The following is a 115,343-nucleotide window of genomic DNA, read 5'->3' as shown; positions in this document are numbered from 1 at the left end:
CGGCGAGGTGGGTGTCGGTGGGGTGGTGAGGGTCGCGCAGCAGGAGGGCTTGCAGATCGTCGACGCAGACGCGCAGGAGCGCTTGGGCGCCTGGGTGGTCGCCCGCGGCTCGGGCTGGGGCCAGCGGCGTTGTCGCGGCTGCCCGGGCTACGGCTCGGAGCGGGCCTGCTCCGTCCAGCCTTGCCTTCAGCTCCACACTCGCGCTGCCGCCAGGAGGCAGTTCGATCTCCCAGCGCAGCATGCCCGCGGAGGCCAGGGCGTCGGTGGGTGGCGGATCCGCGGTGACGGCCGAGCTTCCCGTGGGGCCTGTCCAGCGCAGGCCGGAGTCGTGGACGGTGGCGGGTAGTTCAGGGCCGGTGCTGCCGGAGGCGATGGCGCCGAGGTCGGCCAGATCTGTCCCCAGGGCGACTTCGAGGGGCAGGCGCAGGGGGCGGGGGGCCGAGCTGTGGAGGGTGATCCGCTCGGTGCCGTCCGCTCGCCGGACGCGCTCGACGATGAGGTCGGGGTCCGGGCCCGCGTCCGGGGATGCTCGGAGGGTTCCTACGAAGCGCGCTCGGTCCGCGGTGGTCATGCGGGCGTGCACGGGGAGGGGTTCGCGGCCGGCGACTCGTACGTGGCACCGGGAGATCAGGCGTCGGCCCGCTCGGTAGAAGCCTTCCAGCCCCTCGCCGGTCAGCTGCGCGCGTTCCGTGGAGATGGCGAGGCCGGGGAGGGCCACGCAGATGAGGGCGGTGTGGGTGGGGGGCAGGTCGGAGGGGCGGCGGGGTGGGGGTCCGGGTTGTGGTGGTAGGGGGGTGCGGTGGGTCGTTGCTGCGGGAGGCAGGGGTGCGGGTCCTGCGGGTGGCGGCGGGCGCCGGTGAATGCCGGGCGGGCTGTGGGGTTCGGTCCCGTCGGCGTGGGGTGGTGTGTGGTTTCCCTGTCCGGACCGTGGTGTGGGGTGAGGGCTGGGCAGGCCGATGTCGTGGGGCGTAGAGGGGGGCTTGGACCGGAGTCCCGGCAGACCGATGTCGTCGAGGGTGGAAGTCGGCCTGGACGGGAATCCGGGCAAGCGGTTGTCGTCGGCCGTGGAGGGCGGAGTCGGCTGGTGCATGGGGCGGCTTCCTCTGCGCTCTGTGCGCCTGGGGCGTGTTCGGCGCCGGGCGGGGGATCCGGGGATACCTGGGCAGATCGGCGGCATGGCCCGTGCAGGCGTTCCGCCACTCAGGTGAACGGGGTGACGCTCCTCGGGGTCACGCCCGCGAGCGGGTGACCCGGGCGAACGGGCGTGGCTGGGGTGCGCTTCGCCTGTGATCACGCATCCCCCTCGGGTGCGGCGTTCGTACCGTCCTGGCAACTCCCGCGGCGCTTGCCCGAGGCGCGCGTGGGCCGGGGCTTGCGCGTTGCGCCGGGGTGCGTACCGCCCGCCGAGGTGCGAGGGCGCGGCACCCTGGTCCTGGGCTGGCGGCCTGCCCTGCCGACCGGGCCTGCCGACGAACTGTCGGCGGGTCGCGACACTGAACGGTGGCTGGGTCGCGAGGGCGAGCCACTGACCGGGCGGGTCGGCGAGCCGTCCGCCGGTGGCAGCGGCGAGTCATCGGTCAGCGGAACTGGCGCGCTGGCGGTCGGTCGTGATGCCGAGTCATCGGTCGGTCGTGATGGCGAACTCTCGGCCGAACCGGCTTCAGGGCCACTGCCGTTACGTGCCGCTCCCGCCTCCGGGACAGCCCGCCCGCGCTCCGTGCGCAAGCAGCGTCGGATGGACTCCGGGTCCAGTCCCTCATTGCAGGCCTGATGGAGAAGGCGGGCGAAGAGATAGTCCGGGTCCGCGCCGAGGGCCATGGCGAGTGCCTCGCGGGCTTCGAGTTCGTCGCCCGTGGACCAGGCGACCCAGCCGACGAGGGTGAGGGGCGCCGCGGAGTGCTCGCCGTAGGGACCGACGCAGCGGCGGGCCAGGGCTCGCCACAGGCGCAGGGCGGGGCCTGCCTCGTAGCCCTCCATCCACGCGGCGGCGCGGTCGCGAGTCGTGCGGTCCTGGAGACCGAGGATGAGCCGGGCCGCTTCGTCGTGGGTGAGGAGGTCGTCGTCGCGCAGGTCCGCGGTGAGCGTGCCGGAGACGGACGGTGCTTCGGCCAGGCGCTCCATCATCCGCTCCGCGAGTTCCAGGGTCTCGTCCGCGACCTCCGCGCGGGATCCGTCTTCGAGAATCCGCGGGACCAGGGCCATGCCGGCGGTGTCGAGGGCGATCTCCTGTTCCAGGGCGGCTCCGGTCTCCCAGGGGAACAGCCGGGCGCGCAGCTCACGCAGGGTGCCGCGCACCTGGAGCCCGGCGTAGGTGGCTGCCGCGGCCAGTACCGAGGTGCCGGGCAGACCCATCGCGGTGCCGCCCGGCGGGCAGCAGCCTTCGTTGGCGCAGCAGTACGACCAGAAGCGGCCTTCCGAGATGCACAGGGCCTCGATCACCGGTACATCGAGGTGACCGCACTCGATGCGCAGTTTCTGTGCCAGCGGCCGCAGGCGTTCCATGACCTGTCGGCCGCACTCGCCCGCTGCGGGCTCCTGGCAGAGGAAGGCCACGATCTGCTCGGGTCGGGTGCCCCGGCGTTCGCTGCCCGTGACCAGTCCGTGGGCCAACTGCCGGGCCGCGGACGGCCAGTCGTCCGCGTTGGTGGGGATGCCGAGCCGGGCCCGCCCGCCGAAGCGGCCGCGGCCGTCCCGGTCGTGCAGGGCGACCAGGACGATGCTGTCCTCGGGGCGGTAACCCAGCAGATACGGCAGCGCGTCGGCCAGTTCGGCCGGGGTGCGCAGGGTGACTTGCTGTTCGCCGCCGTGGCCTTCGTAGGCGGTGCAGTCGAGTTGGTTCGCGGGGTGCGTCTCGCGCCCCGCGATGTCGCTGTTCTCAGGGTTTCCAGCGGTTTCACCGTGATTCGTCATGGCAAGACGATCTCGCGGATCGCGATCCTCCGCTTTGCCCTGTGGATAACTCAAGGCAGGGACATGGCAATTGCACTGGGCGCGACCTTCGGCATGCCCAGGCCGGAGGCCTCGTTCGGCGGGCCGGCAAGGGGGACGCCGCCTCAGCCAACCCACCAACCGGACAGGTTCAGCCCGCCGCAGCCAGCACCAGCGGGAGCACCTCACCGCTTCCGGCCCGCCGCAGCAGCCGACCCGCGACCGCCAGAGTCCAACCCGTGTCGGTGTAGTCGTCCACGAGCAGCACGGGACCGCGCGAGGTCGCCAGGGCCTCGGCCAGTTCCCCGGACACACTGAACGCGTCCGACAGTGCCCGCAGGCGTTGCGCCGAGTTGCTGCGGCGCACCGCATGCCCCGGTCCCGTGTGCGTCAGCGCGCCGAGGAACGGCAGCCGCCCGATGTCCGCGATGCCCTGGGCCAGGGTGCCCACCAACTGCGGCCGCGTCAGGGACGGCACCGCCACGACACCGACCGGCCGGGCCGCCGCCTGTTCCCCGCCCGACGCCCAACCACCCGGAGACCGCGCCCAGTCGGCGAGTACGGCCACTGCCGCGCGCAGGACGTCGTCCGGGACCGGACCGTCCCCTGCGTTCTCGGCCAGCAGCGGACGCAGGCGGTTGCCCCACCCGATGTCCGAGAGCCGCCCCAGGGCGCGCCCGGTGGAGCATTGCTCGCCCGCCGGGATCCGGCCCTTGAGCTCGATGCCCAGGGCAGGCATCCCGGTCGGCCACATCCGGCGCGGCTCGACCTCGGCCCCGGGTCGGTCCAGTTCCTTGGTCGCGCCCGTCAGCGCCTCCGCCGTAACAGTGGAATCCGTCCACGGGCCCGCGCAGTTGTCGCACCGGCCGCATGCGGTGGCGCCCTCGTCGTCCAGCTGTCGGCGCAGGAATTCCATGCGGCAGCCGGTGGTGCCGGCGTACTCGCGCATGGCTTGTTGCTCGGCGGCTCGCTGTCGGGCCACCCAGGCGTAGCGCTCGGCGTCGTACGCCCAGTCCGCTCCGGTGGCGATCCAGCCGCCCTTGACGCGCTTGACCGCGCCGTCGACGTCCAGCACCTTCAGCATGGTCTCCAGGCGGCTGCGCCGTAGCTCCACGGCGGCCTCCAGGGCGGGCACGGACAGGGGACGTCCGGCCCCGGCGAGGGCGGACAGGGTCTGTCGGACCTGGGCCTCGGGCGGGAACGCGGTGTCGGCGAAGTAGCGCCAGATCGCCTCGTCCTCCTTGCCCGGCAGCAGCAGGACGTCGGCGTGGGCGACGCCTCGGCCGGCCCGCCCGACCTGCTGGTAGTAGGCGATCGGCGAGGAGGGCGAGCCGAGGTGGACCACGAAGCCCAGGTCCGGCTTGTCGAAACCCATACCGAGCGCGGAGGTCGCCACCAGGGCCTTCACGCGGTTCGCGAGCAGATCCTCCTCGGCCTGGAGCCGGTCCGCGTTCTCGGTGCGCCCTGTGTAGGAAGCCACGGCGAAGCCGCGCTGCCGCAGGAATGCGGTGGCTTCCTCCGCCGCGGCGACGGTGAGGGCGTAGATGATCCCGGAGCCCGGCAGTTCGTCCAGGTGCTCGGCCAGCCAGGCCAGGCGGTGTGCGGCGTCCGGCAGTTGGACCACGCCGAGTCGCAGGCTCTCCCGGTCCAGCGGGCCGCGCAGCACCAGGGCCTCTCCGGCGACGGTGCCCAGTTGCTCGGCGACATCGGCCGTGACGCGCGCGTTGGCCGTAGCGGTGGTGGCGAGTACGGGCACGCCGGGAGAGAGTTCGGCCAGCATCGCGCGCAGCCTGCGGTAGTCCGGGCGGAAGTCATGGCCCCAGTCGGAGATGCAGTGCGCCTCGTCGACCACGAGGAGACCGGTGGTGGCCGCGAGCTTGGGCAGCATCAGGTCGCGGAAGTCCACGGAGTTCAGGCGCTCGGGGCTCACGAGGAGCACGTCGGTCTCCCCACGCTCGACCTCGTCGTGGATGGTGTCCCACTCCTCGGGGTTGGCCGAGTTGATGGTGCGCGCCCGGATGCCGGCCCGCTCCGCCGCCCCGACCTGGTTGCGCATGAGCGCCAGCAGAGGCGAGACGATCACCGTGGGGCCGGAGCCGCGCCGCCGGAGCAGGGCGGTGGCGACGAAGTAGACCGCCGATTTCCCCCAGCCGGTGCGCTGCACCACCAGGGCGCGCCTGCGCTCCCGCACCAGCGCGGCCACGGCCTGCCACTGGTCCTCCCGCAGGCGCGCGGAGCCTCCCGGGTCGCCCACCAGCTGACCGAGGATGGCATCGGCTTCGGCACGGAGTTCCAGTTCGTCCATGCCCCCATGCAACCCGATGGCACTGACAGTCAGCCACTCCGGCCCCGGGCGGGTCACCTGAAGCGGCGGCCCCGCGCGCGTGCGCGCACGATCAGGGCGGTTGCGCAGGAGATCACCCAGGGACACCCAGGGCCAAGATCATCGGCGGCCGGGTTACCTGGCCGGAAACTCTGCAGCGCGCGGAGAACCGGCCATTCGCCCACCTCTGCCGCCTTTCTCTCGGACGACCTACGCGCATCACGCGTTAGCTGGTGGAGCACGGGGTAGGGATATAAGACGCACACCATCTCATATCGGTCAGCCATCCCAATTGCTCGTTGCCGCAACCAAGTTCGACAGGAAGAATTGAGGTCCGCTCCCCGCACGGCTCGCCCTTGGTCCGGCAGGGCTCCGCTGTGGTGCGCGCTCCCCCGAATCCACCCCGCCCTCAGTGTGGGCGCGTAGCCGAAGGGAGGACCGTGACCTTCGGATTCGCTCCGTCCCCCGCGGCATCCACGTCGACCTCCAGCGACCTGTCCGCCACCGCAGTGGGCCGCGTACTGGAGCCCGCGGAGTGGGCCGCCGCCGAGATCCCCCTGCTGCGCAACCCTCGCGAGGTCGTCAGCGGACTGCACTCTCGGCACCGCCCCGAACCGGCGACCGCGATCGTGGCCGTACTCGACCCGGACGAGCGTCTGCGGGCGAGCGCCTCGTTCATCCGACGCTCGGCCGTGGCCGACGGCTGGATGTTCCGCAACGTCCTGCTCGACCAGCTGCGCCGGGTGATCCCGCACGACCTGCGCCGCCGCACGCCCGTGCGCACCGCCGTCCTGCTCTACTGCCGTGAGGGCGACGCGCGTTGGACGCAGGAGGACGGGGCGTGGATGTGGGGCCTGCGTGACGCCTGCACGCTGCACGGCCTGCGCTGCGGCGCGTACATCACGCTGACGCGGGACGGCTGGCAGGTGCTCGGCGAAGGACGTGGCGGGCGCCGCCCCAGCGTGGACTCCACACCGGAGCCGTTCGCCACCTCCGAGTCACCGCCCCCACTGCCCCGCACCGGCGGCGCCACCTCGGAGCTGCTGCGCCGCGCCGCGGCCCGCTGAGCGGGACCGACGCGGACCCCCTCGGCGGAACGTTTCCTCGCTGCCACCACAAGCGGCAGCGAGCCATACGTCCACCGGACACCCCACGGCCATCGATCGGCCGCGCGCCGGTACACGCCGCAAGGTCGCACCTCACCCGGGCGCACCTCACAAGGGCACCCCATGACGGCACGGCCAAAACCGCGGCCGACCCGGACGCACACTCACGCGCACGCCGAAGTCCCCACCGTGCTGGTACCACCGCGGCACCCGGCCGCCGACCGCTCCCGAAGAACCGGAGGCAGGTCAGACGCCCGCGCCCAGCACCGAGTTGATCTGCTGCGGGTCGCCGCAGACGATCAGCAGGGCGCCGGCCCGGCCGAGGGCCAGGGGCAGGGCGGTGGCGGCAGTGTCTTCGGATCCGCCGTTGACGGCGACCACGACCACGGCACGCGAGGCCGCACGGCTCGCGACGGCGGCGTCCGCATAGAAGACGTCGTCGCCCGCGTCGTGCTGGCCCCAGTAGGAGGCTTCACCGAAGGACAGCTCATGGGCGGCCCACGGGTGCTGTTCGCCGGTGGTGATCACCAGCACATCACCAGGGGCACGTCCCGACTCCAGCAGCAGGTCGACGGCTTCCTCGGCAGCATCGAGCGCACCCTCGGCCGAGGCCGGGATCAGCTGGATCTGCGGAGTCGCCACAGCCGGTGCGGAGACGGGGGCAGCCGGACCCGAGGGTCCGGGCTTAGCCACGGCCGCGTCACGGGGCGTGCGTTGCGTCGGCGCCGTGGGCCGCGGGGGCCCGGGACGGCCGGGACGCGACGGAGCCGCGGGACGCGGACCGGGTACGGGACGAGGGGTCGGCGCGATGCGGGGACCCTGGGCACTCTCGTGAATCTGAGGCTCCTCGGGAATGAGAGGCATGGGCTGATATTTATCAAACGTTGGTGCGGCTCGCGTGAACGGGGGGCACATGAGTGCGAACGAAACGGTCAGAAATCGAAGCCGAGCTGCCCCTCGATCTCCGGAACACTCCGTTCCGCCCAGCTGCGGACCTTCTTGAGGTGCCGCCACTGGGGCAGCGCATCAAGATACGCCCACGACAAGCGGTGGTACGGGGTGGGTCCCCGCTCCTCCAGCGCGGCCTTGTGCACGGGTGACGGATACCCGGCATTGTCCGCAAAACCGAAGTCTGCATGGTCGATACCCAGTTCGGCCATCATTTTGTCGCGCTGAACCTTGGCGATCACCGAAGCCGCCGCGACCGCCACGCACGACTGGTCGCCCTTGATCACCGTACGAACCCTCCAGGGGTCCCCCAGGTAGTCGTGCTTGCCGTCGAGGATCACCGCTTCGGGGCGAACCGGCAGGGCGTCCAGGGCGCGCACCGCGGCCAGGCGCAGCGCGGCCGTCATCCCCAGGCTGTCGATCTCCTCCGGCGAGGCGTGACCGAGGGCGTAGGACGTCACCCACTTCTCCAACTCCACCGCCAATGCGGTGCGCCGCTTGACGGTGAGCAGCTTGGAGTCGGTGAGACCTTCGGGGGGCCGACGCAGTCCGGTGACGGCCGCACAGACGGTGACAGGCCCGGCCCAGGCGCCGCGCCCCACCTCGTCGACACCGGCAATGATCTTCGCTCCGGTCGTTGCGCGAAGGGAGCGCTCGACGGTGTGGGTAGGTGGTTCGTACGGCATGGCGCCCTTAGCGTACGCCGCCCGGATCACCCGGCGATACCCCGGTTTCCCCGAGCGGCGTCACAGCCACCGTCGCGCGCGCTCAGCCCTCGCTCGGCCGGAGCAGCGGCAGCATCAGCTGATCGATCATCTCCGCCAGCTCCTCGTCACCCCATTCACTTCCGCACATCTTGGACCGGTACATCATCATGGCCGGGATGGCATCGAAGACGCACGCGTTCGCCGCGTCGGAGCGCACCTCACCTCGCTCTATACCGCGGGTGATGACCTCACGCAGCAGTCTGAGGGTCGGCCCCACGACACCGTCGAAGATCACGCTGTGGAACCGCTCCGCCTGACGCTGATCGCATTCGTGAATGACCGCGCGGAGCGCGAAACCGGGGCGCGAGTACATGGCGTCCCGTGCGAGACGGCACAGCGCGAGCAGGTCCTCCCGCACGCTGCCGAGATCCGGCACCGCGTCGATGCGCGGCAGCCCGGACTTCAGCGCGTCGGCCACGAGGTCCTCCTTGGACGGCCAGCGGCGGTAGACGGCCGCCTTGCCGGTCTGAGCACCGGCGGCGACGCCCTCCATCGTGAGGCCGTTCCAGCCGACCGTGCTGAGCTGCTCCAGGGTGGCGTCGAGGATGGCGCGTTCCAGTACGGCGCCGCGCCGGCGCATCGAGGCCGCCTGAGCGGGGGCGGCCGTCCAGCGCGAGGTAACCATCTGTGTCTCCAGCGAGCAAAGAAGCGGGGATTCGGGGGGATATGGGGAGACCGCGCGGCAGCGACGGGGGGAACGCCACGCGGCGACAGGTGAAGTGAACGCTTGCGTTCACTACTGGGGACTCACTACCGTTGACGCGACAGTGAACGCGAGCGTTCACTAAGGCGCTTATGGGGGACCCATAGTGACAACCTCTCAGTTGATGCAGGACCAGAAACCAGGTGCGGCCCGCAGGCAGGGCCGACCCGGTATAGCGCTCACCGTCATCGCGGCATGCCAACTCATGGTGGTACTCGACGCGACGATTGTGAACATCGCACTCCCGCACATTCAAGACGCACTCAAGTTCAGCACGACCGACCTCACCTGGGTGGTCAGTTCCTACACCCTCACCTTCGGCGGTCTGCTGCTCCTCGGCGGCCGGGCCGGTGACATCCTCGGTCGCCGCCGGGTCTTCATGACCGGCATCCTGCTCTTCACCTTCGCCTCGCTGCTCGGCGGACTCGCCCAGGAGCCCTGGCAGTTGCTCGCCGCGCGCGTGCTCCAGGGCGTGGGTGGCGCCATCGCGTCGCCGACCTCGCTGGCGCTCATCACGACGACATTCCCCGAAGGACCGGAACGGAACCGGGCGTTCGGTGTCTTCGCCGCCGTCTCCGCGGGCGGCGGCGCCATCGGACTGCTCGCCGGCGGCATGCTCACCGAGTGGCTCGACTGGCGGTGGGTGCTCTTCGTCAACGTCCCGATCGGCGTTCTGATCGCCGTCCTCACCCCGCTCTACATCAACGAGTCCGAACGGCACACCGGCCGCTTCGACATCGCGGGCGCATTGACCTCGACGCTGGGTATGGCGTCCCTCGTCTACGGGTTCATCCGTGCCGCGGACGAGGGCTGGCGCGACAGCCTGACCATCGGCTCGTTCGTCGCCGCGGTGCCTCTGCTGCTCGCGTTCGCCTTCATCGAGTCGCGGGCCAAGGAGCCGATCACCCCGCTGCGGATGTTCGCCGACCGCAACCGCTCCGGCACATACGTGATCATGCTGAGCCTGGCCGCGGCGATGTTCGGCATGTTCTTCTACATCGTGCTCTTCGTGCAGAACGTGCTGGAGTACAGCCCGATCGAGGCGGGCCTCGCCTTCTTGCCGGTGACCGTGGTCATCGCCATCGGCGCGGGTCTGTCGCAGCGGTTCCTGCCGGTACTGGGCCCCAAGCCGTTCATGCTGACCGGCTCGGCACTCGTGGTGGTCGGACTGGCCTGGCAGGCCCTCATCAGCGCGGACAGCTCGTATGTGGGCGGCGTGCTCGGGCCGATGCTCCTGTTCGGCTTCGGCATGGGTCTGAACTTCGTGACGCTGACGATCACCGCCGTCTCCGGAGTCGCCCAGCACGAGGCCGGCGCGGCGTCCGGTCTGCTCAACGCCATGCAGCAGGTGGGCGGGTCGCTCGGTCTGTCCATCCTGACGACGGTGTTCGGCTCGGCCAGCAAGGACGAGGCGGAGACGCAGATGGCCAAGTTCATGGCAGAGGCCTCTCCGGAACAGAAGGCCCAGTTCGCCGAGACCCACCAGCTGCCCGCTCCGTGGGGGCACGAGGTGCTCACCCAAGGCATCTCCATGGGCTTCGTGGCTGCCGCCTCGATGGGCGCACTCGCCCTGGCCACCGCCTGGTTCGTGATCAAGGTCCGTAAAAGCGACCTGGAGGCTCTGTCCGGCACGGCCGGTCCCGTCGCCGGTTGATCCGGCCGGGGCCGCAGGGGATCGCGGATGGCCGGACCTCGCCAAGGGGACCGACGGCGAGGGCGAGGGTCCGGCCACCCGCACCCACCCCATCAACCCGCCAACCGGCCACGGCACCAGCACCAGCACCAGCACCAGCACCAGCACCAGCACCAGCACCAGCACCAGCACCAGCACCAGCACCAGCAAGACGTACATCTCCACCCCCGAACCCCTTTCGCCCCCTGACTGCGTGAGCCCATGGATCACACAGCGGATGCCAGGAGAACGGCAGGGCGGTCACGGAGAGTTCCCTATATGCACGGAGAGTTTCGAACCGACCTTCGGCGGCACATCTAGGGCCCGAGTACGCGGCGAGAGCCCGAGGAAAATGCGACCTTCGAGAGCCGCACCATCCTCAGGCTCCCAAGCCCTCCGGACCCGCCACGCCGGAACCCGGAACCCACTCCGGAAACGCCTCGGTCCGCTCCACCCACTCCGTCGGCGGAACCCCGGCCTTGCCCGCGGCCAGCACCCCGCCCACGATGGCGCACGTGGTGTCCACATCGCCGCCGACCTGCGCGGTCGTCCAGAACGCCTGCTCGTAGTCGCCGAGGGACCGCGCCGCCGACCAGATCGCGAAGGGCACGGTGTCATGGGCGGTGGTCCGCCGCCCGCAGCCCAGCACGGCCGCGACGGTGGCGGCATCGCCGTAGTCGAGCATGTCGCGCGCCCGGCGCAGCCCCGCGCCCACCGCGCTCTTCGGGACGAGCGCGATCACGCCGTCGAGCAGCGCCTCCGGGCTGGGCGGCCCGCCCGGCGCACCGGCCAGTGCCGCCGCGGCGGCGACAGCCATGGAACCGACGACGGCCTCGCGGTGCTGATGCGTGGGGTAGGCCGAGATCTCGGCCTGGTGGGTGGCCTGCTCCGGGTCGTCCGCGTACCAGGCGCCCAGGGGCGCGATCCGCATCGCGGCGCCGTTGCCCCAGGAGCCCTGGCCGTTGAAGAGCGCCGCGGCCAGCTCACGCCAGTCGCCGCCCTCCCGGACCAGTCGCAGCAGGCGGTTCACGGCGGGGCCATAGCCCCGGTCGAAGTCATGGTGCTCGGCGAAGGAGCGGGCGAGCGCGTCCTGGTCGATGCGGTGGTGGGCCGCGAGGACGGCGACCACGGAACAGGCCATCTCCGTGTCGTCGGTCCACTGCCAGGGGCCGTCCGGCAGCTCGCGACGCTTCAGCAGCGGGTAGTTCTCCGGTACGAAGTACTGGGAGCCCAGCGCGTCTCCGACGGACAGTCCGCGCAGGCTGGCAACAGCGCGGTCCAGGCGCCCGTAGGGTGAGGAATCAGCGGTCATCGCTCTGCCACTCTATCCGGTGATTCCGTACGGTTCCGGATCTCGCCAGCGTTCGAAGGGCCGGTCAAGCACGTACTTGCCGTCATCACCCAGAACGAGCATCCGCATCTCCGCGTTCCCGGGATTCGACAGCGACTCGAATTCCGCGACGGTCCAGTGGAACCACCGCATGCAGAACAGGCGCATCGCCAGGCCGTGGGTCACCAGCAGGACGTTCGGCGGGTGGTCGGGGGCCTCGAAGCTGCGGTACAGGCTCTCCAGGAAGCCGCCGACCCGGTCGTACACATCGGCTCCGGACTCGCCCTGGGCGAAGCGGTAGAAGAAGTGCCCGTAGGCGTCCCGGTAGGCCTTCTGAAGGCGTACGTCGTCGCGGTCCTGCCAGTTCCCCCAGTCCTGCTCACGCAGCCGGGGCTCCTCGCGGACGCGTATGAGCTCGGGGTCCAGGTGGAAGGCGCGGAGCGTCTCGTGCGTACGCCGGTAGGGGGAGACGTAGACGCTGACCGCCTCGCGGCCGAACACCTCCCGCAGCCGTTTGCCGGTCTCCTCGGCCTGCTCCCAGCCCCGGTCGGTGAGGGCCAGCGCGTGGTCGGGTTCGCGCTCGTACACGGTGTCATCAACATTGCCCGTTGACTCGCCGTGCCGGACAAGGATGATGCGCCGTGGTCGTGCCATGCCAAAACCCTAGATCGGGTGACGGCCGATAGAGCACCCGTACGCGCTCCATACGGCGTAGGTCACACCTTTCCCGGAGTGATCCATCCAGGGAGGCGCGTGATGATCAGACCGTCCAGCTGGGTTCCATCTCCACGATATCGCCGGTGAGCGCGGCGACATCGGCCTCCGTCTGAGCCCGCAGGGCCAGTCGTTCGACCCGTTCGGCCCGGTACTTGCCGTGCTCGGCCGCCGACAGCCACATCGACAGGACGAGGAACTCGTGGCCCGGCGCCTCACCGAACATCCCGCGGACCATGCCGGGCGAGCCCGCCATGGCGGGGTTCCAGACCTTCTCCTGCATGAGCGTGAAGTGCTCGGCGCGCTCCTCGTGCACCCGGCAGTGCGCGACGCGGAGCAGATCGGCGTCGGTGAAGCGCGGCTCGAAGCCGGTCTTCACATCGAAACGGTGGTCGAAGAGTTTGACCTGGGCGTCCTTGAACGTGCCCGACTGGGACGCCGCCAGCCGGTCGTGGGAACGCGCCATGAAGGAGTCGTAGAAGGCGCGGCTCTCCCAGAAGGCGATGATGTGCGCCACCCCCGGACGGCTACGGCTCCAGCCGCCTCCCTGTCCCCGAAACCCCGGCTCCCCCAGAAGCCCCGCCCACTTTCGCTGCCCCCGCTCAAAACCGCGGCGGTCCACCACGGTGCAGCGAATCCACTTGACCAGCACCGCGCCATGGTACGGCCCCGGGGCGCGGCGTCAGGTGTCCTCGCTCCCACTGCTCCTCCACAAGGGCACACGCGCGCGTGGCAGGATGGACAATCGGCCTTGTCTGTCGGGCAGTTCAGGCCGCATGAGGGATGGCGAACGGGGAAGGGGAGTCTGGTGAACGGCCTCAACAAGGGGATCCGTAAGGTCGAGATCGCGCTCAAGTGGGACCCGAGTCCGGCGGGGCAGCCGCCCACCGACCTCGATCTCGTCGCCGCGACCTACCTGGCGAGCGACCCTTACGGCGATCCGGCCTTCGTCGTGCACTTCGACAGCCGGTCCCCCGACGGCACCATCTATCTCAACCGCGACAGCCACGACGGCAAGGGCTTCGGCTGGGACGAGGTCATGACGCTGGAACTCAACCGGCTCGATAGCCGGTACGCGCGCGTGGTCGCCGGAGTCGTCATCCAGCAGCGCACCGTGGAGCGCACCTTCGTCAGCGTGACCCACCCGGGCCTGCGCATCCGTGAGGGCTACACCGACCTGGCCACGGACGACTTCGGCGGCGTCCTGGGCTCCACCGCGGCCACCGTCGCGGAGTTCGCCCGCCAGGAGGACGGCACCTGGGACTTCCACCCCGGCATCTACGGCTACGAGGACGACCCCGCGACCTTCACCCGGGCGATGGGCAAGACCCACCAGCCCTGACCACGGCCCACGAGGCGACGGAGGAGCCATGAGCGAGACCGAGAACACGCACCTCATGCAACGCATCTTCGCCGGACTGGCGGAGGGGGACGGCCGGCCTCTCGCCGACAGCCTCGCCGAGGACTTCAGCTGGACGATCATCGGTACGACGAGCTGGTCCGGGACCTATGAGGGAAAGAAAACCGTCCTCAACGAGCTGTTCCGGCCGCTTCTCGCCCAGTTCGCGGACACGTACACGAACACCCCGCAGCGTTTCATCGCCGCCGGCGATCGTGTCGTCGTGGAGTGCAAAGGGCGCGCCACGACCAAGGACGGAAAGCCGTATCACAACACGTACTGCTGGGTTTGCCATATCGAGGACGGGAAACTGCGGGCGCTCACCGAGTACTGCGACACCGACCTGATCGCGACAACCCTCGGGGACCCAGGCGACCGGCAGGCCCGATAGCCACGACAGCCGAGTGGGGAGCCGGCAGTTCGCCGACTCCCCAACCCGGGCAGTTACTTCCGCGCCTCAAAGGCGCTCACCTTCAGCTGCAGCCGCTGGTCGAGCCGCAGCCCTCGCAGATGTAGCAGGAACCGGCCCGCTGCATCTTGGTTCCGCAGGAGAAGCAGAGCGGGGCGTCGGCCTGGATGCCCAGCTGCATCTCCACCAGCTCGGCGCTGGTGTGGGCCTGCTTCGGGGTGGGCTTGACTTCCTCGACCTCGATCTTCGGCGGGGCGACGGCCTTCAGCTCCTGGGTGCGCGGAGCGGACTGGGCCAGGCCCTCGACGTCGACCTCGTCGTCGGCCGGCTCGTACGAACCGGTCTCCAGGTGGCGCTGACGCTCCTCGGCGGAGTGGATGCCGAGCGCGGAACGCGTCTCGAAGGGCAGGAAGTCCAGCGCCAGGCGGCGGAAGATGTAGTCGACGATCGACTGCGCCATCCGCACGTCCGGGTCGTCAGTCATACCGGCCGGCTCGAAGCGCATGTTGGTGAACTTCGAGACGTACGTCTCCAGCGGCACTCCGTACTGGAGGCCGACCGAGACGGCGATGGAGAAGGCGTCCATCATGCCCGCGAGGGTGGAGCCCTGCTTCGACATCTTCAGGAAGACCTCACCGAGACCGTCGTCCGGGTAGGAGTTGGCGGTCATGTAGCCCTCGGCGCCGCCGACGGTGAAGGACGTCGTGATGCCGGGACGGCCCTTCGGCAGGCGCTTGCGGACCGGGCGGTACTCGATGACCTTCTCGACCGTCTCGCGGATGGTCGCCTCGGCCTTCTGCGTGACCTCGGTCTTCTCCTTCTCCTTGGTCTTCGCGGAGAGCGGCTGGCCGACCTTGCAGTTGTCGCGGTAGATGGCGAGCGCCTTGACGCCCATCTTCCAGGCCTCGAAGTAGATCTCCTCGACCTCCTCGACGGTCGCCGACTCCGGCATGTTGACCGTCTTGGACAGGGCGCCGGAGATCCACGGCTGGATCGCGGCCATCATGCGGACGTGGCCCATCGCGGAGATGGAGCGCTCGCCCATGGCGCAGTCGAAGACCTCGTAGTGCTCGTGCTTGAGGCCCGGAGCGTTGACCACATTGCCGTGCTCGGCGATGTGGGCGACGATCGCCTCGATCTGCTCCTCCTGGTAGCCCAGGCGGCGCAGGGCCTGCGGGACCGTGCCGTTGACGATCTGCATCGAGCCGCCGCCGACCAGCTTCTTGAACTTGACCAGCGCGAGGTCGGGCTCAAGACCGGTGGTGTCGCAGGACATCGCCAGACCGATGGTGCCGGTCGGGGCGATGACGGACGCCTGAGAGTTACGGAAACCGTTCTTCTCGCCGAGGCGCACCACGTCCTGCCAGGCCTCCGTGGCGGCGGCCCAGATCGGCGTGTCCAGGTCGTCCATGCGGACGGCCTTGGTGTTCTCGTCGGCGTGCTGCTTCATGACCCGCAGGTGGGGCTGCGCGTTGCGGGCGTAGCCGTCGTACGGGCCGACGACCGCGGCGAGTTCGGCGGAGCGCTTGTACGAGGTGCCGGTCATCAGGGAGGTGATGGCACCGGCGAGGGCGCGGCCGCCGTCGGAGTCGTAGGCGTGGCCGGTCGCCATCAGCAGGGCGCCGAGGTTGGCGTAGCCGATGCCGAGCTGGCGGAACGCGCGCGTGTTCTCGCCGATCTTCTGCGTCGGGAAGTCCGCGAAGCAGATGGAGATGTCCATCGCGGTGATGACGAGCTCGACGACCTTGGCGAAGCGCTCGACGTCGAAGGACTGGCTGCCCTTGCCGTCGTCCTTCAGGAACTTCATCAAGTTCAGCGAGGCGAGGTTGCAGGACGTGTTGTCCAGGTGCATGTACTCGCTGCAGGGGTTCGAGCCGTTGATCCGGCCGGACTCCGGGCAGGTGTGCCAGTGGTTGATGGTGTCGTCGTACTGGATGCCCGGGTCGGCGCAGGCCCAGGCGGCCTCGGCCATCTTGCGGAACAGGGACTTGGCGTCGACCTCTTCGATGACCTCGCCGGTCATCCGCGCGCGGAGGCCGAACTTGCCGCCGGTCTCGACCGCCTTCATGAACTCGTCGTTCACGCGGACGGAGTTGTTGGCGTTCTGGTACTGGACGGACGTGATGTCGTCGCCGCCCAGGTCCATGTCGAAGCCCGCGTCGCGCAGGGCGCGGATCTTCTCCTCTTCCTTGACCTTGGTCTCGATGAAGTCCTCGATGTCGGGGTGGTCGACGTCGAGGATGACCATCTTGGCCGCGCGGCGGGTGGCGCCACCGGACTTGATGGTGCCGGCCGAGGCGTCGGCGCCGCGCATGAAGGAGACCGGGCCGGAGGCGTTGCCACCGGAGGACAGCAGCTCCTTGGAGGAGCGGATGCGGGAGAGGTTCAGGCCGGCGCCGGAGCCGCCCTTGAAGATCATGCCCTCTTCCTTGTACCAGTCGAGAATCGACTCCATGGAGTCGTCGACGGACAGGATGAAGCAGGCGGAGACCTGCTGGGGCTGGGGCGTGCCGACGTTGAACCAGACGGGGCTGTTGAAGCTGAAGATCTGGTGCAGGAGGGCGTAGGCCAGCTCGTGCTCGAAGATCTCGGCGTCGGCGGGCGAGGAGAAGTACTTGTAGTCCTCTCCGGCCTTCCGGTACGTCTTCACGATGCGGTCGATGAGCTGCCTCAGGCTCACCTCGCGCTGCGGGGTGCCGACGGCACCGCGGAAGTACTTGCTGGTGACGATGTTGACCGCGTTCACCGACCAGAAGTCGGGGAACTCGACGCCGCGCTGCTCGAAGTTCACAGAGCCGTCGCGCCAGTTGGTCATGACGACGTCACGGCGCTCCCACTGGACCTCGTCGTACGGGTGCACGCCGGGGGTGGTGTGGATGCGCTCGATACGCAGGCCCTTGGTCGCCTTGGTGCCCTTGGCTCGGGAACCTCGTGCCGGACCGCTCGCCGTCTCTGTCATGCCGCCTCCCTGTACGGGCTAAAACGCCCTGAAGTGCCCCGATGTTCCCGTGGCACGGTGTTCTGTCTGGTGTTGCGGGCATCTCTCGCTGCCGCCCGCAACAGGTCTTCGGTCGCCGCCGCGCGGCCGGACCCGGAGCCTGGACCCCCGGTTCCGGTCCGTCGGTCAGTCGGCGGCGTTGGCGGGCACGGGGACCTGTGCAGTCCCTCCGGACCCGCGATCGTCTTCCTGGCTCCCCGCACTCGTGTCGTCGCGGTCTTCGTCGTCCGCGGCGGGGCTAACCGTCTGCCTGAGTTCCGTGATGGCGGCCTCGAAGTCCTCCAGCGAGTCGAACGCCCGGTAGACGGAGGCGAATCGCAGATAGGCGACGAGGTCGAGCTCCTGCAACGGGCCGAGTATGGCCAGTCCCACGTCGTGGGTGGTCAGCTCGGCGCTCCCGGTGGCCCGCACCGCCTCCTCGACCCGCTGGCCGAGCTGGGCGAGCGCGTCCTCGGTGACAGGCCGTCCCTGGCATGCCTTGCGCACGCCGTTGATGACCTTGGTGCGGCTGAACGGCTCGGTGACTCCGGACCGCTTCACCACCATGAGCGAGCACGTCTCCACGGTCGTGAAACGACGGGAGCAGTCAGGGCACTGGCGGCGCCTGCGGATCGACGTGCCGTCGTCGGTCGTACGGCTGTCGACCACACGGCTGTCGGGGTGCCTGCAGAAGGGGCAGTGCATGAACTCCCAACCCTCCTCACAGCAGACTCAATAGCCTCGCTGGGCCTCATGGGCCCCTCGAAGCAGCCCCAAGCATAGGCGATGCCCGAGGACTCGAAGACCCGGGGGACCACAACTTCTGGGCTGCTGCTGCAATCCAACCACTAGATGTGGGGATTGGCTCATACATCCACGCCACGCGCGCGTGTCGCCCTCATACGGAAGGGCCTCCCCTGGTCGCACCACTTGGCAGCCGTCCCACGGCAACACGGGCGCACACAGCCGTACCGTCGCGACACATGCGGAGATACCGTGAGCGCCACAGGGAGGCGTCGCGGGGCTCCCGCACAGAAGGGGACCAGGTCCCGGCCGGCCGGGCACCGGATGGCAGACTGGGGCAACAACCGCGAGGTCGCCGAGCTGGCGGTGAAGGGTACAACATGGGCCCTTTTGTCTGCCTGGCGCCGCGTTAGCCATACACCCAAACACATGATCACGGCAGGCGAACCGCGATATTTCACTCGAACGTGTGTTTGGCGCAACCTTTCGAAAGCAACTACCGTTGTCCAGCAGGGAGACCATCGAGAGGGGCCGACGTGACCACCACCGCAGACAGTGCCACCATCACTGCCCAGGACCGCTCCCAGGGCCGACTCGAGCCGGTGCATGCGATGAACGAAGCCGCGAATCCAGAGGGGCACAAGCGCTCCCTGCCGGGCCGACCTCCAGGGATCAGGGCGGACAGCTCGGGCCTGACCGACCGGCAGCGCCGGGTCATCGAGGTCATCAGGGACTCCGTGCAGCGCCGCGGCTACCCGCCGTCGATGCGCGAGATCGGCCAGGCCGTCGGCCTGTCCAGCACCTCCTCGGTCGCACATCAGCTGATGGCGCTGGAGCGCAAGGGCTTTCTGAGGCGCGACCCGCACCGCCCGCGCGCGTACGAGGTGCGCGGTTCCGACCAGGCCGCCTCCGTGCAGCCCACGGACACCGCCGGCAAGCCCGCGGCGTCGTACGTCCCGCTGGTCGGCCGGATCGCCGCCGGTGGCCCGATCCTCGCCGAGGAGTCGGTCGAGGACGTCTTCCCGCTCCCCCGGCAGCTGGTCGGTGACGGCGAGCTGTTCGTCCTCAAGGTCGTCGGTGACTCGATGATCGAGGCAGCCATCTGCGACGGCGACTGGGTCACGGTCCGCCGCCAGCCGGTCGCCGAGAACGGCGACATCGTGGCCGCGATGCTCGACGGCGAGGCCACCGTCAAGCGCTTCAAGCGCGAGGACGGCCATGTCTGGCTGCTCCCGCACAACTCCGCGTACGAGCCGATCCCCGGCGACGACGCGACCATTCTCGGCAAGGTGGTGGCGGTGCTGCGGCGCGTGTGAGCACCGCGCGGCAGATCTCGCCGATCTGACCGGGCCCCGGGACCTCTGCGCCGGTTCCGGGGCCCAGTTCTTTCCGAGTCCGGCTGAAGTCGGTCAGCGAGGGGTGGTTGGCCTGTCCCGCAGCCGGGACAGGCCAACCACCCTCACTCGTCTCCGGCCTGCGCTTCCGCCTGCTGCGCCGCCGCGTCGATCGCGGCCAGCGACCTGCGCACCTGGTTACGGTCCGTCGTATACCAGAAGTCAGGCAGTGACGCCTTCAGATAGCTCCCGTACCGCGCCGTGGCCAGCCGCTGATCCAGTACGGCGACCACCCCACGGTCCCCCGACGCCCGTACGAGGCGACCGGCGCCCTGGGCCATGAGCAGCGCCGCGTGGGTCGCGGCGACCGCCATGAAGCCGTTGCCCCCCGCGTCCTCCACCGCCTTCTGGCGGGCGCTCATCAAAGGGTCGTCGGGGCGCGGGAACGGGATCTTGTCCATGACGACGAGCTGGCAGCTCGGGCCCGGCACATCGACGCCCTGCCACAGCGAGAGCGTGCCGAAGAGACACGTCCGCGGGTCGGCCGAGAAGTTCTTGATGAGCTCGCCGAGCGTCTCCTCGCCCTGGAGCAGGATCGGGAACTCGGGGATGCGCGAGCGCAGCTCCTCGGCCGCGAGCTGAGCGGCACGCATCGAGGAGAACAGGCCGAGCGTGCGGCCCCCGGCCGCCTGGATCAGCTCCGTCAACTCGTCCAGCATGTCCGCCCGATCGCCGTCCCGCGCGGGGCGCGACAGATGCTTGGCGACATAGAGGATGCCCTGCTTCGGATAGTCGAAGGGCGAGCCGACGTCGACGCCCTTCCACTGCGGGAGGTCGTCTCCCTCCGTCCCCTCGGGGGCGAGGCCGAGGGAGGCGCCGACGCCGTTGAAGTCGCCGCCCAGCTTCAGGGTCGCCGAGGTCAGGACGACCGAGCGGTCCGCGAAGAGCTTCTCCCGCAGCAGCCCGGAGACCGACATGGGGGCGACCCGGAGGGAGGCACCGAAGCGGTCGTGGCGCTCGTACCAGACGACGTCCCACTCGGAGCCGTTCGTGATCCGCTCCGACACGTCGTGCACGGCCTCCACGGAGGCCAGCGCCTGCTTGCGGACCGCGTCCTCGTCCTGGACGGACTTGTCGCGCGTCGCGCCGATCGCGGAGATCACCGTGCGGCAGGCGTCCCGCAGTGCCATCAACGCGTAGCCGAGATCCTCGGGGATCTCCTCGAGACGGCCCGGCAGCGCGAGCTCCATCAGCCGCTCGAAGCCCTCGGCTGCGGTCTGGAGCTGGTCGGCGGCCTTCTCGTTGACGAGCTTGGCGGCGCGCCGCACGGCCCGGTTGACCTGGCCCGGAGTGAGCTCTCCGGTGGCGACACCGGTGACCCGGGAGACCAGTTCGTGCGCCTCGTCGACGATCAGCACCTCGTGCTGCGGAAGCACCGGGGCGCCTTCGATCGCGTCGATCGCGAGCAGGGCGTGGTTGGTGACGACGACCTCGGCGAGCTTGGCGCGCTCACGGGCCATCTCGGCGAAGCACTCGGCGCCGTAGGCGCACTTCGTGGCACCCAGACACTCGCGCGACGACACGGACACCTGAGCCCAGGCCCGGTCCGAGACACCGGGGGTGAGGTTGTCGCGGTCGCCCGTCTCGGCCTCGTCGGACCAGTCACGCAGCCGCAGCAGGTCCTGTCCCAGCTTGCTGGTCGGCGCGGCCGCCTCGAACTGGTCGAAGAGGCCCTCCTCCTCGTCCTGCGGCACACCCTCGTGGAGACGGTGCAGACACAAGTAGTTCGACCGGCCCTTGAGCATCGCGAACTCCGGACGGCGGCGCAGCAGCGGATGCAGGGCGTCGACCGTGCGCGGCAGATCCCGCTCCACCAGCTGGCGCTGGAGGGCCAGGGTGGCCGTCGCGACGACGACTCGTTCCCCGTGCGCGAGAGCGGGAACCAGATAGCCCAGGGACTTTCCGGTGCCGGTGCCGGCCTGGACCAGCAGATGCGAACCGTCGTCGATCGCCTCCGCGACGGCTTCGGCCATGGTCACCTGGCCGGGGCGCTCCGTACCGCCGACGGCAGTGACAGCAGCATGCAGGAGTTCGGGGAGTGAGGGCTTCGTCATAGCGCGACCACCCTACGACCCGGCACTGACAAACGGGTGATCACGGGGATTGCGGGGGGCTGGATCAAGACCGGGGGTCCTTGGGTGGTCGTGGGTACGGGGCTGTGTCCGGTTCCGGTGCGGCCTGAAATCGATCGACCGCGAGTGGGAACCCCTCCCGCCCGAGCGGTGTACCAAGAGTGACGACACTGCAGCGTGGCGTTACAGCAGATCGCGCAAGGCCCGGTCTCTGACCATGAGGGCGGCCTGCTTGGCAGGCAGGTCGACCTCTGCGGCGAACCGGAACCCGGCGTTCAGGAATGCGGCGACGGAGGGAGTGTTGCGAAGGTCGGGTTCCGCGATGACGCGTGCACAGGCGAGCCGCCTGTCGAGCGCACAGTCGGCAACGGCTCGCAGGAGCGCGGAGCCGAGGCCTCGCCCACGGTCGACGACATCACCGATGAGGAGGTGGATTCCGGTGTCATGAGGACGGGCGGGATAGTGGCGGGCGAGCGGATCGAGGTCCGCCCGGTAGATCTCCCAGTAACTCATCGGCGTACCGTCCAGCACGCCCACGCACGGCACACTGCGCCCGTCTCCGTCGAGCTGGGACCGCATGTGTTCCCCGGTCACGCTCGGGGGCCCGGCCAGCTCCCAGAAGGCGGCGACGGCGGGGTCGTTCATCCAGCGGCTGATGAGAGGGAGGTCGCGTTCAACACGGACGGGGACGAGGTGGAGCATGCCCGCGCCTGTCTTGATCGGCCCCCAGTCGACGACGCGGTCGAGGAGGTCGTCGCCGGAGGGTAGGGCAGAGGCGGGCTGGGTGAGCGTCGCCGTACCCGCGCCCCCGTCACCACCCCCTCCCCCGTCCCCGGGGTCCATGACGGACTCCTCCGTCGCCGCGATCAGCGCGAGGAGTTCGGCGGGCAGCCGCAGATCCAGCGTGTCCTCGCTGTCTCCGCCGGGGTGGGCACCGGCGGTGTCCGTGCTGACTGCTGCGGCGGGGTCGATACCGGCGTCGGTGCTCGCGTCGTTGGGAGCCACGGCGACGCTCCTCTCAGGAAACGGGGTGGGTCATGTTCCTCAGAAATGCGGGGAGTGCAGGGGGTTGGCGATGGTGACGTAGACGGACTGGGTGTCGACCGGGCCGACGAGTTCGTCCAGGCCGTGCAGGCGGGTCAGGAGGTTGGCTTTGCAGCGCAACGTGGATGAGTCGAGCAGGCGGGCCGGAAGCGAGGTACGCAGGGGTGCGGGGCCGGAGGCCACGTCGCCGAGGAATCGACGGAAGGCGGCGAGCAGCAGTCGCTCGTCGGCGAGGCTCTGGGAGCCGAACGCGCCGATGAGACCGAACACGTTGTTGATGGCGAGGTAGTAGGCGAAGCGCTCGTCTGTCACGTCGTCGGGGACGAAGGTGTCGCTGTGTTTGCCGATGCCGGGCAGTCGGGCGTCGAGTTCCTCGCGGCGGGACTCGCGGAAGTAGTAGCCCTGGTTGTCGCGGTAGCGGCCGCCGGTGGGCCAGCCGTCCGGGTCCAGCAGGAGCAGGGTGTTCTGCTGGTGCGCCTCCAGGGCGATCCCTGCCTCGGCGTCCAGCCAGAGCACCGGGCGGACCACGTGTTCGAGGTAGCGCAGGAACCACTCGGCGGACACGGCGCCTCGGGGTCGGCCGGTGCGGGCGGCGAGGCGGGTGACGAGGTCGGCGAGACGGGACCCCCAGGCCGGCGAGGTCGGTCGGGAGCTGCCGGAGGCGTTCGTCTGCGCGGGCTGCGGTCGGGGGGAGACGAGTCCGGCGATGCAGGAGACATCGGCAGCCGGATGGAAGGGGTTGTGCCTGATCATCACGTCCAGCCCGGGGACCGGCTCACCCTGCGGTCCGTCGACGGCGAGCCAGGCCGGGTCGCGGACGATGTCGAAGCTGGGGTGTGCGGACTGCCAGCGGCTTGACAGACCGGCACGCAGAAGGCGGTGGACCTCGACACCGCGGTGCAGTTCCTTGCGGAGATTCTCACGACGGGAGTTGGTGATGCGCAGGCCCAACGAGAGCTTGAGCATGGCGGGGGCGCCGGATCGGTGGACGGTCCGTACGGAGGAGGTGGGGTGCCAAGGGGCGCCGTGAGGACCCAGGTCCCGGAGCAGTCCGGCGTCGAACAGGGCGGCGGTCCCGGGGCGGTTGCGGATCTCGCGGAGCTGCCAGGGGTGCAGGGGCAGGGCCGCGTGGGTGTCGGGCAGTGGGAGCCCGGGGCCGGCGAGTCGGGTCGTGAGCTGGGGCGCGGTGACAGGGCGGCCGCGTTCTGTCCAGGCGGAGTCGGTGGCGAGGACGGAGGGAACTACCGCGATCCAGTGGAGGGGAAAGGAGCCGCGCAGTTCGGGTGAGTAGAGGTGAACTTCGGCGTCCGAGAGGCCTTCGCGGCTCTTCGGGGCGGGGTGGAGGGGGTGTCCAAGGACCAGTGCCTGTTCCGCACTGAGGAAGAGGTCGGGGCCGTCGGCCGGCCGTTCCCGGCGGTCGCTGATGAACAGGGCGGTCCGGCGTACCGAGTCGGCGACTCGGGAGACCAGGTCGGTGCGGTCAGAGGCGGCGGGTGTCCCTTGCCTGGCGGCGATTGCCCCAATGTCGGAGCTTTCGGTTCCGCTCCAGGTTCCGTCCCAGGTTTCCGTGCCCTCCAGCCCACCCTGGGGTTCCCTGCCCTCCTGGCACTCCGATGCATTCGGCGTCTCCCGGGCGAGCAGCGCCGCGACTGTGACCGCGTCGGCAGGTGGGGAGTGTTCCGGGGCGCCCTCCAGGTGCGGCAGGCCGAAGCGGTGCCAGCCTGTGGGGGACCAGTGGTGGACCGGTGCGATCAGGGCCGTACCGCTGTTGGGGAGAGGGACGCGGAGGGCCCCGTCCACGGGAGCGGGGAGGCCGAATTCCCGCACCCAGCAGCGGAGCAGGTTCTCCACGGCGGCAGCCTGGGCCGCGGTGTGCGGGTCGGGGTGCCGGCGGAAGTCGGCGGCGGGTTGGCGCAGGCGCTCGGCGACGGGGGCACCGTCTTGTTCCGGGGTCCGCTGCGGTGAGGGAACCGTGTCCTCCGGGCGCGGTGAGCCGGGAGTCTCCGCCTTCCCTGACTCAGGGCGGGCTCCCGGCTCCGAGCCGGCAGCACCCACCCCCGCTCCACCCCCGTGCTCGGCACCGCCCACCACATCCAAGCCCTCGCCCACCCTCGGACCGCTTCCCAGCTCCGGCTCGACTCCCCGCTGTCGAGGGGCCGTCGCCGCCGTGGTCGGAGTGGAGGGCGCCGGATGTGAGGGGTCGAGGCCAGGGGAGTTGTCCGCGCCTCTCGGGGTGTGCCCGTCCGATGTGTGGCTGGTGTTCAACGTCTGCTCTGTTCCTGGTTCCTGGGGAGGTGGTTCGAGTGGGGAAGAAGCCGTCAGTGGCGGGGTCGGGTCTCGGTGTGGGCTCGGGCGGCCGTGTGGATGGCGTCGGTGAGGCGGTCGAGGACCGCGGCTGCCTGTTCGTCGCTGATCGTCAGGGGTGGGAGGAGCCGTACGACGCTGTTGTGACGGCCGCCGAGTTCGACGATGAGTCCTCGTCGCAGACACTCCCGTTGGACGGCGGCGGCGAGTTCGGGGGCTGGAGGGCGCGCGTCGTGGGTGCCCTCGGTCCGCGTCGGATCCTGGGTCGGCTCCGGGTGCTGTTTCGGTGTCGGCCCCTCCCCCGGGTCCACCACCTCGACCCCGATCATCAGGCCCCTGCCCCGGATATCGCCGACGCAGGTGAACTCGGCGGCCACTGCCCGGAGTTCGGTAAGCATGCGGGCGCCGAGGTGTCGGGCGCGCTCGGCGAGGCCGTTCTCGCGGACGTGGGCGAGGGTTGCCGTGCCCGCTGCCATGGCGAGTTGGTTGCCTCGGAAGGTGCCCGCGTGGGCGCCGGGTTCCCAGGCGTCGAGGTCTTCGTGGTAGACCACCACGGCCAGCGGGAGGCTGCCGCCGATGGCCTTGGAGAGGACCATCACGTCGGGGGTGACTCCGCTGTGCTCGACGGCCCAGAAGGCGCCGGTGCGGCCGACGCCGGTCTGGACCTCGTCGACGATGAGTGGGATGGAGCGGTCGGCCGTGAGCTGCCGCATGCGGCGCAGCCAGTCGTCGGGGGCGGGGATGACTCCTCCCTCGCCCTGTACGGGTTCGAGGATCATCCCGGCGGGGTGCGGTACCCCCGACTTGGGGTCGTCAAGGACGGATTCGGTCCAGCGGGCGGCGAGTTCGGCACCGCGTTCGCCGGCGACGCCGAAGGGGCAGCGGTAGTCCTGGGGGTAGGGCAGGCGGGCAACGCGGACGTCGAAGGCGTTGCCAGAGGCTTCGAGGGCGCCGGTGGTCATGCCATGGTAGGCGCCGGTGAAGGCGAGCAGGCCGCTTCGGCCGGTGGCGGTGCGGACCAGCTTGAACGCGGCCTCCACGGCATCGGTTCCGGCGGGTCCGCAGAACTGCACGCGTGCGTGGTCGGCGAGTCCGGGGGGCAGCGTGCGGAACAGTTCGGTGGTGAAGGCGTCCTTCACCGGGGTCGCGAGGTCGAGAACGTGCAAGGGGGCACCGGAGTCCAGGACCTTGCGGATCGCCTCCAGGACGACGGGGTGGTTGTGGCCGAGGGCCAGGGTTCCGGCGCCGGAGAGACAGTCCAGGTACCGGCGTCCGTCCGCCCCCTCGATCGTCATTCCGCGCGCCCGTACCGGCACGATCGGCAGGGCCCGCGCGTAGGTGCGCGCCGCCGATTCGCGCGCCGACTGCCGTCGCAGGATCCCCTCGTGCCAGGAGGAGCGCGCACCCGAACCGGCCGCACGCCCTCCGGGCCTCCGCCCACCCTGCTCACGCGCCCCCGGCGCGGGCGCGCCGACCTCACCGGTCCCGTCCGCACACGCCCCCGCCATCGGAACCGACAGGGGCACCGGCACTCCAACCTCAGCCGCGCCCACCTCACCGGCCCCCGCCTCACTGGCCTTCACAACCCCAGCCAACTGCCCGGTCAGCCCCCCGGCCACAGCCCCACCCGAAGCCCCGTCAACACCCACCGATGCCCAACCTCCCGCCGCCCTGGGGCGAGCACGCCACCCGTGTTCTCGCCCGTCCCGACATACGCACCCCCGCGAGCCTTCACTCGAAGATGCGGGGAAATGGGTACAGGGGGCCGCCTACGGACAGCGGAATCCCCATCGCTACCAACCCCGGACAGCTCACCTGGTTACGGGTTGCTTCAAGATCCTTGCCGTGACGGAACCGTTGCCGTTCCGTCGGAAGTCCCCCACAGCGAGCGCATAGTGTGTGTTGCCGTTCCCACAGTCGCCTTCGCCGCCTTCGGTGGCGCGGGACTGCGGCAGCGCTGCCAAGTTCGTTCACCTCAGGGGGAGTCAGACTCATGCGATCGATACGGCCGTCGTTCACCACTCGCCGAGGGAGGAGCGCGCGGCGCAGAACCTCCCCCCTGCCCGCCGCTGTCGCCCTCGCCGCGGCCCTCGCGCTCACCGCCACCGCCTGCGATTCGGGCGACGAGGCCACCGACGGCGGGTCCTCCGCGACCGCCGCCGCAGGTGACGACAAGATCTCGATCCCGGACGACATCAAGGACCGGCTCAAGGAGCACGGGATCGACATCGACAAGTGGAAGGACGGCGCCTGGAAGAACTGGAACAAGGACGACTGGCTGCGCGAGGCCGAGGACTTCGTCAACCCGATCATCGAGGACCTGTGGGACCCGGACCGGATGCGCGAGGCCGAGGAGCCGGACCAGGGTGTCGACGACAGCGACCTCTCGGGTGACCAGGGTGTGACCGACCCGACGCCCGCTCCGGTGGACGCGCAGGCCGTTCCGGCTAAGTACCACGACGCCGCGCCGACGGCGGGCAAGGTGTTCTTCGACTCGCCCGAAGGCACGATGGTGTGCTCGGCGACGGTCGTAGCGGACCCGGCCAACCCCGGTAAGTCCAACCTGGTGTGGACGGCCGGCCACTGTGTGCACGCGGGCAAGAGCGGCGGCTGGTACCGGAACATCGCGTTCGTGCCGTCGTACAACAACGACGCCATGGAGACGGCGGAGTTGGAGGGTGCCACGCGCGAGCAGGTCGCTCCGTACGGGGTCTGGTGGGGTGACTGGGTGCAGACCTCCGACCAGTGGATCGAGCAGGGCGGTGCGACCGGCGGTGACGGTGCCTCGTACGACTTCTCCGTCATTCATGTGACGCCGGAGGAGGGCAGCGGCGGGAAGTCGCTGGAGGAGATGGTCGGTTCGGCGCTGCCGGTGGACTTCAACGCCCCGGCCGTGCCTGAGGTGGACAGCATCACCGCGACCGGTTACCCGGCGGCGCCGCCGTTCGACGGGCAGAAGATGTACCAGTGCGAGGACAAGCCGGGTCGGCTGTCGCTGAAGAAGGCGGATCCCACGATGTACCGGATCGGCTGCACGATGACCGGCGGTTCGTCGGGTGGTGGCTGGGTCGCGACCGGCTCGGACGGCAAGCCGGCGCTGGTTTCCAACACCTCCATCGGGCCGGTGGAGTCGGGCTGGCTGGCCGGGCCGCGGCTCGGTAAGGAAGCCAAGGGTGTGTTCGACGAGGTCAGCGGGAAGTTCGCCGGCCAGTGAGCCTGGGGCAGGACGGCGGTGGGATCGGGAAACCTTCACGGTCCCGCCCCCGTTCGCCCTCAACTCCCCGGGCATAGTGGGTTGTCGCGTGCCCGGGGCACGCCGGACACATTGAGAGCAGCAGTTCTACGGGGGTCATCGCACCATGCGTTCCACACGTTCCCGCCTCGCCGCCACCGCGCTTCTCGCGGCCGTGGCGCTGACCGCGACCGCGTGCAGCGGTTCCGGCGGCGACGAGGCGAGTGACAAGCCCAGCGCTTCCCAGCCGGCCGATCAGGGCAAGGCCGAGGTTCCCGCGGGTATCGCCGACAAGCTGAAGGAACACGGTATCGACGTCGACGCCTGGGCGGACGGCGGCTGGCAGGACTGGGACAAGGACAAGTGGCTCAGTGAGGCCAAGGACTTCGTCAATCCGGTGATCGAGGGTCTGTGGAAACCGGAGCGGATGCAGTCCGCCAAGGAGGCCGACAAGACCATCTCCGTGAAGGACGCCTCCGCCGACCAGGGCGTCAGCGACCCGGAGCCGGCGCCCGTGGAGGCGACGGCCGAGAAGACGCCCTACCACGACAACGCGGCGCCCGTCGGCAAGGTGTTCTTCGACTCCCCGGACGGTCCCGCGGTCTGTTCCGGCACGGTGGTCAAGGACGTCAACCACCCGGGGAAGTCCAACCTGGTCTGGACGGCCGGCCACTGTGTGCACGCGGGCGGTGAGGGCGGCTGGTACCGCAACATCGTCTTCGTCCCGGCCTACAACGACCTCGGCAAGTCCGAGGCGGAGCTGAGCAACGCCGACGCCACCGAGATCGCCCCCTACGGCAACTGGTGGGCGGACTGGGCCTCCACGTCGAACGAGTGGATCCAGGGCGGCTCGTCCACGGGCGGCGCGGGTGCGGCGTACGACTACTCGGTGCTGCATGTGAAGCCGGAGCAGGGCGCGAAGTCGCTGGAGGAGACCGTCGGGGCCGCGCTGGACGTGGACTTCTCGGCTCCGTCCGCGACCGAGTCCGGCACGATGGGCGCCTGGGGCTACCCGGCGGCGCCGCCGTACAACGGGCTGAAGATGTTCAAGTGCCTCGACCGGCCGGGCCGGCTGTCGCTGAGCCCGACGCTGCCGACGATGTACCGGATCGGCTGCACGATGACCGGTGGCTCCTCGGGCGGTGGCTGGTTCCGGGTGGTGGACGGCGAGACCATGCTGGTGTCGAACACCTCGATCGGCCCTGAGGACAACACCTGGCTGGCGGGCCCGCAGCTCGGCAAGAGCGCCGAGGCGCTGTACCAGAACATGAGCAAGACCTACGGCGGTCAGTGACGAACGGCGAAGGCCCGCCCCCGCTCAAGCAGCGGGGGCGGGCCTTCGTATTGCCTGTCAGGCCGCCGGGGTCGGCACATACGGCGCGAGTTCCGCCGCCAGTTCCTCGTGCACCCGTACCTTGAGCAGGGTGCCCTCCGGGGTGTGCTCCTCGGAGATCACCTCTCCCTCGTCGTGCGCGCGGGCGACGAGCTTGCCGAGGGTGTACGGCACCAGCGCTTCGATCTCGACCGAGGGGCGGGGCAGTTCGTTGTCGATCAGGGCGAGCAGTTCCGCGATGCCCTGGCCGGTGCGGGCCGAGACGGCGATGGAGCGCTTCTCGATCCGCAGCAGCCGCTGGAGGGTCAGCGGGTCGGCCGCGTCGGCCTTGTTGATCACGACGATCTCCGGTACCCGGGTGGCACCGACGTCCGTGATCACTTCGCGTACGGCGGCCAGCTGCTCCTCCGGGTTCGGGTGCGAACCGTCGACCACGTGCAGGATCAGGTCGGACTCGCCGACCTCCTCCATCGTGGAGCGGAACGCCTCGACCAGGTGGTGCGGCAGGTGCCGGACGAAGCCGACGGTGTCCGCCAGCGTGTACAGCCGTCCGCTCGGGGTCTCGGCCCGGCGCACGGTCGGGTCGAGGGTCGCGAACAGGGCGTTCTCGACCAGCACGCCCGCGCCCGTGAGCCGGTTGAGCAGGGAGGACTTGCCGGCGTTGGTGTAACCCGCGATGGCGACCGAGGGCACCTTGTTGCGCTTGCGCTCCTGGCGCTTGATCTCGCGGCCGGTCTTCATCTCCGCGATCTCCCGGCGCATCTTCGCCATCTTCTCGCGGATCCGGCGCCGGTCCGTCTCGATCTTGGTCTCACCGGGACCACGGGTGGCGAGGCCGCCGCCCTTGCCGCCGCCCATCTGCCGGGACAGCGACTGACCCCAGCCGCGCAGCCGCGGCAGCATGTACTGCATCTGCGCGAGCGCGACCTGCGCCTTGCCCTCTCGGGACTTGGCGTGCTGGGCGAAGATGTCGAGGATCAGGGCCGTACGGTCGATGACCTTGACCTTGACGACGTCTTCGAGGTGGATGAGCTGGCCGGGGCTGAGCTCACCGTCGCAGATGACCGTGTCGGCGCCGGTTTCGAGGACGATGTCCCGCAGCTCGTTGGCCTTGCCGGAACCGATGTAGGTGGCGGCGTCGGGCTTGTCGCGGCGCTGGATCACACCGTCGAGCACGAGCGCGCCCGCGGTCTCGGCGAGGGCGGCGAGCTCCGCGAGGGAGTTCTCCGCGTCCTGCACGGTCCCGGTGGTCCAGACACCCACGAGGACGACCCGCTCCAGACGGAGCTGGCGGTACTCGACCTCGGTGACGTCCTCGAGCTCGGTGGAGAGACCGGCCACGCGGCGCAGGGCCGCGCGCTCGGAGCGGTCGAACTGTTCGCCGTCCCGCGCTCCGTCGATGTCGTGGCTCCAGGCGACGTCCTCTTCCATCAGGGCATCGGCCCGAAGACCTTCGGCGTAGTTGTGCGCGAGGCGCTGCGAGTCCTGGGAAGGGGAAGAAGAGGAGGTCATTGGGTCCTTACGTCGTTGAGGATTCCGGTACGGCGGTCAATGTGCACAACGTACGAGTGCCCTGGGAGATTCCCGCGGAACCGTCGGGTTCCGGGCCCCGTACCGCGCCGACCTGAAGATGGTCGCACGGGACGGGGCGTCTCGTCATCGACTTATTGCGCGGGCGCGGCCTTCGCCGGGGCGACCGGCTTCCAGTCCGGGTGGCCGGGCATGGGCGGGGTCTTCTCGCCGTACAGCCAGGGGTGCAGGAAGCCGTTCAGATCGCGTCCGGAGATCTCCGAGGCGAGGGCGACAAAGTCGTCGGTGGTGGCGACGCCGTCCTGGTGGTGGGTGACCCAGGCGCGTTCCAGCCGGTCGAAGGCGGGGCGGCCGATCTCCTGACGGAGGGCGTAGAGGACGAGCGCGGCACCGTCGTACACGTTGGGGCGGAAGATGCTGATCTTCCGGCCGGGGTCGGGGGCCTTGGGCGCGGCCGGGGGCCCGCCGGCGGTGCGCCAGCGGTCGGAGGCGCCGTACGCGGCCTTCATCCGGGCCGCCAGGGGACGGTCGGCCTTCTCCTCCGCGTACAGGGCCTCGTACCAGGTGGCGTGGCCTTCGTTGAGCCACAGGTCGGACCAGGTGCCGGGGCTGACGCTGTTGCCGAACCACTGGTGCGCCAGTTCGTGCACCATGATCGATTCCACGTACCAGGCGGGGAAGGCGCGGTCGGTGAACAGGCCTTTCTCGAAGAGGGAGAGGGTCTGGGTCTCCAGTTCGAAGCCGGTGTTCACGTCCGCCATGAGCACGCCGTACGTCTCGAAGGGGTAGCGGCCGACCTTGCTCTCCATCCAGGAGATCTGGTCCGGGGTCTTCTCCAGCCAGGGTTCCAGCTGCTTGCGGTGCGCCGTGGGGATGACGTCGCGGACCGGGAGGGCGTGCGGGCCGGTGCGGCGCAGGACCGTGGAGCGGCCGATGGAGACCTGGGTGAGTTCGGTGGCCATGGGGTGCTGGGTGCGGTACGTCCACGTCGTCACCGCGCGGGAGCGGTCCACGTCGGTGGGGAGGCCGTTGGCGACGGCGGTGTAGCCGTTCGGGGCGGTCACCTTGATGGTGAACATCGCCTTGTCCGAGGGGTGGTCGTTGCCGGGGAAGACCAGATGGGCGGCGTCGGCCTGGTTGGCCATGGCGAGGCCGTCCGCGGTGCGCACCCAGCCGCCGTCGCGGCCCCTGGCCGGCGTGGGGTCGCTCGTGTGCCGCACGGTGATCCGCATCCAGCTCCCGCGGGGCAGCGGGTCGGCCGGGGTGACGACGAGGTCCTCGCCGGTGGTGGCGAAGGCGGCCGGTTCGCCGTCGAACTCCACCGAGTCGACCGTGCCGTGGGCGAAGTCGAGGTTGACGCGGTCGAGGGTGGTCGTCGTCCAGGCGTCGATGGTGGTGACGGCCTGGAGGGGCTTGCTGTTGCTGCCGGGATAGGTGAAGGAGAGGTCGTACGAGGCGACGTCGTAGCCCGGGTTGCCGAGGTGCGGGAAGAGGCGGTCGCCGATGCCCAGGGGTTCGGCGGGGGCGCCGGCGGCGACGAGGCAGACGGTCACGGCGGAGGCGAGGAGGGCGGTGGCCTTACGAGAGGTGACCTTGCGGGAGGTGACCTTGCGGGGCGTGACCTTGCGGGGCGTGTGCGGCATGGACCACCGCTACCAGCGGCCGCGCCCGGGGCGGCGACGACGCGCGCCCGGCCCACCCGAACGGGGTCCGCGCGCTCTGTTACGTCGGCTCGCGGCGTCCTACGACACCCCGTCCCACGGCACGCCGTCCTACGACACACCTGGCTGCGTCTGCGTCCTGGCCACGTCGTACACCCCGGCCACGTTCCGCATCGCCCGCATCAGGGCGGGCAGATGGGCCGCGTCCGGGAGTTGGAGGGTGTAGGTGTGCCGGACCCGCTGCTGGGTGGGCGGTTCCACCGTCGCCGAGACGATCTCGGCGCCCTCCAGCGCCATCGCCTCCGTGAGGTCGGCCAGCAGATGCGGGCGGACGAACGATTCCGCTACCAGCGTCACCCGGCACTCGCTGGTGTCGCCCCAGTGGACGGGGATCTCCGGGCGGCCCGCGCTCTTCATGCGCGCCACCGCCGTGCACTCCACGCGGTGGACGGTCACCGCTCCCCCGCGTACCGCGAAGCCGGTGATCCCGTCGGGGGGCACCGGTGTGCAGCAGCCCGCCAGCCGTACCGTCGCGTCGGGCTGGTCGACCACGACGTTCGCGGCGGGACGGGCCGAGGGCGAGCCCTCGGTCGACAGGGCCTCCGTCGTGGGGCGGGGCGTGGTCGCGCCGTCCTCGGGGCGCCCGTCGGTGTCCTCGGCGGAGGGGTGCGAGGCCAGCCAGCGCTGGATGGCGATGCGGGCCGCGGGAGTGTGGGCGTGCTCCAGCCACTCCCTGGAGGGCTCGGAGGCGGGGTCCTGACCCATGAGGAGCTGAACGGTGTCGCCGTCCCTCAGCACCGTGCTCAGGGTCGCCAGCCGGCCGTTCACGCGTGCGCCGATGCACGCGTGCGCGTCCTCGCCGTACTGCGCGTACGCCGCGTCCACACAGCTCGCGCCCTCGGGCAGGCCGAGCGTGCCGCCGTCGGGGCGGAAGACGGTGATCTCGCGGTCCTGGGCGAGGTCCTCGCGGAGGGTGGACCAGAAGGTGTCGGGGTCGGGGGCCGCCTCCTGCCAGTCCAGGAGGCGGGAGAGCCAGCCGGGGCGGGTCGGGTCGGCGCGCTCGCCGTCGACGGGCTCGTCGGAGGAGGGGGCGTAGGGGTTGCCGAGCGCGATCACCCCGGCCTCGGCCACCTTGTGCATCTGGTGAGTGCGGATGAGGACTTCGACGACCTGGCCGTCCTCCCGCGCCACCGCCGTGTGCAGGGACTGGTAAAGGTTGAACTTCGGTACGGCGATGAAGTCCTTGAACTCCGAGACGACCGGCGTCATACAGGTGTGCAACTCGCCCAGGACGCCGTAACAGTCCGCGTCCTCGCCGACCAGCACCAGCAGCCGCCCGAAGTCGGCGCCGCGCAGCCGGCCGCGTTTGCGGGCGACCCGGTGCACGGAGACGAAGTGGCGTGGCCGGATGAGGACTTCGGCCTGGATGTCGGCGTCCCGGAGCACCGTGCGCATCTCGTCGGCGACCTCGGCGAGCGGGTCGTCCGCGCGGGAGGCGTTGTCGACGATCAGCTCCCGCGTGTGCTCGTACTCCTCGGGATGCAGGATCGCGAAGACCAGGTCCTCCAGCTCGGTCTTGAGCGCCTGGACACCGAGGCGTTCGGCGAGCGGGATGAGGACGTCGCGGGTCACCTTGGCGATGCGTGCCTGTTTCTCGGGGCGCATCACGCCAAGGGTGCGCATGTTGTGCAGCCGGTCGGCGAGTTTGATCGACATCACGCGGACATCGCTGCCGGTCGCGACGAGCATCTTGCGGAAGGTCTCGGGCTCGGCGGCGGCGCCGTAGTCGACCTTCTCCAACTTCGTGACGCCGTCGACGAGATAGCGGACCTCGGCGCCGAACTGCTCGCCGACCTGATCGAGCGTCACCTCGGTGTCCTCGACGGTGTCGTGGAGCAGGGAGGCGGTCAACGTCGTGGTCTCGGCACCGAGTTCGGCGAGGATGAGGGTCACGGCGAGCGGGTGCGTGATGTACGGCTCGCCGCTCTTGCGCATCTGGCCGCGGTGCGAGGACTCGGCGAGCACATACGCGCGGCGCAGTGGTTCGAGGTCGGCGTCGGGGTGATGGGCGCGGTGGGCCTCGGCGACATGGCCGATGGCGTCGGGCAGCCGGTCACGGGCGGCCGGGCCGAGCAGTGCGGCACGGCCGAGGCGGCGCAGGTCGATCCGGGCCCGCCAGCGAGCTGCGGGCCCGGTTACCGGGCCGGGCGTCGCGGGGTTCGTGGCCTCCGCACTCATGGGCACCTCCGGCTGCGTGGACCGGCGGACGGGGTGCCCCATGGCGGACACGGCTCAGGGGACTGGCAACGGTCCCCCGTCCGGGCCGGTGCTTGATGCTACCGAGCCCATCACGCGCGGCTGACCGCCTCTCGCCGAGCGTGAAACGGATCACCCATTCGAGCGAAGGTTCGCAGGTTTACGGTTTCGAACCCCGCGACCTGCGGCCGACCGGGGATTCGATCCTCGACCGGGTGGCCGCGGAAGCCGAACCTCCGCAGACCGGACACCCGTCACACCGATACCAAGTCGTTGCCCAAGCACAGGGGGCGTGCCGCCGACGCGGCGACGGCGTGGCCCGGCTCAGCGTGCGAGCGTCGTCAGCCAGGTCGCGTCGAGTTCACCCTCGGCGACGATCACCGCGGGGCCGGTCATCTCGATCTCGCCGTCGGGGAGCTCGGTGATCACCAGGGTGCCGCCGGGCACGTCGACGGTGTACGTCGCCGGGGTGCCGGTGACCGCCGGGTCGGCGCCGTCGCGGCGGGCCGTGGCGACGGCGACGGCACACGCGCCCGTGCCGCAGGACCGGGTCTCTCCGGCGCCGCGCTCGTGCACGCGCAGCGCGACGTGCCGGGGTCCGCGGTCGACGACGAACTCCACGTTCACACCGTCCGGGTAGGCCGAGGCCGGGCTGAACGGCGGCGCCTCGTGCAGGCTCCCGGCGTGCGCGAGGTCCTCCACGAACGCCACCGCGTGCGGGTTGCCCATGTTCACGTTCCGCGCGGGCCAGCTGCGCTCGCCGACGCTCACCGTGACGTCCCCCTCGGGCAGGCGCGCCTTGCCCATGCCGACCGTGACGTCACCGTTCTTGGCGAGGTGCACGCGCTTGACGCCCCCGCGCGTGGCGATCGCGAGGTCTCCCTCGGTGATGTGTCCGGCGCGCTGGAGGTAGCGGGCGAAGACGCGGACGCCGTTGCCGCACATCTCCGCGATCGAACCGTCGCCGTTGCGGTAGTCCATGAACCACTCCGCCTCGGCCGCCAGGTCCTTCGCCTCGGGGTGCGCGGCGGACCGCACGACGTGCAGCAGGCCGTCCCCGCCGATGCCCGCGCGCCGGTCGCACAGCGCGGCGACGGCGGACGGGGGCAGGTCGATGGCGTTCTCGGGGTCCGGGACGATCACGAAGTCGTTCTCGGTGCCGTGACCCTTGAGGAAGGCGATCCGCGTGCTCATGCCTCGATCGTACGGTGCCGCACCGACAGCCACGGAAACGGAGCCCGCGGCTCAGCCGGGGCGACGAAAGGGAGCCGACCGCTCAGCGCAGCCGCGCCACGCGCCACACCGCGAGCACGACCACCGCGGCCACGACCACGACGTAGGCCAGCACCACGCGCCAGTCCGGGCGCCGTCCGGAACCCCGCTGGGGCAGGCCGGGCCACGTGTAACCCACGCGGCGGGCCGCCATCATTCCCCAGCCGGCCGCGCAGGAGCAGATCAGCAGGCCCAGCATGGCGATCACGGCGCCGCTGTCGCCGAAGTCGAAGGCCAGTGGGAAGGCGAACATCAGCGAGCCGACCGCGGCCAGCGCCACGATGGGCGCGAGCTGCCAGATGCGCAGCCTGCGCTGCGGGCGCAGCTCGACCTCGACCTCGGGGCCCCCGGCGAACATCTCCTCCGGCTCGGGGCCGTCGTCGGTCACACCGTCCGGTGCCTCGTCGGGACCGTCCGGGCTCAGACGGTCGCCGTCCTGCTCCGTTTCGCCCCGGTCACCGGTGACGGGTTCGGTGTCTTGTGCGGTGTCGCGAGGGCCGGCCTCCATCGCCACGCGCCCTCCCAACTCGGACTCCACTTGGTCGATCGAAGCTCGATGATGGCACGGCGCCGGAGGCCGCGATGACGGCCGGAGCGTCCCGATGCCATGACGTGATCAGGCTGTAACCGGTCGTTCGACCAACGCCATTGCGAGGTGCGGAAGTTCTGTGAGATCCGCCGCAGCCCCACTCAGCCAGTGCACCCGGGGGTCGCGCCTGAACCATGAATCCTGACGGCGCGCGAAGCGTTTGGTGGCACGTACGGTCTCGGCGCGGGCCTCCGCCATGGTGCACTCCCCGGCGAGCGCCGCGAGCACCTGCTGGTAGCCGAGCGCGCGCGAGGCCGTACGCCCCTCGCGCAACCCCTGCGCCTCCAGCGCGCGCACTTCCTCGACGAGCCCCGCGTCCCACATCCGGTCGACCCGGCGGGCGATGCGGTCGTCGAGCTCGGGGCGGGCGACGTCGACGCCGATCTGCACGGTGTCGTAGACCGAGTCATGGCCCGGCAGGTTGGCCGTGAAGGGCTGGCCGGTGATCTCGATCACTTCCAGGGCGCGGACGATACGGCGGCCGTTGCTGGGCAGGATCGCGTGCGCGGCGTCCGGGTCGGCGGCGGCGAGCCGGGCGTGCAGGGCGCCCGAGCCGCGCAGGGTGAGTTCGTCCTCCAGACGGGCGCGGACCTCGGGATCGGTGCCGGGGAACTCCAGGTTGTCGACGGCGCCGCGGACGTACAGGCCGGAGCCGCCGACCAGGATCGGCCAGCGTCCCTCGGCGAGCAGCGCGTCGATCCGCTCGCGGGCCAGCCGCTGGTACTCGGCGACGGACGCGGTGACGGTGACGTCCCAGATGTCCAACAGATGATGGGGGACGCCGGCCCGTTCCTCGGGCGTCAGCTTGGCGGTGCCGATGTCCATCCCGCGATAGAGCTGCATGGAGTCGGCGTTGACGACCTCGCCGCCGAGCTGTCGGGCCAGGAAAACGCCCAGATCGGACTTTCCGGCCGCGGTGGGACCGACGACGGCGATGACGCGGGGGGCGGAGGGTGCGCTGCTCACCGCCCCAGTCTCGCAAACCTCACGGGGTGGCCTCGAACGAGTTACGTGACGGCCCGGGCCCGACGTCGTTGCCGTTTGCGTGGTGCGCGCCGCCGGTCTGCGAGAGGCGGCGATCCGGGCGACGCAAACGGACGCACCGGACGACGCGGGATTTCGCCCGCACGAGTAACGTATGGAGTTGATATGGGCGTTTTGGCACGGCTTTTCCGGAGGTCCAAGACGACGCAGGAGGCGTCGACCGACGAGGCTCAGGCCGGCACCGAGGCCGCCGGGTCCGAGGCGGGAGAGACGGCTCAGGCGGAAGAGGCCACTGAGGCGAAGGGTTCGGCCGAGGCCGGGGCTCCGGAAGAAGCGACACCGGTGACGGCTACGGCGGCGAGGGCCGTCGACAGCGAGGGCGTCGAGATCCCCAAGCAGCAGTCCGCCGACGAGGCGGCCGACCGGGAGGCCGGCGAGGGCGCCCGCACCTGAACATCCCGCGTGGGAAGGCGAACGATGGGTCTCATGGACAATTTGAAGGCCAAGCTCGGCCCGGCCAAGGGCAAGGTGTCCGACCTCGCCCATCAGCATGGGGGCAAGATCCAGCACGGTCTGGACAAGGCCGCCAAGGTCGTCGACGAGAAGACCAAGGGCAAGTACAGGGACAAGATCCACACGGGCACGGGCAAGGCCAAGGGCGCCATGGACCGACTCGCGCACAAGGACCACGGGACGGGCGGCGGGACGGGCACGGGCACGAGCGGGGACACCACCCCGCCGCCGGCTTCCTGAACCCACGGCACACCGACGGACGGCCGCGGAGCACCCCGCTCCCCGGCCGTCCGCCGTCGTTCCGGGACGGCGGCTACGACCAGGTCGCGACCAGGTACCCCACGCCGTACGGCGCGCTCTCGTGCAGCAGCGCGCCGGACAGCCCGGCGTCCTCCGCGGCGCCCGCGAGGACCTGCCAGGGCGCCCGGCCGGACGCCTTCAGCTCCCGCGCCAGTCGGACGTCCAGCATCTGGAGCGCATCCACGTCCGCCGCGCCCAGGGCCCGCGCGACGTCCGCGTCGAAGGGCTCCGCGCGCTCGTCGAGGTAGCCGGGTGCCTTGAGCGTGCGGCAGGCGCTGGCGTCGCCCATCACCAGCATCGCCACGCGTCCGGGGCCCGCGGCGATCTCCCTTCCGACTTGGATACACCGCTCGGCGTCCAGAGGTTCCCCCACCCCGAGTCCCTCGATCGGGGCATCGGCCCACGCCGTCCGCTCCAGCAGCCACGCGGCCACCGCCAGCGAGGAGGGCAGCTCCCGCGCGGAGTCGTCCGCCCGCTCCGTCCCCAGCCGTACGTCGACCTCGACGCCGAAGCCGCGGAAGGAGCCCCGCGCCCCTTCCGGATGGGCCCCGTGCCCCTCCTGCCCCGCGGGCCCGACGACGATCAGCCGGTCGGGCCGTGCGGCGGCGAGCACGCCGAGCGCGTCCGCGCACGCGGTACGGGCGGCGTCCAGTTCGGGCGCGGCACCCGCGGCGACCTCGGGCACGAGCAGCGGCGGACAGGGGCAGACAGCGGCGGCGACAAGCATGATCGGCAGCGTAACCCCGCACGCCCGCGCACGTCAGTCGACGGCACAGCCTCCGGTGACCACCGGCAGCGGCTCCGGGACGCCGATCGTCGGCAGCCCCAGCATCACACCCGCCGACTTGGCGGCCTGCTCGGCGTTCCGCTTCTCCCAGGCGTCACCCGCGCGGGTGCGGCGCACTTCGAGGACCGCGCCTTCGGCGAGGAGGTGGTGGGGAGCGGCGTAGGTGATCTCGACCGTGACCACGTCACCGGGGCGTACGTCCTGGTCGGGCTTGGTGAAGTGGACCAGGCGGTTGTCGGGGGCGCGGCCGGAGAGGCGGTGGGTGGCGCCGTCCTTGCGGCCCTCGCCCTCGGCGACCATCAGTTCCAGGGTGCGGCCGACCTGCTTCTTGTTCTCCTCCCAGGAGATCTCCTCCTGAAGGGCGACGAGACGCTCGTAGCGCGCCTGGACGACCTCCTTCGGGATCTGGTCCTCCATGGTCGCGGCCGGGGTTCCGGGGCGCTTGGAGTACTGGAAGGTGAAGGCCTGGGTGAAGCGGGCCTCGCGGACGGCGTGCATCGTCTGCTCGAAGTCCTCCTCGGTCTCGCCGGGGAAGCCCACGATGATGTCGGTCGTGATCGCGGCGTGCGGGATGGCCGCGCGGACCTTCTCGATGATCCCCAGGTAGCGCTCCTGGCGGTACGAGCGGCGCATGGCCTTCAGGACCGTGTCCGAGCCGGACTGGAGCGGCATGTGGAGCTGCGGCATCACGTTCGGCGTCTCGGCCATCGCCGCGATCACGTCGTCCGTGAAGTCACGCGGGTGCGGGGAGGTGAAGCGGACGCGCTCCAGGCCCTCGATGGACCCGCAGGCCCGCAGCAGCTTGCTGAACGCCTCGCGGTCGCCGATGTCGGAGCCGTAGGCGTTGACGTTCTGGCCGAGCAGCGTGATCTCGGAGACGCCCTCGCCGACCAGGGCCTCGATCTCGGCGAGGATGTCGCCGGTGCGCCGGTCCTTCTCCTTGCCGCGCAGGGCCGGGACGATGCAGAAGGTGCAGGTGTTGTTGCAGCCGACGGAGATCGACACCCATGCCGCGTACGCGCTCTCGCGCCGGGTCGGCAGCGTGGAGGGGAACGCCTCCAGGGACTCGGCGATCTCGACCTGCGCCTCCTCCTGCACGCGGGCGCGCTCCAGCAGGACGGGCAGCTTGCCGATGTTGTGCGTGCCGAAGACGACGTCCACCCAGGGCGCCTTCTTCACGATGGTGTCGCGGTCCTTCTGCGCGAGGCAGCCGCCCACCGCGATCTGCATCCCGGGCCGCGAGGCCTTCCTCGGCGCGAGCCGCCCGAGGTTGCCGTAGAGGCGGTTGTCGGCGTTCTCGCGGACGGCGCAGGTGTTGAAGACGACGACGTCGGCGTCGCCGTCGGCGCCCTCGGGGGCACGCACGTAACCGGCGTCCTCCAGCAGCCCGGACAATCGCTCGGAGTCGTGGACGTTCATCTGGCACCCGTAGGTGCGCACCTCATACGTTCGCTTGACGTCCACGGCGTGGCTCCGGTCGATGCTGCTCATGCCCTCAAGGGTAAGGGCGCGCCGGGAGCGCCCCTCCCGGTCGCCGATTTCTCCGTACCCCGGAGGCTCACCCGGGACCGTCCGCCCGTCACATCCGACGGCAGTACAGCGCGTCCGGTGTCCGTCGTGAGCCCACCCGGCCCGTGTACGCGATGCCGGCCGCGTACTCGTCGTCCGCGCACTGCCCCTTGTAGTGGCCGGACGCGAAGTCCCCGCCCTTGGGCGACGCCCCGCGGTTGTCGCCCCGGTCGAACCAGACCGTACGGCCGCCGGTGGCGCCGACCGGGGCCGCCGAGCACAGCGCGGCCGAGACCGCCGAGCCGCGGACGCTGTAGCCGGTGAGCAGATGGCCGTCGGGGCACTGGAGCTTGGTGTAGCCGGACGCCCAGTCCTGGCCGGGGCGGACGTGCCGTTCGTCGACGACCACCTCGTACCCGCCTGTCGGCCCCGACGACAGGCCAACGTCCGAGCAGAGCCCGCGGTTCCCGGTGCGGCTGAGGCCCAGCAGGCGCTGCCCGTCCGGGCAGACGGCCTTGCGGGCGCCGGAGTCCCAGTCGGGCCGCGCCCGCATCCACCGGGAGGCGATGAAGTCGCCGTGGTCGGGGCTCAGCATGGACCAGTCGGCCACGGGCGCCACCTGTCCGGTCCGCCCCTGGGCCGCCGTCAGCCGGGTCCAGGCGGCCGCCCTCCAGTCGTCGCCGTCGTGGACGCCCATCCGGTGGCCCGCCACGTCCCAGTGCAGCAGCGCCCAGCCGTTGCCCTTGCGGCCCTCGTGCCAGCCGACGAGGGGCCAGTACGCGAAGTCCGCGTCCATGCGGATGAGGTGGTCGACGAAGTTCTCGAACCAGGCGCGCTGTTTCGCGCCGGTCTCCTCGCGGCCGCCGACGCCGAACTCGCTGATCCAGACGGGAGCGGTGAAGTGCTGGTCCGGTTCGGAGGCGACGTAGAGGGCCTGGCGGTTCACGACGGAGATCAGTTCGCTCGGACTCAGGTCGCGATAGCGGGGGTCGGTGGTCTCGCCGGTGCCGGTGGCGCCGCTGTGGTTGGGGCCCGTGTAGTCGTAGAAGTGGGCGGAGTACACGAGCTTGCCGGAGTCGACGAGGGTGTGCGAGAGGCGGCGTACCGGCTCCAGGGTGGGGCGTTCGTGGGCGAAGCCGTCGATGGGGATGCCGGTCCAGTTGATGCCCTCGACGATGATCAGGAGGTCCGGGTTCGCCTCCGTGAGGATGCGGTCGGCGACCCGCTGCGAGGCGGCGAACCAGTCGTGGTCGTCGCCGAGGCCCCAGTTGGGGTCGTCCCAGACATTGCGGCGGACCTCGTTGTAGAGGTCGGCGCCGACGACCCGCTTGTTGTCCTTGTAGCGGTTCGCCATGAAGAGCCAGTCGGTCTCCCAGGCCGCGGTGGACTGGCCGGTGTTCCAGCGTTCGTTGCCGTCGACTCCGCAGCACCAGCGGGTGGTGTTGGTGTGGTTGTTGAGGATGACGGCGAGGCCGGCGGCGGTGAGTTCGCGGACGACCACGTCGTAGACCTGGAGCGGGGTCTTTCCGCGCAGGGACGGGTTGGCGGCCACGGCGTCGTCCGTGACGGGGCGGGAGTCGCGGATCATCTCGTTGGAGAAGGGCAGCCGGATGCTGTTGATGCCGATCTCGTGGAACCCGGCGATGATCTCGGCCATGGGCGCGCGGTCCAGGCCGAGCGGGATACGGCCGGAGTTCTCGCCCGCGTGATGGTTGGCGTCGTCCTCGGTGCTGCCCGAGCCGTTCCAGGTGCCGCTGGCGCCGTGCCAGTTGCCCGAGCGCAGCTTGAACCGGTCGCCGTCGGCGTCGACGATCCAGCGGCCCCGGGTGCTGAGCGGGCCCGTCCAGTCCGCCGCCTCCTCGGCCGCCCGCGCGGGGACGGACGTCAGGGGGACCAGGAGGAGTACGGCGACCAGGGCCGCCTTGAGGAAGCTCATCCGTCTGAGGAAGCTCGTCCGTGTTGTCATGGCAGCGTCATGATGACGCGGCGCCCGCCCCTAGTCCAGACCTTGGCATCAGGGCTCGATGAGCCCCGCGCGGATCGCGTACCGGGTCAGCTCCAGCCGGTCCCGCACGCCCAGCTTCTGGAGCAGGTTGGCCCGGTGCCGCTCGACCGTCTTGGCGCTGATGAAGAGCAGCTCACCGATCTCCTTCGAGGTGTGCCCCTCGGCGACCAGCTTGAGGATCTCCTCCTCCCGCTCGGTCACCGGCCGCTCTGGCAGCCGGTCACCGCCGTGCAGCCGCTCCAGGTACGAGCGCACCAGCGCCCGCTCGGCCCCGGGATAGATGAACGGTTTGCGCTCGCGCTGGCGGTCGTCACCGCCGGGACGAAGATCGCCACGGGGTACTGGGCGGCGCGGCGGGCCGGTATCTCGGAGAAGGGCCGCTGGCGCGCGGGCGGGGCGCTGGTGGCCCGCGGCGAGTTCTCCATCGTCATCGCGGGCCTGGCGGTCAGCGCGGGCATCGAACCGTCGTCCCTGGGCCCCCTCGCCACCGCCTACGTCCTCATCCTCGTCATCGTCGGCCCCCTCACCGCACGCTTCACGGAGCCGGTGGCGACGTGGTGGACGGAACGGCGGAAGGTGGAGCCACGGGAGGCCGCGGAGGAGGCGGCGCCCCTTTAGCGGACGTCTTTGCAGGGCGCAGGAGCCTTCAAGAACTCTCGCCCCAGCCCTGCCGCCGCAGCACCTCCGCCACGTCCGGGGCCCGGTAGTGCTCGCCCTTGAGGACCTTGCCGTCGGCCCGGCGGGCCACGTGTCCGTCGGGCCCCAGCTTGGTCATGTTGGAGCGGTGCACCTCGGCGATCACCGCGTCGAGGTCGATCCCGTGGACGAGGGCGGTGCCGTAAGCGACGTACACCACGTCCGCCAGTTCGTGCGCCAGTCTGTCGAGCGGTCCGGCCACGGCGACCTCGGCGACCTCCGCCGCCTCCTCCGCGAGCAACTCGCCCCGGTGCGCGGCCACTTCCGGCGGGATCTCGGTCGGGGTACTGCGGGCGTCGAGCCCGAAGGCGTGGTGGAAGGCACGGACCAGATCGGCGGGCGAGGAGCTCATACGGCGACCCTATCGGCCGTCCTGCGGGCCGCCGCCCCTGGTCAGCGGGGCGTACCGCCTGGCAGGATCGCCCGCATGTCCACGCTGTTGCCCCCTATCGGCAGGCGCCGGGCCCTCCAGGGCGCGGGCGCCGCCTTCGTCGCCCTCGGGCTGCTGCTGTGGTGGCTGCTGCCCCTGGGCGAGGAGCCGCCGAGCGGGACGATCACCTTCAGCACGGGCACCCAGGCGGGCGTCTACCACGAGTACGGCGAGCGGCTGCGTGCCGAGCTCGCCAGGGACATGCCCGACCTGAAGGTGGAGCTCCAGACCAGCGCCGGATCGCAGCAGAACGTGCAGCGGGTGGCGACCGGCGAGGCCGACTTCACCATCGCCGCCGCCGACGCGGTGGAGACCTACGAACTCGCCGACGGTCCCGGCGCCGCCCGGCTGCGCGGTGTGGCGCGGCTGTACGACGACTATGTGCAGCTCGTCGTGCCGCCGGACTCCGACATCGACTCCGTCGAGGACCTGCGCGGCAAGCGGGTCGCCATAGGGCTGCCCGACTCGGGCGTACGGCTGATCGCCACCCGGGTGCTGGAGGCGGCCGGCATCGACCCGGAGGAGGACATCACGCCCCGCTCGGACGGCATCGACACCGGGCCCGGCCTGCTGGGGCACGGCCTCGACGCGTTCTTCTGGTCCGGCGGGCTGCCCACGCGCGGGCTGACCGAGATCGCGGAGACCTCCACCTTCCGGTTCGTGCCGCTGGACGAGGACCTGGTCGCCAAGGTGCACGCCCAGGGCGGCGCCACCCGCTACTACCGGGCCACCAACATGCCGGAGTCGGCCTACCGGACCATCCAGAACGGCTCCACGGTGGCGACGATGGCGGTGGCCAACGTGCTGGTGACCCGCAAGGACCTGGATCCCCGGCTCACCGAGTGGCTGACACGGACCGTGCTGGACAGCCGCGACGGCATCGGCGCGCACGTCCACTCCGCCCAGCTGGTCGACGTACGCACCGCGATCTACACCGACCCGCTCCCGCTGCACGAGGGAGCCCGGCGCTACTACCGCTCGGTCAAGCCGTAGCGGCGTCGCTCGGGCTGTTCACGCCGCCGACCCGCCCCGCGGCACCCGTACCGTCACCTTCAGTCCGTGCGGTTCATGACGGGCGTACGCGATGGTCCCACCGCCCGCCGAGAGCAGGGCCCGGGAGATGGACAGGCCGAGGCCGGAGCCCTTGATGTTCTGGTGGTGGCCGCTGCGCCAGAAGCGGTCGCCGATACGGACGAGCTCCTCGTCGGTCAGTCCGGGACCGAGGTCGGTGACGACGACGGTGGCGGTGTCGCCGTTGGAGGCGACGGTCACCTCCACGCGCTGGTCCTCGGGCGTGAACTTCACGGCGTTGTCGATCACCGCGTCCAGCGCGGACGACAGCGCCACCGGGTCGACCCACGCGGTCGTCGCCGGGCACTCCCCGACCAGCGTCACGCCCTTGGCCTCGGCCGTGGGCGACCAGGCGGCGACCCGTTCCGCGGCCAGCTCGCCGATGTCGATGAGCCGGAGCTCGGCCGCGGTGTGCTCGGCGAGCGCCAGGTCGAGCAGATCGTCCAGCACCTGGGCGAGGCGTTTGCCCTCGGCCTGCACCGAGGCGATCTCCTCATTGCCCTCGGGCAGTTCGAGGGCGAGCAGCTCGATCCGCAGCAGCAGCGCGGACAGGGGGTTGCGCAGCTGGTGCGAGGCGTCGGCGACGAAGGCGCGCTGCTGCTCCAGCACGTCCTCGACGTTGTCCGCCATCTCGTTGAACGACCGGGCCAGGCGCCGTAGTTCCGGCGGTCCGCCGGCCGCCGCGACCCTGGACTTCAGACGACCGCTCGCGATCGCGTGGGTGGTGGCGTCCAGGACGCGCACGGGCCGCAGCACCCAGCCGGTGAGCCGGAGGGCCGCGCCGACGGCCAGCAGCATCGCGGCGAACTCGCCTGCGGCGATGACCAGCCAGCCGTGCAGGATCCGCGAGCGCATCTCCCCGGTGGGCGAGTCGGTGACGACGACCGCGACGACATCGCCGTCCCGGACGACCGGTGAGGCGACGACGAGACGGCCCCGCTGCCACGGCCACACCTGCTCCGGGTCGTGGCTGCGCCGGCTGAGCAGCGCCTCCTCGAAGGCCTCGCGCACCTCGCCCGTCTCGGGCAGGAACCAGGTCTCCGGCGCGTTGGCCAGCGGGGTGTCCCCGGGCAGGAAGACGCCTGCGCGGATGCCGTAGACGCCGTAGTAGCTCTCCAGGGCATGGCTGAGGTTGCGGCCCTCGTCGCGGTGCCCCTGGGAGGTGTCCATCACGGAGCGGGTGATCGCCGCGAAATACGCGGTGTCGTCGATCCGGTCGACGACCACCTTCTGCTGCTGGGCGGCGGCCAGGCTCACGGCGAGCGGCACCCCGAGCGCCAGCAGTACGGCCGCCATCAGGACGATGAGCAGCGGGAGGAGTCGAGTGCGCACCCGTACCCGCTAGGCGGCCGGGGCGACGAGCCGGTAGCCGACGCCGCGCACGGTCTCGATCAGGGCCGGCATCCGCAGCTTGGCGCGCAGGGAGGCGACATGGACCTCCAGGGTGCGTCCGGTCCCCTCCCAGCTGGTCCGCCACACCTCGCTGATGATCTGCTCCCGCCGGAAGACCACACCCGGCCGCTGGGCGAGCAGCGCCAGCAGGTCGAACTCCTTGCGGGTCAGTTGGACGACCGAGCCGTCCACTCTGACCTGCCGGGTCGGCAGCTCGATGTGCACCGAGCCCAGCCGCAGCACGGTGTCCGCCGCGGCCGCCGGGTCCTCGTGGACGCTGCGCCGGCTGACGGCGTGGATCCGGGCGAGCAGTTCGCCGGTGTCGTACGGCTTGACGACATAGTCGTCGGCGCCGAGGTTGAGGCCGTGGATGCGGGAGCGCACGTCGGAGCGGGCGGTCACCATGATCACGGGGGTGCTGGTGCGCTTGCGGATCTTGCCGCAGACCTCGTAGCCGTCCTGGTCGGGCAGGCCGAGGTCGAGCAGGACGACACCGAATCCGGCGCCCTCCGGGACCAGCGCCTGGAGCGCCTCCTCGCCACTGCGGGCATGGGTGACGTCGAAGCCGTGCCGCGCCAGAACCGCGGACAGGGCGGCGGCGACATGGTTGTCGTCCTCGACGAGGAGCAGTCTCATCCCGTCCCCCTCCTGTTCATCGGCCGTACGGGTTGATCACCGAGCATGATCCGGACATGACTCGGCACGCGCGCGCGTGCACATGGCAGTCACGCTGATTGATGCTGACGCCGTCAAGTGGGTTCCGGTTGCGCGGGGCTTGTCGTTATCCACCCGGTACGCGCCCAGGTCGCAAGTGCTACGACACGTGTCTGATTGCTACCGGATCGTGATGCTCAAATTCCCCTCAGGACTAATGACGCAGGTCGGATACGGTTATTAGTGTCCTCCGAAACCGAGGAGGACGGAGCCTGAGAGCGATGACCGAAGTATCGGTGGCCAAGGAAGATGTGGCCGCGACCGGCGACCTGGTCGTCCTGAAGAGTGTCAACAAGCATTTCGGCGCGTTGCACGTGCTCCAGGACATCGACCTGACGATCGCCCGCGGCGAAGTCGTCGTGGTCATCGGACCCTCCGGGTCCGGCAAGTCCACCCTGTGCCGCGCCATCAACCGCCTGGAGACGATCGACTCGGGGACGATCGTCCTCGACGGCAAACCGCTGCCCGACGAGGGCAAGGAGCTGGCCCGGCTCCGTGCCGACGTCGGCATGGTCTTCCAGTCGTTCAATCTCTTCGCGCACAAGACCGTGCTCGAGAACGTCATGCTGGGCCAGGTCAAGGTCCGCAAGACCGAGAAGAAGAAGGCCGAGGAGAAGGCCCGCAAGCTGCTCGACCGGGTGGGTGTGGCCAACCAGGCGGACAAGTACCCCGCCCAGCTCTCCGGCGGCCAGCAGCAGCGCGTGGCCATCGCACGCGCCCTCGCGATGGAGCCGAAGGTCATGCTCTTCGACGAGCCGACCTCGGCCCTCGACCCGGAGATGATCAACGAGGTGCTGGAGGTCATGCAGCAGCTCGCCCGTGACGGCATGACCATGATCGTCGTCACCCACGAGATGGGCTTCGCTCGTTCGGCCGCCAATCGAGTGGTGTTCATGGCGGACGGTCGAATCGTCGAAGAGGCTGTGCCGGACCAGTTCTTCAGCAACCCGCGCAGCGACCGTGCCAAGGACTTCCTGTCCAAGATCCTGCACCACTGACGGCGCATCGACGTCCTCGACGACCCTGCGTCACCCGCACTGACGGCTCGCCTCTCTTCACCAGACAAAGGATGTTCACCATGAAGCTCCGCAAGGTCACCGCCGCGGCCGCCGCCGCGTTCGTCCTCTCCCTGACCGCCACGGCCTGTGGCGGCGACGACGACAGCGACAGCGCCGACTCGGGTTCCAGCGGCGGCGACAAGATCAAGGTCGGCATCAAGTACGACCAGCCCGGCCTCGGCCTGAAGGAGCCCGACGGTTCCTTCTCCGGCTTCGACGTCGACGTAGCCACCTTCGTGGCGGGCGAACTCGGCTACGAGCCCAACCAGATCGAGTTCATCGAGACCAAGAGCGCCGACCGCGAGAACGCGCTCGCCCGTGGCGACGTCGACTTCATCGCCGCCACCTACTCCATCACCGACGAGCGCAAGGAGAAGGTCGACTTCGCCGGCCCGTACCTGCTGGCCCACCAGGACCTGCTGGTCAAGGCTGACTCGGACATCGCCGAGGGCACCGACCTCAACGGCAAGAAGCTCTGCTCGGTCACCGGCTCGACCTCGGCGCAGAACGTCAAGGACGAGATCGCCCCCGACGCCCAGCTCAAGGAGTACGGCACGTACTCGGAGTGCATCGCCGGTCTGCAGAGCGGTGCCGTCGACGCGGTCACCACCGACGACTCGATCCTCGCGGGCTTCGCCGCGCAGGACCAGTACAAGGGCCAGTTCAAGCTCGCGGGCCTGAAGCTGAGCAACGAGAACTACGGCGTCGGCGTCAAGAAGGGCGACACCGAGACCGTCAACAAGATCAACGACGCGCTGGAGAAGATGGTCAGCGACGGCGCCTGGGAGACGGCCGTCAAGGAGAACTTCGGCCCGGCCGACTACAAGAACGAGCAGGCCCCGAAGATCGGGACCATCGTTCAGTAACGCGGACTTCCGCAGCCGCGCCGCCGCCGTCGGCCTGACCCTCACGGCGGCGGCGCGGCACGTCAGTGCGGCGGCGGCCCGACACGACCGCCCCGTACGTCACGTACGCCACCCACCCGGAAGCGCGGGAGATCGTGTTCGACTTTCTTTCTGACTATGACGACCCGAGTCTGCTGGGCGCCTTCTGGGTGACGATCCAGCTCACCATCTTCTCGGGCATCGGTTCCCTGGTCTGGGGAACCCTGCTGGCGGCCATGCGGGTCAGCCCCGTTCCGCTGATGCGCGGTTTCGGCACCGCCTATGTGAACATCGTCCGGAACATCCCCCTGACCGTCATCATCGTCTTCACCTCGCTCGGCCTCGCCGACATCTTCGGCATGACGATGGGCGCGCCCGACGACTTCGAGGCCCAGGGCTTCCGGCTCGCGATCCTCGGTCTGGTCGCCTACACGGCCGCCTTCGTGTGCGAGGCGCTGCGCTCCGGCATCAACACCGTGCCCGTGGGCCAGGCCGAGGCGGCCCGCGCCATCGGGCTGAGCTTCAGCCAGGTGCTCCGGCTGATCGTCCTGCCGCAGGCGTTCCGCTCGGTCATCGGCCCGCTCGCCAACGTCCTGATCGCCCTCACCAAGAACACCACGGTGGCGGCCACGATCGGCGTGGCCGAGGCGGCCCTGCTGATGAAGGAAATGATCGAGAACGAGGCCCAGACGCTGCTCATCGGCGCGATCTTCGCCTTCGGTTTCGTGGTACTGACCCTGCCCACCGGCCTGTTCCTCGGCTGGCTGAGCAAGCGACTGGCGGTGAAGCGGTGACCTCGGTTCTGTACGACGCCCCCGGCCCGAAGGCCAAGCGGCGCAATGTGATCTTCTCGATCGTCTTCTTCGTCCTGCTGGCGCTGGTGGCGTGGTGGGTCTGGACGGTGATGGACGACAAGGGCCAGCTGAAGTGGGCCCTGTGGGAGCCGTTCTTCACCGAGTCCGAGGCCTGGACGACGTATCTGCTGCCCGGCCTCGCCGACACCCTGAAGGCCGCCGCGCTGGCCATGGTCATCGCGCTGCCGCTGGGCGCCTTCTTCGGCATCGCCCGGATGTCCGACCATCGCTGGGTCCGCATCCCGGCCGGCGTCGTGGTCGAGTTCTTCCGCGCCATCCCGGTGCTGCTGCTGATGCTGTTCGCCAACGAGTTCTACGCCCGCTCCACGGACGTCACCAGCGCGGACCGGCCCCTGTACGCGGTCATCACCGGTCTGGTGCTCTACAACGCCTCGGTCCTCGCCGAGATCGTCCGCGCGGGCATCCTCGCCCTGCCCCGGGGCCAGACGGAGGCCGCCAAGGCGATCGGTCTGCGCAAGGGCCAGACGATGACCAGCGTCCTGCTGCCGCAGGCGGTCACGGCGATGCTCCCGGCGATCGTCAGCCAGCTGGTGGTCATCGTGAAGGACACCGCGCTCGGCGGCGTGATGCTCGGCTTCACCGACCTGCTGAACGCCCGCGGCACGCTCGCGGCCAACTACGCCAACGTCATCCCCAGCTTCATCGTCGTGGCGGTCATCTACATCGTCGTCAACTTCATCCTGACGAGCTTCGCGAGCTGGCTGGAGGGCCGGCTGCGGCGCAGCAAGCGCAGCACCGGCGCGGTGCTCGGCGCCGAGGACATGGAGGAGATCAACCCGGCGGCGATCGGCGGTTCCTTCGGCACCGGCGGCGAGGGCGGAGGCATCGGCGGCATCAGTGGCTTCACCCATCCACCGAAGAACTGACGCCCGGTCAAGTGACCTGAGCAACACGCGAAGCATGGCGTGAACGACACGGAGGCAGTGGCATGATCGCCACTGCCTTCGGTCACTTGACGCAAGCACCGGCAATGGGTTGCATACGTTCTGTGATCGTGCACCCTGCTCCAACCTCCTGTTCACACACGTCCCTCGGGGCACCGCTGCGGGCAGGGGGCACCACGCCGTGGACCCGGTGATCATCGTCGGAGCGGGGCCCGTCGGGCTCACGCTCGCCCTTGCGCTGGCGCGTCAGGAGGTGCCGTCCGTCGTCCTCGACGAGGGGCTCGGCAAGGACGAACCCCGTCTCGCGCGCACCGTCGTCCTGCGCGAGGACACCGCCGCCCTGCTGGAGCGGCTCACCGGGCTGCCGGTCGCCGAGGCGGGCTGCCGCTGGGCCGGATGGCGGTCGATGCGGCGCAGGCAGGTGATGCGTCAGGTGTCCTTCGTCGACCCGGCGGCCGGCGAGGGTTCGGCCGCCCCCGTGCACCTCGCCCAGCACGTCCTGACCGGCGCCCTGCGCGCGGCGCTCGCGGGCGAGCGGCTGGTGCGGATCGCCGTGGACAGCCGCCTCGACGGCATCGAGCAGGAGCCCGCGGGCGTCACCGCGCACACCAGAGGCCCCAAGGGCACCTGGTGGCGTGGCAGTTACCTGGTGGGCTGCGACGGCCCCCGCTCCACGGTCCGCAAGCTCCAGGACATCCGCTTCCCCGGCCGGACGGCGGTCGAACGGCACGCGGTCGCCGCGCTGCGCACCGAACTCCCCTGGCCCGACGAGGCGTTGCTGCACCGGATGCCGCCCTGGCGGACCTCGGGCCCGTCGGCCGGTGAGGTCACCGCGCGCCCGCTGCCGGACGGCGCCTGGCGGCTGGACTGGCTGCTCCCGCCGGGCAAGGACCTGGTCACGCCCGAGCTGCTGGTGTCCCGTGTCCGGGAGACCCTCGCGGGCTGGACGGGCGGCCCGACACCGCCGTACGAGCTCCTCGACACCGGGGTCCACACCGTGCACCACCGGCTGGCGCGGCGCTGGCGGGCCGGGCGGGTGTTCCTCGCCGGGGACGCGGCGCACTTGCTCGGGGCGCTCGGCACCCAGGGGCTCGACGAGGGGCTCAGGGACGCCGACAACCTCGCCTGGAAGCTGGCGCTGGCCTGGCATCACGGGCCGCGCGAGGCGCTGCTCGACAGCTACCAGACGGAGCGGCGCGCGATCGTCGCCGCCCGGCTGCGCGCTGCCGACCAGGCGCTGCCGCTGGTGCGCGGCGGTGGCGGGCTGCGGGCGTACGTGCCCGGCTCGGCCCGGGGCCATGACGCGCTGCTCACCGAGGGCCATCTGGGGCGCGGGGCGCTCGGTGCGCCGGGGGCGTACGCCGATTCGCCGCTCGCGCCCCGGCATCTGGAGGGCGAGGTGTCCCTGGAGACGGCGGTGGGCGCGCCGGTCGTCGATGTGCGGGTGACCGCGGAGGACGGCTCGTTCGTCCGGCTGCGGGACCGGCTGGGCCGGGGCGCGCTGCTGGTGCTGCTGATCGCGCCGGGCACGGGCGTGTGGGACCGCAAGCACTGGGTGACCGCCGGGATCATGCCCCGGCTCGCGGCGGCCGTGGCGGCCCTGCCGCATCCGGCGGAGCTGCTGGTCGCCGAGAGCTACCCGGGGGCCGCCGCGCACTCGGTCCTGCTGATCCGCCCCGACGGTCACCTGGTCACGGCGCTGAGCGGGGTGCGCCCGGCCGATCTGTACGCGGCCGCGGAGGCGACGCTGGGCGGGCCGGTGGAGTCGGGGGCGGAGGCGACGGCGGGGACGCGCTGAGCGGCCCGGCCCGGTCGGGGTGGGCGTCACCAGGGCGCCCACCGTCCACATGCTGACGACGAGTTGACCGGCCCACACGCCCATGGTGTACTCCGCATCGTGACGGACACCTGTGTGCACCTGTGGCGGAAGGTCCATGTGGACCTCGTCCGCTACGCGGGCTGCATGTGTACCCGGTCCTGCTGAATTCGCATCTCTCCTCCTTCGCGCGCACCACCGACGTGCCGTCGCGCGCACCCCGCGAACCCTCATCAGGACGGTCGAAGTGTCTGTCTCCCCCTCCCCTTCCGTGTCCACCGCCACCGCTCCCACACAGGCGGACCTCCTCGATTTCGTACGTCGCACCGCCGCCGACGCCGAGCTGATCGCCTCGCTGCCGCTCGACCCCGAGGGCCGCACGTGGGTGCGTCTGGAGGGGCCCGCCGGGAGTGAGGCCTGGCTGATCGGCTGGCCGCCCGGCTCGGGCACCGGCTGGCACGATCACGCGGACTCGGTCGGCGCGTTCCTGACGGCGGCCGGTGAGCTGAGGGAGAACTCGCTCACCGCCCGGCTGCCCACGGACGGCTGGAGGACCCTGGAACTCAGCGAGGACGTGGACCGGGAGCGCAGACTGCCGGCCGGCAAGGGCCGCTCCTTCGGCCACCACCATGTCCACGAGGTCCTCAACGAGTCCCCGGACCGCCACGCGATCTCCGTCCACGCCTACTATCCGCCGCTGCCCCGGATCCGCCGCTACAGCCGCAGCGGGCCCGTGCTGCGCCTGGAGCAGGTCGAGCGCCCCGAGGACTGGCAGTGAGCGGCCGGGGCGAACGGCCCGTCGGCATCGACGAGTTGCTGGAGCGGGTCCGCGCGACCTACGTACGCGTCCCCCCTCGCGAGGCCTACGACGCCGCCCAGGCCGGTGAGGCGCTGCTGGTGGACATCCGGTACGCGGCCCTGCGGGAGCGGGACGGGCTGGTGCCCGGCGCGCTGGTGATCGAGCGGAACGAGCTGGAGTGGCGCCTGGACCCACGGGGCAGTCATCGCGTGCCCGAGGCGGGCAGCCATGACCTGCGGGTGGTGGTCTTCTGCAACGAGGGGTACGCGTCGAGCCTGGCGGCGGAGTCGCTGCACCGGCTGGGGCTGCGCCGGGCGACCGATCTGGCCGGCGGGTTCCAGGCCTGGCGGGCGGCCGGGCTGCCGGTCACCGGGGTGGGGCGCTGATCACCGGGGTGGAGCGCTGGCTTCCGTCGCGGCGCGGCTGAGTCACCCGGCGTTCGGCGGGCAGTAGAGCGGTGCCGTGTCCGCGTTGCTCTTGGTGACCAGCCGGACCGGGGTGTGGGCGATGCGGTCGGCGTCCCAGTCCCTCAGCAGGCCGATGGTGTTGGTCACCGCGAGTTCGCCGGTGTCCGCGGCCGAGTTGGCGACGGTCGCGGCGAAGCGGCCGTCCTTGAGGGCGGCCAGGCCCTCGTCCGTGCCGTTGACCGTGACGATCCTGACGGTGTCGGCGCCGGCCGAGTCGAAGGCCTCACGGACGGCGAACGCCATCTCCTCGTTGGCGACGAAGGCGTAGTCGAGGTCCGGGTGGTCCTGGATCATCTGCTCGGCGACCTTCCTGGCCTTGCCCGGGTCGAACATGCCGGGCTGGTTCGCGACCACCTCCGCGCCGGCGGGGAGCGCGGACTCGAAGCCGCCGACCAGCAGATCCGAGGCGGCTCCCGGCGCCCCCGCGACGATCCCGACCTGGACCTCCTTTCCCGCGGCGTCCTTCTCGATCCAGCCGGCGTCCAGTCGGCCCACATGTTCGAGGTCGACGACGACCGCGCCGAGGAGGTCCGCCGTGTCCTCGGGAACGACCGAGGTCAGAAAGACCGGGACGTCGGCGCTCCTGGCCTTGGCGATGTCGTCCCGGAGCGCGTCCACGTCCACCGTCTGCACGATGATCGCGTCCACCTGGCGGGCGATCATGTCCTCGATGTTGGCCAGTTCGGTCGCCGCGTCCTGGCGGGAGTTGGCGATGTGGAGTTCGGCGAGGTTGTTCCGGGCCGTGTCGTCGACGGCCGCCTCCAGACAGGTGTGGAACGGCGAGGTGCCGCCGTTGACGAACCCGAGGGTGAGCGGGCCGTCGTCCCGGTCCGCGGTCTCGGGCCGCAGCATCCCGCAGCCACTGAGGATCAGGCTGCCGCCGAGCAGGGACACGGTGAGCGTTCTTCGGCGGCGGACGGAGCGAGGCATGGCGGGCTGCCTTTCGGAGCGCACGGAGGACGGCCCCGCGCGGGCTGCGTCGGGGTCAACTCGTCGGTGGGGCCACAGACTTGAGCCCCATCCGGGCCCGAACATCCGCGCGACGTCGGCAGACCGTACAGCCCCCGAGAGCCCGGTCGTCCCTCCTGGGCGCGCAAGGTAAGGCTGCGACGTATGCATACGTCGGAGCCGCCCGGCCCCGCGCCTCAGTACCCCTCGCCCACCATGAACTCCGTGTCCTCCCCCTCCGCTTCCAACGCCTGCCGGACCACCCGCAGGGCCATCCCCTCGGGATATCCCTTCCGGGCGAGCATCCCGGCGAGACGGCGCAGGCGCTTGTCGCGGTCGAGGCCCCGGGTGGACCGCAGCTTGCGGTCCACGAGTTCACGCGCGGTCGCCTCCTCCTGCTCGGAGTCGAGCCGGCCGACGGCCGCGTCGATGAGCGAGGAGTCGACGCCCTTGGTGCGCAGCTCCTGGGCGAGCGCCCGCCGGGCCAGTCCCCGCCCGTGGTGCCGGGACTCCACCCAGGCGTCCGCGAACGCGCTGTCGTCGATCAGCCCGACCTCCTCGAACCGCGACAGCACCTCCTCCGCGGCCTCGTCCGGGATCTCCCGCTTGCGCAGGGCGTCGGCGAGCTGCTTGCGGGTGCGCGGAGTCCCGGTGAGCAGGCGCAGGCAGATCGCCCGTGCCCGCTCCACCGGGTCCCCCGGGGGCTCCCCCTGCTCGGCCCTCGACGAGGCAGAGGTACCTCCGTCCTCACCGGACGGCTCTTCGCGACCGCGCCGACGACGCCCCCGGGCGCCGCCCGCGCCACGAGCCCCGCCGGCTCTCCGGCGCGAGCCGCCGACGAGCTCATCGCCGTACGGCCCGTCACCGCCGTACGCGTCGCAGTCCTCGCCCCCCGCGGGGCCCGTGACGCCTCTCCCGTCCCGCTCCCCCGGCGGGTCGGGGCAGGCGTACTCGGCCCAGTCGGTTCGTCGTGTCACGGGGTCAGCTCTTGGCTGCGGCGGCCTTGGTCTTGGTGGCCTTGGCCACGGCCGGAGCGGGCACCGTCTTGGCGTCGTCCGCGGCGGCGGCACCCGCGGCGTCCGTGCCCGCCTCGGCCGCGGGCTGCTCGGGACGCACGCCGACGCCCAGCTTCTCCTTGATCTTCTTCTCGATCTCGTTGGCCAGGTCGGGGTTGTCCTTCAGGAAGTTGCGCGCGTTCTCCTTGCCCTGGCCGAGCTGGTCGCCCTCGTACGTGTACCAGGCGCCGGCCTTGCGCACGAAGCCGTGCTCCACGCCCATGTCGATCAGGCCGCCCTCGCGGCTGATGCCCTGGCCATAGAGGATGTCGAACTCGGCCTGCTTGAAGGGCGGTGCGACCTTGTTCTTGACGACCTTGCAGCGGGTGCGGTTGCCGACCGCCTCGGTGCCGTCCTTCAGGGTCTCGATACGCCGGATGTCGATTCGCACCGATGCGTAGAACTTCAGCGCCCGGCCACCGGTCGTGGTCTCCGGGGAGCCGAACATCACGCCGATCTTCTCGCGCAGCTGGTTGATGAAGATCGCGGTGGTCTTCGACTGGTTGAGCGCGCTGGTGATCTTCCGCAGCGCCTGGCTCATCAGACGGGCCTGGAGACCGACGTGGCTGTCGCCCATCTCGCCCTCGATCTCCGCGCGCGGGACGAGCGCGGCGACGGAGTCGATGACGATGAGGTCGAGGGCGCCGGAGCGGACCAGCATGTCCACGATCTCCAGGGCCTGCTCGCCGTTGTCCGGCTGGGACAGGATGAGGTTGTCGATGTCGACGCCGAGCTTCTTGGCGTACTCGGGGTCCAGGGCGTGCTCCGCGTCCACGAAGGCCACCTGGCCGCCGGCCTTCTGCGCGTTCGCCACCGCGTGCAGGGTCAGGGTCGTCTTACCGGAGGACTCCGGTCCGTAGATCTCGACGACGCGGCCGCGCGGCAGGCCGCCGACGCCGAGGGCCACGTCGAGCGCGGTCGATCCGGTCGGGATGACCTCGATGGGCTCCATCGACCGCTCGCCCATGCGCATGACCGCGCCCTTGCCGAATTGCCGTTCAATCTGTGCGAGTGCGGCATCCAGGGCCTTCTCGCGGTCGGTTCCTGCCATGGGTTCCACCCGATTTGCTTGAGTCGATCGCTTCACGTCAAAGACGCTAACGCCTGCCACTGACAATGCGCCCCGACGCCCGTCCAGCCTGTGGATAACTCGGGTGCTTCTCCATCGAAATCGCCACAAAACACCCGCCGAGAGGCCCGTCGGCGCTTCCATGAGAATGGATGTTCGATTTTCGTGTCAAGCGCACCACGCGGGGTGCGCCCGGGGCGGATGACGGCTCTATCGTGCAGCCATGACCATCGAGGTTCGCCCAGCGTCGGTCTACGAGGACGTCCGGGCCGTGATCGGGCCGAAGTCGCCCACCGCAAGCGTCTGCTTCTGCCTGAGCTACCGGATCCCCTCCAAGCTCAACAACGAGCTGCGCGGCCCCGCCCGCGGCGAGTACGTCGCCGAGCTGTGCCGGGCCGAGCCGCCTCCCGGGGTGCTCGCCTACGACGGTGACGAGCCGGTCGGCTGGGCCGCGGTGGCCCCGCGCGCGGAGACCTCCTTCGCCCGCAACCGCAAGATCCCGCACGTCGACGATCTGCCGGTCTGGTCGCTGTGGTGCGTCCGGGTCCGCCCCGGCCACCGCAAGCAGGGCATCTCGCACGCCCTCATCGAGGGCGCCGTGGAGTTCGCCCGCGCGCACGGCGCCCCGGTCGTGGAGGCGTACCCGCTCGACAACGGCGAGGCAAGGGTCGATCTGACGATGGCGTACGCGGGGCTGCGCAAGAACTTCGAGCGCGCCGGGTTCGTGCACGTCGCCGACACCACCTCGGTGCTGGCGGGGCATCCGCGGATCCTGATGCGGCTGGACCTGCGCTGAGGGGTCAGCCCTCGTCGGAACCCGGCGCCTGGTCCGGGGAACCGTCGCCGGGAGCGTCCTCCTGCCGCGCCCAGGCCCGCCGCACGCGGGCGATCAGGCCCGGTCCCGGCCCCCGGCTCCGGTGGCCGTGCACCCGGGGGTCGTCGGTGACGTCGTACCGCTTCACATACGCGCCCAGGAACGCCTGAAGGGTGGCGACCGCCGGGATCGCGATCAGCGCGCCCACCGCGCCCAGGAGCGCGGTACCGGCGATCACGGAACCGAAGGCGACCGCGGGATGCACGTCGACGGTCTTCGCGGTCAGCTTGGGCTGGAGCACATAGTTCTCGAACTGCTGGTACACCACCACGAAGATCAGCACCCACAGCGCGTACCAGGGATCGACCGTGAAGGCGATCAGCATGGGCAGGGCGCCCGCGAGATACGTGCCGATGGTGGGGATGAACTGCGAGACCAGGCCCACCCAGACGGCGAGCACGGGCGCGTACGGCACGTCCAGGGACTGGAGCAGGATGTAGTGGGCTATCCCGGAGATCAGCGCCATCAGTCCGCGGGAGTACAGATAGCCGCCGGTCTTGTTCACGGCGATCTCCCACGCGCGCAGCACCTCGGCCTGCTTGGCGGGCGGCAGGACGGAGCACAGGGCGCGGCGCAGTCGCGGGCCGTCCGCGGCGAAGTAGAACGAGAACAGCGTGATCGTCAGCAGCTGGAAGAGACCGCCGATGACCTGCGCGGACACATCGAGGACGCCGGTGGCGCTGTTCTGCACGTAGTTGCGCAGCCAGTCGGAGCGCAGCAGGCCCTCCTGGATGTCCACCCGCTTCAGATCGGTCTGGAAGTGGGTGTTGATCCAGTTGATGACGGAGTCGAGGTAGTCCGGGAAGCCCTCGACCATGGTGATGATCTGGCCCGCGAGCATCGAGCCGAGCAGGATGACGAACCCGGCGGAGACCACCATCACGGCGAGGAACATCAGCGCGGTGGCCAGGCCCCGGCGCATCCCGCGGGCGGCCATCCAGCTCACCGCGGGCTCGATGGCCAGCGCCAGGAAGAACGCGATCAGGATGTTGACCAGCAGCCCGGTGAGCTGGTGGAAGGCCCAGCTGCCGAGCTGGAAGGCACCGACGAGCGCGAGGGCGAGCACCATGGCGCGCGGCAGCCAGCGCGGCATGCGGGCGCCCGGCCGCGCGGCGCCCCCGTCGGCCGGGGGCCGGGTCGGGGGCGTCGTACCGAACGGAGAGGCCTGCTGGGCGAGGTGCCCGGTGTCGTCAGTGGGTGCCACGGAGCAAGTCTCGCCCACGCCACCGACAATCGGGGGCCGGGGTGCGATCTTCGTGACCTGTCAGCGCTGTTCCTGTGGCACGTTCATGACGTGGCAGACGACCCGCCACACGTCCTTGGCCTCCCAGCCGGCGTCGAGCGCCTGGTGCACGGTGCGTCCGCCGAGCTCCGCCATCACGTGATCGCGCGCGAAGGTGTCGGCGTATCCCATACCGAAGTGCTCCGCCATCCGCTCCCAGAAGACCGTCAACCTCATGACGTCAGTATCCCGCCCCTGAGAGTGGGCCCGAGCCGGGACCCCTCGCCGAGACCGCTTTCCGGCCTACGGTCTGACCCATGGCCGAAACAGGAGCTTCACCACTCCCCCCGACGCCCCCGGCGCGCTCCCCGCTGTTCCGCGCCGAGCAGTTCGTGTGGCTCACCGCGCGCGTGCTGGAGCAGCGCCTCTTCGCGCACCACTTCCTGCACGGCGGCACCGACCCGGTCGAGACCGCGCTGGACGCCTACCGCAACGATGACGGCGGATACGGGCACGGGCTGGAGCCCGATCTGCGCGGTCCGGTGAGCCAGCCCCTGCACACCGCGCACGCGCTGCGGGTACTGGACGCCGTCGGCCGCTGCGGCGGGCAGCGCGTGGAGCGCGTCTGCCGCTATCTGACGTCGGTCTCCACCGCGGACGGCGCCCTGCCCGTGATCCATCCCGGTCAACGGGGCTATCCGGCGGCGCCGTTCATCCCGATCGTGGACGACCCGAGCAGCGAGCTCCTGGCCACCGGCCCGGTCGTGGGCGTGCTGCACCGCAACGAGGTGTGGCACGCCTGGCTGTTCCGGGCCACGGACTTCTGCTGGCAGGCGGTGGAGGCCCTGGAGAAGTCCCATCCCTACGAGATCGAGGCCGCCGTGGCCTTCCTGGACTCCGCGCCCGACCGCCCCCGCGCGGAGGCGGCCGCGGACCGGCTCGGCCGCCTGGTACGGCAGCACCGGCTCGCGGCTCTGGACCCCGACGACCTGGCCGCGTATCCGGTCGCGCCCGGCTACGCCCCCACCGAGCACCACTTCCCGCACGACTACGCGAAGTCCCCGCGCTCACTCGCCCGCGCGTGGTTCACCGACGACGAGATGACCCGCTCGCTGGACTTCCTCGCGGCGCAGCAACAGGACGACGGCGGCTGGCCCATCCGCTGGCGCCAGTGGTCCCCGGGCCCGGCTCTGGAGGCCCGCCCCATGGTGACGATCGAGGCGCTGCACACACTGCGGGCGTATGGGCGGGCCATCGGATGACATCCCCTCCCTGACGTGCGTGAGAGCCCGTCATCCCCCCAACGCCCGCACCCCCGCCGTCACCACCACGGCCGCCCCCACGACCACCAGAAACGGCGCCCGCAGCACCAGCGCCACGGCCGCCGCGGCCAGCCCCGCCGCTCTCGCGTCCAGGACCAGCGCCCGTCCGTCGGCGAAGGTCTGCTGGGCCGTGAGGGCGGCCAGGAGCGCGACTGGGAGCAGTGCGGCGAGCCGCCGGACCAGGGGCCGCTCCAGGACCCCGGCCGGCACCAGGAGCCCGGCGAGCTTGACGGCGTAACAGCCGAGGACGGTCAGCCCGATGGCGATCCAGATGGTCATCGGTTCTCCTCCTTCAGCCCGCGCCGCCCCTGGGCCCACAGCACCGCGGGCGCCGCGAGCGCGGCCACCAGCACCGGCACTCCGGCGGGCAGCACCGGCAGCAGCCCGAGCCCCAGGACGACCGCGGCCCCGGCGACCGCGCGCTCGGTCGTGCTGGTCAGCATCGGCGCGAGCAGCGCCAGGAACACGGCGGGTCCGGCCGCGTCGAGACCCCACGCGTCGGTGTCCCCGATGGCTTCGGCGCCGAGCGCCCCGGCCAGCGTGGTGAGGTTCCACAGCGCGTACAGGCTGAGCCCGGTCACCACGAACCCGATCCGCGCGGCCCGCCGGGTGGGCTGGGCGAGCGCGACGGCCGCCGTCTCGTCGATGACCCACTGGGCGGCGAACGGTCGTACTACGCGCGGGAGGGCGAGTACCTGCGACAGACGCAGCCCGTAGAACGCGTTGCGCACTCCGAGGAAGAAGGCCCCGGCGGCCGCGGCGAACGCCCCGCCGCCCGCGGCCAGCGCCCCGACGAGCGCGAACTGGGACGCGCCGGTGAACACCAGAAGGCTGAGCGCGCAGGTCTGCCACAAGGTGAGCCCGCTGCCCGCCGAGGTCACCCCGAACGCGAACCCGGACAGCCCTACGGCGACACCGACCCCGAGCCCGTCCCGTACGACGGCGGCGTCCGGCTTTCCCTCGCCGTCCCGTATGTCTGTGAGTGCTGTGTCTGCCACGCCTCGGACGGTACGAGGAGCCTCCCCGCCGGGTCTTGTACGTTCTTGCGCTCGCGCTGGTAGGCGCCGGGAGGCACGCCCACGATCCGGGTGAAGTGCCGGTTCAGGTGCGGCTGGTCGGCGAAGCCCACGGCGACGGCGGCCTCGGCGGGTGTCACGCCCGTGTCCAGCAGTCGGCGCGCCTGCCGTACGCGGGCGTCCGTGAGCCAGGTGTGCGGCGGCATGCCATAGGCGTCGCGGAAGGCGCGCAGCAGCGCGAACGGGCTGGTCCCCAGCTCTCCGGCGAGCTTCTCCAGGCTCGGCGGCTCCGCCATCCGCTCCTGGAGCACGCCACGCGCGCGTGCGGCGATCCGGGCTCCCGCGGTGCGTATCTCGCGCTGCGGCAGCGGCCCGCCGTTGAGCCGCAGCAGCCGGGTCACGGCGACCCGCAGCAGGGTGTCGGCGGCCAGGGCGTTGCCCTCGTCGGCGGCGCGCAGTACCTGGTGGACCAGGGACACGGCATGGGCATCGTCGAGCACCGGGGAGACGAACCCGGGTGTGCCGCGGATCGCCGTGGTCTCGGCCGCGATCTCCGCCACCACCTCCGGCGACGGGTACACGGCCCCGTACCGCCATCCCTCGGGCACCCCGGCCCGCCCGGTGTGCGGGGTGTCGGGGTTGACCAGCGCGAGCGCTCCGGCACCCGCGGACACATCGGAGCCGCGGTGGTGGAAGACCTCGACGCCGTCGGCGATGGCGGCGATCACGAAGTTCTCGTGGGTGTGCCGGACGAAGGTCTTGCGGATGTACCGGGCCCGCAGCAGGTCGACACCGGGCAGCTCCGGGTACCGCCAGTGCCGTGCCCGCTCGCTCGAATCCGCCATGCCCCCATTCTCACCGCACCCGGACCGGCGCCGCCCGCGTCCGCGTTCGCGCAGGTCAGCGTGATTGTCAGTGGCCGGGTGCAGGATGGACGCATGGTCAGCTCCGCACACCGAGCTCTGGACGGCTTCTCCCCCGCGACCCGCGGCTGGTTCACGGGGGCCTTCTCCGCGCCCACCGCGGCCCAGGCGGGCGCGTGGCAGGCCATCTCCGAGGGCTCGGACGTGCTCGTGGTGGCGCCCACCGGCTCGGGCAAGACGCTGGCCGCGTTCCTCGCCGCCCTGGACCAGCTGGCCTCGACTCCGCCGCCCGCCGACCCCAAGAAGCGCTGCCGGGTGCTGTACGTGTCGCCGCTGAAGGCGCTCGCGGTGGACGTCGAGCGCAACCTCCGCAGCCCGCTGACCGGCATCCGCCAGGAGTCCGTCCGCCTGGACCTGCCCGAGCCGGAGGTCAAGGTCGGCATCCGCTCCGGCGACACCCCGCCCGCCGAGCGCCGGGCCCTGTCCACCCGGCCCCCGGACATCCTGATCACCACCCCGGAATCCCTGTTCCTGATGCTGACCTCGGCCACCCGTGAGGCGCTGACCGGCATCGAGACGGTGATCCTCGACGAGGTGCACGCCGTCGCGGGCACCAAGCGCGGCGCCCATCTCGCGCTGACCCTGGAGCGCCTGGACGAGCTCCTGCCGAAGCCGGCCCGCCGCATCGGCCTGTCCGCCACCGTCCGCCCGGTCGACGAGATCGCCCGCTATCTCTCCCCGCGCCGCAAGGTGGAGATCGTCCAGCCGAAGTCGGGCAAGGAGTTCGACCTCTCGGTGGTGGTCCCGGTCGAGGACCTCGGAGAGCTGGGCGGCTCCCCGGTGGCCGACGGCAATGAGGGCGCCGAGCGGCCCTCGATCTGGCCGCATGTCGAGGAGCGCATCGCCGACCTCGTCCAGGCCCACCGCTCCACCATCGTCTTCGCCAACTCCCGCCGCCTGGCGGAGCGCCTGTGCAACCGCCTGAACGAGATCGCCTACGAGCGGGCCACCGGCGAACCCCTTGACGAACACCACGCCCCCGCCGAGCTGATGGGCGGATCCGGTGCCGCCCAGGGCGCCCCGCCCGTCATCGCCCGCGCGCACCACGGCTCGGTCTCCAAGGAGCAGCGTGCCCTGGTCGAGGAGGATCTGAAGGCCGGGCGTCTGCCCGCTGTGGTGGCCACCTCCAGCCTCGAACTCGGCATCGACATGGGCGCGGTCGACCTGGTCGTCCAGGTGGAGTCGCCGCCCTCCGTGGCCTCCGGCCTCCAGCGGGTGGGCCGCGCGGGGCATCAGGTGGGCGCGGTCTCGACCGGAGTGGTCTTCCCGAAGTACCGCGGCGACCTGGTCCAGGCGGCCGTGGTCACCGAGCGGATGCGCACCGGCGCCATCGAGTCCCTGCGGGTCCCGGCCAACCCTCTGGACGTACTGGCGCAGCAGGTCGTCGCCATGACGTCGATGGACACCTGGCAGTTCGACGACCTCCTCGCGACGGTCCGCCGCGCCGCCCCCTTCGCCTCGCTCCCGGAGTCCGCGTTCACGGCCGTCCTCGACATGCTCGCCGGGCGCTACCCCTCGGACGCCTTCGCCGAACTGCGCCCGCGCGTGGTGTGGGACCGCGTCGCCGGCACCGTCACCGGCCGCCCCGGCGCCCAGCGCCTCGCCGTCACCTCCGGCGGCACCATTCCCGACCGGGGCCTGTTCGGGGTGTTCCTCGCCGGCTCCGACCCCAAGAAGGGCGGCGGCCGGGTCGGCGAGCTCGACGAGGAGATGGTCTACGAGTCCCGCGTGGGCGATGTGTTCACGCTCGGCACCAGCTCCTGGCGCATCGAGGACATCACCCGGGACCGCGTCCTGGTCTCCCCCGCGCCCGGTGTCCCCGGCAGACTCCCCTTCTGGAAGGGCGACCAGCTGGGCCGCCCGCTGGAACTGGGCCGCGCGGTGGGCGCGTTCCTGCGCGAGGTCGGTTCGCTCAGCAAGGAGGACGCCCGGCTGCGGCTCCTGGCCGCGGGCCTGGACGCCTGGGCCGCGGACAACGTGCTGTCCTACCTGGACGAACAGCGCGAGGCCTGCGGTCACATCCCTGACGACCGGACCATCGTCGTCGAGCGCTTCCGCGACGAGCTGGGCGACTGGCGGGTCGTCGTGCACTCCCCCTTCGGCGCCCAGGTGCACGCCCCCTGGGCCCTCGCGCTCGGCGCGAAGCTCTCCGAGCGGTACGGCATGGACGCGCAGGTGATGCACGCGGACGACGGCATCGTGCTGCGCCTGCCGGACGCCGACCTGATGGGCCTGGACCTGCTCGACCAGGAGCCGAAGAAGGCCGGCACCGAGTTCGACGCCGACCAGGCCCCCGTAGGCGCCTCGGATGTCGTCTTCGACAAGGGCGACGTCGACCAGATCGTCACCGACCAGGTCGGCGGCTCGGCCCTGTTCGCCTCCCGCTTCCGCGAGTGCGCGGCGCGCGCCCTCCTCCTGCCGCGCCGCAACCCCGGCAAGCGCACCCCGCTGTGGCAGCAGCGCCAGCGCGCGGCCCAGCTGCTCCAGGTGGCCAGCGAGTTCGGCTCGTTCCCGATCGTCCTGGAGGCGGTCCGCGAATGCCTCCAGGACGTCTTCGACGTCCCCGGCCTCACCGAGCTGATGGGCGACCTGGAGTCCCGCAAGGTGCGCCTGGTCGAGGTCACCACCCCCGAGCCCTCCCCGTTCGCCCGCTCCCTGCTGTTCGGGTACGTCGCCCAGTTCCTGTACGAGGGCGACTCCCCGCTCGCCGAGCGCCGGGCCGCCGCCCTCTCCCTCGACTCACGGCTGCTGGCCGAGCTGCTCGGCCAGGCGGAGCTGCGCGAGCTGCTCGACGCCGAGGTGCTGACCGAGCTGGAGCGGGAGCTCCAGTGGCTCACCGAGGACCGGCGCGTCAAGGACGTCGAAGGCGTCGCGGACCTGCTGCGGCTGCTCGGCCCGCTGACGGACGCCGAGCTGACCGAGCGGGGCGCGGAGCCACACTGGCCGCGGGAACTGGCCGGAGCCCGCCGCGCCATCAAGGTCCGTGTCGCCGGCACCGACCACTGGGCGGCGATCGAGGACGCGGGCCGACTGCGCGACGCCCTCGGCACCGCACTGCCGGTCGGCGTCCCGGAGGCATTCACGGAACCGGTGAAGGACCCGCTGGGCGACCTCCTCGCGCGCTACGCCCGCACCCACGGCCCCTTCACCTCGGTCACCGCGGCGGCCCGCTTCGGTCTGGGCGTGGCGGTCACCGAGGGTGCCCTGCAACGGCTCGCGGCAGCGGGCAGGGTCGTCCAGGGCGAGTTCCATCCGGCCGGGATCGGTCAGGAGTGGTGCGACGCGGCGGTCCTGCGGCGACTGCGCCGGCGCTCCCTCGCCGCGCTGCGGCACGAGCTGGAGCCGGTGCCTCCGGCCGCGCTCGCTCAGTTCCTGCCCCAGTGGCAGCACATCGGCAAGGGACACGGACTGCGCGGCATCGACGGACTGGTGCGCGCCATCGAGCAGTTGCAGGGCGCGTCGGTGCCCGCCTCCGCGCTGGAGAAGCTCGTCCTGCCGTCCCGCGTCCAGAACTACACACCCGCGATGCTCGACGAACTGACCTCCGCCGGAGAGGTGGTGTGGGCCGGGGCCGGCGCCCTGCCCGGCAAGGACGGCTGGGTGTCCCTGTACATGGCGGACGCGGCCCCCCTGTTGCTCCCCGCGCCCCACCCCCTGGAGCCGACCGCACTCCACCAGTCGGTGCTGGACACCCTTTCCGGCGGCTACGGTCTGTTCTTCCGGCAGATCGCCGACCAGGTCCGCGCCACCACCCACCCCGAGGCCACCGACCCCCAACTCGCCGACGCCCTCTGGGAGCTGGCCTGGTCGGGCCGTCTGACGAACGACACACTGGCCCCGATGCGCTCCCTGCTGGGCTCCGGCCGCACCGCGGGATCCACGGCCCACCGAGCCAAGCGCACCGTCCCGCGCGGGCGCTACGGATCGCTCACCGCCGCCGCCCGCCCCGCCTCCCGCTCGGGCCCGCCGACCGTCGCCGGGCGCTGGTCCCTGCTCCCGGCCCACGAACCCGACCCCACCGTCCGCGCCCACGCCCTGGCCCGCACCCTCCTCGACCGGCACGGCGTGGTGACCCGGGGCGCGGTGTCCGCGGAAGGCGTCGAGGGCGGCTTCTCGGCGACATACCGCATCCTGTCCGTGTTCGAGGAGAGCGGTCAGGCACGGCGCGGCTATGTGGTGGAGGGCCTGGGCGCCGCGCAGTTCGCGATGGACGGCGCCGTGGACCGCCTCCGCGCGGTGGCGAACGCCCGCGACCGCGGCGAGTCCCTGCCGCCATCGGAGTTCCCGTCCAACGACTTCCCGCCCCAAGCCTTCCCGACGGGCGACTTCCCGGCCCGGTCCCTACCGACGGGCGATTTCCCCACCGGTGACTTCACAACCGGCGACTTCCCGCCCGAGTCCTTCCCTCCCGCCCCCTTCACAGACCACGCCTTCGCGAACCCCACCTTCGACGACGGCGTCGACAAAGGCGCCCCCCACACCCCCACCCGCCCCGACGAATACGTCTCCCCCCGCGATTTCCCGCCACCACCCCCCGCCCGACACCCCGGCCGCCGCAACCGCCCCACCCCCGATGCCCGAGCCGTGGTCCTCGCCGCCGCCGACCCCGCGAACGCCTACGGCGCCGCCCTTTCCTGGCCCGAGCCCCCGACCGGCGCCGGGCACAAGCCGGGCCGCAAGGCGGGCTCGCTGGTGGTGCTGGTGGACGGCGAGCTGACGCTCTACATGGAGCGCGGCGGCAAGACCCTGCTGGCCTGGCCCGGCGGCGCCCCCGACGACTCCCCCATGGACGACCCCCGCCTTCACGCGGCGGCCGACGCCCTGGCCGCCGCCGCCCGCGCGGGCTCGCTCGGCACGGTCACCGTCGAGCGCGTCAACGGCGCCTCGGCCCTGACGTCCCCCTTCGGCACCCTCCTGGAAGGAGCGGGCTTCATCGCCACGCCCCGCGGCCTGCGCCTGCGCGCCTGATCCGGCACCCCCGAGGCCCGCGCCTTCAGGCCTGCCCCAGTCCGCCGAGGCGGCCATGCCACCCTTGACCCATGCCCGAAGGAGACACGGTCTGGCAGGCCGCGAGGCGCCTGCACACAGCCCTCGCGGGCCAGGCGCTGACCCGCACCGACTTCCGGGTCCCCAAGTTCGCCACGATCGACCTCGCCGGACGCACCGTCCTGGACGTCACCCCGCGCGGCAAGCACCTCCTCACCCGGATCGAGGGCGGCCTGACCGTGCACTCGCATCTCGGGATGGACGGCTCCTGGAAGGTGTACGCCGACCGGCAGCGCTGGTCCGGCGGCCCCGCCCACCAGATCCGCGCGATCCTCGCGACCACGGACCGCACGGCCGTCGGCTACCGCCTCCCGGTCCTCGAACTCCTGCGCACCACCCACGAGTCCCGAGCCGTCGGTCACTTGGGCCCCGACCTCCTGGGCCCGGACTGGAACCCCGACCTGGCGCTGGCCAACCTCCTCGCGGACCCCGCCCGCCCCCTCGGCGAGGCCCTCCTCGACCAGCGCAACCTCGCCGGCATCGGCAACATCTACAAGAGCGAGCTCTGCTTCCTGCTCGGCGCCACCCCCTGGCTCCCGATCGGCGCCCTCCCGCCCGACCGCGCGACCGAACTCCCCAGGCTCGCCCAGCGACTTCTGGAAGCCAACCGGGAACGCCCGGTCCGCAGCACGACCGGCCGCCGCGGCCAGGACCTCTTCGTCTACGGCCGCGCGCCCCGCCCCTGTCTGCGCTGCCACACCCCGGTCCGCTCCGCCAACCAGGGCGACGGCTCCCGCGAACGCCCCACCTACTGGTGCCCGAGCTGCCAGACCGGCCCGTCCCCCGCACCGGGCCGCCCCTCGCCGTAGAGCTGGACGCCCCGCACGACTAATTGACGACCCGTCAGAAACCCTCGTACCGTCACCTCATGGCCGTCACCGTGTACGACCTCACCGGACGCACCGCCTTCGTCACCGGCGCCGCGAGCGGGATCGGCCGGGCCTCGGCCGTCCTGCTCGCGGAGGCCGGCGCCACCGTGCACTGCGCGGACCGCGACCCGCAGGGCCTGCACGAGACGGCGACCCTGATCAAGGACCGCGGCGGCATCGCCCACACTCACCCCTTGGACGTCACGGACCGCGCCCAGCTCCACCAGGCGGTGGAGTCCTGCGGACGCCTGGACGTGATGGCCGCGATCGCCGGGATCATGCACAGCAGCCCGGTCCTGGAGACCACGGACGAGGACCTCGACCGGGTCGTGAACATCAACTTCAAGGGCGTCCTGCACGCCTGCCAGGAGGCGGCCCGTCTGATGCTCGCCGGTCAGGTGCGCGGCAGCATCATCACCATGGCCTCGGGCGCCGTGGACACCGGCGGCCCCGGCCTCCTGTGCTACGGCGCCGCCAAGGCGGCCGTGGTGCAGCTGACGAAGACACTGGCGACGGAGGTGGGCCGGCACGGCATCCGGGTGAACGCCGTGGCACCGGGCTGGATCCGTACCCCCATGACGGACCGCCACGACGACGAAGCACAGGCGCACACCGAGGCGCTCATGACGCGGATGGCGCCCCTGGGCCGCGTCGGCGCACCGGAGGACGTCGCCCACGCGGTGCTCTATCTGGCCTCGGACGCCTCGGCGTTCACGACCGGCCAGATCCTGCGTCCGAACGGGGGTGTGGCGATGCCGTGGTGACAGGGGCCGCCCGCCACGCCCGGACCCACCGCCCCGTGGCGACGGCGCCCACGGCCCGCGCCTTCGGCACACAGTGCACCGGCAGCAGGCTCAGCCCCCATCCCCCGGCGGCCACAGCGCCCTCCAGCACCCCGGCGTCCGGCGCCATGGCGAGCCGCAGCACGGCCCACCACCACAGCACCCCGAGCCCGAGCGCCGCCCCCCAGCGCGCTATCCCCGCCATGACCGCCACCTCCAGCCCGACGCTAGACCGCCGCCCTCACCCGGAGGGAGGGCGCACCGGCGGCACACGGAAGCACCCAGGACGACGCTCCTCAGCCGTTCTCCGCCTGGAACATCCAGTGGTGCTTCTCCAGATCCGCCGTGATCGTGATGAAGATGTCCTGGCTGACCGGGTCCGCCTCGGCGGTCGCCGTGACCCGCTCCCGCATCCGGGCGATCACCGCGCCGAGGGCCTCGACCAGCGTGCCCACGGCGTCCACGTCCTTGACCCAGCCGTCGGACACGGCCCCGATGCCACTTCCCGTGGCCACCGTCGCGGCACGTCCGTCGGGCGGGACGCCCAGGGCCGAGGCCCGTTCGGCGACGGTGTCGGAGTGCAGCCGCGCGATGTCCACCACCTCGTCGAGCTGGAGATGCACGCTGCGGAACCGCGGCCCGACCACGTTCCAGTGGATCTGCTTCGCCACCAGGGCGAGGTCCACGAGATCGACGAGGGCGCCCTGCAGGGCCTCGGCGACGGTCTTCAGGTCGGCGTCGGACAACGGGCTCTTCACGACGTACATCGAGGTGCTCCGATCGGTGGTGCCCCGAGTGCCACGCCCTCCACGATGCACGAAAGCCCCGGCCGTCGCCTCTCCAGTCCTGCTGGAGAAGCCCCGGCCGGGGCTTCGTACACGTCCTCAGCGCATGATCAGCTCATGCGCCCACGCGCGTGGGACTCACGCGGCGACCACGTCCACAGCTTCCGCGGGCGCCTTGATCGTCACCCGTTCCGGTGGCACACCGGTCACCGAAACGGAACCCAGCATCGGCCGGACCGACGTGGGCACGGGCTCACTGGGGGTGGCCGCTGCAGACTGGGCCAGCTCGGCGAGGGCGAGCTCGTCGCTCACTTCCCGCATGAGCTCGGACATCCGTACGTCCAGCGCGTCGCAGATGGCGGAGAGCAGCTCGGAGGAAGCCTCCTTCTGCCCCCGCTCCACCTCGGAGAGATAGCCGAGCGATACTCGGGCGGACGAGGAGACTTCGCGCAGAGTACGGCCCTGGCGCTGGCGCTGCCGACGCAGCACGTCACCCAGCAGGCGACGGAGCAGAATCATCGGTGGCTCCCTCCTCGGACCGCGTAGCCGCATCCTTCACGCCCCACCGTACCGCCTCGCGCTGCGGCCGTGCGGGGAGCGATGTCGTGTTCACTCAGGGCTGCAAACATCAAAACCCCCCGTTCTGTTCCGTATCCTGTGCCCGCTCATTCTCGGTCTGTTCGCTCGCAAGCTGCTGAAGGAGCAACGCGAGTACGCTCCGTACACTCTCCATACGAATTTCCGCCCGGTCGCCGTTCAACCGCAGCGAGGACACTTTCCCGCCGCCGACGGTCCCGAAATCGGGCTCACAGGGCCCTTCCACGGCCACGAAAACTGTGCCTACGGGCTGTCCGTCCTGCTCGTCAGGACCGGCGACACCGGTGGTCGCGACGCCCCAGTCGGCCCCGAGAGCCTTCCGCACGCCGGCCGCCATCTGGGCCGCGACCTGCGGATCCACCGCTCCCTGCCGCTCCAGCAGGGCGGCGTCGACGCCGAGCAGTTGCGCCTTCAGTTCCGTGGCGTAGGCGGTCACCGAACCCCGGAAGGCCTTGGACGCCCCGGGAACCCCTGTGATCTCCGCCGCAACAAGACCACCGGTGAGCGATTCAGCGACGGCGAGGGTCTCGCCCCTCACTGTCAGTAGTCGCACCACGTCGGCGGCCGGGGAACTCACGCTTCCGTCTCCTCCAACGCGGCCTTGCGCTCGGCGATTCCCTGTCTGCGCAGCACAATGGCCTGTCTTACATAGTCGAGCCCGGTCACCACGGTCAGGACCACCGCCGCACCCATCACCCAGAACCGAAGAGTGGCCAGCCACCCCGTCAGCGCCAGGATGTACATGCCGACGGCCACGCCCTGGGTGAGCGTCTTGAGCTTGCCGCCACGGCTCGCGGGGATGACGCCGTACCGGATGACGAGAAAACGCAGCAGGGTGATCCCGAGTTCCCGGCCGAGGATCACCGCGGTCACCCACCACGGCAGATCGCCGAGCGCGGACAGACAGATCAGCGCCGCCCCCATGATCGCCTTGTCGGCGATGGGGTCGGCGATCTTCCCGAAGTCGGTGACCAGGTTGTAGGTCCGGGCCAGATGACCGTCGAACAGGTCGGTGATCATGGCGATGGCGAAGGCCGCCCAGGCGAACGAGCGCCACGCCGGGTCATAGCCGCCGTCGGCCAGCATCAGCGCGACGAACGCGGGCACCAGCAGCAGCCGGAGCATGGTCAGCAGGTTGGCGATGTTCCAGACGCTGGCCTGGTTGACGGCCGCCGCCGCGATCTTCCCGCCCCGGGCCGACTTCGCGCCCCCCGGTTCGCCGGAGACCGCCGCCGCGGGTGTCGCCTTGGGGGAGCCGCCCGCGGCGGATGCCGGGACTCCGGTCATCTGGCCCCCTCCTCACCGGATACGAGCGAGCCGTGGAGCGGCTCGGCCACGAGGTCGACACCCTCGGTGCCGACCACCTTCGCCTCGACGATACGGCCGACGCTCAGGCCCTCGCCGCTCGTGAGCAGCACCTGGCCGTCCGTCTCCGGCGCCTGGTGCGCGCCGCGGCCGTACACGCCCTCCTCGTCGACGGACTCGACCAGCACCTGGACGGTCTCGCCCAGACGCTCCTCGGCCCGCTGCGAGACGAGCTGCTCGGCCAGCCGGGAGACCCGGGCGAGCCGGTCGGCGACGAGGTCCGGGTCGAGCTTGTCCTCGTAGGTCGCCGCTTCGGTGCCCTCCTCGTCGGAGTAGCCGAAGACGCCGATGGCGTCCAGGCGCGCGTGGTTGAGGAAACGCTCCAGCTCGGCCAGGTCCGCCTCGGACTCGCCGGGGAAGCCCACGATGAAGTTGGAGCGCACACCGGCCTGGGGGGCCTTGCTCCGGATGGTGTCGAGCAGCTCCAGGAAGCGGTCGGTGTCGCCGAAGCGGCGCATCGCGCGGAGCACGGCGGGCGCGGAGTGCTGGAAGGAGAGGTCGAAGTAGGGCGCGATCTTGGGCGTGCCGGTGAGGACGTCGATCAGCCCGGGGCGCATCTCGGCCGGCTGGAGGTAGCTGACGCGCACCCGCTCGATGCCGTCGACGTCGGCCAGCTCGGGCAGCAGCGACTCCAGCAGGCGGATGTCGCCGAGGTCCTTGCCGTAGGAGGTGTTGTTCTCGGAGACCAGCATGATCTCCTTGACGCCCTGCTCGGCCAGCCAACGCGTCTCGTTCAGCACGTCGCTGGGGCGGCGCGAGATGAAGGAGCCGCGGAAGGAGGGGATGGCGCAGAAGGTGCAGCGCCGGTCGCAGCCGGAGGCGAGCTTCACCGAGGCGACGGGCGCGCCGTCGAGCCGCCGGCGCATCGGCGCGCGGGGGCCGGAGGCGGGCGCGAGGCCCTCCGGGAGGTCGGCCGGGGCGTGCCCGGGCAGCGCGACCTCGGCGGCGGACTCCTGCCGCTCGGCCGGGCTGATCGGCAGCAGCTTGCGCCGGTCGCGCGGGGTGTGCGAGGCGTGGACGCCGCCGCTCAGGATGGTCGAGAGGCGGTCGGAGATGTCCGCGTAGTCGTCGAAGCCGAGCACGCCGTCGGCCTCCGGCAGCGCGTCCGCCAGCTCCTTGCCGTAGCGCTCGGCCATGCAGCCCACCGCCACGACGGCCTGGGTTCTGCCGTGCCCCTTGAGGTCATTGGCCTCCAGGAGGGCGTCGACGGAGTCCTTCTTGGCGGCGTCGACGAAGCCACAGGTGTTGACGACGGCGACGTCCGCGTCGGAGGCGTCCTCCACGAGGTCCCAGCCGTCCGCCTCCAAGCGGCCTGCGAGCTCCTCCGAGTCCACCTCGTTACGGGCGCAGCCAAGAGTGACGAGTGCGACGGTACGGCGTTCAGGCATGGGCTCAAGACTACTTTGTCTCACTGACACCCAACGTCGATGGGGTTGGCCAAGATCGACCAACCCCGTCCGTTTGTGCGGTTGGCTCAGCCGACCTGGGGGTCGCCCTTGGTGTAGGTCAGGCGTTCCACCGCACCGGGCTGCCAGTCGTCGTCGATCTTCTTGCCGTTGACGTAGAGCTGGATCGCGCCCGCGTCACCGAGGACGAGGTTGATCTTCTCGCTGTCCTGGAAGGTCTTGGAGTCGCCCTGCTGGAGCAGTCCGTCGAAGAGCAGCCGGCCGTTGTGGTCCTTGGCGGAGATCCAGCTCTTGCCGTCGGCGGCGCTGACCTGGACCGTCACCTTGTCCTGCGGCGCGGCGGCGATGGCACTGTCGGACGGCTCCGGCTTCGGGTCCTCGGGCTTCTCGCTCTTGGGCTTGGTCGTTTCGGACTTGCTGGTCGACGGAGTGGCACCTTCGGCGACCGATGCCGCGCCGCCGTCGTCGTCGCCCTTGAACGCGGTGAACCCGACGAAGCCGATCACGGCGACGATCGCCGCGACCATGGCCGCCGTCCAGTTCGGTCCGCGCCGCTCCGGGCGGATGCGCTCCGCCTCGAACAGCGGGGCCGCGGGGGTCGGCGCCGGACGCCCCCCGTGGTCCGCGTCGTACTGGGTGAGCAGCGGCGCCGGATCGATGCCGACGGCCTTGGCCAGGGTCCGGATGTGACCGCGCGCGTACACGTCGCCGCCACAGGGGCCGAAGTCGTCCGCCTCGATGGCGTGCACGATGGGCAGGCGGACGCGGGTGGCGTTGCTGACGTCGTCGACGGTCAGTCCGGCAGCGATACGCGCCTGCTGGAGGGCACGGCCGACGGAGAGGCGGTCTTCGCCGGAAACGTCTTCGAACGGACGCTCGTCTTCAGGGGAGTTGCCGATGGACACGGGGGCGCCTTTCGAGCGTGTAGCCACCTGTGCTGGAGGTTCAGTCTAGGGGGGGTACGAAAGGGTGGGGCAACCGGGCGGTGGGACTTTGTACGCCATCGGTATGGCCGGACACACCGATAGCGGGGCAGCAGCTTTTCGCTTCCCTCAACTTGACGTACGCCGAAGGGAAACGGTTGCTCAATGATCCCTTACGGGTGAGTCACGATCGGACATCGGGGGTCTCCTCCGCGCGGCACTTCTCTCAAGCCTCCCCGCGGATCTGCGCCAGCACGCCATCCAGCTCATCAGGCTTCACAAGAACGTCACGAGCCTTGGAGCCCTCGCTCGGTCCGACGACGTTCCGCGACTCCATCAGGTCCATCAGCCGGCCCGCCTTGGCGAACCCGACCCGCAGCTTGCGCTGGAGCATGGAGGTCGAGCCGAACTGCGTGGAGACGACCAGCTCGGCCGCCTGGCACAGCAGGTCCAGGTCGTCGCCGATGTCCTCGTCGATCTCCTTCTTCTGCTTGGTGCCCACGGTGACGTCGTCCCGGAAGACCGGCGCCATCTGGTCCTTGCAGTGCTGGACGACCGCCGCGACCTCTTCCTCGGTCACGAAGGCGCCCTGCATACGCGTGGCCTTGTTGGCGCCCATCGGCAGGAACAGCCCGTCGCCCTTGCCGATCAGCTTCTCGGCGCCGGGCTGGTCGAGGATGACCCGGGAGTCGGCGAGCGAGGAGGTGGCGAAGGCGAGCCGGGAGGGCACATTCGCCTTGATCAGACCGGTGACCACATCCACCGACGGCCGCTGCGTGGCCAGCACCAGATGGATACCGGCCGCGCGCGCGAGCTGCGTGATGCGCACGATCGCGTCCTCGACGTCCCGCGGAGCGACCATCATCAGGTCGGCGAGCTCGTCGACGATCACCAGCAGATACGGATACGGCTGAAGCTCGCGCTCGCTGCCGTCCGGCGGCTTGACCTTGCCGTCCCGTATGGCCTGGTTGAAGTCGTCGATGTGCCGGAAGCCGTACGCCGCCAGGTCGTCGTACCTGAGGTCCATCTCCCGTACGACCCACTGGAGCGCCTCGGCGGCCCGCTTGGGGTTGGTGATGATCGGCGTGATCAGGTGCGGGATGCCCTCATAGGCGGTCAGCTCGACCCGCTTGGGGTCGACGAGGACCATGCGGACGTCCTCCGGGGTCGCCCGGACCATGACCGACGTGATCAGGCAGTTGATGCACGAGGACTTACCGGAACCGGTGGCTCCGGCGACCAGGACGTGCGGCATCTTCGCCAGGTTGGCCATGACGTAGCCGCCCTCGACGTCCTTGCCGAGCGCCACCAGCATCGGGTGGTCGTCCTCGGCCGCGGCCGCGAGGCGCAGCACGTCACCCAGGTTGACCATCTCCCGGTCGGTGTTGGGGATCTCGATGCCCACGGCCGACTTGCCGGGGATCGGCGAGATGATCCGCACGTCCGGGCTGGCCACGGCGTACGCGATGTTCTTGGTCAGCGCGGTGATCCGCTCGACCTTCACCGCGGGCCCGAGCTCGACCTCGTAGCGCGTGACCGTCGGCCCGCGGGTGAAGCCGGTGACGGCGGCGTCGACCTTGAACTCACTGAAGACATTGGTGAGCGAGGCGACGACTGCGTCGTTGGCCGCGCTGCGCGCCTTGCCGGGTCCGCCGCGCGCGAGGAGGTCGAGCGAGGGCAGGGAGTAGGTGATGTCACCGGACAGCTGGAGCTGCTCGGCGCGCGGCGGCAGGTCGGTGGGTGCCTCCGGCGCGGGCTTGGTGAGGTCGGCGACCTCGGCCTTCAGCCGCTCCTGCCTGGGCCGCGCGGCCGGGACGGGGGTGGGTGTCGGCGTGGTCTCCTCGCGGTCCCCGACGCTGACGCCCTGGGTGAGGTCGGCGACGATCGGCGAGGGCGGCATGCCGTGCAGCACGGCCCCGTCGAGCGCGGCGGCGGCGGCCGCGGCGACGTCCACGGCGTCCATGGGACGGCCCAGGTCCGGCTGGGGCACCGCGGAGCGCCGGGGACGCCCGCGACGCCGCGAGAGGGCCTCCTGCTCGGCGCCCTCGGGGTCGTACTCCTCGGGCGCCGATCCGCGCCGACGCCCCCGCGCGGGCAGCGCCTCACGCCACTGCTCGTCATAGCGCTCGTCGTCGGAGAACTCCTCCGCCTCCGGGTCGTGCAGGACCCCGAGCTTCACCCCGAGCAGCCTGAGCCGCTGCGGGATGGCGTTGACCGGCGTGGCCGTGACCACCAGCAGCCCGAACACGGTGAGCAGCACCAGCAGCGGTACGGCGAGCATCTCGCCCATCGCGTACGTCAGCGGGGTCGCCGCGCTCCAGCCGATGAGCCCGCCGGCGTCCCTTATGGCCTGCATGCCGTCACTGCGCGCGGGCGAGCCGCAGGCGATGTGCACCTGGCCGAGCACGCCGATCACGAGCGCCGACAGGCCGATCACGATCCGCCCGTTGGCCTCCGGCTTCTCCGGGTGCCGGATGAACCGTACGGCGATCACCGCGAGCAGGATCGGCACCAGCAGATCGAGCCGGCCGAAGGCGCCGGTCACCAGCGTCTCGACGAGGTCGCCGACGGGACCGCGCAGATTGGACCAGGTGCCCGCGGCGACGATCAGGGCGAGACCGAGGAGCAGCAGCGCGACGCCGTCCTTGCGATGGGCGGGGTCGAGGTTCTTCGCGCCCTGCCCTATCCCGCGGAACACCGCGCCGACGGCATGCGCCAACCCGAGCCAGACGGCGCGCACCAGTCGGTACACGCCCCCGGTGGGGTTGGGCGCCGGCTTGGGCGCGGGCTTCTTGGCCGCGGCCTTCTTGGCGGGCGCCTTCTTCGCGGGAGCCTTTTTGGCTGCGGCCTTCTTGGCCGGACCCTTCGCGGGAGCGGCCGCCTTCTTCGCGGGCTGCTTCTTGGCTGCGGAGGGACGTGAGGCCATAGGTGTGAGATTACCGGTGGAGGCGACAGCGGACACGCGTGCCCACTGCTTCACCCGTTCGTGTCGCCGTTACGACGGCGCTGAACTGACGCGCGTTCACAAAGCGGTCATCCTCAACACGCGCCGCGCGGGGGTCAGTTCTGCGAGGGCACCGAGGAGGTGTTGCCCGCGCCGGGCTCCAACGCGTCCAGCGCGCGCCGCAACCCGGTGAGTTTGCGCTCCAGATGGGCGGCCGTGGCGACCGCCGCCGCGTCCGCGGACTCGTCGTCGAGCTGCTTGGACAGCGCCTCGGCCTGCTCCTCGACCGCCGCGAGCCGCGCGGACAGTTCGGCGAGCAGCCCCGCCGGTTCCTTGGTCTCGGCGCCCGCAGTCCTGCCGCCGCCCTCCAACTGGAGCCGCAGTAGCGCCGCCTGCTCCCTGAGCTGGCAGTTCTTCATGTACAGCTCGACGAACACGGAGACCTTCGCCCGCAGCACCCACGGGTCGAACGGCTTGGAGATGTAGTCGACCGCACCGGCGGCGTATCCGCGGAAGGTGTGGTGAGGTCCGTGATTGATCGCGGTGAGGAAGATGATCGGGATGTCCCGGGTCCGTTCCCGGCGCTTGATGTGCGCGGCGGTCTCGAAACCGTCCATGCCCGGCATCTGGACGTCCAGCAGAATGACCGCGAAGTCGTCCGTGAGCAGCGCCTTGAGCGCCTCCTCCCCGGACGATGCCCGCACCAGGGTCTGATCGAGCGCGGAGAGGATCGCCTCCAGCGCGAGCAGATTCTCCGGCCGGTCATCGACCAGGAGGATCTTGGCCTTCTGCACCATGGCCCGCCCTCCTCGCCCCGGCATGGGGCCTCCCCTGTCCGCAGGACTTGGGGAAGCACCGACGGGTGCTTCCCCAGGGGACGACTCCCTTGCGCCGCCCGTCCTCGTGCCGGTCATGGTAGCCGCACCCCGCCCGTCGCCACACCCTGTCACCGCGATGTCACTGTGCACGTAGCAGAAACGTAGCGGGAGACCAGAAGGTTCCCCCAATCCCGTACTTCTACACGGCTTCGAGCACACTGCGTCAGCAACTCCGCGTGAACACCGTAGGTTCCCGTCAGGCTCTGCCCCAGCCCGCTCACCGGGCCCGTACGAACCCCGTACGAAGCCCGACCGATCCCGTCACTCCTCCCGCATCCACTGCTGCATCACCGACAGCAGGTGATCGGGGTCGACCGGCTTGGTGACGTAGTCGGAGGCGCCCGACTCGATCGCCTTCTCCCGGTCGCCCTTCATGGCCTTGGCGGTCAGCGCGATGATCGGCAGCCCGGCGAACTGCGGCATCCGGCGGATCGCCGTGGTCGTCGCGTACCCGTCCATCTCGGGCATCATGATGTCCATCAGCACGACCGCCACATCGTCGTGCTGCTCCAGCACCTCGATGCCCTCACGGCCGTTCTCGGCGTACAGCACCGAAAGGCCGTGCTGTTCCAGCACGCTGGTGAGCGCGAAGACGTTGCGGATGTCGTCGTCGACGATCAGCACCTTCTCGCCACCGAACCGGATGCCCCGGCGCACCTGCGGCGCCGCCTCCAGCTCCACGGTCGGCCACTCCTGCTGAAACGGCCGCTGCTCCAGCTCGCCGACGGTCTTGCGGCGACGGCGCCGGAAGAGCGCGGCGGCACCGTTCTGCGTCTCCTGGTACGACTTCACCTCGGCCGGTGTCTCGATCTCCGCGCCCGACAGCTCCGCGGCGGACGACACCAGGTCACCGGCCTCCAGGGACGGCATGGCCTGCGGGTGATAGCCCTGCGGCGGCAGCTCGCTCGGGTGCAGCGGCAGGTACAGCGTGAAGGTCGAGCCACGCCCCGGTTCGCTCTGGGCCTGGATCTCGCCGCCCAGCAGCTGGGCGATCTCCCGGGAGATCGACAGGCCCAGGCCCGTACCGCCGTACTTGCGGCTGGTCGTGCCGTCGGCCTGCTTGAACGCCTCGAAGATCACCCGCATCTTGCTGGCGGCGATGCCGATGCCGGTGTCCGTCACCGAGAAGGCGATCAGTCCGGCGTCCGGGTCCCGCAGCGAACCGGTCTCCAGCAGCTGCTCCCGGATCGCCATCGGCACGTCCGTCCCGGCCGGCCGGATGACCAGCTCGACCGAGCCGGAGTCGGTGAACTTCACCGCGTTGGACAGTAGGTTGCGCAAAACCTGGAGCAGCCGCTGCTCGTCGGTGTGCAGGGTGGCCGGCAGTTCCGGCGAGACCCGTACGGACAGGTCCAGGCCCTTCTCCGCGGTCAGCGGGCGGAAGGTCGCCTCGACGTAGTCGACGAGCTGGACGAGCGCGATCCGGGTCGGGGAGACGTCCATCTTGCCCGCCTCGACCTTGGACAGGTCGAGGATGTCGTTGATCAGCTGGAGCAGATCGGAACCGGCGCCGTGGATGGTCTCGGCGAACTCGACCTGCTTCGGAGTGAGGTTGGCGTCGGCGTTGTCGGCGAGCAACTTGGCCAGGATCAGCAGCGAGTTGAGCGGTGTGCGCAGTTCGTGCGACATGTTGGCCAGGAACTCGCTCTTGTACCGCATCGACACCGCGAGCTGCTCGGCGCGCTCCTCCAGGACCTGCCGCGCCTCCTCGATCTCGGTGTTCTTCACCTCGATGTCACGGTTCTGCTGGGCCAGCAGCTCGGCCTTCTCCTCCAGTTCGGCGTTGGACGCCTGGAGTGCCTTCTGCCGGTTCTCCAACTCGGCCGACCGCTCCTGGAGTTGCTCGGTCAGCTCCTGCGACTGCTTCAGCAGCACCTCGGTCTTGGTGTTGACCGAGATGGTGTTGACGCTGGTCGCGATCATCTCCGCGATCTGGTTCAGGAAGTCCTTCTGGATCTGGTTGAACGGCGTGAAGGAGGCCAGTTCGATCACGCCGAGCACCTTGCCCTCGAACAGCACCGGCAACACGATCACCTGCGCGGGCGGCGCCTCGCCGAGCCCGGAGGAGATCTTCAGGTAGCCGCTGGGCGCGTTCTCCACCAGGATCGTGCGCTTCTCCTGCGCCGCCGTCCCGACCAGCGCCTCGCCCGGCCGGAACGAGGTCGGCATGGAGCCCATCGAGTAGCCGTAACTGCCCAGCATCCGCAGCTCGTACTGGTCCTCGGCGCCATGGCTGGCATCGGGCATCGCCAGGAAGAACGCGCCGTGCTGCGCGGAGACCACCGGAGTCAGCTCGCTCATGATCAGCGAGGCCACGTCCTGGAGGTCCCGGCGGCCCTGCATCAGCGCGGAGATCCGGGCGAGGTTGCCCTTGAGCCAGTCCTGTTCCTTGTTGGCGATCGTGGTGTCACGCAGGTTGGCGATCATCTTGTTGATGTAGTCCTGGAGTTCCTGGATCTCGCCGGACGCGTCGACGTCGATCTTCAGGTTCAGGTCACCGCGGGTCACCGCGGTCGCCACGCGCGCGATGGCACGCACCTGCCGGGTCAGGTTCCCGGCCATCTCGTTCACCGACTCGGTCAGGTCCCGCCAGGTGCCGTCCACGTCACGCACGCGAGCCTGGCCGCCGAGCTGTCCCTCGGTGCCCACCTCGCGGGCGACGCGGGTGACCTCCTCGGCGAAGGACGAGAGCTGGTCGACCATCGTGTTGATGGTCGTCTTCAGCTCCAGGATCTCGCCCCGCGCGTCGATGTCGATCTTCTTGGTCAGATCGCCCTTGGCGATGGCGGTGGTGACCATGGCGATGTTGCGCACTTGACCGGTCAGGTTGGACGCCATCTGGTTCACCGACTCGGTGAGGTCCTTCCAGGTACCGGCCACACCGGGCACCCGCGCCTGGCCGCCCAGGATGCCGTCCGTGCCCACCTCACGGGCCACCTTGGTGACCTGGTCGGCGAACGAACTCAGCGTCTTCACCATGGTGTTGAAGGTGTCCGCGAGCTGCGCGACCTCGCCGCGCGCCTCGATCGTCACCGTCCGGGTCAGGTCACCGTTGGCGACGGCCGCCGCGACCTGGGAGATGTTCCGCACCTGCATGGTCAGGTTCTTGGCCATCAGGTTGACGTTGTCGCTGAGGTCCTTCCAGATGCCGACCACACCGGGAACATGCGCCTGGCCGCCCAGGATGCCCTCGGTGCCCACCTCACGGGCCACCCGGGTCACCTGTTCGGCGAACGAGGACAGTTGGTCCACCATCGTGTTGACGGTGGTGACGAGTTCGAGGATCTCGCCCTTGGCGTCGACGGTGATCTTCTTCGACAGGTCGCCCTTGGCGACTGCGGTGGTGACCTCGGCGATGTTGCGCACCTGAATGGTCAGGTTGTTCGCCATGAAGTTCACGGACTGCGTGAGGTCCTTCCAGGTGCCGGAGACCCCCTGCACCTCGGCCTGCCCGCCGAGCTGTCCCTCCGTACCCACCTCACGGGCCACCCTGGTGACCTCCTCCGCGAAGGAGGACAGCTGGTCGACCATCGTGTTCAGGGTGTTCTTCAGCTCCAGGATCTCCCCGCGCGCGTCCACGGTGATCTTCTGGGACAGGTCGCCCCGGGCCACCGCGGTGGCGACCTGCGAGATCCCGCGCACCTGCGCGGTGAGGTTGCCGGCCATGCCGTTCACGGAGTCGGTCAGGTCCCGCCACACACCGGCCACACCGGGCACCTGCGCCTGCCCGCCGAGCCGCCCCTCGGTGCCCACCTCACGGGCCACCCGGGTCACCTGCTCGGCGAAGCCGGAGAGCTGGTCGACCATCGTGTTGATGGTGTTCTTCAGCTCCAGGATCTCGCCCCGCGCGTCGACGTCGATCTTCTGGGAGAGATCGCCGCGCGCCACCGCGGTGGTCACCTGGGCGATCTGCCGCACCTGCGAGGTGAGGTTGCCACCCATGAAGTTGACGGAGTCGGTCAGCTCCTTCCAGGTGCCGGACACCCCCGGTACGACCGCCTGACCGCCCAGGCGCCCCTCCGTGCCCACGTCCCGGGCCATCCGCGTCACCTGGTCGGCGAAGGCCGAGAGCTGGTCCACCATCGTGTTCACGGTGTTCTTCAGCTGGAGCATCTCGCCGGAGACGTCCACGGTGACCTTCTGCGACAGGTCACCGTTGGCCACGGCCGTCGTCACCTGCGCGATGTTGCGGACCTGCCCGGTGAGGTTGCGGAACGCGGTGTTGACGGAGTCCGTCAGGTCCTTCCACGTCCCCGCCGCCCCCGGTACCTGCGCCTGCCCGCCCAGCTCACCCTCGACACCGACCTCGCGCGCCACGCGCGTGACCTCGGAACCGAAGGACGACAGCTGGTCGACCATGCCGTTGACGGTGTTCTTCAGCTCCAGCATCTCGCCGGCCACATCCACGGTGACCTTCTGCGAGAGGTCACCGTTGGCCACGGCCGTCGTCACCGCGGCGATGTCCCGCACCTGGATCGTCAGGTTCCGGAAGACCGTGTTGACGGAGTCCGTCAGGTCCTTCCACGTCCCCGCCGCACCCGGCACATTGGCCTGGCCACCCAGCTGCCCCTCGGCGCCGACCTCGTTGGCCACGCGCGTGACCTCGTCGGCGAAGATCCGCAGCGTCTCGGTCATCTGGTTGATGGTGTCCGCGAGCTGCGCGACCTCACCGCGCGCCGACACGGTCACCTTCTGCGACAGATCACCGTTGGCGACCGCGGTGGTCACCTGGGAGATCCCGCGCACCTGGGCGGTGAGGTTGCCGGCCATGAGGTTCACCGAATCGGTGAGGTCCTTCCACACGCCCGCCACACCCGGCACCTGCGCCTGCCCGCCGAGCTCGCCCTCGGTGCCCACCTCGCGCGCGACCCGGGTCACCTCGGAGGAGAACGACGACAGCTGGTCCACCATCGTGTTGACGGTGTTCTTCAGCTCCAGCATCTCGCCGGCCACATGAACCGTGACCTTCCGCGACAGATCGCCCTTGGCGACCGCGGTGGTCACCAGCGCGATGTCGCGGACCTGCGCGGTCAGCCGGTACGCCATCGTGTTGACGGAGTCCGTGAGGTCCTTCCACGAACCCGACATGCCACGCACGCGTGCCTGACCGCCCAGCTTGCCCTCGGTGCCCACCTCACTGGCCACCCGGGTGACCTCGTCGGTGAACGTGGACAGCTGGTCGACCAGATTGTTGACGGTACGGCCGACCTTCAGGAACTCCCCGCGCAGCGGATGCCCGGTGCCGTCCGGGGCCTGCGTCCGCAGCTCCATGCGCGGCGACAGATCACCCTCCGCGACCGCGGAGAGCACCCGGCCGACCTCGGACACGGGCCGTACGAGATCGTCCACCAGGGCGTTGGAGGCGTCGATCGCGGCCGCCCAGGAGCCCTCACAGGCGCCTGTTTCCAGCCGTTCCGTGAGCTTGCCCTCGCGGCCCACCATGCGCCGCACCCGGGACAGCTCACCGGTCAGATGCAGATTCCGGTCGGCCACCTCGTTGAACACGGCCGCGATCTCGGACATCACGCCGTCGCCGGAGACCGTCAGCCGCTTGCGGAAGTTCCCGTCCCGCATCGAGACGAGGGCCGCCAGCAGCCGGTTCAGGGAAGCCGTGTCCACCGCGGTGGTCCCGCCACGCGGCTTGCGCTGGTTCATCAGGGACTGTCCGCCTTTCGCGCGCGTCTTCGTGCCCCGCGTCGCTGCGCCAGACTCCACTGTGTCCCTCCCGCAGGGGTCGACCTTCACTGCCGTACTCCCGGCGCGCCGGTTGGGCGCACCGGTTACTGCTGCGTAATCCTGCCGGATACCACCAGGCCGCATCACGGGCTGCTGCCCGCCTTACGCGGAAGACACCCAGCCTGCCAGGACCTTCACAAGAAGCTTGCCCAGTGTTTCACCCCCGCCGAACCCGGCCATAACAGTTCGGCAGCTTCACACACCGTCCGCACACCCTCCGGGCGGAAACACTGCAGACCGGCATCCGCGTGGACGGCGAAGGTAAGTAACCTTGCATGCGGCTGTCCAGCCGCACCGGTCCGTCCGGCTAGGGCGGTGGCACGGAAACGAGCGGGCATCGGAGGGGCGGCCGCAACATGACCACCGGACTGATCCCGGGGGAGCAGCCCTCGGACCCCCGGCCGACGGACGGCCTGCCGCACCAGCGGCAGGAGCCGGTCGGCCAGGGAGCCCTGCACAGCGACAACCGGTCGAGGAGTTCTGTGATCACCGCGCGCGCGGCCGCCAGCTTCGAGCCCGTCGGGCGCTCGGTCGCGAGCGCCCGCTCCTTCGTCCGCGACACCCTCCAGGGCTGGGGCTTCGCCGACATCCTCGACGACGCCGTGGTCCTCACCAGCGAACTGGTGACCAACGCCGTGGTGCACGCGGGCACTTCGGCCGACGTCCTGTGCCTGCGCACCGACGACGGCGTCCGCATCGAGGTCGCCGACCGCTACCCGGAGCGCGACATCCCGCTCCAGGGGGTGGCTGACGACATGGGCAGCCCCGAACGCGAGGGCGGCCGCGGCCTCCAGCTGTGCCGAGCGCTGGCCAACCGCTGGGGCGTCGACTACACGCCCACCCACAAGCAGGTCTGGTTCCGACTCGACCTCCCCGAGCGCCCGGTGGGCACCCGCGCCGCGGGTCCCTCGCTCCCCGCCGACCTCCTCCCGCTGGCCGACGGCCGCGTCCGCGTCGCCGTCGTCCAGATCGACCGCACCGGCTCCATCTCCGCGTGGAACGAGGACGCCGAGGAACTCTTCGGCTACGCCGCCGAGCAGGTCACCGGCAAGCCCCTCACCGACCTCGCCGCCTGGCCGCACACCCCGGGCACCAGCACCGGCATCGCGGAGGCCCTCCAACTCTCCCGCTGGGAGGGCAGTTACGGCATCCGCGACGCCAACGGCCGGGTCACCCCGGTGTACGCCTCCCACCTCCGGGTCCGCGACACCGGCGGCGAGCCGTCCACGGTCTGCCTCCTCGTCCGGGACCACGAACGCGCGGTCCTCCAGACGCCGTTGCGCATCCTGACCTCCGACGCCGGCGGCTCCGGCGAGGGCCAGAGCACCGACCCCTTCGAGGTGTTCATCGGCTCCCCGGCCCCGGACGACCTCGACGGCCTCCTCCAGCGCACGGTGGAGCGCGCCCGCGACATGCTCGACGGCGACTCCGCCTTCCTGCTCCTGGCCACCGACGACGAGACGGAGTTGGAGGTCCGCGCCTCCACCGGCCTGCCCTCCGCCCGCCAGCGCTTCGCGCGCGTGCCCGTCGAGGCCGGCCCCGGCCGCTACGGCTCGGCCCGGATGCCCGCCGTCCACGACGACCTCACCGCCGTCCCCGGCGCCGTCCCGCTCCTCAGCGGCACCGGCATGCGCTCGGTGGTCACCGTCCCGCTGAAGGTCGAGGGCCGCCTCACCGGCTCCCTCGGCGTCGCCGCCGAGGCCCCGAGCAGATACTCCAACGAAGAGGCCCTGCGCCTGCAGTTCGCCGCCGACCGCATCGCGCTGGCCGTCGAGTCGGCCCGCCTCGGCGAGCTGGAACGACTGCGCCGCGGCTCACTGAGCTTCCTGGTCGAGGCCTCCGACCTGCTCGCCGGCACCCTGGACCGCGACCAGACCCTCGCCCTGATGGCCCAGATGACGGTTCCCACCCTGGCCACCTGGTGCGCCGTCTACACCATCGCCGACCAGGCCTCCGAGCCCTACCTCTCCTACGTCCTGCACGAGGACGAGGAACTCATCGACGGCATCAAGTCGTTGCTCTCCAAGATCGCCCCGCCCGACCCCGTCCCCACCCCCGGCGCCCGTATCTGGTCCGCTCCCGCGCAGGCCGCCCACGAGGCCGCCCTGCGCACCTCCATGCGCAGCCTCGGCCTGGGCTCCCTCGCCCGCGTCAGCTCCGGCATCGGCCCGACCCTCGCCACGGCGTCCGCGGTCGGCGGCGAGACGGTCGTCCTGCCGCTGGTGGCCCGCAACCGCGTCATCGGCATGCTCACCCTCGGCAAGCCCACGGACGAGCACTTCCGCCAGGAGATCCTGGAGCTGGCCGAGGACCTCTCCCGCCGGGCCGCCCTGGCCCTCGACAACGCCCGGCTGTACTCCGAGCGCACCGCCATCAGCCAGTCCCTCCAGCGCAGCCTCCTGCCACCCGAACTCCCCGTCATCGACGGCGTGGAGGTCGAGGTCATCTACCGCGCGGCCGGCGAGGGCAACGAGGTCGGCGGTGACTTCTACGACCTCTTCCCGATCAGTGACGGCGCCTACGGCTTCGCCATCGGCGACGTCTGCGGCACCGGCCCGAACGCGGCCGCGGTCACCGGCCTCGCCCGGCACGCCCTGCGCCTCCTCGCACGCGAGGGCCTCAGCGGCCCGGCGGTCCTGGAGCGCCTCAACTCCGCGATCCTCGACGAGGGCGCCCGCAGCCGCTTCCTGACCCTCCTCTACGGCGAGCTGCGCCCTCAGGAGGACGGCAGCGCGGAGTTGAAGGTGGTCTGCGCCGGCCACCCCCTCCCGCTGCGCCTGCGCCAGGACGGCACCGTCGAACCGGCCGCCGAACCCCAGCCGTTGCTGGGCGTCATGGAGGACCTGGAGCTGTACGAGCAGACCGTCACCCTCGACCCCGGCGACGTCCTGCTGTGCGTCACGGACGGCGTCACCGAGCGCCGCGAGGGCAGCCGCATGCTCGGCGACGACGGCCTCACCGACGTCCTGACGACCTGCACGGGCCTGACCGCCGGCGCGGTCGCCGCCCGCATCATGCGCGCCGTGGAGCGCTTCGCCTCGGACGCCCCGTCCGACGACATGGCGATCCTCGCGATGCGCGTACCCGGCCTCCACAAGGACTGAGCCCGAGAGGGCGGACATGCGAAAGGCCCCCGCCCGAAAGGGCGAGGGCCTTGTGCTGTGGAGCCCCCAAACGGAATCGAACCGTTGACCTTCTCCTTACCATGGAGACGCTCTACCGACTGAGCTATAGGGGCCTGTTCCCTTCGCGGTCTCCCGCGTGGCAACGAGTTAGATCATACCCTGAATTCGCCCGTGGTTCGAACCACCCATTCCTCTGGACCGGGCCGCCGCCTCCTGCCACCATGCGGCGCATGCTGACCCGAGGCATCACATCCTTACGCGGCCCACTCACCGCCGCGGCCCTGATCACGGCCCTCTGCCTGACAGCGTGCTCCACCGACTCGGAACCCGAGTCGAAACCCGGCTCGCGAGGCTCCACTGCCGCCGAGAAGCCCAGCCCGTCACCGAAGCCGCAGAAGGAAGTCCCGCGCCCCGGCGACCAGTCGGTCGAGCTCGACTGGAAAGGCACCCCCCGCTCCTACAAGGTGCACGCCCCTCCCGGCTACACCCCGGACAAGCGCCTCCCCCTGGTGATCGCCATGCACCCCTACCCCGGCACCGGCGAGTACGCGGAGCTGATCACCGGCCTAACCGCGAAGGCCGACAAGGAGAACTTCCTGGTCGTCTACCCCAACGGCTACAACGAGGGCTTCAACGCCCTGATCTGCTGCGGCTCCGAGGACGACATCGGCTTCCTGCGCACGATCACCGACCGCTTCACCGACAAGTGGAACGCCGACCCGGACCGCATCTACGCGACCGGCATCTCCAACGGCGGCGACATGTCCTTCAAGGCCGCGGTGGAACTCCACGACACCTTCGCCGCCATCGCCCCGGTCAGCGGCGGCTACATCGGATCCGCGCTGGAGGACAAGACCTACGTCCCCGAATCCCCGGTCTCCGTCATCACGTTCATCGGCGAACTGGACAAGTACTACGACGAATTCGACGCCGGCACCAAAGCCTGGGAGAAACGCCTGCGCTGCGAGCGGGGCTCTCCCAAGAAGGTGGAGAAACAGACCACCCGAACTACGGCACAATGCGCGGACGGCTCCCAAGTGGTCAGCTATCGACTGTCCGAGATGTTCCACTCATGGCCCGGCGGTTCCAACAACGACATGGCGTTCACCGACACCACCGTCAACGCCACAGACCTGATGTGGGAGTTCTTCCGCGCCCACCCCAAGAAGCGCACCTAGCGAGCGCGCTCAGACCGCAGGCTGGAGCAGTCCGCCCAGGGCATTGCAGGCAGAGACGATCCTCTGCATGTCCCGCTTGGTCAGCGCGGCGTCGACGGGAAGCGTCAGCGTCTCGTCGGCGGCCCGCTCCGTCTGCGGCAGCGACACACACCGCCGGTACTCCGGCAGTCGGTGCACGGGCGTCTTCACCGGCACCTTGCAGTCAACTCCCCGCGCCCGCACGGCGCGAGCGAAGGCATCCCGGTCGGGCCGCCCGTTCCCGGGCACGCGCACGACGTACTGCTGGTAGGTGTGCCCGTCACCCCCGTCGGGCGTCCACACACCCTTCAACTTCGAGTCCAGATAGGCGGCCCGCTGCCGCCGCTGAGCAATCTCGTCGTACGGCACCTCGGACTCGCCCTGTTCCAGTACGAGCAGCCCGTGCTGCTGTCCGATCCAGTGCAGCCGCGCGATATCGGCGGACCGCCCGAAGCGGTGCACGACCACGACAGCCGCGGTACGCGGGGTCACGACCGCCTCCACGGCGGCCGCGTCCAAGCAGTACGTCACCGGATCTATGTCGGCGAACACCGGAAGCGCCCCCGCCAGGACCACGGCCTCGGCGACCTCGGCGTTCCCGAAGGCCGGTACGACGACCTCGTCGCCGATGCCGACGCCGGCGGCTCTGAGCATTGCAGCAGTACCCATGCTTCGGATATTGGTTCCGCAACGTGAACTTGAGGTGACGGACAGCAAAAAAGGGTCAGACCCGAAACCGAAGTTCCGGGTCTGACCCTTATCAAGTTTTGTTCGGCGGCGTCCTACTCTCCCACAGGGTCCCCCCTGCAGTACCATCGGCGCTGTGAGGCTTAGCTTCCGGGTTCGGAATGTAACCGGGCGTTTCCCTCACGCTATGACCACCGAAACACTATGAAACTGTCGAACAATGCCGCACCACATCCATGGACGTGGGGCTGTTCGTGGTTTCAGAACCAACACAGTGGACGCGAGCAACTGAGGACAAGCCCTCGGCCTATTAGTACCGGTCACCTCCACCCATTACTGGGCTTCCAGATCCGGCCTATCAACCCAGTCGTCTACTGGGAGCCTTACCCCATCAAGTGGGTGGGAATACTCATCTCGAAGCAGGCTTCCCGCTTAGATGCTTTCAGCGGTTATCCCTCCCGAACGTAGCCAACCAGCCATGCCCTTGGCAGAACAACTGGCACACCAGAGGTTCGTCCGTCCCGGTCCTCTCGTACTAGGGACAGCCCTTCTCAATATTCCTGCGCGCGCAGCGGATAGGGACCGAACTGTCTCACGACGTTCTAAACCCAGCTCGCGTACCGCTTTAATGGGCGAACAGCCCAACCCTTGGGACCGACTCCAGCCCCAGGATGCGACGAGCCGACATCGAGGTGCCAAACCATCCCGTCGATATGGACTCTTGGGGAAGATCAGCCTGTTATCCCCGGGGTACCTTTTATCCGTTGAGCGACGGCGCTTCCACAAGCCACCGCCGGATCACTAGTCCCGACTTTCGTCCCTGCTCGACCCGTCGGTCTCACAGTCAAGCTCCCTTGTGCACTTACACTCAACACCTGATTGCCAACCAGGCTGAGGGAACCTTTGGGCGCCTCCGTTACTCTTTAGGAGGCAACCGCCCCAGTTAAACTACCCATCAGACACTGTCCCTGATCCGGATCACGGACCCAGGTTAGACATCCAGCACGACCAGACTGGTATTTCAACGACGACTCACCGCGAACTGGCGTCCGCGTTTCAAAGTCTCCCAGCTATCCTACACAAGCCGAACCGAACACCAATATCAAACTGTAGTAAAGGTCCCGGGGTCTTTCCGTCCTGCTGCGCGAAACGAGCATCTTTACTCGTAGTGCAATTTCACCGGGCCTATGGTTGAGACAGTCGAGAAGTCGTTACGCCATTCGTGCAGGTCGGAACTTACCCGACAAGGAATTTCGCTACCTTAGGATGGTTATAGTTACCACCGCCGTTTACTGGCGCTTAAGTTCTCAGCTTCGCCCGACCGAAGTCGGACTAACCGGTCCCCTTAACGTTCCAGCACCGGGCAGGCGTCAGTCCGTATACATCGCCTTACGGCTTCGCACGGACCTGTGTTTTTAGTAAACAGTCGCTTCTCGCTGGTCTCTGCGGCCACACCCAGCTCGAGGAGCAAGTCCTCTCACCAGACATGGCCCCCCTTCTCCCGAAGTTACGGGGGCATTTTGCCGAGTTCCTTAACCATAGTTCACCCGAACGCCTCGGTATTCTCTACCTGACCACCTGAGTCGGTTTAGGGTACGGGCCGCCATGAAACTCGCTAGAGGCTTTTCTCGACAGCATAGGATCATCCACTTCACCACAATCGGCTCGGCATCAGGTCTCACCCTGTATAAGTGGCGGATTTGCCTACCACTCGGGCTACACCCTTACCCCGGGACAACCACCGCCCGGGATGGACTACCTTCCTGCGTCACCCCATCACTCACCTACTAACCGCTTGGTCCGGCGGCTCCACCACTCCCCTCAACTCCGAAGAGATCAGGGCGGCTTCACGGCCTTAGCATCACGATGCTCGATGTTTGACGCTTCACAGCGGGTACCGGAATATCAACCGGTTATCCATCGACTACGCCTGTCGGCCTCGCCTTAGGTCCCGACTTACCCTGGGCAGATCAGCTTGACCCAGGAACCCTTAGTCAATCGGCGCAAACGTTTCTCACGTTTGTATCGCTACTCATGCCTGCATTCTCACTCGTGAACCGTCCACAACTCGCTTCCGCGGCTGCTTCACCCGGCACACGACGCTCCCCTACCCATCACGATCCCCGTTGGGGGTATATATCGCAATGACACGACTTCGGCGGTACGCTTGAGCCCCGCTACATTGTCGGCGCGGAATCACTAGACCAGTGAGCTATTACGCACTCTTTCAAGGGTGGCTGCTTCTAAGCCAACCTCCTGGTTGTCTCTGCGACTCCACATCCTTTCCCACTTAGCGTACGCTTAGGGGCCTTAGTCGATGCTCTGGGCTGTTTCCCTCTCGACCATGGAGCTTATCCCCCACAGTCTCACTGCCGCGCTCTCACTTACCGGCATTCGGAGTTTGGCTAAGGTCAGTAACCCGGTAGGGCCCATCGCCTATCCAGTGCTCTACCTCCGGCAAGAAACACACGACGCTGCACCTAAATGCATTTCGGGGAGAACCAGCTATCACGGAGTTTGATTGGCCTTTCACCCCTAACCACAGGTCATCCCCCAGGTTTTCAACCCTGGTGGGTTCGGTCCTCCACGAAGTCTTACCTCCGCTTCAACCTGCCCATGGCTAGATCACTCCGCTTCGGGTCTTGAGCGCGCTACTATGTCGCCCTATTCGGACTCGCTTTCGCTACGGCTTCCCCACACGGGTTAACCTCGCAACACACCGCAAACTCGCAGGCTCATTCTTCAAAAGGCACGCAGTCACGAGACGAAGAGCAAGCTCTCCGTCCGACGCTCCCACGGCTTGTAGGCACACGGTTTCAGGTACTATTTCACTCCGCTCCCGCGGTACTTTTCACCATTCCCTCACGGTACTATCCGCTATCGGTCACCAGGGAATATTTAGGCTTAGCGGGTGGTCCCGCCAGATTCACACGGGATTTCTCGGGCCCCGTGCTACTTGGGTGTCTCTCAAGCAAGCCGCTGACGTTTCGACTACGGGGGTCTTACCCTCTACGCCGGACCTTTCGCATGTCCTTCGCCTACATCAACGGTTTCTGACTCGCCTCACAGCCGGCAGACTGTGAAAGAGAGATCCCACAACCCCCACGACGCAACCCCTGCCGGGTCTCACACGTCGTAGGTTTGGCCTCATCCAGTTTCGCTCGCCACTACTCCCGGAATCACGGTTGTTTTCTCTTCCTGCGGGTACTGAGATGTTTCACTTCCCCGCGTTCCCTCCACACTGCCTATGTGTTCAGCAGCGGGTGACAGCCCATGACGACTGCCGGGTTTCCCCATTCGGAAACCCCCGGATCAAAGCCTGGTTGACGACTCCCCGGGGACTATCGTGGCCTCCCACGTCCTTCATCGGTTCCTGGTGCCAAGGCATCCACCGTGCGCCCTTAAAAACTTGGCCACAGATGCTCGCGTCCACTGTGCAGTTCTCAAACAACGACCAGCCACCCATCACCCCGAACCCTTAACGGTCCGAGTGCACTGGGGCCGGCATCCGAAGACAGACCTTTACGGCCGTGCCCTCAGACACCCAACAGCGTGCCCGGCACACTCCCCGCTTCCCTCAACGTTCCACGCTCCGAAGAGCAGTACTGGAAGGAGAAGACGGTCAAGTGTGCCGAATAATCAACGTTCCACCCATGAGCAACCAGCACCGGACATTCGCCGATGTACTGGCCTCTGGACTGCCGAGGCAGCCTAGAAGTGCTCCTTAGAAAGGAGGTGATCCAGCCGCACCTTCCGGTACGGCTACCTTGTTACGACTTCGTCCCAATCGCCAGTCCCACCTTCGACAGCTCCCTCCCACAAGGGGTTGGGCCACCGGCTTCGGGTGTTACCGACTTTCGTGACGTGACGGGCGGTGTGTACAAGGCCCGGGAACGTATTCACCGCAGCAATGCTGATCTGCGATTACTAGCAACTCCAACTTCATGGGGTCGAGTTGCAGACCCCAATCCGAACTGAGACCGACTTTTTGAGATTCGCTCCACCTTGCGGTATCGCAGCTCATTGTATCGGCCATTGTAGCACGTGTGCAGCCCAAGACATAAGGGGCATGATGACTTGACGTCGTCCCCACCTTCCTCCGAGTTGACCCCGGCGGTCTCCTGTGAGTCCCCATCACCCCGAAGGGCATGCTGGCAACACAGAACAAGGGTTGCGCTCGTTGCGGGACTTAACCCAACATCTCACGACACGAGCTGACGACAGCCATGCACCACCTGTACACCGACCACAAGGGGGCGCCCATCTCTGGACGTTTCCGGTGTATGTCAAGCCTTGGTAAGGTTCTTCGCGTTGCGTCGAATTAAGCCACATGCTCCGCTGCTTGTGCGGGCCCCCGTCAATTCCTTTGAGTTTTAGCCTTGCGGCCGTACTCCCCAGGCGGGGAACTTAATGCGTTAGCTGCGGCACCGACGACGTGGAATGTCGCCAACACCTAGTTCCCACCGTTTACGGCGTGGACTACCAGGGTATCTAATCCTGTTCGCTCCCCACGCTTTCGCTCCTCAGCGTCAGTAATGGCCCAGAGATCCGCCTTCGCCACCGGTGTTCCTCCTGATATCTGCGCATTTCACCGCTACACCAGGAATTCCGATCTCCCCTACCACACTCTAGCTAGCCCGTATCGAATGCAGACTCGGGGTTAAGCCCCGAGCTTTCACACCCGACGTGACAAGCCGCCTACGAGCTCTTTACGCCCAATAATTCCGGACAACGCTTGCGCCCTACGTATTACCGCGGCTGCTGGCACGTAGTTAGCCGGCGCTTCTTCTGCAGGTACCGTCACTTTCGCTTCTTCCCTGCTGAAAGAGGTTTACAACCCGAAGGCCGTCATCCCTCACGCGGCGTCGCTGCATCAGGCTTTCGCCCATTGTGCAATATTCCCCACTGCTGCCTCCCGTAGGAGTCTGGGCCGTGTCTCAGTCCCAGTGTGGCCGGTCGCCCTCTCAGGCCGGCTACCCGTCGTCGCCTTGGTGAGCCATTACCTCACCAACAAGCTGATAGGCCGCGGGCTCATCCTTCACCGCCGGAGCTTTCGACCCTCACAGATGCCTGCGAGAGTGATATCCGGTATTAGACCCCGTTTCCAGGGCTTGTCCCAGAGTGAAGGGCAGATTGCCCACGTGTTACTCACCCGTTCGCCACTAATCCACCCCGAAGGGCTTCATCGTTCGACTTGCATGTGTTAAGCACGCCGCCAGCGTTCGTCCTGAGCCAGGATCAAACTCTCCGTGAATGTTTTCCCGTAATCGGGACGACACCACGAGAGCGGAACAGTCGGAGGAATGATCCGACCGTTCACAGCGTCCTCGCTGTGTTATTTCAAAGGAACCTCGTCCTCCCGAACGGGAGAGACGGGGTATCAACATATCTGGCGTTGATTTTTGGCACGCTGTTGAGTTCTCAAGGAACGGTCGCTTCCTTTGTACTCACCCTCTCGGGCTTTCCTCCGGGCTTCCCTTCGGTCTTGCGTTTCCGACTCTATCAGATCTTTCCGATCCGATTTCCTCGGTGCTTTCCAGGTTCTCGCTCTCGCGTTTCCCTTTCCGGCGGTTCCGACTTTATCAGAAGTTCCGAGTCGGATTTTCCATCCCCTTCGGGGACTTGTTCCGGCGCACGAAGCGGCCGGGTGCCCGTTGAGGTGGAGCCGTAAACGTACTGGAGCGGGGCGCCCCGTTGCAAATCGAGGCGCCCCGCTCCGGGTTCACGCGGCTGAGGACCGACGGTCCGTCAGACCTCCACCACCACCGGCAGGATCATCGGCCTGCGGCGATAGGTGTCGGAGACCCACTTGCCGAGCGTGCGGCGGATGAGCTGCTGGAGCTGGTGGGGCTCCACCACGCCGTCCTGGGCCGACCGCTCCAGGACCTCCGTGATCTTCGGGATGACGTCCCCGAAGGCGGAGTCCTCGATGCCGGAGCCGCGGGCCTGGATGTGCGGGCCGCCCGTGATCTTGCCGGTGGACGAGTCCATGACCACGAAGACCGAGATGATGCCCTCGTCGCCGAGGATCTTGCGGTCCTTCAGAGCCGGCTCGCCGACATCGCCGACGGAGAGGCCGTCGACGTAGACGTAACCCGCCTGGACCTTGCCGGAGATCTTGGCCTTGCCCTCGATGAGGTCGACGGCCACGCCGTCCTCGGCGATGACGATGCGGTCGTGCGGGACACCTGTGAGGGCGCCCAGCTCGGCGTTGGCGCGCAGGTGGCGCCATTCGCCGTGCACCGGCATCAGGTTCTTGGGGCGGCAGATGTTGTAGAAGTACAGGAGCTCGCCCGCGGACGCGTGGCCGGAGACGTGGACCTTGGCGTTGCCCTTGTGGACGACGTTCGCGCCCCAGCGGGTCAGGCCGTTGATCACGCGGTAGACCGCGTTCTCGTTGCCGGGGATGAGCGAGGACGCCAGGATCACCGTGTCGCCGTCGACGATGCGGATCTGGTGGTCCCGGTTGGCCATGCGGGACAGGGCCGCCATGGGCTCGCCCTGGGAACCCGTGCAGACGAGGACCACCTCGTTGTCCGGGAGGTCGTCCAGCGTCTTGACGTCGACCACCAGGCCCGGCGGGACCTTCAGATAGCCCAGGTCCCGCGCGATCCCCATGTTGCGGACCATGGAGCGGCCCACGAAGGCGACGCGGCGGCCGTACTCATGGGCCGCGTCCAGGATCTGCTGGATGCGGTGGACGTGGCTGGCGAAGCTCGCCACGATGATCCGCTTGCGGGCGCCGGCGAAGACCTGCCGCAGGACGTTGGAGATGTCCCGCTCGGGCGGGACGAAGCCCGGGACCTCCGCGTTCGTCGAGTCGGCGAGGAGGAGGTCGATGCCCTCCTCGCTCAGACGCGCGAAGGCGTGCAGGTCGGTGAGGCGGCTGTCCAGCGGGAGCTGGTCCATCTTGAAGTCGCCGGTGTGGACCGCCATGCCCGCGGGGGTGCGGATGGCGACGGCCAGGGCGTCCGGGATGGAGTGGTTGACCGCGATGAACTCGCAGTCGAAGGGGCCGATGCGCTCGCGGTTCCCCTCCGCCACCTCAAGGGTGTACGGGCGGATGCGGTGCTCCTGGAGCTTGGCCTCGATCAGGGCGAGGGTCAGCTTGGAGCCGATCAGCGGGATGTCCGGCTTCTCGCGCAGCAGGAAGGGGACCCCGCCGATGTGGTCCTCGTGGCCATGGGTGAGGACGATGCCCTCGATGTCATCGAGGCGGTCCCGGATGGACGAGAAGTCGGGCAGGATCAGGTCGATTCCGGGCTGCTCCTCCTCGGGGAACAGCACTCCGCAGTCGACGATCAGCAGGCGGCCGCCGTACTCGAAGACGGTCATGTTCCGGCCGATTTCGCCGAGGCCGCCGAGCGGGGTGACCCGCAGGCCGCCTTCGGGGAGCGGCGGGGGCGAGCCGAGTTCAGGATGCGGATGACTCAAAAGACTCTCCTCAACCACGCGCGCCACGTACCGGTAGGGCACGTGGCGCGCGTGACGTTCGTGCAGAAGCAGTTGTCGTTGTGGCGCAGGCACCGGTGGCCTGCTTATTCAGTTGTGAAGTCGGTGCGCGGTCGGCCGCGCGAAGTCTGTTGTCAGAGCTGTACCCCGCCCGCGGCAAGATCGATCTTGAGCTGTTCGATCTCTTCGGGTGAGCACTCGACCATCGGGGCGCGCAGCGGTCCGGCGGGCAGGCCCAACTGGGTGAGTGCGGCCTTGGTGGTCATGACGCCCTGGGTGCGGAACATGCCCGTGTAGACCGGGAGCAGCTTCTGGTGGATCTCGGTCGCCTTCTGGACGTCACCGCTGGTGTACGCGTCGACCAGGGCGCGCAGCTCGGGGGTGACGACATGGCCGACGACGGAGACGAAGCCGACCGCGCCCACGGAGAGCAGGGGCAGGTTCAGCATGTCGTCGCCGGAGTACCAGGCCAGGCCGGAGCGGGCGATGGCCCAGCTGGCGCGGCCGAGGTCGCCCTTGGCGTCCTTGTTGGCGACGATCCGGGGGTGCTCGGCGAGCCGGACGAGTGTCTCGGTGTTGATCGGGACGCCGCTGCGGCCGGGGATGTCGTAGAGCATCACCGGCAGCTCGGTGGCGTCGGCGATGGCCTTGAAGTGCCGGTACAGGCCCTCCTGCGGGGGCTTGTTGTAGTACGGCGTGACGACCAGGAGGCCGTGGGCGCCGGTCTGCTCGGCCTGGCGGGCGAGCTGGAGGCTGTGGTGGGTGTCGTTGGTGCCGACGCCGGCGACGACATGGGCCCGGTCGCCGACCGCCTCCAGTACGGCTCGTACGAGATCCGATTTCTCCGCGTTGCTGGTGGTGGGGGACTCGCCGGTGGTGCCGTTGATGATCAGGCCGTCGTTGCCTGCGTCCACCAGGTGCGCGGCGAGCCGCTGGGCGCCGTCGAGGTCGAGTGCGCCGTCCGCCGTGAAGGGCGTGACCATAGCGGTGAGGACCCGCCCGAAGGGGGTCTGCGGAGTGGAGGTCGGAGCCATGGGTTACACGCTACTCGCTGCTCAAGGCGTGGTCTGCCCTAGGGGTGCGGGAAAAGTCAGGACAAAGATGGAGCCCGGCACTGCCTGCTCGGGGGTTCAAGCAGTGCCGGGTCCGTTTGATCAGGCTAGATGAACTTCTCTAAATGCCGCAATACGGACACTTCGTGAGGCTGATGCGCACATCTGTACCGGGCCGGGAACGCGGGTGCGTTACGGCGCCACACGTCCGTTCGCATTGAAGGCCGCGTGGGTGAGCGGCATGAGCCTGGCCCACTCCGCCTCCATCTTCTCGCCGACCATCTCGATCTCCCGCTGCGGGAAGGAGGGCACCTTCGCCAGCTCGTGCTGGGTGCGCAGGCCGAGGAAGTGCATCAGCGAGCGGGCGTTGCAGGTGGCGTACATCGAGGAGAACAGGCCGACGGGCAGCACCGCGCGGGCGACCTCGCGGGCGACGCCGGCGGCGAGCATCTCCTGGTACGCCTCGTAGGACCGGCGGTAGGAGTCCTCCATGGCGTGGCCCACCAGCTCCTGCTGGGCCTGGGTGCCCTCCACGAAGACGTACTTGCCCGGGCGGCCCTCCTGGACGAGCTTGCGGGACTCGCCGGGGACGTAGAAGACCGGCTGGAGCTCCCTGTACCGGCCGGACTCCTCGTTGTACGACCAGCCCACGCGGTGCCGCATGAACTCGCGGAAGACGAAGATCGGGGCGCTGATGAAGAAGGTCATCGAGTTGTGCTCGAAGGGGCTGCCGTGCCGGTCCCGCATCAGGTAGTTGATGAGGCCCTTGGAGCGCTCGGGGTCCTTCTTCAGCTCGTCCAGGGACTGCTCACCGGCGGTGGAGACACGGGCGGCCCACAGCACGTCTGAGTCGGCCGCGCTGTGCTTGACCAGCTCGACGGTGACATCGCTGCGGAAGCTGGGCTTGAGATCGTCGGCGGGGGTGTCGGTCACGACTCGGAGGGTCCTTCCATCACTTCACTCGGGCGGCGCCCACTCTACGGCCCGGCACTGACAGTGAGGTGTTCGGTCCCGGTCCGGCACGAGTTCTGCGAAATCAGGGGAAGAGGGCACCTTTTGGGGTTCTCGTGCGTCTGTCTCAGTGAGAACGATTCGTTCGAACTGTCCGTTAGGAGCCGCAACCCCCGATGTTCCAGAGCAATGTCACTCCCCCGCCCCGCGAGCGGGCGACCGCCGGGCAGATAGCCGGGCGGTGGCTGCTGGGTCTGACCATCGTGTCCGCGCTGGCAGGGTCGCTGATCCTCGGGACGCCGGCGCTCTCCCAGGACCAGGCACCGCAGCAAACGCAGCAGACGCAGGCGACAGACGGTCGCTGACCCCATCCGGACCCCCGAGGGTGGTGGGCGCGGAGCTGTGTCGATAGCCTCACCGGGCACAGCCCCAGCATGGATTGAGTGAGGACCAGCCGTGCCCCTGCCCTTCCTGACGGCCGACCGAGCCTTCGAAGCAGCCGACGATGTCGCGCTGCCCTTCGACGACCGTGACCGCTGGCGGCGGCCCTACCGTCCCGGGCCATGGCGCGTGGGCGCGGCCGCGCTGCTGCTGCTGCTCGCCTCCTATGTGCTCTTCGCGGCGGTCATCATCGCGCTGACCGGCACTCCGAGTTCGGCCGCGGTGGTCTTCGGCATCGCGCTGGTCGTGATCTCCGCCTCGCTGCGGCTGCTGCGGATGGGCGTGTGGGTGAGCGCGCGGGGTGTGCGCCACGTCGGCTTCTTCGCCACGCGTACGGCGCCCTGGGACCGGGTCGTCGCGGTGCGGACGGTGCAGCAGCCGGTGCGCTGGCTCGGGCTGCCGCGGACCGTGCAGGGGCAGGCCCTGGTCCTCGCACGCTCCGATCGGGCCGCGGAGGATCTGGCGCCGCTGATGACCACGCACAACTCGGACTTCCTGGGGCGTCCGGACGCGTTCGACCGGGCCGCGGACACGGTCGAGGCCTGGGGCTCGGAGAACGGCCGCGGCTGACTCACGAACGAAGGGCCCGGTCCACGGAGGTGGACCGGGCCCTTCGTCGTACCGCCGACTCAGCGCGTCGCTTCCCGCAAGGTGATCGCGCGTTGCATCGCCTTGCGGGCGCGTGGGGTGTCCCGGGCGTCGTGGTAGGCGACGGCAAGGCGGAACCAGCTGCGCCAGTCCTCGGGCGCGTCCTCCGTCTCGGCCTTGCGGCGGGCGAAGACCTCGTCGGCCGAGTCACGGTCGATCCGGCCGCTCGGCGTGCGCTTCAACTCGTCGACGGGCAGGCCGCCCTCGGCGTCGAGTTCCGCGGCGAGGGCGTTGGCCTTGCGGACGAACTCGGTGTTCTTCCACAGGAACCACACGCCGATCACCGGCAGGATCAGCACCGAGACGCCGAAGGTGACGGTGAGCAGGGTGCCGGCCTTGATGAGCATGACGCCCCGGCTGCCGACCAGGACGAAGTAGACCAGCAGGACGGCTGCCGTGAGGGCGTAGGACAGTTTGGCGCGCATCAGCTATCAGCTCGGCCCAAGTCCAGGAAGTGTTCCAGGCCGAAGGTCAGGCCCGGGGTGGTGACCACGCGGCGGGCGCCGAGCAGGATGCCCGGCATGAAGCTGCTGTGGTGCAGGGAGTCGTGGCGGATGGTCAGGGTCTCGCCCTCGCCGCCGAGGAGGACCTCCTGGTGGGCCAGCAGGCCGCGCAGGCGGACGGAGTGGACGGGGACGCCGTCGACGTCCGCGCCGCGCGCGCCGTCCAGCGCCGTCTCCGTGGCGTCCGGCGCCTCGGCCGTGCCCGCCGCGCGCCGCGCCTCGGCGATGAGCTGGGCCGTGCGGGTGGCGGTGCCGGAGGGAGCGTCGACCTTCTTCGGGTGGTGCAGCTCGACGACCTCCACCGACTCGAAGTAGGGCGCGGCGATCTGCGCGAACTTCATGTTCAGCACGGCCCCGATGGAGAAGTTCGGCGCGATGAGCACACCGGTCTCCGGGGAGTCGGCGAGCCAGCCGTTCAGCTGCGCGAGGCGCTCCTCGGTCCAGCCCGTCGTACCGACGACCGCGTGGATGCCGTGGCTCAGGCAGTAGTCGAGGTTGGCCATCACCGAGTCGGGCGTGGTCAGTTCGACGGCGACCTGGGCGCCGGTCTCGGCCAGGGTCTCCAGCTTGTCGCCCCGGCTCAGGGCGGCGACCAGCTCCATGTCCTCGGCGGCCTCCACGGCCCGTACCGCCTCGGAGCCGATCCGGCCCTTGGCACCGAGGACCGCCACTCGCAGCTTGCTCATCTTCTTGCTTCCTTCGGGAGGGGCTTACGCGGGAGAGGCTTACGCGACCGCATCGTGCAGACGGGACGCCTGCTTGTCCTTCAGCGGGCCGATGACCGACAGCGAGGGCCGCTGTCCGAGGACGTCCCGGGCCACCGAGCGGACGTCGTCCGGGGTGACCGAGGCTATCCGGGCCAGCATGTCGTCGACGGACATCTGCTCGCCCCAGCACAGTTCGCTCTTGCCGATACGGTTCATCAGCGCGCCGGTGTCCTCCAGGCCCAGGACCGTGGAGCCCTGGAGCTGGCCGATGGCACGGCCGATCTCGTCGTCGGAGAGTCCCTGCTGGGCGACGTGGTCGAGTTCGTCGCGGCAGATCTTCAGCACGTCGTGCACCTGCGAGGGCCGGCAGCCGGCGTAGACGCCGAACAGTCCGCAGTCGGCGAAGCCGGAGGTGTACGAGTACACGCTGTACGCCAGGCCGCGCTTCTCGCGGACCTCCTGGAAGAGCCGGGAGGACATGCCGCCGCCGAGGGCGGTGTTGAGCACGCCCAGGGCCCAGCGGCGGTCGTCGGTGCGGGCGAGGCCGGGCATACCGAGGACGACATGGGCCTGCTCGGTCTTGCGGCCGATCAGCTCGACGCGGCCGGAGGCGCGCAGGGTGCGGCGGCCGTCGCGCGGGGCGATGGGCGCCGCGTCGGGGTTCTTCAGGGCGCCGGACTTCTCGAAGGCGGCGCGGACCTGTCGTACGACCTTGTTGTGGTCGATGTTGCCGGCGGCCGCCACGACCAGGTGGGTCGGGTCGTAGTGCTTCTTGTAGAAGCGGCGGATGCGGTCGGCGGTGAGGGCGTTGACGGTGTCGACCGTGCCGAGGACCGGGCGGCCGAGGGGGTTGTCGCCGAACATGGTGTGCGCGAACAGGTCGTGCACACAGTCGCCCGGGTCGTCCTCGGTCATGGCGATCTCTTCGAGGATCGCGCCGCGCTCGACGTTGACGTCCTCTTCGAGGATGAGCGAGCCGGTCAGCATGTCGCAGACGACGTCGATGGCGAGCGGCAGGTCGGTGTCGAGCACACGCGCGTAGTAGCACGTGTACTCCTTCGCCGTGAACGCGTTCATCTCGCCGCCGACGGCGTCGAGGGCGGAGGAGATGTCCAGCGCGCTGCGCCGCGCGGTGCCCTTGAAGAGCAGGTGCTCCAGGTAGTGCGTGGCGCCGTTCAGCGACGGCGTCTCGTCCCGGGAGCCGACATGGGCCCATATGCCGAAGGTCGCCGAGCGGACCGAGGGCAGGGTCTCGGTGACGATGCGCAGGCCGCCCGGGAGGGTCGTCTTACGGACCGTGCCGATGCCATTGCTGCCCTTGATCAGGGTTTGGGTACGGGCGACGGCCCGCGCCTCCGAAGAGGTGCGGGCCGTCGTCGTGGTGCTACGCGACGTCACTTGTCGGTGTCGTCCTTCTTGTCGTCGGCCGACTCCTCGCCCTCGATCACGGGGATCAGGGAGAGCTTGCCGCGGGAGTCGATCTCGGCGATCTCGACCTGGACCTTGGCGCCCACGCCGAGCACGTCTTCGACGTTCTCCACGCGCTTGCCGCCGGCGAGCTTACGGATCTGCGAGATGTGCAGCAGACCGTCCTTGCCCGGGAGCAGGGAGACGAACGCACCGAAGGTGGTCGTCTTCACGACCGTGCCCAGGTAGCGCTCGCCGACCTCCGGCATGGTCGGGTTGGCGATCGAGTTGATCGTGGTGCGGGCGGCCTCGGCGGCCGGGCCGTCGGAGGCCCCGATGTAGATGGTGCCGTCGTCCTCGATCGTGATCTCGGCGCCGGTGTCCTCCTGGATCTGGTTGATCATCTTGCCCTTGGGGCCGATGACCTCACCGATCTTGTCCACGGGGATCTTCACGGTGATGATCCGCGGGGCGTTCGGGGACATCTCGTCCGGCGTGTCGATCGCTTCCATCATCACGTCGAGGATGTGGAGGCGGGCGTCACGGGCCTGCTTCAGCGCGGCGGCCAGGACCGAGGCGGGGATGCCGTCGAGCTTGGTGTCGAGCTGGAGGGCGGTCACGAACTCCTTGGTGCCGGCGACCTTGAAGTCCATGTCACCGAAGGCGTCCTCCGCACCGAGGATGTCGGTGAGGGTGACGTAGTGCGTCTCGCCCTCGATCTCCTGGGAGATCAGGCCCATGGCGATACCGGCGACGGGGGCCTTCAGCGGCACACCGGCGTTCAGCAGCGACATGGTGGAGGCGCAGACCGAGCCCATGGACGTCGAGCCGTTGGAGCTCAGCGCCTCGGAGACCTGGCGGATCGCGTAGGGGAACTCCTCGCGCGTCGGCAGGACCGGGACCAGGGCGCGCTCGGCGAGAGCGCCGTGGCCGATCTCGCGGCGCTTCGGGGAGCCGACGCGGCCGGTCTCGCCGGTGGAGTACGGCGGGAAGTTGTAGTTGTGCATGTAGCGCTTGCGCGTCACCGGCGACAGCGTGTCGAGCTGCTGCTCCATACGGAGCATGTTGAGGGTGGTGACGCCCAGGATCTGGGTCTCGCCACGCTCGAACACCGCGGAGCCGTGCACGCGCGGGATGGCCTCGACCTCGGCGGCGAGCGTACGGATGTCCGTCACGCCACGGCCGTCGATGCGCTTCTTCTCCTTGATGACGCGCTCACGGACCAGGGTCTTGGTCAGCGAGCGGTACGCGGCGGAGATCTCCTTCTCGCGGCCCTCGAACTCCGGCAGGAGCTTCTCGGCGGCGAGCGCCTTGACGCGGTCCAGCTCCGACTCGCGCTCCTGCTTGCCCGCGATCGTCAGCGCGGAGGCGAGCTCCGGCTTGACGGCGGCGGTCAGCGCCTCCAGGACGTCGTCCTGGTAGTCGAGGAAGATCGGGAACTCGCCGGTCGGCTTGGCGGCCTTCGCGGCGAGGTCGGCCTGGGCCTTGCAGAGCACCTTGATGAAGGGCTTCGCGGCTTCCAGACCGGCGGCGACGACCTCCTCGGTCGGCGCCTCGGCGCCGCCCTCGACCAGCTTGATGGTCTTGTCGGTGGCCTCGGCCTCGACCATCATGATCGCGACGTCGCCGTCCTCCAGGGTGCGGCCCGCGACCACCATGTCGAAGACGGCGTCCTCGAGCTCGGAGTGCGTCGGGAAGGCCACCCACTGGCCGTTGATCAGCGCGACGCGGACGCCGCCGATCGGGCCGGAGAAGGGCAGACCGGCCAGCTGGGTGGAGGCCGAGGCGGCGTTGATCGCCACGACGTCGTACAGGTGGTCCGGGTTGAGCGCCATGATCGTGGCGACGACCTGGATCTCGTTGCGCAGGCCCTTCTTGAAGGACGGGCGCAGCGGGCGGTCGATGAGGCGGCAGGTGAGGATCGCGTCCTCGCTCGGCCGACCCTCACGGCGGAAGAAGCTGCCGGGGATCTTGCCGGCGGCGTACATCCGCTCCTCGACGTCCACCGTCAGCGGGAAGAAGTCGAGCTGGTCCTTGGGGTTCTTGGAGGCGGTGGTGGCCGACAGCACCATGGTGTCGTCGTCCAGGTACGCCACGGCGGAACCGGCGGCCTGCTTGGCCAGGCGGCCCGTCTCGAAGCGGATGGTGCGGGTGCCGAAGGCGCCATTGTCGATGACGGCCTCGGCGTAGTGGGTCTCGTTCTCCACTAGCGTTTTCTCCTCGTCTTTCGTCCCTGTCCCGCCCGTGTGGCAGGGGGACGGTTGCGGAGAAGCGCGCCGGGCTGTGCGGGCCGGTCTTCGATCGAAGCACCCGGGGCTCGCTTCCCCCCGGGGGCCACTACCGAGGACCGGCGGCGGCGAGGTGCGCTTCTCCTCGTTCGTAGTCGTGACGTCGCCATACCCGGCGGGCAGGGTCTGTCACGCTGTGTCGTACGTGCTGTGTCCTAGGTATTGCGTTGTGCTACCACACTACAAAGCGTCTGTGACACTCCGCACGTACAGCAAAGGGAGCGGCCCCCTGTAGATGGGAACCGCTCCCTTCACGGCGTCTTACTTGGCGCCCGCCGCACCGCGGCGGATGCCCAGGCGGTCGACCAGCGCACGGAAGCGCTGGATGTCCTTCTTCGCCAGGTACTGCAGGAGGCGACGGCGCTGACCGACCAGGATCAGCAGACCACGGCGGGAGTGGTGGTCGTGCTTGTGGGTCTTGAGGTGCTCGGTCAGGTCCGAGATGCGGCGCGAGAGCATGGCGACCTGGACCTCGGGGGAGCCGGTGTCGCCCTCCTTCTGACCGAACTCGCTGATGATCTGCTTCTTCGTAGCGGCGTCGAGCGGCACGCGTACTCCTCGTAGTCTTCGAAAATTGCCACCGAGTGCCCCCGGTCTGTGTCTCGGGGGAGCTTCCGTTACTCGGGAGGCGGGGATCCGCTGGGCGCGGCCTCCAGAGCCTTCGAGGGGCTCCGGGGGTGCGTACACAAACGGCCGTCACTCAGGGTACCAGCCAGAGGTGGGCGCCCTTGCATCGGTTCCGGAACCGGGCTGTCGGCGGAGGCTGGGCCACTAGGGTGAGCGCGCCGATCATGGGGACGTCGGGGTCGTCCGTACATCGGGGTCGTCCGTACATCGGGACGGACCGTACGTCGAATGATCCATACGTCGGAAGTCTGGAAGGGGTCGCTGGACATGGCGGAGACGGAAGCGGAGATCAAGGCGCGCAAGGAGCGGGAGCGGGACGAGCTGTACGCCCTCGACATCTCGGGCGTGCGGTGGGAGAGCGCGCCGGGCACGGAGTCGCACGAGGAGCGGGTCGAGATCGCCCAGCTGCCCGGCGGCGCGGTGGCCATGCGGTCCTCGCTCGAACCGGAGACGGTGCTGCGGTACACCGAGGCGGAGTGGCGGGCCTTCGTGCTGGGCGCGCGGGACGGCGAGTTCGACCTGGAGCCGGCGCGGGGCGACGGGGGCGCGGCCGCCTCGGAGTGAACGGGTGGTGGTCGTAGGGGTGTTTGTCGCGTAGGTAGTAGAGGCATACGTGCAGCGCGCTCCTGCGATCGCCAACCCGCTTGCCGTCCGGGCTGGTTCGGCGAGGGGTGTGGCGGGGTGCTCCGAGGAGTGGTGTGGCGAGTCGTTCGGGACGAACTTGATTGCTTGCTTCGGTTTCGTTCCGGATTGTTCACAGGTGTCGCCCGGTTTGTTCACCAATGAGACGGCTGCGTACGTCACTTCGGGGCAGGCTGTGACGCAGTGGGCTGTTGCTCGGGGGTGGACGGGCCTGCCGGGCTGATGCCTGTGGTGATTAGGCTGGGACCGGGCGCGACGCCAGAACCCGTGGACCGGGCGTCGGCGTCCCAGGGGGAGAGCCGACTGGAACGGACGACCTCGAACGACTTCGGACGACTTCGAACGACGAGCATGGTCGCCCCGGCACGGCATGGGGGTGCTCGACCACACCAGGAGGAATTGTGAGCAGCGATCGGGACGGGATCCGCGGGGGCTGGGCCACACCCGGCGATGACCAGCCCGACGCGGAGTCGGCGAACGAGGTCACGGGTGAGTTCACCATCGACTACGCGCCGCCTGCCTGGTACACCCAGAACGCGAGTGGCTCCGCCGGTTCGGGGGGCTCGGGTTCCTCTGCCGGTACGGCATCACAGGGGCCGGGTCAGGGTCAGGGGCAGGGTCCGGCCTCGGGTGAGGCGGCCGCCGCCCCGGGGGCTTCGTTCACTCCTTCTCCTACGTCGCTGCCGTCGTCCCTGCCGGGTTTGACGCCGCCGGTTCCGCAGGGGTCGCCCGCGCCGGGCGCGCCCTTCACGCCGCCGGCTCCGCCCGCGCCTGCGCCTGGGGCGCCTTTCACGCCTCCCGCTGCTCCCGCGCCCGGGGCGCCGTTCACGCCGCCTCCGCCGGCGGCCGGTGGACCGGTCGCCGTGCCCAGGCTGCCGGTGGGCAGTGGCTTCGAGCCGCAGGTGACGCCTCCGCCGAGCGAGGGAGCCTCGCCTACGGCTGTACCGAACATCCCGGTGTCCCAGTGGAGCGCACCGGCTTCCGCCCCCTCCGAAGCGACGTCCGCCGCTCCGGCCGCCGAGGAGTCCGACTCCGGGAACGGCGATCTGGAGAGCGGCGCGACGATGCGCTTCTCCTCGGTTGCCCTGAAGAGGGAGATCGAGGAACGGTCGGCTGCTTCGGCCGAGGTCCGGGAAGAGGTTGCGGGCTCCGTCGGCGGTACGGCTGAGGCGTCACCCGAGTTGACGGGGGCGCCGTCGGTCGAGGGCTCGGATGCGTCGGAGGCTGACGGTGGTTCGGGGCAACTGGATCCGGGCGTGGCGGACGCCGAGCCGGTGAGTGCCGGAGCGGCCGACGTCGAGCCTGCGGATGTGGAGGTGCCGGACGCGGAGCCCGCCGAGGACGGGCCGGCGCAGGTCGAGCCGGCGGACGCGGGGCTGGTGAACGCCGAGCCGGAGAGCGCGGGAGCGGCCGACGCCGAACTGGCGGACGCGGAGCCGTCCGAGCCTGTGAACGCGGGGCCGTCGGAGGACGGGCAGGCTTCTGCAGGGCTGGTCGGCGCGGAAGCCGAGGGCACCCCTTCGGTGGATGCCGCGCCGGTCGTCGCGGAAGCTGAGGACACAGCGGCTGCCGACGCGGAAGTTGCGGATGCCGGGGAGGAGAACCCGGGATCGGTGAACGCTCAGTCCGCGAACGCCGGTTCGACCGACGCGGCAACTGCGGAGGCCGAGCCGGCGGAGGGCGGTCCTGCCGGTTCCGAGCCCGCGGACGCCGAGCTCGTCGACGCCGGTCCCGCCGGCTTCGAGCCCGCGGACGCCGAACTGGTCGACGCCGGTCCCGCCGGTTCCGAGCCGACGGACGCCAAGCTGATCGAGGACGGCTCGGCCGCTGCCGAACCCGCCGACGCCAAGCTGGTCGACGCCGATCTCGTCGGTGCCGAGCCCGCCGACGCCCAGCCCTCTGAGCCTGAGCCGGCGGACGCCGAGCCTTCGGACTCCGTGCCGGAGGATGCCGTAGCCGAAGACGCCGTGCCCTCGGACAGGGACCTGACCGAGGCCGCACCGGCAGACGCCGTACCGCAGGACGCAGTGCCCGCCGACGCCGTACCGGAGGACAGCGCGCCGCAGGACGCCGTCCCGGCGGTTGCCGATGCCCCGCAGGACGCGCCGCCCGCCTGGACTCCCCCGCAGGCACCGCAGCCCGGGATGCCCCCGCTGCCGCCTTCGTACCAGCCCGCCGCCCCGGCCGCCGCGCCGCAGTGGCCCGCACAGCCGCAGCAGCCGACGGCTCCCGCCGAGCCCCAGGTCGCGCCCGCCGCGCAGCAGCAGCCCGCGCCCACCCAGCAACCGCAGTTCCAGCCGCAGGCCCCGCAGCCCGCGCCCGCCACCTGGAACCAGCCGCCCGCGGCCCCGCCGGCGGCCGCCGCACCGCAGCAGCCGGTCCCCGGCTTCCCGCAGCAGCCCGGGGTCCCGGCTCCCGCGCCGCAGGGTGCGTACGGATTCCCGCAGCCGGGAACGCAGCCCGCACAACCGACCGACGCGCCCGCCCCGCAGGGCGGCTACGGCCTCCCCCAGCCCGGCGCCCCGGTGCCCGCGCAGCCGGGTCAGCCGACCGACAACCCTGCCCCGGCGCCCACGCCGCAGGCCGGATACGGCTTCCCCCAGCCCAGCGCCCCGGTGCCCGCGCAGCAGCCTCCGGCACCCCTACCGACCGACAACCCTGCCCCGGCACCCACACCGCAGGCCGGACACGGCTTCCCGCAGCCGGGAACACAGCCCACCCCGCCCGCACAGCCGACCGACGCACCCGCCCCGCAAGGCGGCTACGGCTTCCCCCAGCCCGGAACGCAAGCCGCTGCCGCGCCCAACTCGCAGGGCGGTTACGGATTCCCGCAGTCCGGCGCCCCGGCCCCAGCCTCGCCCCCCGGTCAGCCCGCCCCCAACTCCCCCGCCCAGCCCAGCGGTTACGGCTTCCCGCAGGCGCCCGGCCAGCAGGGCCCCGTGCCCGGCCAAGGCGCCGTACAGCCCGGCATGCCCCCGCAGGCCCAGCCGCAAGCGCAGCCTCAGCCCAACGCACCCCAGCCGGGCCAGCCGCCGCAGGCCCCCCATGGCCTCCCGCCGCACGGTCAGCCCCAGCCGGGGATGCCGCCGCAGGCCGGTGCATCGCCGCAGGCCCACCCGGGCGTGCCGCCGCAGGCCGACGCGTCGCAGCACGGGGGCGTACCCCCGCAGGGACAGGCTCAGCCCGCCGCACCCCCGCAGGGCCAGCCCGGCATCCCCCCACAAGGCCACGTCGCCCCGCACCAGCCCGCTCCCGTCGACCCCAGGGCCGGGGCCGCCTGGCCTCAGCCGGTTCAGCATGATCAGCGGCAGCCGACCAATCCGGGGGCCGCGCCCCTCGGTTACACCGCTGCCGTGGAACTGTCGTCGGATCGGCTGCTCAACAACAAGAAGCAGAAGGCGAAGAGCGGGCGGCCCGCAGCCGCCGGTGGCCGGTTCAAGATCGGTGGGAAGAAGGAGGAGGCCGAGCGGCAGCGGAAGCTCGAACTCATCCGGACGCCCGTGCTGTCCTGCTACCGGATCGCCGTCATCAGCCTGAAGGGTGGGGTCGGCAAGACCACGACCACCACCGCCCTCGGGTCCACCCTCGCCACCGAGCGGCAGGACAAGATCCTCGCCATCGACGCCAACCCGGACGCCGGTACCCTCGGCCGCCGCGTGCGTCGCGAGACCGGGGCCACCATCCGTGACCTCGTCCAGGCGATCCCGTACCTCAACTCGTACATGGACATCCGGCGGTTCACCTCCCAGGCCTCGTCCGGGCTGGAGATCATCGCCAATGATGTCGATCCGGCCGTGTCCACCACTTTCAATGACGAGGACTACCGGCGCGCCATCGACGTGCTCGGCAAGCAGTACCCGATCATCCTCACCGACTCCGGCACCGGTCTGCTCTACTCCGCCATGCGCGGTGTGCTCGACCTCGCCGACCAGCTCATCATCATCTCGACGCCCTCCGTGGACGGCGCCTCCAGTGCCAGTACGACGCTGGACTGGCTGTCCGCCCACGGGTACGCCGATCTCGTCTCGCGCTCCCTCACCGTCATCTCCGGTGTGCGCGAGACCGGGAAGATGATCAAGGTCGAGGACATCGTCAGTCACTTCGAGACCCGCTGCCGCGGTGTCGTCGTCGTGCCCTTCGACGAGCATCTCTCCGCCGGTGCCGAGGTCGACCTCGACATGATGCGGCCCAAGGTGCGGGAGGCGTACTTCAACCTCGCGGCGATGGTCGCCGAGGACTTCGTACGCCATCAGCAGGCGCACGGGCTGTGGACCAACGACGGCAACCCGCCCCCGGTGGCGGCCCCGCCGATGCCCGGCCAGCCCCTTCCCGGTCAGCCGCAGCAGCCTTATCAGCCCGGGCAGCCCGTTCCGGGTCAGGGTCAGTACATGCCCGGACAGCCTGGGCAGGCCCAGCAGCCCGGACAGCCCTACCCGCAGCAGGAACAGCCGCCCTACCCGTATCCCCAGCCGCCCCAGCAGTAGAGCCCCGACGCAAAGGGCGGCCGGTGCCCGTCAGGCACCGGCCGCCCTTTGGCGTCGTAGCAGCCGCCGTCAGCGGTCGCCCGCCTCCGCCGCGGCCGTCAGTTCGCGGCTGACCTTGATGTCCTCGCCCATCCGCTCGATCAGCGCGTCCAGCGAGTCGAACTTCACCTGGCCGCGGACGTAGGCCAGGAAGTCGACGGCGACATGCAGGCCGTAGAGGTCGAGCCCGACCCGGTCGATGACATGCGCCTCGACCGTGCGCTCCGTGCCGTCGAACGTCGGATTCGTGCCGACGGAGATCGCGGAAGGCATCATCTCGCCCTGGGCGTGCAGCCAGCCGGCGTACACACCGTCCGCGGGGATCGCGGTGTGCGGAAGGGTCTCGACGTTCGCCGTCGGTACGCCCAACTCCCGGCCCCGCTGGGCGCCACGCACCACCACGCCCTCGACCCGGTGCGGGCGGCCCAGGATCTCCATCGCGCCCTCGACATCGCCCTCGCCGACCAGCCGCCGGGTCAGGGTCGAGGAGAACGGCTGGCCGCCGCCCGCCTCGCCGGACACGAACAGGTCGACGACCTCGACCTCGAAGTCGTACGTCTTGCCCAGCTCGGCCAGGAACACGACGTCACCCGCCGCACGGTGGCCGAAGCGGAAGTTCGGGCCCTCGACGACGGCCTTGGCGCGCAGCTTGTCGATGAGGACCTTCACGATGAAGTCCGCCGGGGAGAGGTTGGAGAACTCCGTGGTGAACGGGAGGACCAGGACCGCGTCCACGCCCAGGTCCGCCATGAGTTCGGCCCGCCGGTGGTGCGGGGCCAGCAGGGGCGGATGGGTGCCCGGGCGCAGCACCTCCTTGGGGTGCGGGTCGAAGGTGACGACCACCGCGGGCAGGCCCAGTTCGCGGGCGCGGTCCACGGTGTGCTGAATGATGAGCTGGTGTCCGCGGTGGACACCGTCGTAGGAACCGATGGTGACGACGCTGCGCCCCCAGTCCTGGGGGATGTCCTCCAAGCCACGCCAGCGCTGCACTGTGACCGCTCCTTGTCGAACCCGTGTCCGTCACTACCTTCTACGCAGGTCTAAGGGTGCCATGCCGTGTGCTCCCGCCCCGCATCGGCATGGAGGCTGTGACGGTTCGCACGTGACGCGATCCAGTCAAACTCAAGCAGGCCCGGTGCGGGATCCGGTCCGGGCCGATCCGCTCAGGCGGGGACGCGGGCGCCCGCCAGGTTCTCGATCATGCGCCGGGTACTGGGTCCCACCACGGCCGCCCAGTCCTGCGGCGCGTCGGTGAGCCACCCCGCCACCCGGGCGGCGAAGCCGGGCACATGACGGCCGAGGTCGACAAGACCGCGGTCGAAACGGGCCGCGCCGTCCGGGGTGCGGACGAGCAGGAGTCCGGTGCGATGGACCAGGTCACGCAGCCCTTCGCCGTCCCGCTGGGCGGCTGCGTGCAGTACGGCGTCCAGAACGGCCGGATCACGCTCATGGGCGAGAACGACATCCAGAAGTTCCTGGCGCAGGGGGCGGGAGCCGGGGGCCCCGGGGATCGCGAGGACGCCGGCCAGGGCGGCGCGTACCGGCTCGGGGCCGCCGTCCAGGAGGCTGGTGACCAGCGGGAACAGTACGGCTCGGGCGGCCGGGCCCTGGTCCAGGCGGCGGTCCACGTACGCGGCGACGTCCCCGGCCCGCTCCGGCCGCAGCTCCACCGCCTCCCGGACCAGGGCGGCGACCCGGCCGGACAGCGAGGGCGTGGTGACGTCCGCGAGGGTGCGCAGAGCCGGGCCCGCGTCCGGGCGGCGCAGCCGCTCCCGGAAGGCGTCGAGGACCAGGTCGGGGTGGGTGGTCAGGGCTCCGACCAGGGCGCTCGGCGGGAACTGCGGGTCGCCGGCCGCGAAGTGCCGCAGCGCGAGCGGGAGGTGCCGGGCACGGGTGTGCGGGTCGCGGACGAGGAGGGCGAGCGCGCCGCCGTGCAGGGTGCAGTCGGCGGGGCGGGCGAGGAGGGCGAGGGCGGCGTAGCGCAGGAGTTCGCGGTCGGCGGTGGTGCGGACGTGCGGGGCCGCGCGCAGGCCGTACGCCACGGCCGCGACCCGTCGCGCGGGCCGCTCGTCGTGCGCCCATCGGTCGACGGCCCGGCAGATCGCGGACGGCTCCTCCTCCGCCAGCACGGCGAGCAGTTCGTCGGCCCGCCGGTGCCCCACCCCGACGAGTGTCTCGGTCAGATCGTCCAGCGCGCCGTGCCGATGCGTGTGCAGCAGCGCCTGCGCGGCCCGCGCGACGGTCGCGTGCGGCGTCGCGGGCAGCGGACGGTCGTCGTGGAACCAGCGGGTGAGGTGCGGTTGTACGGCGGTGGCGTCGGCGACGAGGAGCCGGGCTGCGGCGTCCAGGTACCGGGGGCCCGTCCTGGTGTCCGCGAGGACCAGTCGGCGCAGGAGGTCGAGGCGAGCCTCCTCCGGCAGCGGCAGGGCGGTCCAGAAGTCCGGGCCGAACTCGGCGGGCACGGGCCGCTGTCGCTGTCGCCAGGTCACGATGCGGTCGGTGAGCAGGTGCAGGACGTCGGTGTACGGGGTCGCGTCGGGGACCCTCAGCAGGGTCTGCGAGAGGAGGCGGGCGGCCCACCAGGAGTGCGGGTCGGCCTCCAGGGCGTGGGCCAACTCCTGGAGCCGGAGGGCGAGTTGGAGGGGGGTGTGCTGGCGGGCGAGGAGGAGCAGGGCCTCGACCACCGGTCCGATGCGGTGGTGCGGTACGGGGAGGGGGTGGTGGTTCTCCGTGCGGCGGCGGTGGACCAGGGCGCGCAGGGCCTCGTCCAGGTCGAGGTGCATGCCCTGGATCCAGTCGGCGAACTCCTCGTGGGCGAAGCGGTAGCCGTTGCCGGCGGGGACGAGGAGGCCCTCGGTGAGGACGGCGGAGGCCCAGCCGGTACCGCCGCCGAGCCGTGCGGGCGCCGGGCCCCAGGGGAAGACTGCCTCGAACGAGGTGCGGTCCAGTTCGCCCTGGCCGGGGCCGAGGCTGCGGCGGGCGGCCTCGTGGACCTGGCCGGAGACCTTGGCGGCGAGGCGTTTGACGGCGGTGCCCCGGAGGCCGTTCTCGGCGGCGAGGCGTACGGCGATGCGGAGGGACATGAGGTCCAGGTGGGCGGCTAGGACGTCGTCCCTGGCGATGCGGGTGCGGGGGGCGTCGGGGAGGGCTGTGCGGACCTCTGAGAGCAGGCGGAGGGTGAGGGGGTGGCGAGCGTCTCGTGGGGTGAGGGCGGTGTCGGGGATGCGGTAGCGGGTGCGGGCGAGTTGCGCTTCGTCGGGTGTGAGTTCCCCCAGCCGCACGCACCCCGCGAGCCGCCGGCTGTTCTCGCCCCCGCCGCCCCTGCCCGTCCCGTCCTGAAGGGGCTCCGCCCCTTCGGCCCCGATCGGCCCTGAAGGGGCCTCGTCCTCGAACGCCGGACAGGCTGAGAAATCGGCCTCGTCCTCCTCGGCCTGGTCGGCTCCTCCGGCGTAGAGCATCTCTGCCGGGAACATCGCCCCCGCCCCCTCCCAGTACTCCTCCCTGCATGCCACCACCAGCCGCGCACCCGTCTCCCGGAGCCAGTTGGCTGTGCCGGTGGTCCAGTCGGACAGGCGGTGGGAGAGGAGTGGCGGCATTTCCTCGGGGCTGTCGAGGAGGAGAAGCAGGGGGTGAGGGATGGCTCGGGTCAGGCGTTCCGGGGTCAGGTCGCCCAGCGCCTCCGGCGCCGTCCCTCTGGACGCCGCGATGATGCGGGCCGCCCGGGAGAGTGCTCGGGTCGCCGCGTCCGCCACCGACGTGTCGTTCTCCTTCAGGTCGGCGCCGCGCAGCCACAGTGTCGGAGCGGGGTCCGGGCCCCGGTGGCGGCGGGCGGCGAGCGCGGCCAGTTCGGTCGTACGGCCGCTTCCCGGCGGGCCCACGAGGGCGAGCACGGAGGCGTCCGTGGCCGCGGTGAAGGTGTCGAACTCCCTTGCGGGACGGGCCCGTTCGACAGGCGCCGCGTCCGTCGGGCCCGGCGGGCCGTCCTGGCCCACCGTCGTCGCCGTCAGTTCCAGGACGCCCGCGAGGTTCAGGTCGGCGCCGTAGGAGGGGACCGTGGTCGCGTTCTCGGAGAGAAGGGCGGACAGCGGGCCGGGGGCCGGTGGGCGGAGTGGGATCGCGAAGCCCTCGTCGCGCCGGCCGCTGCGCAGTGCGGTGCCGAGGACGGCGATGACCGCGCCCGTCTCGGCGTCCAGGACCGGGCCGCCCGCCGCTCCTCCCCCGAGGCGCAGCGCGTCCCGGCCCGCCGTGCCGATCGCCAGTTCCAGGGCGTCGGAGAGATGGTGGACACGGTCCGTGGCGGTGTAGGTCACCGGGGTGGTGCCCAGGACCCGCGCCTCGCGCCAGCCGCCTGCCGCGATGCGGACGTAGCGACCGGGCTCCGGGCGCCCCCGGACCGTCACCGGCAGCGGCGCCGCGCCGAGACCCTGGGTGCGGACCAGCGCGAGGCCGAGGGTGGGCAGGGCGGTGATCGCGTCGGCCGTCACCTCGCAGCCGCGCTCCCCGGTCGTGGTCAGCACCAGGCGGGGCAGACCGTCCACCGCCTCATGGCTGGTGAGCACCGTGCCGTGGTGGTCGGCCACGAAGCCGAGGCCGCGCAGGCGCCCGGCGAGATCGTGGATGCGGACCAGGGCGCCGTCGGCGTCCCGGGTGAACCCGGACATCCGCGCGCCGTCCTCCGGTGTCCCGTGGCCGTCCCTGGGCCCCGGGCCCCGTCCCGCCATGGTCGAACCTCCCCTCCGTACCGCCGTACCTGTTCGACGGTAGGCGCGGGATGATCAGCGGGACAGATCGCCCGGCGAACGCGCCCCCTTCCGCTCCCTCGGTTCACTCCGAGCGCCTGCCCGCGAGGGTGAACAGAAGGGGATGGGTGGATACACCCTAGGGGTGGGGGAACCGAGGGGGGACCGTGGAGCGGCGGGCAGCGCAATACCCCGTGCGCGCCGCTCCACGGGCGAAGCGATGCCTCAGGAGCCTCAGCCGAAGACGGCCAGGCTCTTCGCCTTCCCCTTGTGCTCCTCGACGAGCGCCAGGAAGCGGCCGTCCGGATCGAAGACCGCCACCGCCCCGCGGCCCGCGTACTCCTCGGGCATCTCCAGGCGTACGCCGTTCAGGAGCAGCCGCGCCCGCTTGGCGTCCACGTCCCAGCGCGGGAACGCGGCCGTGGCGGCCTCGGCGATCGGCATCACGGCCAGCTCTTGCTGGAGCTGGTCCAGCGTCTTCGCCGCGTCCAGCTTGTACGGGCCCACCCGCGTCCGGCGCAGTGCCGTGAGGTGGCCGCCGACGCCCAGGCCGACGCCGAGGTCACGGGCGAGGGCGCGGATGTAGGTGCCCGAGGAGCAGACCACGGACACCACCAGGTCCACGACCGGGGTGCCGTCCTCGGCGACCGCGTCCCTCATGTCGTACACCGCGAAGGACGAGACCGTGACCGGGCGGGCCGGGA

The 115,343-nt window shown here is 70.2% G+C and carries 86 protein-coding genes, 1 tRNA gene, 3 rRNA genes and 3 pseudogenes (2 of these 93 running past the window's edge); 31 read left to right on the top strand and 62 right to left on the bottom strand.

Going from position 1 to position 115,343, the window contains the following annotated elements:
- The 3 genes from STRCI_RS30000 to STRCI_RS29990 all read right to left on the bottom strand — a co-directional run.
- Nucleotides 1-1,090, bottom strand: the beginning of a protein-coding gene (locus STRCI_RS30000) for a glycogen debranching N-terminal domain-containing protein (protein WP_269662064.1). The gene continues 1,193 nt to the left of window position 1, outside the view; 1,090 of the gene's 2,283 nt are visible here — the first part of the coding sequence; its start codon is at nt 1,088-1,090; its stop codon lies off the left edge, out of view.
- Nucleotides 1,091-1,290: 200 nt separating this feature from the next.
- Nucleotides 1,291-2,910: a DUF4192 domain-containing protein gene (locus STRCI_RS29995; protein ID WP_269662063.1), complete on the bottom strand. Its 1,620-nt coding sequence runs from the start codon at nt 2,908-2,910 to the stop codon at nt 1,291-1,293.
- Nucleotides 2,911-3,079: 169 nt separating this feature from the next.
- Complete coding sequence (locus STRCI_RS29990; protein WP_269662062.1) at nt 3,080-5,233, bottom strand: RecQ family ATP-dependent DNA helicase; 2,154 nt, start codon at nt 5,231-5,233, stop codon at nt 3,080-3,082.
- Between the two features lie 458 nt (nt 5,234-5,691).
- On the opposite strand from STRCI_RS29990, the gene STRCI_RS29985 reads away from it, so the two are divergent.
- Nucleotides 5,692-6,318 (top strand): hypothetical protein, encoded by a 627-nt coding sequence (locus tag STRCI_RS29985; RefSeq protein WP_269662061.1) that lies wholly within the window; start codon nt 5,692-5,694, stop codon nt 6,316-6,318.
- Between the two features lie 285 nt (nt 6,319-6,603).
- Here STRCI_RS29985 and STRCI_RS29980 read toward each other — a convergent pair whose 3' ends face one another.
- From STRCI_RS29980 to STRCI_RS29970, 3 genes are all read right to left on the bottom strand, one after another.
- Complete coding sequence (locus STRCI_RS29980; protein ID WP_269662060.1) at nt 6,604-7,221, bottom strand: hypothetical protein; 618 nt, start codon at nt 7,219-7,221, stop codon at nt 6,604-6,606.
- Nucleotides 7,222-7,289: 68 nt separating this feature from the next.
- Complete coding sequence (locus tag STRCI_RS29975) at nt 7,290-7,991, bottom strand: ribonuclease HII (protein WP_269664684.1); 702 nt, start codon at nt 7,989-7,991, stop codon at nt 7,290-7,292.
- Between the two features lie 82 nt (nt 7,992-8,073).
- Nucleotides 8,074-8,697 (bottom strand): TetR/AcrR family transcriptional regulator, encoded by a 624-nt coding sequence (locus tag STRCI_RS29970; RefSeq protein ID WP_269662059.1) that lies wholly within the window; start codon nt 8,695-8,697, stop codon nt 8,074-8,076.
- A 184-nt stretch (nt 8,698-8,881) separates the two neighbouring features.
- Here STRCI_RS29970 and STRCI_RS29965 point away from each other — a divergent pair, with 184 nt between their 5' ends.
- Nucleotides 8,882-10,429, top strand: a complete 1,548-nt coding sequence (locus tag STRCI_RS29965; RefSeq protein ID WP_269662058.1) for an MFS transporter — start codon at nt 8,882-8,884, stop codon at nt 10,427-10,429.
- Nucleotides 10,430-10,826: 397 nt separating this feature from the next.
- Here the strand turns inward: STRCI_RS29965 and STRCI_RS29960 are convergent, their stop codons facing one another.
- From STRCI_RS29960 to STRCI_RS29950, 3 genes are all read right to left on the bottom strand, one after another.
- Nucleotides 10,827-11,759, bottom strand: coding sequence for an ADP-ribosylglycohydrolase family protein (locus STRCI_RS29960; RefSeq protein WP_269662057.1), 933 nt, complete (start codon nt 11,757-11,759; stop codon nt 10,827-10,829).
- 12 nt (nt 11,760-11,771) lie between these two features.
- Entirely contained in the window at nt 11,772-12,431 is a 660-nt protein-coding gene (locus STRCI_RS29955) for a histidine phosphatase family protein (RefSeq protein WP_269662056.1), read from the bottom strand.
- Nucleotides 12,432-12,537: 106 nt separating this feature from the next.
- On the bottom strand, nt 12,538-13,143 hold the full coding sequence (locus tag STRCI_RS29950; RefSeq protein ID WP_269662055.1) for a YdbC family protein: 606 nt from the start codon (nt 13,141-13,143) through the stop codon (nt 12,538-12,540).
- Between the two features lie 156 nt (nt 13,144-13,299).
- Here STRCI_RS29950 and STRCI_RS29945 point away from each other — a divergent pair, with 156 nt between their 5' ends.
- Nucleotides 13,300-13,833: a TerD family protein gene (locus STRCI_RS29945; RefSeq protein WP_269662054.1), complete on the top strand. Its 534-nt coding sequence runs from the start codon at nt 13,300-13,302 to the stop codon at nt 13,831-13,833.
- Between the two features lie 28 nt (nt 13,834-13,861).
- The gene (locus tag STRCI_RS29940) at nt 13,862-14,281 is read left to right on the top strand and encodes a nuclear transport factor 2 family protein (protein WP_269662053.1); all 420 of its coding nucleotides are present in this window, start codon (nt 13,862-13,864) and stop codon (nt 14,279-14,281) included.
- 82 nt (nt 14,282-14,363) lie between these two features.
- Here the strand turns inward: STRCI_RS29940 and STRCI_RS29935 are convergent, their stop codons facing one another.
- On the bottom strand, nt 14,364-17,258 hold the full coding sequence (locus tag STRCI_RS29935) for a vitamin B12-dependent ribonucleotide reductase (RefSeq protein WP_269662052.1): 2,895 nt from the start codon (nt 17,256-17,258) through the stop codon (nt 14,364-14,366).
- A 165-nt stretch (nt 17,259-17,423) separates the two neighbouring features.
- Nucleotides 17,424-17,981, bottom strand: coding sequence for a transcriptional regulator NrdR (nrdR, locus tag STRCI_RS29930; protein WP_269662051.1), 558 nt, complete (start codon nt 17,979-17,981; stop codon nt 17,424-17,426).
- 575 nt (nt 17,982-18,556) lie between these two features.
- On the opposite strand from nrdR, the gene lexA reads away from it, so the two are divergent.
- The gene (lexA, locus tag STRCI_RS29925) at nt 18,557-19,336 is read left to right on the top strand and encodes a transcriptional repressor LexA (protein ID WP_250079895.1); all 780 of its coding nucleotides are present in this window, start codon (nt 18,557-18,559) and stop codon (nt 19,334-19,336) included.
- Nucleotides 19,337-19,479: 143 nt separating this feature from the next.
- On the opposite strand, the gene STRCI_RS29920 is transcribed toward lexA, so the two are convergent.
- From STRCI_RS29920 to STRCI_RS29905, 4 genes are all read right to left on the bottom strand, one after another.
- Nucleotides 19,480-21,468 carry an ATP-dependent DNA helicase gene (locus STRCI_RS29920; protein ID WP_269662050.1) on the bottom strand — a complete coding sequence of 663 codons (1,989 nt, stop codon included), beginning with the start codon at nt 21,466-21,468 and terminating at the stop codon, nt 19,480-19,482.
- Nucleotides 21,469-21,669: 201 nt separating this feature from the next.
- Complete coding sequence (locus STRCI_RS29915) at nt 21,670-22,491, bottom strand: GNAT family N-acetyltransferase (protein ID WP_269662049.1); 822 nt, start codon at nt 22,489-22,491, stop codon at nt 21,670-21,672.
- Between the two features lie 39 nt (nt 22,492-22,530).
- Nucleotides 22,531-24,585 (bottom strand): IucA/IucC family protein, encoded by a 2,055-nt coding sequence (locus STRCI_RS29910; RefSeq protein ID WP_418953390.1) that lies wholly within the window; start codon nt 24,583-24,585, stop codon nt 22,531-22,533.
- Between the two features lie 263 nt (nt 24,586-24,848).
- On the bottom strand, nt 24,849-26,342 hold the full coding sequence (locus STRCI_RS29905; protein ID WP_269664682.1) for a diaminobutyrate--2-oxoglutarate transaminase family protein: 1,494 nt from the start codon (nt 26,340-26,342) through the stop codon (nt 24,849-24,851).
- Between the two features lie 485 nt (nt 26,343-26,827).
- On the opposite strand from STRCI_RS29905, the gene STRCI_RS29900 reads away from it, so the two are divergent.
- Nucleotides 26,828-28,048 carry a trypsin-like serine peptidase gene (locus STRCI_RS29900; protein WP_269662048.1) on the top strand — a complete coding sequence of 407 codons (1,221 nt, stop codon included), beginning with the start codon at nt 26,828-26,830 and terminating at the stop codon, nt 28,046-28,048.
- 145 nt (nt 28,049-28,193) lie between these two features.
- Nucleotides 28,194-29,360 carry a trypsin-like serine peptidase gene (locus STRCI_RS29895; RefSeq protein WP_269662047.1) on the top strand — a complete coding sequence of 389 codons (1,167 nt, stop codon included), beginning with the start codon at nt 28,194-28,196 and terminating at the stop codon, nt 29,358-29,360.
- Nucleotides 29,361-29,417: 57 nt separating this feature from the next.
- Here the strand turns inward: STRCI_RS29895 and hflX are convergent, their stop codons facing one another.
- The 6 genes from hflX to miaA form a co-directional block, all read right to left on the bottom strand.
- On the bottom strand, nt 29,418-30,911 hold the full coding sequence (gene hflX / locus STRCI_RS29890; RefSeq protein ID WP_269662046.1) for a GTPase HflX: 1,494 nt from the start codon (nt 30,909-30,911) through the stop codon (nt 29,418-29,420).
- 152 nt (nt 30,912-31,063) lie between these two features.
- A complete protein-coding gene (locus STRCI_RS29885; RefSeq protein WP_269662045.1) occupies nt 31,064-32,572 on the bottom strand; it encodes a M1 family metallopeptidase in 1,509 nt (502 codons plus the stop codon).
- 129 nt (nt 32,573-32,701) lie between these two features.
- Nucleotides 32,702-34,828 carry a RelA/SpoT family protein gene (locus STRCI_RS29880; RefSeq protein WP_269662044.1) on the bottom strand — a complete coding sequence of 709 codons (2,127 nt, stop codon included), beginning with the start codon at nt 34,826-34,828 and terminating at the stop codon, nt 32,702-32,704.
- Nucleotides 34,829-35,170: 342 nt separating this feature from the next.
- Nucleotides 35,171-36,040 carry a diaminopimelate epimerase gene (gene dapF, locus STRCI_RS29875; RefSeq protein WP_269662043.1) on the bottom strand — a complete coding sequence of 290 codons (870 nt, stop codon included), beginning with the start codon at nt 36,038-36,040 and terminating at the stop codon, nt 35,171-35,173.
- 82 nt (nt 36,041-36,122) lie between these two features.
- Complete coding sequence (locus tag STRCI_RS29870) at nt 36,123-36,626, bottom strand: hypothetical protein (RefSeq protein WP_269664681.1); 504 nt, start codon at nt 36,624-36,626, stop codon at nt 36,123-36,125.
- Between the two features lie 108 nt (nt 36,627-36,734).
- The gene (miaA, locus tag STRCI_RS29865) at nt 36,735-37,673 is read right to left on the bottom strand and encodes a tRNA (adenosine(37)-N6)-dimethylallyltransferase MiaA (protein ID WP_269662042.1); all 939 of its coding nucleotides are present in this window, start codon (nt 37,671-37,673) and stop codon (nt 36,735-36,737) included.
- A gap of 183 nt (nt 37,674-37,856) precedes the next feature.
- Here miaA and STRCI_RS29860 point away from each other — a divergent pair, with 183 nt between their 5' ends.
- Together STRCI_RS29860 and STRCI_RS29855 are read left to right on the top strand one after the other, a co-directional pair.
- Nucleotides 37,857-38,144, top strand: coding sequence for a hypothetical protein (locus tag STRCI_RS29860; RefSeq protein WP_269662041.1), 288 nt, complete (start codon nt 37,857-37,859; stop codon nt 38,142-38,144).
- 24 nt (nt 38,145-38,168) lie between these two features.
- Nucleotides 38,169-38,444: an antitoxin gene (locus tag STRCI_RS29855; RefSeq protein ID WP_269662040.1), complete on the top strand. Its 276-nt coding sequence runs from the start codon at nt 38,169-38,171 to the stop codon at nt 38,442-38,444.
- 73 nt (nt 38,445-38,517) lie between these two features.
- On the opposite strand, the gene STRCI_RS29850 is transcribed toward STRCI_RS29855, so the two are convergent.
- The 4 genes and pseudogenes from STRCI_RS29850 to STRCI_RS29835 all read right to left on the bottom strand — a co-directional run.
- Nucleotides 38,518-39,231 carry a class III extradiol dioxygenase subunit B-like domain-containing protein gene (locus tag STRCI_RS29850; protein ID WP_269662039.1) on the bottom strand — a complete coding sequence of 238 codons (714 nt, stop codon included), beginning with the start codon at nt 39,229-39,231 and terminating at the stop codon, nt 38,518-38,520.
- A gap of 33 nt (nt 39,232-39,264) precedes the next feature.
- On the bottom strand, nt 39,265-40,782 hold the full coding sequence (miaB, locus tag STRCI_RS29845) for a tRNA (N6-isopentenyl adenosine(37)-C2)-methylthiotransferase MiaB (RefSeq protein WP_269662038.1): 1,518 nt from the start codon (nt 40,780-40,782) through the stop codon (nt 39,265-39,267).
- Between the two features lie 88 nt (nt 40,783-40,870).
- On the bottom strand, nt 40,871-42,736 hold the full coding sequence (locus tag STRCI_RS29840) for a glycoside hydrolase family 5 protein (RefSeq protein WP_418953477.1): 1,866 nt from the start codon (nt 42,734-42,736) through the stop codon (nt 40,871-40,873).
- A gap of 78 nt (nt 42,737-42,814) precedes the next feature.
- Nucleotides 42,815-43,096, bottom strand: a pseudogene (locus STRCI_RS29835) (response regulator transcription factor); the annotation flags it as partial.
- Between STRCI_RS29835 and STRCI_RS29830 the strand changes: the two are divergent.
- Nucleotides 43,097-43,423: pseudogene (locus tag STRCI_RS29830) on the top strand (cation:proton antiporter domain-containing protein); the annotation flags it as partial.
- A 28-nt stretch (nt 43,424-43,451) separates the two neighbouring features.
- On the opposite strand, the gene STRCI_RS29825 reads toward STRCI_RS29830, so the two are convergent.
- Nucleotides 43,452-43,853 carry a pyrophosphohydrolase domain-containing protein gene (locus tag STRCI_RS29825; RefSeq protein ID WP_269662036.1) on the bottom strand — a complete coding sequence of 134 codons (402 nt, stop codon included), beginning with the start codon at nt 43,851-43,853 and terminating at the stop codon, nt 43,452-43,454.
- A 75-nt stretch (nt 43,854-43,928) separates the two neighbouring features.
- Between STRCI_RS29825 and STRCI_RS29820 the strand changes: the two genes are divergently transcribed.
- Nucleotides 43,929-44,924: a TAXI family TRAP transporter solute-binding subunit gene (locus STRCI_RS29820; protein ID WP_269662035.1), complete on the top strand. Its 996-nt coding sequence runs from the start codon at nt 43,929-43,931 to the stop codon at nt 44,922-44,924.
- 18 nt (nt 44,925-44,942) lie between these two features.
- Here the strand turns inward: STRCI_RS29820 and STRCI_RS29815 are convergent, their stop codons facing one another.
- Both STRCI_RS29815 and STRCI_RS29810 read right to left on the bottom strand, forming a co-directional pair.
- A complete protein-coding gene (locus tag STRCI_RS29815; RefSeq protein WP_269662034.1) occupies nt 44,943-46,334 on the bottom strand; it encodes a sensor histidine kinase in 1,392 nt (463 codons plus the stop codon).
- 9 nt (nt 46,335-46,343) lie between these two features.
- A complete protein-coding gene (locus tag STRCI_RS29810) occupies nt 46,344-47,030 on the bottom strand; it encodes a response regulator transcription factor (RefSeq protein ID WP_269662033.1) in 687 nt (228 codons plus the stop codon).
- Nucleotides 47,031-47,329: 299 nt separating this feature from the next.
- On the opposite strand from STRCI_RS29810, the gene STRCI_RS29805 reads away from it, so the two are divergent.
- From STRCI_RS29805 to STRCI_RS29775, 8 genes are all read left to right on the top strand, one after another.
- Nucleotides 47,330-48,106 (top strand): amino acid ABC transporter ATP-binding protein, encoded by a 777-nt coding sequence (locus STRCI_RS29805; RefSeq protein ID WP_269662032.1) that lies wholly within the window; start codon nt 47,330-47,332, stop codon nt 48,104-48,106.
- An 80-nt stretch (nt 48,107-48,186) separates the two neighbouring features.
- On the top strand, nt 48,187-49,032 hold the full coding sequence (locus STRCI_RS29800) for a glutamate ABC transporter substrate-binding protein (protein ID WP_269662031.1): 846 nt from the start codon (nt 48,187-48,189) through the stop codon (nt 49,030-49,032).
- A 134-nt stretch (nt 49,033-49,166) separates the two neighbouring features.
- A complete protein-coding gene (locus STRCI_RS29795; RefSeq protein ID WP_269664680.1) occupies nt 49,167-49,844 on the top strand; it encodes an amino acid ABC transporter permease in 678 nt (225 codons plus the stop codon).
- On the top strand, nt 49,841-50,791 hold the full coding sequence (locus STRCI_RS29790; RefSeq protein ID WP_269662030.1) for an amino acid ABC transporter permease: 951 nt from the start codon (nt 49,841-49,843) through the stop codon (nt 50,789-50,791). Before STRCI_RS29795 ends, STRCI_RS29790 begins: the two co-directional genes overlap by 4 nt.
- A gap of 199 nt (nt 50,792-50,990) precedes the next feature.
- Nucleotides 50,991-52,607, top strand: a complete 1,617-nt coding sequence (locus STRCI_RS29785; protein ID WP_269662029.1) for an FAD-dependent monooxygenase — start codon at nt 50,991-50,993, stop codon at nt 52,605-52,607.
- A 99-nt stretch (nt 52,608-52,706) separates the two neighbouring features.
- Nucleotides 52,707-52,793 carry a putative leader peptide gene (locus STRCI_RS43585; RefSeq protein ID WP_351985706.1) on the top strand — a complete coding sequence of 29 codons (87 nt, stop codon included), beginning with the start codon at nt 52,707-52,709 and terminating at the stop codon, nt 52,791-52,793.
- 79 nt (nt 52,794-52,872) lie between these two features.
- Nucleotides 52,873-53,403 carry a cupin domain-containing protein gene (locus tag STRCI_RS29780; RefSeq protein WP_269662028.1) on the top strand — a complete coding sequence of 177 codons (531 nt, stop codon included), beginning with the start codon at nt 52,873-52,875 and terminating at the stop codon, nt 53,401-53,403.
- The gene (locus STRCI_RS29775; RefSeq protein ID WP_269662027.1) at nt 53,400-53,810 is read left to right on the top strand and encodes a rhodanese-like domain-containing protein; all 411 of its coding nucleotides are present in this window, start codon (nt 53,400-53,402) and stop codon (nt 53,808-53,810) included. The genes STRCI_RS29780 and STRCI_RS29775 overlap by 4 nt, the downstream gene beginning before the upstream one ends.
- A gap of 42 nt (nt 53,811-53,852) precedes the next feature.
- On the opposite strand, the gene STRCI_RS29770 is transcribed toward STRCI_RS29775, so the two are convergent.
- From STRCI_RS29770 to recA, 3 genes are all read right to left on the bottom strand, one after another.
- Nucleotides 53,853-54,821, bottom strand: coding sequence for a sugar ABC transporter substrate-binding protein (locus STRCI_RS29770; protein WP_269662026.1), 969 nt, complete (start codon nt 54,819-54,821; stop codon nt 53,853-53,855).
- A 215-nt stretch (nt 54,822-55,036) separates the two neighbouring features.
- Nucleotides 55,037-55,816, bottom strand: coding sequence for a recombination regulator RecX (gene recX / locus STRCI_RS29765; RefSeq protein ID WP_269662025.1), 780 nt, complete (start codon nt 55,814-55,816; stop codon nt 55,037-55,039).
- A gap of 4 nt (nt 55,817-55,820) precedes the next feature.
- A complete protein-coding gene (recA, locus tag STRCI_RS29760; RefSeq protein WP_269662024.1) occupies nt 55,821-56,945 on the bottom strand; it encodes a recombinase RecA in 1,125 nt (374 codons plus the stop codon).
- Between the two features lie 241 nt (nt 56,946-57,186).
- On the opposite strand from recA, the gene STRCI_RS29755 reads away from it, so the two are divergent.
- Nucleotides 57,187-57,759, top strand: coding sequence for a GNAT family N-acetyltransferase (locus STRCI_RS29755; RefSeq protein ID WP_269662023.1), 573 nt, complete (start codon nt 57,187-57,189; stop codon nt 57,757-57,759).
- 4 nt (nt 57,760-57,763) lie between these two features.
- Here STRCI_RS29755 and STRCI_RS29750 read toward each other — a convergent pair whose 3' ends face one another.
- Nucleotides 57,764-59,041, bottom strand: a complete 1,278-nt coding sequence (locus STRCI_RS29750) for an AI-2E family transporter (protein WP_269662022.1) — start codon at nt 59,039-59,041, stop codon at nt 57,764-57,766.
- A 60-nt stretch (nt 59,042-59,101) separates the two neighbouring features.
- Nucleotides 59,102-59,296 carry a DUF3046 domain-containing protein gene (locus STRCI_RS29745; protein WP_269662021.1) on the bottom strand — a complete coding sequence of 65 codons (195 nt, stop codon included), beginning with the start codon at nt 59,294-59,296 and terminating at the stop codon, nt 59,102-59,104.
- Between the two features lie 80 nt (nt 59,297-59,376).
- Here STRCI_RS29745 and STRCI_RS29740 point away from each other — a divergent pair, with 80 nt between their 5' ends.
- Nucleotides 59,377-60,321 carry a hypothetical protein gene (locus STRCI_RS29740; RefSeq protein ID WP_269662020.1) on the top strand — a complete coding sequence of 315 codons (945 nt, stop codon included), beginning with the start codon at nt 59,377-59,379 and terminating at the stop codon, nt 60,319-60,321.
- A gap of 30 nt (nt 60,322-60,351) precedes the next feature.
- Here STRCI_RS29740 and STRCI_RS29735 read toward each other — a convergent pair whose 3' ends face one another.
- Genes STRCI_RS29735 through STRCI_RS29725 form a run of 3 tightly spaced genes read right to left on the bottom strand, consistent with a single transcriptional unit; the run spans nt 60,352 to nt 62,242 of the window.
- Nucleotides 60,352-60,660, bottom strand: coding sequence for an AzlD domain-containing protein (locus STRCI_RS29735; RefSeq protein ID WP_015657455.1), 309 nt, complete (start codon nt 60,658-60,660; stop codon nt 60,352-60,354).
- A complete protein-coding gene (locus STRCI_RS29730; RefSeq protein ID WP_269662019.1) occupies nt 60,657-61,379 on the bottom strand; it encodes an AzlC family ABC transporter permease in 723 nt (240 codons plus the stop codon). The genes STRCI_RS29735 and STRCI_RS29730 overlap by 4 nt, the downstream gene beginning before the upstream one ends.
- The gene (locus STRCI_RS29725; RefSeq protein ID WP_269662018.1) at nt 61,286-62,242 is read right to left on the bottom strand and encodes an AraC family transcriptional regulator; all 957 of its coding nucleotides are present in this window, start codon (nt 62,240-62,242) and stop codon (nt 61,286-61,288) included. Before STRCI_RS29725 ends, STRCI_RS29730 begins: the two co-directional genes overlap by 94 nt.
- A 93-nt stretch (nt 62,243-62,335) precedes the next feature.
- Between STRCI_RS29725 and STRCI_RS29720 the strand changes: the two genes are divergently transcribed.
- The 3 genes from STRCI_RS29720 to STRCI_RS29710 all read left to right on the top strand — a co-directional run bounded on the left by STRCI_RS29720 (nt 62,336) and on the right by STRCI_RS29710 (nt 68,999).
- Nucleotides 62,336-67,288 (top strand): ATP-dependent helicase, encoded by a 4,953-nt coding sequence (locus STRCI_RS29720; RefSeq protein ID WP_269662017.1) that lies wholly within the window; start codon nt 62,336-62,338, stop codon nt 67,286-67,288.
- Between the two features lie 71 nt (nt 67,289-67,359).
- A complete protein-coding gene (locus STRCI_RS29715; RefSeq protein ID WP_269662016.1) occupies nt 67,360-68,175 on the top strand; it encodes an Fpg/Nei family DNA glycosylase in 816 nt (271 codons plus the stop codon).
- 59 nt (nt 68,176-68,234) lie between these two features.
- Entirely contained in the window at nt 68,235-68,999 is a 765-nt protein-coding gene (locus STRCI_RS29710; RefSeq protein ID WP_269662015.1) for an SDR family NAD(P)-dependent oxidoreductase, read from the top strand.
- Here the strand turns inward: STRCI_RS29710 and STRCI_RS29705 are convergent.
- The 10 genes from STRCI_RS29705 to STRCI_RS29660 form a co-directional block, all read right to left on the bottom strand.
- Nucleotides 68,947-69,222: a hypothetical protein gene (locus STRCI_RS29705; RefSeq protein ID WP_269662014.1), complete on the bottom strand. Its 276-nt coding sequence runs from the start codon at nt 69,220-69,222 to the stop codon at nt 68,947-68,949. The two genes, STRCI_RS29710 and STRCI_RS29705, sit on opposite strands and share 53 nt — an antisense overlap.
- 91 nt (nt 69,223-69,313) lie before the next feature.
- Complete coding sequence (locus STRCI_RS29700) at nt 69,314-69,784, bottom strand: Dps family protein (protein ID WP_269662013.1); 471 nt, start codon at nt 69,782-69,784, stop codon at nt 69,314-69,316.
- A 156-nt stretch (nt 69,785-69,940) separates the two neighbouring features.
- Nucleotides 69,941-70,321: a helix-turn-helix domain-containing protein gene (locus STRCI_RS29695; protein WP_015657463.1), complete on the bottom strand. Its 381-nt coding sequence runs from the start codon at nt 70,319-70,321 to the stop codon at nt 69,941-69,943.
- A 109-nt stretch (nt 70,322-70,430) separates the two neighbouring features.
- Complete coding sequence (locus tag STRCI_RS29690) at nt 70,431-70,976, bottom strand: CinA family protein (RefSeq protein WP_269662012.1); 546 nt, start codon at nt 70,974-70,976, stop codon at nt 70,431-70,433.
- On the bottom strand, nt 70,973-71,686 hold the full coding sequence (pgsA, locus tag STRCI_RS29685; protein ID WP_269662011.1) for a CDP-diacylglycerol--glycerol-3-phosphate 3-phosphatidyltransferase: 714 nt from the start codon (nt 71,684-71,686) through the stop codon (nt 70,973-70,975). The genes STRCI_RS29690 and pgsA overlap by 4 nt, the downstream gene beginning before the upstream one ends.
- Nucleotides 71,683-73,152, bottom strand: a complete 1,470-nt coding sequence (rimO, locus tag STRCI_RS29680) for a 30S ribosomal protein S12 methylthiotransferase RimO (RefSeq protein ID WP_269662010.1) — start codon at nt 73,150-73,152, stop codon at nt 71,683-71,685. The genes pgsA and rimO overlap by 4 nt, the downstream gene beginning before the upstream one ends.
- An 86-nt stretch (nt 73,153-73,238) precedes the next feature.
- The gene (locus tag STRCI_RS29675; protein ID WP_269662009.1) at nt 73,239-74,075 is read right to left on the bottom strand and encodes a helix-turn-helix domain-containing protein; all 837 of its coding nucleotides are present in this window, start codon (nt 74,073-74,075) and stop codon (nt 73,239-73,241) included.
- Nucleotides 74,076-74,319: 244 nt separating this feature from the next.
- Nucleotides 74,320-77,019 (bottom strand): DNA translocase FtsK, encoded by a 2,700-nt coding sequence (locus STRCI_RS29670; protein ID WP_269662008.1) that lies wholly within the window; start codon nt 77,017-77,019, stop codon nt 74,320-74,322.
- A 134-nt stretch (nt 77,020-77,153) separates the two neighbouring features.
- Nucleotides 77,154-77,834 carry a response regulator gene (locus STRCI_RS29665; RefSeq protein WP_269662007.1) on the bottom strand — a complete coding sequence of 227 codons (681 nt, stop codon included), beginning with the start codon at nt 77,832-77,834 and terminating at the stop codon, nt 77,154-77,156.
- A gap of 342 nt (nt 77,835-78,176) precedes the next feature.
- A complete protein-coding gene (locus STRCI_RS29660) occupies nt 78,177-83,630 on the bottom strand; it encodes a HAMP domain-containing protein (RefSeq protein WP_269662006.1) in 5,454 nt (1,817 codons plus the stop codon).
- Between the two features lie 377 nt (nt 83,631-84,007).
- Between STRCI_RS29660 and STRCI_RS29655 the strand changes: the two genes are divergently transcribed.
- Nucleotides 84,008-86,755, top strand: coding sequence for a SpoIIE family protein phosphatase (locus STRCI_RS29655; RefSeq protein ID WP_269662005.1), 2,748 nt, complete (start codon nt 84,008-84,010; stop codon nt 86,753-86,755).
- Nucleotides 86,756-86,813: 58 nt separating this feature from the next.
- On the opposite strand, the gene STRCI_RS29650 is transcribed toward STRCI_RS29655, so the two are convergent.
- A tRNA-Thr gene (locus tag STRCI_RS29650) sits at nt 86,814-86,889 on the bottom strand.
- Between the two features lie 117 nt (nt 86,890-87,006).
- On the opposite strand from STRCI_RS29650, the gene STRCI_RS29645 reads away from it, so the two are divergent.
- Nucleotides 87,007-87,954 carry a CE1 family esterase gene (locus tag STRCI_RS29645; RefSeq protein WP_269662004.1) on the top strand — a complete coding sequence of 316 codons (948 nt, stop codon included), beginning with the start codon at nt 87,007-87,009 and terminating at the stop codon, nt 87,952-87,954.
- A gap of 9 nt (nt 87,955-87,963) precedes the next feature.
- On the opposite strand, the gene STRCI_RS29640 is transcribed toward STRCI_RS29645, so the two are convergent.
- The 7 genes from STRCI_RS29640 to thyX form a co-directional block, all read right to left on the bottom strand.
- Nucleotides 87,964-88,626: a DegT/DnrJ/EryC1/StrS family aminotransferase gene (locus STRCI_RS29640; RefSeq protein WP_269664679.1), complete on the bottom strand. Its 663-nt coding sequence runs from the start codon at nt 88,624-88,626 to the stop codon at nt 87,964-87,966.
- Nucleotides 88,627-88,741: 115 nt separating this feature from the next.
- Nucleotides 88,742-88,858: ribosomal RNA gene (rrf, locus tag STRCI_RS29635) — 5S ribosomal RNA — on the bottom strand.
- 91 nt (nt 88,859-88,949) lie between these two features.
- Nucleotides 88,950-92,074, bottom strand: a 23S ribosomal RNA gene (locus STRCI_RS29630).
- Nucleotides 92,075-92,387: 313 nt separating this feature from the next.
- Nucleotides 92,388-93,913 (bottom strand): 16S ribosomal RNA (locus STRCI_RS29625).
- Together the 16S, 23S and 5S rRNA genes form the textbook arrangement of a ribosomal RNA operon.
- Nucleotides 93,914-94,407: 494 nt before the next feature.
- On the bottom strand, nt 94,408-96,093 hold the full coding sequence (locus STRCI_RS29620; protein ID WP_269662003.1) for a ribonuclease J: 1,686 nt from the start codon (nt 96,091-96,093) through the stop codon (nt 94,408-94,410).
- A 152-nt stretch (nt 96,094-96,245) separates the two neighbouring features.
- The gene (gene dapA, locus STRCI_RS29615; protein WP_269662002.1) at nt 96,246-97,145 is read right to left on the bottom strand and encodes a 4-hydroxy-tetrahydrodipicolinate synthase; all 900 of its coding nucleotides are present in this window, start codon (nt 97,143-97,145) and stop codon (nt 96,246-96,248) included.
- A gap of 210 nt (nt 97,146-97,355) precedes the next feature.
- On the bottom strand, nt 97,356-98,096 hold the full coding sequence (gene thyX, locus STRCI_RS29610; RefSeq protein ID WP_269662001.1) for an FAD-dependent thymidylate synthase: 741 nt from the start codon (nt 98,094-98,096) through the stop codon (nt 97,356-97,358).
- A gap of 194 nt (nt 98,097-98,290) precedes the next feature.
- Here thyX and STRCI_RS29605 point away from each other — a divergent pair, with 194 nt between their 5' ends.
- Both STRCI_RS29605 and STRCI_RS29600 read left to right on the top strand, forming a co-directional pair.
- On the top strand, nt 98,291-98,479 hold the full coding sequence (locus STRCI_RS29605; RefSeq protein ID WP_269662000.1) for a hypothetical protein: 189 nt from the start codon (nt 98,291-98,293) through the stop codon (nt 98,477-98,479).
- 91 nt (nt 98,480-98,570) lie between these two features.
- On the top strand, nt 98,571-99,125 hold the full coding sequence (locus tag STRCI_RS29600) for a PH domain-containing protein (RefSeq protein ID WP_269661999.1): 555 nt from the start codon (nt 98,571-98,573) through the stop codon (nt 99,123-99,125).
- A gap of 59 nt (nt 99,126-99,184) precedes the next feature.
- Here STRCI_RS29600 and STRCI_RS29595 read toward each other — a convergent pair whose 3' ends face one another.
- The 5 genes from STRCI_RS29595 to rpsO all read right to left on the bottom strand — a co-directional run bounded on the left by STRCI_RS29595 (nt 99,185) and on the right by rpsO (nt 104,657).
- Nucleotides 99,185-99,628: a hypothetical protein gene (locus STRCI_RS29595; RefSeq protein ID WP_269661998.1), complete on the bottom strand. Its 444-nt coding sequence runs from the start codon at nt 99,626-99,628 to the stop codon at nt 99,185-99,187.
- A complete protein-coding gene (gene dapB, locus STRCI_RS29590; protein WP_269661997.1) occupies nt 99,628-100,392 on the bottom strand; it encodes a 4-hydroxy-tetrahydrodipicolinate reductase in 765 nt (254 codons plus the stop codon). Before dapB ends, STRCI_RS29595 begins: the two co-directional genes overlap by 1 nt.
- Before the next feature lie 39 nt (nt 100,393-100,431).
- A complete protein-coding gene (locus STRCI_RS29585; protein ID WP_269661996.1) occupies nt 100,432-101,811 on the bottom strand; it encodes a M16 family metallopeptidase in 1,380 nt (459 codons plus the stop codon).
- On the bottom strand, nt 101,808-104,027 hold the full coding sequence (locus tag STRCI_RS29580) for a polyribonucleotide nucleotidyltransferase (protein WP_269661995.1): 2,220 nt from the start codon (nt 104,025-104,027) through the stop codon (nt 101,808-101,810). The genes STRCI_RS29585 and STRCI_RS29580 overlap by 4 nt, the downstream gene beginning before the upstream one ends.
- Before the next feature lie 342 nt (nt 104,028-104,369).
- Nucleotides 104,370-104,657, bottom strand: a complete 288-nt coding sequence (gene rpsO / locus STRCI_RS29575; RefSeq protein WP_015657483.1) for a 30S ribosomal protein S15 — start codon at nt 104,655-104,657, stop codon at nt 104,370-104,372.
- 345 nt (nt 104,658-105,002) lie between these two features.
- Between rpsO and STRCI_RS29570 the strand changes: the two genes are divergently transcribed.
- The 3 genes and pseudogenes from STRCI_RS29570 (at nt 105,003) to STRCI_RS43575 (ending at nt 109,861) form a co-directional block, all read left to right on the top strand.
- The gene (locus tag STRCI_RS29570; protein ID WP_269661994.1) at nt 105,003-105,299 is read left to right on the top strand and encodes a DUF397 domain-containing protein; all 297 of its coding nucleotides are present in this window, start codon (nt 105,003-105,005) and stop codon (nt 105,297-105,299) included.
- A gap of 479 nt (nt 105,300-105,778) precedes the next feature.
- Nucleotides 105,779-105,859 (top strand): annotated as a pseudogene (locus STRCI_RS43580) (SCO5717 family growth-regulating ATPase); the annotation flags it as partial.
- A 1,662-nt stretch (nt 105,860-107,521) separates the two neighbouring features.
- Nucleotides 107,522-109,861 carry a nucleotide-binding protein gene (locus tag STRCI_RS43575; protein WP_472926757.1) on the top strand — a complete coding sequence of 780 codons (2,340 nt, stop codon included), beginning with the start codon at nt 107,522-107,524 and terminating at the stop codon, nt 109,859-109,861.
- A 69-nt stretch (nt 109,862-109,930) separates the two neighbouring features.
- Here the strand turns inward: STRCI_RS43575 and STRCI_RS29555 are convergent, their stop codons facing one another.
- The 3 genes from STRCI_RS29555 to truB form a co-directional block, all read right to left on the bottom strand.
- Nucleotides 109,931-110,890 carry a bifunctional riboflavin kinase/FAD synthetase gene (locus STRCI_RS29555; RefSeq protein ID WP_269661993.1) on the bottom strand — a complete coding sequence of 320 codons (960 nt, stop codon included), beginning with the start codon at nt 110,888-110,890 and terminating at the stop codon, nt 109,931-109,933.
- 173 nt (nt 110,891-111,063) lie between these two features.
- Complete coding sequence (locus STRCI_RS29550) at nt 111,064-114,621, bottom strand: trypsin-like peptidase domain-containing protein (RefSeq protein WP_418953389.1); 3,558 nt, start codon at nt 114,619-114,621, stop codon at nt 111,064-111,066.
- A gap of 252 nt (nt 114,622-114,873) precedes the next feature.
- Nucleotides 114,874-115,343 carry the 3' portion of a tRNA pseudouridine(55) synthase TruB gene (gene truB, locus STRCI_RS29545; protein WP_269661992.1) on the bottom strand. Its footprint extends 436 nt past the window's final position, so the window shows 470 of its 906 coding nt (coding positions 437-906); its start codon lies beyond the right edge, outside the window; its stop codon occupies nt 114,874-114,876.

Source organism: Streptomyces cinnabarinus, from assembly GCF_027270315.1.
Taxonomy (GTDB): Bacteria; Actinomycetota; Actinomycetes; order Streptomycetales; family Streptomycetaceae; genus Streptomyces; species Streptomyces cinnabarinus.
The sequence above is the reverse complement of the archived record's forward strand: the minus strand, read 5'-3'. Positions and strand labels throughout refer to the sequence as shown.

Bases quoted from the DNA above. Each gene is read 5' to 3' on its own strand.
- STRCI_RS29995 (WP_269662063.1), bottom strand. From the start codon at position 2,910: ATGACGAATCACGGTGAAACCGCTGGAAACCCTGAGAACAGCGACATC.
- STRCI_RS29990 (WP_269662062.1), bottom strand. From the start codon at position 5,233: ATGGACGAACTGGAACTCCGTGCCGAAGCCGATGCCATCCTCGGTCAG.
- STRCI_RS29980 (WP_269662060.1), bottom strand. From the start codon at position 7,221: ATGCCTCTCATTCCCGAGGAGCCTCAGATTCACGAGAGTGCCCAGGGT.
- STRCI_RS29975 (WP_269664684.1), bottom strand. From the start codon at position 7,991: ATGCCGTACGAACCACCTACCCACACCGTCGAGCGCTCCCTTCGCGCA.
- STRCI_RS29970 (WP_269662059.1), bottom strand. From the start codon at position 8,697: ATGGTTACCTCGCGCTGGACGGCCGCCCCCGCTCAGGCGGCCTCGATG.
- STRCI_RS29960 (WP_269662057.1), bottom strand. From the start codon at position 11,759: ATGACCGCTGATTCCTCACCCTACGGGCGCCTGGACCGCGCTGTTGCC.
- STRCI_RS29955 (WP_269662056.1), bottom strand. From the start codon at position 12,431: ATGGCACGACCACGGCGCATCATCCTTGTCCGGCACGGCGAGTCAACG.
- STRCI_RS29940 (WP_269662053.1), top strand. From the start codon at position 13,862: ATGAGCGAGACCGAGAACACGCACCTCATGCAACGCATCTTCGCCGGA.
- STRCI_RS29935 (WP_269662052.1), bottom strand. From the start codon at position 17,258: ATGACAGAGACGGCGAGCGGTCCGGCACGAGGTTCCCGAGCCAAGGGC.
- nrdR (WP_269662051.1), bottom strand. From the start codon at position 17,981: ATGCACTGCCCCTTCTGCAGGCACCCCGACAGCCGTGTGGTCGACAGC.
- STRCI_RS29920 (WP_269662050.1), bottom strand. From the start codon at position 21,468: ATGACGAAGCCCTCACTCCCCGAACTCCTGCATGCTGCTGTCACTGCC.
- STRCI_RS29905 (WP_269664682.1), bottom strand. From the start codon at position 26,342: ATGGCGGGGGCGTGTGCGGACGGGACCGGTGAGGTCGGCGCGCCCGCG.
- STRCI_RS29900 (WP_269662048.1), top strand. From the start codon at position 26,828: ATGCGATCGATACGGCCGTCGTTCACCACTCGCCGAGGGAGGAGCGCG.
- STRCI_RS29895 (WP_269662047.1), top strand. From the start codon at position 28,194: ATGCGTTCCACACGTTCCCGCCTCGCCGCCACCGCGCTTCTCGCGGCC.
- hflX (WP_269662046.1), bottom strand. From the start codon at position 30,911: ATGACCTCCTCTTCTTCCCCTTCCCAGGACTCGCAGCGCCTCGCGCAC.
- STRCI_RS29885 (WP_269662045.1), bottom strand. From the start codon at position 32,572: ATGCCGCACACGCCCCGCAAGGTCACGCCCCGCAAGGTCACCTCCCGC.
- STRCI_RS29880 (WP_269662044.1), bottom strand. From the start codon at position 34,828: ATGAGTGCGGAGGCCACGAACCCCGCGACGCCCGGCCCGGTAACCGGG.
- dapF (WP_269662043.1), bottom strand. From the start codon at position 36,040: ATGAGCACGCGGATCGCCTTCCTCAAGGGTCACGGCACCGAGAACGAC.
- STRCI_RS29870 (WP_269664681.1), bottom strand. From the start codon at position 36,626: ATGGAGGCCGGCCCTCGCGACACCGCACAAGACACCGAACCCGTCACC.
- STRCI_RS29860 (WP_269662041.1), top strand. From the start codon at position 37,857: ATGGGCGTTTTGGCACGGCTTTTCCGGAGGTCCAAGACGACGCAGGAG.
- STRCI_RS29855 (WP_269662040.1), top strand. From the start codon at position 38,169: ATGGGTCTCATGGACAATTTGAAGGCCAAGCTCGGCCCGGCCAAGGGC.
- STRCI_RS29850 (WP_269662039.1), bottom strand. From the start codon at position 39,231: ATGCTTGTCGCCGCCGCTGTCTGCCCCTGTCCGCCGCTGCTCGTGCCC.
- miaB (WP_269662038.1), bottom strand. From the start codon at position 40,782: ATGAGCAGCATCGACCGGAGCCACGCCGTGGACGTCAAGCGAACGTAT.
- STRCI_RS29840 (WP_418953477.1), bottom strand. From the start codon at position 42,736: ATGAGCTTCCTCAAGGCGGCCCTGGTCGCCGTACTCCTCCTGGTCCCC.
- STRCI_RS29825 (WP_269662036.1), bottom strand. From the start codon at position 43,853: ATGAGCTCCTCGCCCGCCGATCTGGTCCGTGCCTTCCACCACGCCTTC.
- STRCI_RS29820 (WP_269662035.1), top strand. From the start codon at position 43,929: ATGTCCACGCTGTTGCCCCCTATCGGCAGGCGCCGGGCCCTCCAGGGC.
- STRCI_RS29810 (WP_269662033.1), bottom strand. From the start codon at position 47,030: ATGAGACTGCTCCTCGTCGAGGACGACAACCATGTCGCCGCCGCCCTG.
- STRCI_RS29805 (WP_269662032.1), top strand. From the start codon at position 47,330: ATGACCGAAGTATCGGTGGCCAAGGAAGATGTGGCCGCGACCGGCGAC.
- STRCI_RS29800 (WP_269662031.1), top strand. From the start codon at position 48,187: ATGAAGCTCCGCAAGGTCACCGCCGCGGCCGCCGCCGCGTTCGTCCTC.
- STRCI_RS29770 (WP_269662026.1), bottom strand. From the start codon at position 54,821: ATGCCTCGCTCCGTCCGCCGCCGAAGAACGCTCACCGTGTCCCTGCTC.
- recA (WP_269662024.1), bottom strand. From the start codon at position 56,945: ATGGCAGGAACCGACCGCGAGAAGGCCCTGGATGCCGCACTCGCACAG.
- STRCI_RS29755 (WP_269662023.1), top strand. From the start codon at position 57,187: ATGACCATCGAGGTTCGCCCAGCGTCGGTCTACGAGGACGTCCGGGCC.
- STRCI_RS29745 (WP_269662021.1), bottom strand. From the start codon at position 59,296: ATGAGGTTGACGGTCTTCTGGGAGCGGATGGCGGAGCACTTCGGTATG.
- STRCI_RS29740 (WP_269662020.1), top strand. From the start codon at position 59,377: ATGGCCGAAACAGGAGCTTCACCACTCCCCCCGACGCCCCCGGCGCGC.
- STRCI_RS29735 (WP_015657455.1), bottom strand. From the start codon at position 60,660: ATGACCATCTGGATCGCCATCGGGCTGACCGTCCTCGGCTGTTACGCC.
- STRCI_RS29725 (WP_269662018.1), bottom strand. From the start codon at position 62,242: ATGGCGGATTCGAGCGAGCGGGCACGGCACTGGCGGTACCCGGAGCTG.
- STRCI_RS29720 (WP_269662017.1), top strand. From the start codon at position 62,336: ATGGTCAGCTCCGCACACCGAGCTCTGGACGGCTTCTCCCCCGCGACC.
- STRCI_RS29715 (WP_269662016.1), top strand. From the start codon at position 67,360: ATGCCCGAAGGAGACACGGTCTGGCAGGCCGCGAGGCGCCTGCACACA.
- STRCI_RS29710 (WP_269662015.1), top strand. From the start codon at position 68,235: ATGGCCGTCACCGTGTACGACCTCACCGGACGCACCGCCTTCGTCACC.
- STRCI_RS29705 (WP_269662014.1), bottom strand. From the start codon at position 69,222: ATGGCGGGGATAGCGCGCTGGGGGGCGGCGCTCGGGCTCGGGGTGCTG.
- STRCI_RS29700 (WP_269662013.1), bottom strand. From the start codon at position 69,784: ATGTACGTCGTGAAGAGCCCGTTGTCCGACGCCGACCTGAAGACCGTC.
- STRCI_RS29695 (WP_015657463.1), bottom strand. From the start codon at position 70,321: ATGATTCTGCTCCGTCGCCTGCTGGGTGACGTGCTGCGTCGGCAGCGC.
- pgsA (WP_269662011.1), bottom strand. From the start codon at position 71,686: ATGACCGGAGTCCCGGCATCCGCCGCGGGCGGCTCCCCCAAGGCGACA.
- rimO (WP_269662010.1), bottom strand. From the start codon at position 73,152: ATGCCTGAACGCCGTACCGTCGCACTCGTCACTCTTGGCTGCGCCCGT.
- STRCI_RS29670 (WP_269662008.1), bottom strand. From the start codon at position 77,019: ATGGCCTCACGTCCCTCCGCAGCCAAGAAGCAGCCCGCGAAGAAGGCG.
- STRCI_RS29665 (WP_269662007.1), bottom strand. From the start codon at position 77,834: ATGGTGCAGAAGGCCAAGATCCTCCTGGTCGATGACCGGCCGGAGAAT.
- STRCI_RS29655 (WP_269662005.1), top strand. From the start codon at position 84,008: ATGACCACCGGACTGATCCCGGGGGAGCAGCCCTCGGACCCCCGGCCG.
- STRCI_RS29645 (WP_269662004.1), top strand. From the start codon at position 87,007: ATGCTGACCCGAGGCATCACATCCTTACGCGGCCCACTCACCGCCGCG.
- STRCI_RS29640 (WP_269664679.1), bottom strand. From the start codon at position 88,626: ATGCTCAGAGCCGCCGGCGTCGGCATCGGCGACGAGGTCGTCGTACCG.
- dapA (WP_269662002.1), bottom strand. From the start codon at position 97,145: ATGGCTCCGACCTCCACTCCGCAGACCCCCTTCGGGCGGGTCCTCACC.
- STRCI_RS29605 (WP_269662000.1), top strand. From the start codon at position 98,291: ATGTTCCAGAGCAATGTCACTCCCCCGCCCCGCGAGCGGGCGACCGCC.
- STRCI_RS29595 (WP_269661998.1), bottom strand. From the start codon at position 99,628: ATGCGCGCCAAACTGTCCTACGCCCTCACGGCAGCCGTCCTGCTGGTC.
- dapB (WP_269661997.1), bottom strand. From the start codon at position 100,392: ATGAGCAAGCTGCGAGTGGCGGTCCTCGGTGCCAAGGGCCGGATCGGC.
- STRCI_RS29570 (WP_269661994.1), top strand. From the start codon at position 105,003: ATGGCGGAGACGGAAGCGGAGATCAAGGCGCGCAAGGAGCGGGAGCGG.
- STRCI_RS43575 (WP_472926757.1), top strand. From the start codon at position 107,522: ATGCCCCCGCTGCCGCCTTCGTACCAGCCCGCCGCCCCGGCCGCCGCG.
- STRCI_RS29550 (WP_418953389.1), bottom strand. From the start codon at position 114,621: ATGGCGGGACGGGGCCCGGGGCCCAGGGACGGCCACGGGACACCGGAG.